Raw genomic sequence first — 115,343 nt, 5'->3', positions numbered from 1 at the left:
CAGCACCGCGCGACACCCAGCCCGTCCGGCGCCAGAGGACGAAGCCGTCCAGGCCGAAGCGGGAGTCCGGGGCGGCAGCCCCCCGATACGGGACGGGCAGGGGCGGCGGGGTCGAGACCCAGCTGCCACCCCAGTGCCGGCAAGGGCGGTGGGGGGCGAGAAACAGCCCGGAGGTCCCCGGCACCGCCCCCACCCACGGCCCGCGCAGCGTCAGGCGGACAGCTCCTCCCGCAGGGCGTCCCGCAACCGGGCCGCCCGCTCGGCCACCTCCGCCGGCCCCAGCGAAACCGCCCGGTCGGCCCACCGCTGCCCCTCGGCCAGCTCACCGCGCCGCGCGTACACGAGGGCGAGCCGGAGCGCCGCCCGCCCGTGCCCCGCGTCGGCCGCCCGGGCCCACCACAGCGCGGCCTCCGGCTCGCTCCCCTCGCGGGCGAGCAGCAGCCCGAGGTTGAACGCGCCGTTCCTCGACCCGGCCTCCGCCGCCGACCGGTACCACCGGGCCGCCTCGACCACGTCCCCGCGCGCGGCGGCCAGCATGCCGACCCGCACCTGCGCCCGGCGGTGCCCCTGGGACGCCGCCCGCTCGTACCACTCCTCGCACTCGCTCTTCTCCTGCGCGGGCTCGCCCAGCTCATGGGCGGGCGCAGGCGGCCGGCGCGCGTCGAGCACGGCGGCGAGCCGGTACGCGGCCTCCGCGCTGCCACCACCTGCCGCGCACCTCAGGTGCCGTTCGGCGTCCTGCTCGTCACCCTCCCGCAGCCGTGCGATGGCGACCTGGAGCGCTGCCTCGGTGTGCCCCGCGGCGGCGGCGCGCTCGTACCAGAGCAGCGCGGCGGCGTCGTCGTCCTCCGTGCTCCGCCCGGCGTGCAGGATCCCGAGGTTGAACGCGGCGTCGATGCTGCCGGCCTCCGCGGCCTTGGAGAACCAGGGCTCGGCACCCGCGGCGTCGCCGACCTGGAGCAACAGGATCGCCAGCGCGTTCGCCGCCTCGCGGTGCCCCGCGTACGCGGCCCGCCGGTACCACTGCTCGGCCTGCCCGGTCCGGCCCTGCTCGGCGCAGAGCAGCCCCAGGTTGTACGCCCCGTTCACGTCGCCCGCGTCCATGGCGGCGCGGTACCACCGCTCGGCGGTCTGCGTCTCGCCGCGCTCGGCGTGCAGCGCGCCGAGCGCGTTCGCGGCGTTGCCGTCGCCGTCCTGCGCGGCGCGCAGCCACCACACGGCGGCGCTCTCCGTGTCACCGGCGTCGCGGAGCAGGAAGCCGAGCGCGCAGGCGGCCCGCGCCTCGCCGTCCTTCGCGGACGTCAGGTACCAGCGCCCGGCCTCCTTGAGGTCGCCGCGCTTCTCCAGGATCGCTCCGAGGTGCAGCGCGGCCCGCCGGTGGCCACGCGCGGCGGCCTGCCGGTACCACTGCTCGGCCTCCTCGCCGGCCGCCCCGATGACTCCGATGACACCGTTGTCGGCGCCGCTCTCGCCCGCGTCGGCGGCCTTCCGGTCAAGCGTTCGGGCCAGGCGGTAGGCGGCCTCGCGGTGTCCTCGCTCGGCGGCGGCGCGCATCCACTGCTCGGCGCCGACGTCGCTGCGGTGCTCCAGCAGATCGGCGAGCGCGTACGCGCCGAGGGCGTGCCCCTGCTCGGCGGACTGACGCAGCCAGTACTCGGCCGCGGGCTCGTCGCCACGCTCGCGGTGGTGCCGGCCGAGCGCGTGCGCGGCGGCGGCGGACCCGGCGACGGCGGCGATCCGCCACCATCCGGCGGCCTCTTCGGGATATCCGCGCTGATGCAGGAGGACGCCGAGGTTGTTGGCGGCGGCACGGTCACCGGCCGCGGTGGCGGCACGAAGCTGGGGTTCGGCCCCGTCGAGATCACCGCGGCGCAGCAGCATCGCGCCGAGGACGCTCATCGCCTCGACGTCGCCGCTCTCGGCGTCGAGCCGCCGGCGCGCCTCCTCGGCGGCCTCGGCGGCCTCGTCCCGGTCGGAAGGCTGCGTGAGATCCGCAGGCTGCTCAAAGTCGGCAGACTGCGCAAATCGCCCCGTATCCAACAGAGTCGCCTTGTCCCCCATAACGTCCATCGTCGCACCACCTGCAACCTGGGTACACCTGGTATACCGCAGCCAGTGAGGTCACTTCAGCGTTTTGTCGACATGCCCACAGAGAGACAAGTCAAACACAGTTTTCCCAACTCCCCACGCAAGAAGCAGCGCTTCGCACGAGACACCAGGTCACCGTGGGTGGCTCGGCGTGGCGTGGCACACGTCGAGGGCCCGGATCCTGATAAGGATCCGGGCCCTCGACTTCAGTAGCGGGGACAGGATTTGAACCTGCGACCTCTGGGTTATGAGCCCAGCGAGCTACCGAGCTGCTCCACCCCGCGCCGTTGTGGGACAACCGTACCACGGCGCGGGATGGGCCTTCGCTCAGCCGCCGCCCGAGCTCTTGTCGCTGCTCTTGTCCGAGTTGTTGCCACTGCCGCCCGCGGTGTTGTCCGCCTTCGACTGGGCGTCCTCGGCCCGCTTCAACGCGTCCTCAAGATCCTTCTGCGCCTCGCCGTACGACTGCCAGTCGCCCTTCTTCAGGGCTTCCTGACCCTTGTCGAACGCCTTCTGCGCGTCGTTCAACGCCTCCTGTACCGTCGGGTTGTTCGACGTGGGCGGTTTCGTGGTGCCCTCGTTCTCCGGCGGCAGGGTCGAACTGTTCGCTCCGAAGACCTTGCTGAGGGCCTCACCGAGCGTGTCCTCGAAGGCGGTACGGCCTCCGAAGGTCACCAACACCTTGCGCAGAAGCGGGTACTTGAGATCACCGCCGCGTACGTAGACCGGCTCAACGTAAAGCAGACCCCCGTCGAGCGGGACCGTCAGCAGGTTGCCGTACTCGACCTTGGAGTGCCCGCGTTCCAGCAGACTGATGGTCTCGGCGATCGACGGCTCGGAGTTGAACTGGCTCTGCACCCGCTTGGGCCCGTCGACGGTTCTGCCGGTGGGCAGCTTCAGAATGGTAATTCTGCCGTAATCGCCAGTACCCGCTTCGGCGTTGACGGACATGAACGCGCTCAGGTTGTCCCGGCCGTTCGGTGTCATCGTCGTCGTCAGCGAGAAGGCCTGGGACGTCTGGCCCGGCAGCTTCATGCTCAGGTAGTACGGCGGCACGGCGTCGCCCGACTCATTGGTCGGGTCGTCCGGGATCTGCCACACCTCGCTGCCGCTGAGGAACGTCTGCGCGTCCTTCACGTGGTAGCGGGTGAGCAGTTCGCGCTGGACCTTGAACAGGTCCTGCGGGTACCGCAGATGAGCCATCAGCGACGGCGAGATCGAATCCTTGGACTGCACCGTGTTCGGGAACGCCTTCATCCAGGTCTTCAGGACCGGGTCCTTGGTGTCCCACTGGTAGAGCTTGACCTGACCGGTGTACGCGTCGACGGTCGCCTTCACCGAGTTGCGGATGTAGTTGACCTGGTTCTGCTGGGCCACCACCGCACGCTGGTTGTTGGCCGCCGTCAGCGAGTCCGCCGTCGTGTCACCGAGTGTGGTGCGCGAGGCGTACGGATAGCCGTTCGTGGTCGTGTACGCGTCGACGATCCACTGGATCTTCCCGTCGACGACCGCCGGGTAGGCGTCGCCGTCGATGGTCAGCCACGGGGCCACCGCCTCGACCCGCTCCTTGGGCGTGCGGTTGTAGAGGATCCGCGAACCGTCACCGATCGCGCCCGAGTAGAGGATCTGCGGCTCGCCGAACGCCACCGCGTACGCGGCGCGGTTGACCGGGCTGGACAGGCTGACCCCGCTCTTGCCCTGGTAGCTGGTGGTCTTCTCACCACTGTCGTCGGAGTAGTCGATCTCCTTCTGGGGACCGCCGACGATCGAGTACTGGGTGGTCTTCTCGCCGTAGTAGATCTGCTGCTGGTACTGGCCCAGGTCTCCCCGGGACGGCAGGTTGTACTCGGTGAAGACGGGCCGGCCCTCGGAGTCGGCCTCGGTGCCCTTGGCCGCGACGACGCCGTAACCGTGCGTGTAACGGAAGTGGTCGTTGATCCAGTTGTTCTTCGGGATGCCCTCGAGGTTGAGCTCGCGCAGGCCGATGACCGTGTCCTGGTCCTTGCCGTCCTTGCTGTAACGGTCCACGTCCAGATTCGACGGGAAGCCGTAGTAGTTCCGGACCTGCTGGAGCTGCTGGAAGGTCGGCGACACCACGTTCGGGTCCATGAGGCGGATGCTCGCGGCATTGTCCGCGTCGTCGCGCAGCTTGATCTTGTCCTTCGTGGTGCTCGCGCCCGGGTAGTCGGTCACGTCGGTGCCGTCGATCCCGTACGCCTCACGCGTCGCCTTGAGGTTCTTCTCGACGTACGGCGCTTCCTTGGCCTGCTCGTTCGGCTGGACCTGGAACTTCTGGACGATCGCCGGGTACAGGCCGCCGATGAGGATCGCCGAGAGCACCATCAGGCCGAAGCCGATGACGGGCAGCTGCCAGGTGCGCCGCCACAGGGTGGCGAAGAAGAGCAGCGCGCAGATGACGGCGATGCAGAACAGGATCGTCTTGGCGGGCAGGTACGCGTTCGCGTCGACGTACCTGAGGCCCGTCCAGTTGCCCGTGGTCTTGAAGTCGCTGGACTTCACGGCCAGCCCGTACCGGTCGAGCCAGTACGCGACGGCCTTCAGCGCGACGAAGATGCCGAGGAGCACGGACAGGTGCCCGGTCGCAGCGGCCGTGGCGCGCGCCCCCGGGCTGGTGATCCGCAGCCCGCCGTACAGGTAGTGCGTGAGCGCGGCCGCGATCAGCGAGAGCACGGCGGCGGCGAAGCCGAAGCCGAGCAGGAAGCGATACCAGGGCAGGTCGAAGGCGTAGAAGGAGACGTCCAGGTGGAACTGGGGGTCCTTCTGGTGGAAGGGCACGCCGTTCACCCACATCAGCCAGGTGCGCCACTGGCCCGAGGCGGACGCCCCGGCGATCAGCCCGACCAGCGAGGTGATCGCGAGGAGCAGCCACCGCTTGTAGGGGGCGATGCCCATGCGGTAGCGGTCGAGGCTCTGCTGCTCCATCGACATGGCGCTCAGCGGCGGGCGCATCTTGTGCGCGAGCCAGATGTTCACCCCGACCGCGGCCGCCATCAGCAGGCCGAAGACGAAGAAGAGTCCGATCTTGGTCCACAGGGTGGTCGTGAAGACCGACGAGTAGTGAACCGACCGGTACCAGAGCCAGTCCGTCCAGAACCCCGCGAACATGACGAAGGCCATGGCCAGCACGGCCAGCACGGCCAGTGTCATGAGCAGGGTCCGGACACGCCGGGACGGTCGGCCCACTCTGATCCGTGGCCCCGTCGGGCCTCCGCCGCGGTCCGGCATCTGGAAAGCCAAGGTGCGCACCTCGAAGTCGCTGTTGATCCGTCAGGCCCCCGTGATGGTGGACCGTCCGCAAGGCTCCGTGATCGTGGGGCCTCATCTATGCAACTTACTCACGCTTTACTCGGTTCCCGGATTCGGGTACGAACGAGGCAGGATTGTGACCATGTCCAACACTCCCATGGCAGCGACCCCCCTCACCCGGGCCGTACTCGAGATCGACGAGTACGCCTCGGGCCTCGGCTGGGACCAGCCCGCTCGCCTCTTCGCCCTCGTAGACACCGCACGGCTGCGGGCCCAGGAACCCGGCCTCGCCGCCCAGCTCGGCCTGGAGGACGAGCAGCAGAAGACCTCCGGTCTCACCCCGATCGAGCAGGACGAGATCCCCGCCGGCAAGGCGCTGGACGAGTTCCTCGGCACCATCGCGTGGCCGGACGCCGTCATCGGCTGCGCGCTCACCGTGGAGCGGCTGATGCTGCCGCCGTCGGCCGAGGCCTCCGTCCCGGAAGGTCTCAGCGAGAAAAAGCTCGCCCGCTGGGTCGCCGAGCACCCGGACCGCCAGGAGGTCCGTATGACGGTCGGCGTGCTGCGTGACGGCACCCGCGACTCCGCGCTCCGGCTGCGCGAGAAGGACGCCGCGACCGAGGTGCTCACGGGTTCGGACCTCGTGCCGGGGCTCGCGGAGGCGCTCTCGGCGACGTTCGCGGACTGACCGTCGCGGCGGGGGCGGCCCGGCCGCGAGGTGCGCCCCCGTCCGGGGACGAGCGCGGGATGCGCCCCCGTCCAGGGTCGCGGCTGTGGCCGGCTCAGCCCTTGGCGGAGCACTTCGGCAGGGCGGCGGTGTCGCCGGACTTGATGTCCTTGAGGGCGTTCAGCGCGTCGTCGATGGTGTCGACCTTCACGAGCGTGAGGCCCGCGGGGGTGTCCTTGGCGGCGGCCGCGCAGTTGTCCTTGGGCGTCAGGAAGTACTCGGCGCCCTTCTGGCGCGCGCCGACCGTCTTCATCTCGATGCCGCCGATCGGGCCGACCTTGCCGTTGTCGTCGATGGTTCCGGTGCCGGCCACGAACTTCCCGCCCGTGAGGTTGCCGGGGGTCAGCTTGTCGACGATGCCGAGCGAGAACATCAAGCCGGCACTCGGTCCGCCGACGTCGGCGAGCTTGATGTCGATGGTGAACGGGAACGTGTGGTCGGTCCCGGCCGAGATCCCGACGATCGCGCGCCGCGTCCCGCCGTCGTCGGACTTGGCCGTGGTGATCGTCACGTCCTTCGTCCCCGTCGCCGTCCGGTTCTCCTTCTCGGCGGCGGCCTGCTCCTTGGCGGGCACGATCGTGAAGACGGCCTTCTCGCCGGGCTTGTGCTCGGTGACCAGCTTCGCGACGTCGTCGGGCGCCTTCACCGCGGTGCCGTCGACGGCCTTGATCACGTCACCGGCGTGCAGTCGGCCCTCGGCCGGGGAGCCCTTGAGAACGGTGGAGACGATCACCCAGGACCTCACCGGGATGTCCAGTTCCTTGAGCGCCGCCACCTTGGCGCTCTCCTGGGACTGGCTGAACTCCTCGGCGTTCTCCTGGGTCGACTGCTCCTCGGTCTTGCCGTCCGGGTAGAGCGTGTCGTGCGGCACGACCTTGTTGTCGTGCGCCAGCCAGCCGTAAACGGCCTCGACGAGGTTCATGTTGTAGTCGGCGCTGGTGACGCGGACCGTCGTCATGTTCAGGTGCCCGGTGGCCGGGTACGTCTTGTGACCGGAGATCTGCAGCACCGGCTCGCCGTCGTGCTCGCCCAGCGTGTTCACCGTCGGCCCCGGGGACATCTCCGAGTACGGCACTTTGATGAACACCCCCGCGCACAGGAGCGCGATCAGGATGAGTGTCGAAGCGAGCATCGTCGCGGTGCGGCGTGGCATGGAACGACAGTACGGGACGGTGCTGTAAGCGCACCGTCGGGGCCGTCCGTCCGGGGGCGCGGAGCGGTGGGATCAGTGGGCGTCGGAGTGCGACTTCTCCTTGGCCTCAGCCCGGATCTCGGTCCGCCGCTCCATGGCCTCGCGAAAGCGCGTGTATCCCGCGAGCTCGACACCGTCCCCGGCCGTCTTGCGGTTCCGGCCGGCCCAACTGCCCCACAGTCCGGCACCGACCGCAGCCACAAGCGGAACCAGCAACCAGGCAAGCGCCGCCATGTCGACCTCCCAACCCCATGAGCGACCGCAACTGACTGATCAGCAGATTAACCATCCGCAGTGCTAACGCTCACGGCAGGGGGCGAGTTACGCAACCGGAGGACCAGGGGCCACCCTGTCGGCTCTCAGCAGGCGCCGACCCACTCCTCCGTGCCGTCGGAGAACTTCTGGTGCTTCCAGATCGGCACGTCGTGCTTCAGGTCGTCGATGAGCTTGCGGCACGCCTCGAAGGCCTCGCCCCGGTGGGGGCAGGAGACGGCGACGACGACGGCGAGGTCCCCCACCTTCAGGTCCCCGACACGGTGGACGGCGGCCAGCGCCCGCACCGGATACTCGGCGACCACCTTCTCGGCGATCCGCCGCATCTCCGCCTCGGCGCTGGGATGACACGAATACCCCAGCTCGTCGACGTCGGCACCCCCGTCGTGATTCCGCACGGTCCCGACGAACAGCGCCGTCCCGCCGGCGGCGTCGTCCCCCACCGCCTTGAAGACCTCGTCCAGCGACAGCGGCGTCTCGCGGATGGCGATCAGCCTGATCGCATCCTGCGCCGCCTGCTCACCGGGATGGTCGTTCGTGGATGCCATGAGCCCATCGTGCCCCACACCACTGACAACAAGAAAGAGACCATTCCCCCGGCACACGCGCGTGCCCCTTTGGAGCCTCCTACAGAACGCACGAACCGGTGGGACGCCGTACCCCGGGCCCGACGGGCCGCCCGTGCTTCCGGCCTGCCCACGGACCGCCGGACGCCGAGCCCGCGCCGGGGGTGCTTTCAGCCCGTCCGGCGTTTGAGGACGGGGCCGTCCGGGCCGATGCGGGGGTCCGGGGCCGGCAGCCCCCAGGACAACGGGACGGGCAGGGGCGGAGGGGGCGAAACCCACCGCCCACGACACCTGCCACGGATCCGAAGCCGGCGATCACCCCGGCCGGGACGGCGACAGCTCCCCCAGGGAACGCCCGGCGGAGACAGCCACCCTGATGGAAGCAGCCACCCGGTGGAAAGGGGAGCCCGGCGCCCGAGGGCGCCGTCAGATGCGCCGCCGAGCCTTCCGCGCCCGCCGCACCAACGCAGCCGTACCCAACAGCGCAACCGTCGCCCCCGCGGCCCCCGCCGCCGTCGCATCCTTGCGCCCCAGCCGCCGCCCCGCCACGGTGTGCCGCCCGGAGACCTCCTCCAGCAGCTCCGCGAGGACCTCCTCGTTGGTCCACTGCGGCCGCCACCCGGCGTCGTGCAGCCGGCTCCCGCTGACCACCCACGGGTACATCGTGTATGCCAGGTCCCCGGCGGGCGAAGGAGTGAGCCCGATCCGGTGAAGTCGCGCGGCCGCCCCGAGCGCCACGGCGGACGGCAGCTCCATCCGCCGGATCCCGCTCAGCTCCTCGACCTCCTCCTGCTCCAGCCATCCGTCGCACGCGACGGCGAGCTCACCCTCGACCTTCTCGACGACGGCGTACTCCAGGGCACTGCACAAATCCTCGACGTGGCAGAACTGCCAGGCGGGCCGCGACCCGGCCACCACGAGCAGTCGCGGCGACTCGAAATACCTGGTCAGCGCGGTGTCGGTACCGCCGACAAGGACGGCGGGCCGTACCACCGTGACGTTGAGACCCGGATGCGCGCGCGGCGCCCGCCGGGCGAGCCGCTCGATCTCCAGGAGGTCGCCGACGCCCGTGGCCTCGGCCGTCGCCCGCAGTTCCGCGTCCTCGGCCAGGGGCAGCTCATTGTCGGGCAGCGCCCCGTAGACCATCGCCGAGGTGCACAGCACCACCCGGTGGACCCCGGCCGCGGCGGCGGCGGTCAGGACGGTCTGCGTCCCCCGGACGTTGTAGGCGGTCCGGGCGGCCGCGTCCGTCTCCAGATCGAGGTCGAGCGCCAGATGCACCACGACGTCCGCCCCGCGCAGCTTCTCGGCGATCGCCGGGTCCCGCACGTCGAGGATGTGCCACTGGGCCGCCGCGCACTCGCCGCGCCGCTCGTCGATCGCGATGACCTGCTTGATCTCCCCGCTGGCGGCGAGCCGCTCGGTGAGCAGGGCTCCCACGCCGGCCGCGGCGCCGGTGACCGCGACGACGGGGCCGCGCGAGGCGGGGCTGGTTGAGTGGTTTCGCGCTGCGCGAACCTGCGGATCTGGGGAACTCACCGGGCGTCTCCAGCGGTTGTCTTCAGTAGCGGACGCGCAGGACGCGTCCGTACCAGGTGGCATCCATCCTGCCGCAGGCCGAGAGTCGGCGAAGCACTGAGGCCCGATCGGGCTGTGGTGTCTACGCTGGGTGGTGTTGTGGGCAGCCGCCGTCGGGAAGAACCGGCGGCCTTACCAGCCGAGGAACCCCGTGAGTGACACCCCATTCGGATTCGGCCTTCCGCCGGAGGAGCCGGAGAACGGCGACGAGGGCAAGAAGAAGGACCAGCAGGGCGGCGGTGCTCAGGGACCGTTCGGCTTCGGGCTGCCCGGAGCCGGTGGCCCCGGCGCCGACAATCCGCTCGCAGCCATGTTCGGTTCCATGAACCCCAATGACCTGGGCGCCGCGTTCCAGCAGCTGGGCCAGATGCTCTCGTACGAGGGCGGCCCGGTGAACTGGGACATGGCCAAGCAGATCGCCCGCCAGACGGTCGCCCAGGGCACGTCCGACGGCACCAAGGACTCGAGCATCGGCCCCTCCGAGCGCTCCGCGGTCCAAGAGGCCGTGCGCCTCGCCGACCTGTGGCTGGACGACGCGACGTCCCTGCCCCCGGGCGCCGGGACCGCGGTGGCCTGGAGCCGCGCGGAATGGGTCGAGGCGACCCTTCCGGTGTGGAAGGAGCTCGTCGACCCGGTCGCCGAACGCGTCGGCGCGGCCATGGGCGATGTCCTGCCCGAGGAGATGCAGGCCATGGCGGGCCCGCTCATCGGCATGATGCGCTCCATGGGCGGGGCCATGTTCGGTACGCAGATCGGGCAGGCCGTGGGCGTGCTCGCGGGCGAGGTCGTCGGCTCGACGGACATCGGTCTGCCGCTCGGCCCGGCCGGCAAGGCCGCGCTGCTGCCGCTGAACATCGAATCGTTCGGCAAGGACCTGGGCATCCCCCAGGAGGAGGTACGCCTGTATCTCGCTCTGCGTGAGGCGGCCCACCAGCGTCTCTTCGCGCACGTGCCGTGGCTGCGCTCGCACCTGTTCGGCGCGGTCGAGGGCTACGCGCGCGGGATCAAGGTCGACACCGCCAAGCTGGAGGACGTGGTCGGCCAGTTCGACCCGCAGAACCCGGAGGAACTCCAGCAGGCGCTCCAGCAGGGCATGTTCCAGCCGGAGGACACCCCTGAGCAGAAGGCCGCGCTGGCCCGCCTGGAGACGGCGCTGGCGCTCGTCGAGGGCTGGGTGGACGCGGTCGTGCACTCGGCCGCCAAGCCGCGCCTGTCGTCCGCGGACGCGCTGCGGGAGACCCTGCGCCGCCGCCGCGCCACCGGCGGTCCCGCGGAGCAGACGTTCGCCACGCTGATCGGTCTGGAGCTGCGTCCGCGCCGCCTTCGGGACGCCTCGCGGCTGTGGGCCTCGCTCACGGACGCGCGCGGCGTCGACGGCCGTGACGGCCTGTGGGCCCACCCGGACATGCTGCCGACGGCGTCCGACCTGGACGACCCGGACGGCTTCGTGCACCGCGAGCAGCTGGACTTCTCCGAGCTCGACAAGATGCTCGGCGAGGCGGCCGGCGGCACCGCGGGCAAGACGGACCTCGGCAAGGACGACGCCCCCGAGGACGACGACAAGGGTGACGGCGCCGAGTGAGCCTGTACGACGACGCGGTCCTCGTCCTGAAGGGCTACGAGGGCCAGGAAGAGCTGCGCCAGACCTACCTGGACCATCTCGCCGCGCATCCGGACGGGATGTGGAAGGCCTGCCGGGACGGGCACATCACGGCCAGTGCCCTGGTGATCGACCCGGAGCAGGGGCGTGTGCTGCTGACGCTCCACAAGAAGCTGCGCATGTGGCTCCAGATGGGTGGCCACTGCGAGCCGGTCGACGAGACCCTGGCGTCGGCCGCCCTGCGTGAGGGCACCGAGGAGTCGGGTGTCCCGGGACTGACGCTGCTGCCCGGCGGACCCGTGCGCCTGGACCGGCATCACACGCCGTGCGCCTGGCACCTCGACGTGCAGTACGCGGCGCTCGCACCGTCCGGGGCCGTGGAGGCGATCAGCGACGAGTCCCTGGACCTGCGCTGGTTCACGTACGACAAGGTCGCGGACGTGGCCGACGAGTCGGTGGTCCGTCTGGTGGAGGCCACGCGCGCCCGCCTGTGACCTCGAGCAACGTGTAAGGGGCGACCGCGGTGGCGGTCGCCCCTTACGTTTGCCTGCTGGACGGTCGAAACCGAACCGTCGCCCGGACGGGCGCGTCCGAGTGCGTCGTGCCGCACGGCCGGAGCCCGAACTGTCGGCCCGGACGCTCGGCCGCCGCTTCCGGATCCCGGGTCGTCGGCCCCTGCGCTCGGCCGCCACCTTCGAATCCGGAGCTCTCGGCCCGGGCGGTCGGATCCGGGCCGCTGACATGGGAGGTCGGATCCGGGACCGTCGTCCGATGGTCAGCTCCAGGCGTTGCCCTGGTTCTGCGCGTGCGCTCCGTGCTGCCCCATGCCGTACTGGGCGCGCAGGCCCTGGCCGATCACGGCGTTCTGCGGCGGCAGCAGTTCGCTGGGCTGCACCAGCGCGTACCCCTGCCCCATGAAGCTGAGCTCCCAGCCCTCGCCGGTGTTGCCGCGGCGCCGCCACACACCGGAGGAGTGTGTCTGCGCCTGCATCTGCACCCGCAGACCGGTGGACCACGCCACGATGGCATCGGCGTCGCAGTTGACGTACCGGTCGGGCGTGACCTGCATCAGCAGCGGCATCCCCGAGGTCATCAGCGCGACCTTGCCGCGCCCTGTGATGTTGAGCTGGTACTTGCCGGAGCCGGAGATGCCGTACTGGCTGTCGACGGCGATGACCTCGTGGTGCAGCGAGGAGTCCATCGCGAGGACGTAGCTGCTGTCGACCGTGAGGCCTTCCTGGTCCACGTCCATGACGTGCACGTGCTGGGCGAGATTGGCCAGGTAGACCGTCCCCTGCCCGTGACAGCGCATCAGGTCCAGGCCCTCACCGGTGTAGGCGCGGGCCCGGTGCTGGCTGTTGTTCTGGTACTCGGCGTCGAACTCGACGAGCCCTTGGTACGCGACCATCGTGCCCTTGCGGGCGAGGATGTCGTCGTGGCCTTCCAGGACGACCCGCAGCATCTGCGAGTTCTGCAGGCTGTAGCGGTCCTGGGTCTGCTGCTCGTTGTAGCCGAAAAGCGAGCTCTGCATGGTGTCCTGCTCCCCCTCAGCCCCGGACTCGGAGGCGGTCGGTGCTGTCCTCGCTGGGCTGGACGACGACGATGCCCGTCCCGGAGAACGCCATCTGGTACGCCTCGCCGCTGCCGCGCCCGATCAGCGACTGTGCCTTGAAGCTGCGCTTGCCCTTCACCTTGAGGTTCGGGGACCAGGCGACGAGTGCGTCCGGGTCGACGTACGTCTCGTCCTCGCCTCCGCCGCAGTCGACGACGATCGGCTTGCCCCGGGAGGTCAGCGCGACCCAGCCCTGGCCGGAGATCTTGGTGTTCCACAGGCCCTGCCCGGCGAACTTGGCGAGCCCCTTCACCCGCTCGACACCCCACTGGAGGTGGGCGTCGAAAGCGAGCAGGTTCGTGGCGTTGACGGAGATCGCGTCCCCGTTGAGGTTGATGACGACCACGTTCGCCCCGTAGTCGGCGAGGTAGAGCAGGCCGTCACCCGAGCACTTCATGAGGGGTGCGCCCTCGCCGGTGACCCAGTCGCGCGCGATCTGGCGTACGGCGGGCGGATTGGGCTCGTACTGGACGAACCCTTCATAGGCGACCATCGACCCCACGCGCGCGAGGAGGTCGCTTCCGGTCTGCATGGCGACCTTCAGCATGTGGTTGCCGTGGTTCTCCATGCGGGCGGACACGGGTGCCGGGGCGAAGCCCGCGAGTGGCTGGTTCATGACGGGCTCCCTCAGACCTCGTACGGCTGGACGACGATGAAATTGCCGGGCGCGCCGCGGAACTGGAGGTTCACGCTCTCGCCGGTGTCTCCGGGGTACGCGTTGCGGCGCATCCGCACCTGGCTGGAGACGACCACCTGGGAGGCCGCGGACCACGCGACGACAGCGTTGCAGTCGGCGAACGTCGTCGGTGTCACCGGCAGTACCACGGGGGCGCCGTGCGTCTTCACGACGATCGTGCCGGTTCCCTGGAACTGCATCGTGAACAGCGCGCCACCGGGGATGCCGTGCCCCTCGATCCGGCGTACCTCGTACTGGAGTGCCTCGTCGAAGGCCAGGACGTTCTCCGCGGAGACGCAGATCGCGTCGCCCTGGAGCTCGATGGGGTGCAGCATCGTGGAGTTCTCGGCGAGGAACACCTGGCCCTGGCCGGTACAGCGCATCAGCTGCATCTCCTGGCCGGTCGCGTTGCCCACGATCCGGCCGGCGAACCCGGCGCCCTTGTAGCTGAAGTCGACCTTGCCCTGGTAGAGCACCATGCTGCCCTGGCGGGCGAGCACGGGCTGTCCGCCGACACCGAGGTCGACCCGGACGAGCTTCTTGTTCTGCTGCGTCCATCGCTGGCCGGTGGGCGTCTCCTTGAAGACGCCGAGTGCCGCCGCCACACCGGCACCGCCCTGCGGGGCGCCCTGGGGCACACCGTACGGGGAGGGGGCACCGGGCTGACCCGGGTACTGGCCGGGCACCTGGCCGTACTGCGGCTGCTGACCGTAGCCGGGGGGCGCGGTCGGGGCCTGCTGGCCGTGACCGGGAGGCGCGGAGGACGGCTGCTGCCCGTAGCCGGGAGGCATCGGGGCCGTCTGGCCGGGGGGCTGCTGGCCGTAGCCCGGGGGCGGGCCGGGCTGCCCCGGCGGCTGCGCGTACGGCGCGGGTCCCGGCGGAGGCACGGTGCCGCCCGGCGGGGCGTTCAGGGGCGCGATGATGGTCGGCGCGGCGTGCACCGGAGGCGCGCTGGGCGTCGGTGCGGGAGGCGGCGTGGCTCCCGGCGGCGGTGCGAAGCCCCCGCCGGGCTGCGGCGCGGGGGCCGGAGCCGGGGCGGGAGCGGCCGGGGCGCCGAACGCGGGAGGCGCGGTGGCCTGGGCCGGCGGGGCGAAGGACGGAGCGCCCCCGCTCTGCGGCTGCTGCGCGGCGGGCTCCTCCTCGGCGACCTCGCCGCCGAAGTTCTTCAGCAGCGCGTCGAGGCCGCCGTCGAAGCCCTGGCCCACCGCGGCGAAGCGCCAGACGTCCTTCATGTAGAAGTCGCCCAGCATCACGGCACGCTCCGTGGAGAACTCCGCGCCGCTGAACGAGTACCGGGCCACCTCCTCGCCACCCGCGACGATTCGGAGGTATCCGGGGGCGATCTGCGACATCTGCCCGGAGCCGTCGATGGTCGCCGTGAAGGACAACTTCTGGATCTGCGCCGGGATCCTGTCGAGGGTGACGCGGAAGGACTCGGTGTCGCCCGACTGGGCGCCCAGAAGCTGGATGGACTCCTCGGGGGACTTCGGCTGGTTGAAGAAGACGAAGTACCGGTCGTCCGAGAGCCGTTCGTCGGCGTCCAGACCGAAGCAACTGATGTCGAAGGTCAGTCCGGGGCCGGTGATCTGCACACCTACGTACAGATCGGTGCCCGCGGTGAGGTCACTGATCCTGGCCTTGTGGCCGCGTTGGAATTCCCTGGCCATGCGTAACGACCGTCCCCCATCCCGAATGCGAGTGCGTCGCGTCAGGCTAACGGCAAACTCCGGGAGTGGACGAAGCCGGTACAGACCCGGTACACAATCGCCCCTTGGGACGTGGGTGAACCGCCCTTACTCCTCGCGCGCGGCCGGCGAATGGGGCAGCCGGTCCGCGGCGACCACACCTTCGAGGTATCCGCGGGCACGCTCGGTGCGCGGATAGGCCTCCAGGAGCCGCCAGAAGCGCGGCCCGTGTCCGGGCACGAGCAGATGGGCGAGCTCGTGGAGGAGGACGTAGTCGACGACGTACTCGGGCATGCCCTGGAGTCGGTGCGACAGGCGGATGCTGCCCTCGGACGGGGTGCACGAGCCCCAGCGGGTGTTCTGATTGGTGACCCAGCGCACCGACTTGGGACGGGCCCGGCCGCCGAAGTACTGCTCCGACAGGCGCTCGGCACGCTCGGCGAGCTCGGTGTCCCCGAGGAGCCGTTTGCTCTCCTGGGCGGCCAGCTTGTCGAGCATGACGGTCACCCAGCGCTGTTCCTCCGCCTCGGACATACGGGCGGGGATGAGCACGACGGTGCGATCGCCCTCGCGGTACGCGGAGACCGTTCTGCGCCGTCGCGTGCTCCTTCGGACCTCGATCGCGCTCGCCACCGAGCCGCTCGGCGGCGGGCTCGTCGTGCTGCGCTGTGGTTTTCCGGCGCGGTGCAGTGGGTCGGCGGGCACGCCACGACGTTACCCGCTGCACATGGAGGAAGTCCCGCCCCCGGGACGGTTCGATGCTGATCCACACCCCGAGCGCTTGATTTGTACGACTGACTCTGCCGCCTGTGGACAACTTTCGGCACGGTTCGTCACGGACGGGCATGCTGGCACTCGGTCGGCGGCGTGGGAGGCACACCGCCGGCGGCACACGAGCACGCTCTACGGGCTACGGGGGTAGGTCATGCATCCGATCGTGAAGCCCGCGCTGCGGCGCGGCTGGCGGGATCTCGACACCGTGCAGTTCGGGATGGCACCGGCGCACGCTATGGTGCTCGGCCCGATGGACACGACGACGGCCGGCTTCCTCGATCTGCTGGACGGGACACGCGGACTGCCGCTCCTGCGCGAGCAGGGACGCGAAATGGGACTGCCCGAGGATCGTGTGGACGAGCTGGTGGACCGGCTGGCCCGGTCCGGTCTGCTGGACGACACGACCGGCGGCGGCCCGGCCGCGGACGCGCTGCGCAAGAAGAGCGACGTCCTGGACCGGCTACGGCCGGACCTCGCTTCCCTGTCCCTCGTCTCACCGGATCCGGGCGACGCCATCAGGCGCCTCGCCACCCGTCGCTCCCTGCGGGTGCAGGTGCGGGGGGCCGGACGCGTGGGAGCGGTCCTCGCCTCCCTCCTCGCGGGCGCGGGCGTGGGCGAGGTAGAGGTGCGCGACGTCGGGTGCGTCGAGCCCTGGGACGTGGCGCCCGGCGGGCTGCCCGCCGACTCCGTCGGCGAGCGTCGCGAGGACGCCGCCCGCCGCGCCACGCGCCGAGCGGCACCCGACCGCCCGCCCCGGATGTCCACCAAGCGGAAACAGCAGGAGAGAGGGAGAGCGAGGGATACGGAGCCGGAGCCGGTCCCCGCGATGGCCCTGGTCGTCCTCGCGCCGCGGGACGGCGTCGCCGTCCACGCCCCCGATCCCGCCGCGGTGGAGCCATTGATCGCCTCGGGAACACCTCATCTTTACGCGGGTGTCGTCGAAGGCACCGGGGTCGTCGGCCCCTTGGTGCTGCCCGGCGAGACCGGGTGCGCCGGCTGTCTCGACCAGGGGCGCGCGGACCGGGATCCGACGTGGCCCCGTATGGTCGCGCAGTGGCGCTCGGGGCACTCCCAGCGGGTGGCCGCCTGCGATCTCGCCCTGTCGGCCGGTGTCGCCGGACTGGCCGCAGGGCACGTACTCGGCTTTCTGGACGGGGAGTTGCCCTCCAGCGCGGGGGCACGCTGGGAGGCGTCGATCCCCGGATTCGACTGGCACGCGAGGCCGGTCCGGGGGCATGCTGCATGCCCCTGCGGTGCCGGGGCGAAAGCCGAAGGGGAGCACCCCTCGGAGGACGCCGGGCCGCACGAGACAATGACGGGGCAACGGCCGTACGCGGCACGGCCGTCTGGGACTTGGAGGGCGCATGTCTGATCTTCCCCGGAAGGCGGTCACCCGTACCGCCAAACTCGCCGCCCTACCGCTCGGCTTCGCCGGGCGGGCGACCTGGGGCCTCGGGAAACGGATCGGCGGGAAGTCGGCGGAGATCGTGGGCCGCGAACTCCAGCAGCGCACGGCGGAGCAGTTGTTCCGTGTGCTCGGCGAGCTGAAGGGCGGCGCGATGAAATTCGGGCAGGCTCTGTCCGTATTCGAGTCGGCGCTCCCCGAGGAGGTCGCCGGGCCCTATCGCGCGGCACTGACCAAACTCCAGGAGGCGGCGCCTCCCATGCCGACCCGCACCGTGCACTCCGTGCTCGAGGAGCGGCTCGGCGAGGACTGGTCCGAGTTGTTCCTGGAGTTCGAGGACAAGCCGTCAGCGGCGGCGTCGATCGGTCAGGTGCACCGGGCCGTGTGGCACGACGGGCGCGAGGTCGCGGTCAAGGTCCAGTACCCCGGAGCGGGCGAGGCCCTCCTGTCCGATCTGACACAACTGAGCCGATTCGCCCGACTTCTGGGTCCGCTGATCCCGGGCATGGACATCAAGCCGCTCATCGCGGAGCTGCGCGACCGGGTCTCCGAGGAGCTCGACTACGCCCTGGAGGCGCAGGCCCAGACGGCTCACGCGGAGGAGTTCGCGGACGACCCTGACGTCCTGGTGCCGGCCGTGGTCCACCAGTGCGACCAGATCCTGGTGACCGAGTGGATCGACGGAACGCCCCTGTCGGAGGTGATCGCCGGCGGCAGTCAGGAGCAGCGGGACCGCGCCGGGCAGTTGCTGGCACGCTTCCTCTTCTCGGGGCCCGCGCGCACCGGCCTGCTGCACGCCGACCCGCACCCGGGCAATTTCCGTCTCCTCCCGGACGAGGAGAGCGGTTGGCGGCTGGGCGTGCTGGACTTCGGCACGGTGGACCGGCTCCCCGGCGGGCTGCCCCTGCCCATAGGCCACTCCCTGCGCATGACCCTGGACGGCGAGGCCGAGTCGGTCTACGGACTGCTCTGCGAAGAAGGCTTCGTCAAGGAGTCCATAGAGCTCGACCCCGACGCGGTCCTGGACTATCTGCTGCCGATCATCGAGCCGGCGCAGGCCGACGAGTTCACCTTCACCCGAGGCTGGATGCGCAGTCAGGCCGCCCGCATCGCCGACCCGCGCTCCCCCGCCCACCAGCTGGGCAAGCAGCTCAATCTGCCCCCGTCCTACCTGCTGATACACCGAGTGACGCTCAGCACCATCGGTGTCCTGTGCCAGTTGGGTGCGACGGTCCGTCTGCGCGACGAACTGGAGGAGTGGCTGCCGGGGTTCCTGACGGACGAGGAGATCGCGGAGGACCTGGCGGAGGACCTGGTGGACGAGGAGGTGTCGGCAGCGGAGGCGTGATCCCGCGAAACACCTGCCGGACGGCGAGGCGTCGGCGAGCGAGGCGTGAGTCCGGCCGCTACCACCAGGCCGAGTCGAGCCGGCCCTCGATGGCCCTGAGGTTGCTGCGGGCGCAGTTGTCGCAGAAGTAATGGCGGGCGCCGTTCTCCACGGAACAGGTCCACGTCGGCTGAGGACCGTCGGCCGGGGTCCCGCAGCGTGCGCACACGATGCGCTCGTCCTTGCCGCCGTCGGACCGCGGTGCGGAGCCGGTGCTGTCACTGTCCCCGGGAAGACTCGTCACTCGGCGACGATATCCCCACGACCGGCGCGCGGCCCGGCACCACGCACCGCGGGGGCCGGTCCCTTCGGACCGACCCCCGCGAGGAGTTGCTGACCGCGACTGCTTCGGCTTACTGCATGACCGCCATGGCCAGCGCGCGCCGGGCTCGCATCGAAGCGCGCTCGGCCCGACGCTGCATCCGGCGGGCAGTCGCCAGGCGCACGGCCCGGCGTTCCTGCTCGGCCTCGTGCAGTCGCTCGTGCATATGCGCACGAGCCAAGGCTTCTGGGATGAGTTGCATCTCTCGGGTCCTGTTCTGACGCGAGTCGTTCGCGCCTGTGGTGGTGAAGTCTGGGATGACGGAGCCGGCGGGCTCGCTGGTGGACGGCTTCATCGGGGCCTGCTTCTTGGGGTCGTGCGTCAGGGGGCGATCAATGGTTCCGCGGATGTTCATGCCGCGACCGGGTTCTTGCGCGGGCGGCCACGCGGCCGCTTGCGGGCCACGACGACACCCTGGACGAAGAGCTCGCCACCCCAGACGCCCCAGGGCTCACGACGCTCCTTGGCGCCGGCGAGGCAGGCCTCCATCAGCGGGCAGGTGCGGCAGAGGGACTTGGCGTACTCGACGTCGGCCGGCGACTCGGCGAAGAAGACCTCCGGGTCGTAGGAGCGGCACGGGACGGGTACACCGAGGTTCTCGATGGCGTCGTCGAGCGCGGTGAGCGCGGTGAGCGGGATCAAGGTGGAGTCCTCCGTGAGGCCGGGCGGGGGGATCGTTTCGGAAGGCGGTACGGACGGGGCGTGCGCTTCGAGTTGCACGGTTCGTCTTCCTCGTCTGGTCGTGCCGGCCTGTTGGCCGGTTGGCGGCTGGTACCGGGTTCTTTTCTTGTCCCGAGGCCCCTTCGCTCTGCTGTCCCTGGTCGGGGACAAACAGAAGGGCCGCGGATCCCGGGTGGGGTTCCGCGGCCCTGAAGGCGCCGGCCTGATCGGGGATCAGGCTGGATCACTCCAGGGTTCAGGCCCACGGAAGGCCCACATCGTGTGGTGCTGCGTCGTCTGCTTCAGGGCTCCGGCACCGGCCGCCGCAAAGGCATAGGCGTGCGCCTCTGCCACTACTGCCGCTTCCAGTGCCTGGGTCGGTCGCTCATTGCGCTCACGGACGGGAAGGCCCGCGAGAGGCAGGGAGGACGCCGGCCGGGCGGCACGAATGCCGGACAGACCGGTGCCCAGGTTCGAGACGCCGAGCATGCACGTGGAGACGACCGAGCGATCGGTCATTTTGACGGTGCTGATGGAGCTGGTGTTGATGCTGATCACTGGAATCGCCTCCTCTCGGCGTCTTGGGGGACCGGGCGAGCCGGTCCGACGGTTATTAAGTACAGCACGGAAGTGGGGCCTTGGAGAAGGCCGCCGTTTCCGTGCTTAGAACCTATGGGGATTGCTGGGGCATGCGCAAACTATTTTTTCGACGAGTTTGCATCAGTCACCCTCGTCTTCCCTCTCGGGCTCCTGACCTGCACAGATGGCCAGAACATCGGCTCCGAAGCGGTTGAGCTTGCGTACTCCGACGCCAGGGATCCGGGCGAGCTCTCCCTCGTCCCCGGGCACGGTCTCGGCGATCGCCATGAGCGTCTTGTCGGTGAAGACGCAGAACGCGGGCTGTCCGCTGCGCTCCGCCTGCACAGCACGCCACTCGCGCAACCGCTCGTAGAGGCCCTCGTCCATGTCGGAGGGGCAGTCCTCACAGCGCATCAGCTTCATCTCACCGGCGTCGGTGAGGGTGCGGCCGCAGACCCGGCAGCGAGCCGGGGTCCGGCCGGTGCGCCGCACGGCCGGGCCGCCGCTGCTCCCGACCCCCCGCTCGATGCCTCCCGCACCCCCGAACCCGGTGCGGCCCGCGGTTCTGACGGAGCCGGGGCGCAGGCCGTCCAGAAAACGGCTGGGGCGCCGGCTGGGGCGTCCGCCGGGCGAGCGGGACAACGCCCAGGAGACGAAGAGGTGCTCTCTGGCGCGGGTGACACCCACATAGAGGAGGCGGCGCTCCTCCTCGACCTGCTCGTCGGTCTTTGCGTAGGTGATCGGCATCATGCCCTCGGCGACGCCGACCAGAAAGACGACGTCCCACTCCAGTCCCTTGGCGGAGTGGAGGGAGGCGAGGGTGACACCCTGGACGGTCGGGGCGTGTTGCGCGCTCGCCCGCTCGTCGAGCTCGGCGACGAGGTCACCGAGCGTGGCAGCGGGCTTGGCCGCGGCGAAGTCCTGCGCGAGGTTCACCAGGGCGGCGAGCGACTCCCAGCGCTCCCTGACCGCGCCCGAACCGGCGGGCGGCCGGCTGGTCCAGCCCTCGCCCGACAACACGGCACGGACCTGCGAGGGCAGGTCGACGGTGTCGTCGAGCAGTGAGTCGTTGCCGCCGAACCGGGCCGCGGCACGCAGGGCGGCACCCGCTTTGCGCACCTCGGGACGGTCGAAGAACCGCTCGGCACCGCGCAGCTGATAGGGCACACCGGCATCGGCGAGGGCCTGCTCGTAGATCTCCGACTGGGAGTTCGTACGGAAGAGGATCGCGATCTCACCCGCGGGGACGCCGGAGGCGACGAGGTCGCGGATGCGGCGCGCGGCTCCTTCGGCCTCGGCGGGCTCGTCCGTGTACTCCGCGTACACGGGCTCGGGGCCGGGGGCGCGCTGCGAGATCAGTTCGAGCCTGTGGTCGGCGGCCCGGCCACGGGCCTGGGCGAGCAGGCCGTTGGCCAGATGGACGACCTGGGGCGAGGAGCGGTAGTCGCGGACGAGCTTGACGACAGTGGCCGAGGGGTGGCGGGTGCGGAAGTCGAGAAGATGGTCGGGAGTTGCACCGGTGAACGAATAGATCGTCTGGCTGGCGTCGCCGACCACACAGAGGCTTTCGCGCTCGCCGAGCCACAGTTCGAGCAGGCGCTGCTGGAGCGGGCTGACGTCCTGGTACTCGTCGACCACGAAGTGCTGGTACTGGGAGCGGACCTGCTCGGCGATGTCGTGCCGATCCTGGAGGATGGCGACCGTCAGCAGCAGGACATCCTCGAAGTCGATGACCGTGCGGTCCCGCTTGAGGTCCTCGTACGCCGCGTAGAGCTGGGCGATCTCCGCCGGGTCGCGGGGGGCCTCACGTCGGGCCTTGGCGGCGGCGGCCGCGTAGTCGGCGGGGATGGTCTGGGTGACCTTGGACCACTCGATCTCGCTGGTGACGTCCCGCAGCTCACCCCGGTCGAGGCGGATGCGACAGGCGGCCGCCGCGTCCGCGACGAGCTGGATCTTGCGGTCGACGAGCCGGGGCAGGCCGCCACCGACCGCCTTGGGCCAGAAGTACTGGAGCTGGCGCAGGGCGGCGGAGTGGAAGGTGCGAGCCTGGACTCCCCCGGCGCCGAGCTGGCGCAGTCGGCCGCGCATCTCGCCGGCGGCGCGGTTGGTGAAGGTGACGGCCAGCACGCTGGAAGGGTGGAGCACCCCCGCCCGGACGCCATAGGCGATGCGGTGGGTGATCGCCCGCGTCTTGCCGGTGCCCGCCCCCGCCAGCACACACACCGGACCGTGCAGCGCGGTGGCGACCTCGCGCTGCTCCGGGTCGAGCCCGTCGAGCACCGCGTCGGCCGTGTCCGGAACCTGCGGGAAGAGGGTGGAGTGCGTTGCTGCTGTCACCCCGCCATGCTGCCAGGTCGCCGGAGGCGGATGAGCCGGTTGTCCACAGGGGGACGCCCGCAGTCGTACTAATGCGACAGGCGTCACGCTCCTGATCCGACGGGACAGCCGCATCAGGAGCGGCGTCGCATACCCCCGGTGGGAATGCCGGGCAGGTCACTTGCGTTCCACTGGCAGCCATGACGCAACCCCGAGCCTGAAGGAGCGCAAACGACATGCAGGGCACTGTGACGATGTACAGCACCACGTGGTGCGGTTACTGCCGTCGGCTGAAGAGCCAGATGGACCGCGAGGGCATCGCGTACACAGAGATCAACATCGAGCAGGACCCGCAGTCCGCGGCGTTCGTGGAGAAGGCGAACGGCGGAAACCAGACGGTTCCGACCGTTCAGGTGGTTCCCTCCGGCGGCGGCGCCGAGGTCGTGATGACGAACCCGAGCCTCGCCCAGGTGAAGCGGGCGCTCGGCGTCTGACCCCCGCGAGACGCAGCCCCCGACCGGCCTGACGCCGATCGGGGGTTCTGTGTGCCCCGGGGGACCGCAGCGGCAGGACAACGCCCGTCCTCGGCACCCACGCTGTGGATGGGAGGCCGTCTTGAGCGGGGCGAGACCCGTCTTGCGCATGGTCTCCCGGGAAGCCTTGTTGCGGGCCTTGATGGCGGCCGGCTCGGCCGCGGCGACCACGGCAAGGATCCTGGCGATCGTCTTGCCCCACGGCTTCGGGAGGTCGAAGCCCTCCTCACAGGAGATCAGGCCCTTACCGTTCGCCTCGCACCACTCGATGGTGCCGGATCAAGCGACCGCCCGTGTGGGCAGGGGCTTGCCGTACCAGAGCTCGATGAGGCGGGCCGCGATCGAGATTCCGTAGGGGGGCAGCACCTCCCCGGACTCGAAAGCGGCCCGCAGCTCGTCCCGGGAGAACCAGCGGGCTTCGTGGATCTCCTCGCCGTCGACGTTGATCTCCGACGAGGTGGCACGGGCCATGAAGCCGAGCATGAGGCTGGAGGGGAAGGGCCAGGGCTGGCTGGCGACGTACTCGACCTCGCCGACCGTGACGCCCACCTCCTCGAAGACCTCGCGGCGCACGGAATGCTCGATGGACTCACCGGGCTCGACGAAGCCGGCGAGCGTGGAGAAGCGCCCTTCGGGCCAGTGCACCTGGCGGCCGAGCAGGATGCGGTCGGCGTCGTCCGTCACCGCCATGATCACGGCCGGGTCGGTGCGGGGGTAGTGCTCGGCCCCGCAGGCGGGGCAGCGGCGGATGTGACCGGCGGCGGCGATGACCGTGCGTTCGCCGCAGCGCGAGCAGAACCGGTGCAGTCGCTGCCAGTTCTCCAGGGCGACCGCGTGCACCATGAGACCCGAGTCGCGCGGCGAGAGCAGGAGTCCGGCCTCGCGCAGGCCCGCCGGCCGCGCGGACTGGTCGATGCGGCCCGGCAGCGTGTCCTTCTGGAGTGCGAAGTAGCTCACACCGTCGTCGTCCGTGCCGAGGAAGTAGCGGTGTGCCTCGGTGAGCGGGGCTTCGAAGGCGGGCGTCATCACCAGTTCGGTGGTGCCGTCCGCGGTCTCGTCGATGAGTACCTGACCGCCCGAGACCACGAAGACACGGGTCGTGGGGTGGCTCCAAGCCGCCGCGAGCCAGGCCTCGTCGAGCCGGTGGTGGGCGGCGCGGTCGATGCCGCTCGGTGCGGTGAGCGAGATGGGACGGTCGGCGGTGCGGTCGGTCCAGGTGGTCACGGGTGCTTCCAACTCCCCCGGTGTAACGGTTGTTTCGGCGGGCGGTTCAGCGGGACGGGTGTGCGGAACGCCCTCCAGGGCGCGGATCGGCTCCTTCAGTGTGCCTCGGGCCAGCTCTCGGCCAGATCGCCCCACAGGTGGGCCGTCGTCTCGACGCCCTTCATGAGGAGATCGAGTTCGACCTTCTCGTTCGGGGCGTGCCAGCCGTCGGACGGGACGGAGATCCCGAGGAAGAGCACCGGGGCCCCGAGGACTTCCTGAAGGTCGGCCGCGGGCCCGGAGCCCCCCTCCCGGGTGAAGCGGATCGGCTGCTCGAAGGCGCGGCCCATGGCGCGTGCGACGGACTGGAGCGCCGGGTGGTCCAGGGGCGTGAGGCACGGGCGGGTGGCCGCGCCGAAGGTGATCTCGTGCCGGATGCCGGCGGGCAGCCGCTCGGCGGCCCAGGCGCGTACCGCCTTCTCGATGTGGTCCGGGTCCTGCCCAGCGACCAGCCGGAAGGAGAGCTTGACCATGGCCGAGGACGGGATGATCGTCTTGCTGCCGGGGCCCTGGTAGCCGCCGCCGATGCCGTTGACCTCGGCGGTCGGACGGGCCCAGATGCGCTCCAGGGTGGTGTGGCCGGCCTCGCCGTGGGTGGCCGTCGACCTGGCCGTGCGCAGCCACGTCTCCTCGTCGAAGGGCAGCTCGGCGAAGAGCTCGCGCTCGCGGTCGGTGAGTGCGGTGATGCCGTCGTAGAAGCCGGGCACGGCCACGCGCGCGTGCTCGTCGTGCAGGGCGGCGACGAGCCGGGCGGCGGCGGTCGCGGGGTTGGGCACGGCGCCGCCGAAGGAGCCGGAGTGGATGTCCTGGTCGGGGCCGTGCAGCTCGATCTCGCACTCGGCGAGACCGCGCATGCCGGTGCACACCGTGGGGGTGTCCTCGGACCACATGCCGGTGTCGGAGACGATCACCGCGTCGGCGGCGAGCCGGTCCGCGTGCGCCTCGACGAGGTCGCGGAAGTGCGGTGAGCCGGACTCCTCCTCGCCCTCGATCAGGAGCTTGAGGTGGACGGCCGGGGTGGTGCGTCCGGTGGCGGCGAGGTGGGCGCGGACACCGAGTGTGTGGAAGAACACTTGGCCCTTGTCGTCGGCGGCCCCGCGCGCGTGGAGGCGGTTGCCCCGGATCACCGGCTCGAAGGGCTCGCTGTCCCAGCCGTCCTCGCGGGCGGCGGGCTGCACGTCGTGGTGCCCGTAGACGAGGACGGTGGGTGCCTCGGGGTCGTCGGAGGGCCACTCGGCGAAGACGGCCGGGGCACCGGCGGTCGGCCAGACCTCCGCGGTGGTGAAACCGGTCTCCTGGAGCTTGGCTGCAAGCCAGTCGGCGCTGCGTGCCACGTCCACGGCATGGTCGGGCTGGGCCGACACGGAGGGGATGCGCAGCCATTCCGCGAGGTCGTCGAGGAAGGCGGCTCGGTGGGTCTGGATGTACGCACGGACGGTGCTGACGGCGTTGTCAACGGGCTTGCTCATGCTCACGAGCCTATCCGCCCGCGGGGGCGTGTCCGCCCGGCGGTTCCCCGGGCGTCCCGTACCGGGGACCCTGCTCTTCCCCCGGCGTCCCGGCCCGGGAGCCCGTGGGGTCCTCGACGATCAGCCGCTCCAGCGCGGCACGGTCCGGCAGCTCGGGCCGGACGATCTCGCCGCTGCGGACGTACAGGAAGGCGGCCGTGACGGATTCCGGGGGCACGTCCTGCTGCTCGGCCCAGGCGAGGCGGTAGAGCGCCAGCTGGAGCGGGTCGGCTGTGCGGGCTCGGCTGGTCTTCCAGTCGACGATCTCGTACGTCGCTGCCCGGCCGTCGCCCTCCTTGTAGACGGCGTCGATGCGGCCGCGCACGACGCGTCCGGCGATGGCGAGCTGGAAGGGCGCCTCGACGCGATACGGGGTGCGCTGGGCGTACGGAGTGCGTTCGAAGGCTTCCTTGAGGGCCTCCAGATCACGTTCGTCGGCGATCTCGGCGTCGGTGCCGGGCAGCTCCTCGGGCTCCAGCATCGGCAGCCGCAGCTCCTCGAAGCGGGACTCCACCCAGGCGTGGAAGCGTGTGCCCCGGCGCGCCGCGGGCTGCGGGGGGCGCGGCATGGGACGTGCCAGCTCCTGCGCGAAGCCGTCCGGGTCGGCGGCCAGCCGCAGCAGCTGCGACGCGGTGAGCGAAGCCGGGAGGGGGACGTCGGTGACCGTCGCGCGGGCACGCAGCAGTTCCCCGGCCAGCGCGTCCAGGTCGCGGTCCCAGGAGGCGAGGGTGCGGGCTTCCTCGGGGGTGAGCCGGCCGGGGCCCTCGGTATGCGGACGGCTTCCCGGGCCTGCCGCCTGACGGGGAACCGTCGGCCGTCCGGCCGGGCGGTCCGTCGTCCACGACTCCCAGGCGGCCTGATCGCTCTCGGGGAACGGATCGGCGCTGGAGTGCTGATCGCCGCCGTCGAGGCGATGTCCGTAGGAGTGCCGATCGCCGTCGGGCACCGGAGCGTGGTCCAGGAAAGGATCGGCGTCGGAGAAGGGCTCGCCCTCGGCGAAGTCGCCCTCTTCGTAAGGCGGCTCGTCGGGCGGCCCATAGAGGGGCTCGTCGTCCTCCGGCGGGGGCGGCCAGTCGGGGTCGTCGTAGGAGGCCGGGTCGTGCGCGGCCCGCGGCCCGGCCTGCCAGGTCCCGGGACGGGCCTCCTCGTGCGACGCGACCCGCTCCAGGTGTGCGAGTACGGTCTCGGCGGCCGCGCGGCGGCGGGCGAGTGCCGCGTCGTCGAGCGGGAGCGGCCACGCGTGGTCGGCGGCCGCCTCGTGGAGGGCGGGATTCTCCTCGTCCTCGGCCGGCTCGTCGGCCCAGGCCTCGATCTCGCCGTGTCCGGCCGCACAGTGCTCGTACAGGGCGTGCAGGAAGTCCGAGGGGCCGCGCGGTCGCTTCTGGGAGGGGCCCCACCAGTGGCCGGAACCGAGCAGGAGGGAGCGGGGGCGGGTGAAGGTGACGTAGCCGAGGCGGAGTTCCTCGGTGTGCTGGTGGTCCTTCATGGCCTCGTGGAAGCCTTTGATGCCCTTGGCGTCCCAGGCGTCGACGTCGGGCAGTGTGTCGGCGTCGCCGCGCAGCTCGTGCGGCAGGACCTTGCCCTGCGCGGTCCACTTCTCGCGGCCCTGGCTGCTGGGGAAGGTTCCGGTGACGAGGCCGGGGACCGCGACGACGTCCCACTCCAGACCCTTGGACTTGTGCGCGGTCAGCACCTTGACGGTGTTCTCGCCGCCCGGGAGGGCGTTGTCGAGGCCCTTCTCGTACTGCGCGGCGGTGCGCAGGAAGCCGAGGAAGGCCAGCAGGCTCGCCTCGCCGTCGCCCGCGGCGAAGGAGGCGGCGATGTCCAGGAAGTTCGACAGGGTCTCGCGGCGGCGGGCGGCTAGGGCGTGCGGGGAGGCCGAGAGCTCGACCTCCAGGCCGGTGACGGCGAGCACCCGGTGCAGGACGTCCATCAGCGGGTCGGCGAGCGAGCGGCGCAGGTCGCGCAGTTCCGCCGCGAGCCGCGCGAACCGTACGCGCGCGTCCGGCGAGAACGGCAGCCCGTCGTCGTCCCCCTCGGCCTCGATGGGCAGCTCCAGGAACGTGTCGAGGGCGTCCGCGAGCGATATCACCTCGGACGGGTCGACGCCTTCGACGGCCGCGGCGAGCCGGCGCTCCGGGTCGTCGTCGGCTCCCGCGCGCGCGTGGGACACCAGCAACCGGGCGCGCCGCCCCAGGAGAGCGAGGTCGCGGGGCCCGATGCGCCAGCGCGGACCGGTGAGCAGCCGTACCAAGGAGGCGTTGGCTCCGGGGTCCTGGAGCACCTCGCAGACGGCGACGAGGTCGGCGACCTCGGGCAGGTGCAGCAGGCCGGAGAGGCCCACGACTTCGACGGGGATGTCGCGGGCGACGAGGGCGCCCTGGATCTCGGCGAAGTCCCCGGCTGTACGGCACAGGACCGCGATCTCTCCGGGCGCCTTGCCGGTGCGTACGAGATGGGCGAGGGAGTCGGCGAGCCAGTCGATCTCCTCGGCGTGGGTGCGCAGCAGTGCGCAGCGGACCAGGCCGTCGCGCTCGGCCCCGGCGGCGGGGCGCAGCGCCTCCACGCCCGCGTGCATGGCGCGCAGGGGCTCCGCCAGGCCGTTGGCGAGGTCGAGGAGGCGGCCGCCGCTGCGGCGGTTCTCGCTGAGCGCCTGACGGGTGGCGGGGCGGCCGTCACGGTGGGCGAAGTGGTCGGGGAAGTCGTCGAGGTTGGCGACGGAGGCGCCGCGCCAGCCGTAAATCGCCTGGCAGGGGTCGCCGACCGCGGTGACCGGGTGTCCGGTGCCACCGCCGAACAGTCCGGCGAGGAGGACGCGCTGGGCCACCGACGTGTCCTGGTACTCGTCCAGCAGCACGACGCGGAACTCGTCGCGCAGGATCTCCCCCACCTCGGGACGGGTGCGGGCGAGGGTGGCCGAAAGGGCGATCTGGTCGCCGAAGTCGAGGAGGTCGCGCTCGCGTTTGGCCGCGCGGTAGCGCCCGACCAGCTCGGCGAGTTCCCGCCGGGCGGCCGCCGCCTCGGGGACCTTGCGCAGGTCGGCGTTGGTGAGTCTGGCGCCGGCGAGCGCGCGCAGCAACTCGGCGTCGTACGCGCGCAGGTCCTCGGGGCGTACGAGGTGTTCGGCGAGCTCGGAGTCGAGGGTGAGGAGGTCGCCGACCAGATCGGCGAACGAGCGGGTCAGTGCCGGGAACGGCCCCGGTGCCTCGCGCAGCACGCGCGCGGCGAGCTGGTAGCGCGTCGCGTCGGCCAGTAGCCGGGAGGTCGGTTCGAGCCCGATGCGCAGGCCGTGGTCGGTCAGCAGGCGGCCGGCGAAGGCGTGGTACGTGGAGATGACGGGCTCACCCGGCGGGTTGTCCGGGTCGATGACGTCGGGGTCGGTGACGCCTGCCTTGACCAGTGCCTTGCGGACGCGCTCGGCGAGTTCGCCGGCGGCCTTGTTGGTGAAGGTCAGGCCGAGTACCTGCTCGGGGGCGACCTGGCCGGTGCCGACCAGCCACACCACACGCGCGGCCATCACCGTGGTCTTGCCCGATCCGGCTCCGGCCACGATCACCTGCGGGGCGGGCGGTGCGGTGATGCAGGCCGTCTGCTCCGGGGTGAACGGGATCCCGAGGAGCTCCTTGAGCTGCTCGGGATCAGTGATACGGGCGGACACGTCAGAGAGGCTAGCGGCGCCCACTGACAGCGGGGGCCACATCGGCCGTCGGGGCGGAAGAACCGCAGGTCAGCCCATGTGGTGCCGTACGTCACTCGCTGACGCGGTCCGGGGCGGCTCACTCGCTGACGCGGTCCGGGGCGGCGGCCGGCTCGCGCGCGCGGTCCCAGGCCTGCGGCTCACTCGACGACGTGCCGTCCCTCCGGCCGGGCGCTGCAGGATGCCCGGAAGGCGCAGTGTGCGCAGTGCTGTCCGGCGGTCGGCGAGAACCGTTCGTCGAGGACCTTCCCGGCGGCGGTGGCCAGCAGGTCGCCCACCCACTCGCCCTCCAGCGGCTCCTGGACCTGCACCTTGGGGAGTGTCTCCCCGCCGTTCTTCTTGGCGGCGCCCTGGCGCAGCTGGACCAGTTCGGCACCGCCCGGCTCGGGACGCACGCCGTCGAAGACGTCGTCGACGGCACCCTCCCGGACTGCGAGCTGGTAGACGGCGAGCTGCGGGTGGTGGGCCACCTCGGCGGCGGTCGGCGCCTGCTTGCCGGTCTTGAAGTCGACCACGTAGGCGCGGCCCTCGGTGTCCGCCTCGACGCGGTCCATGGAGCCGCGGATGCGCACTTCGTAGGAGCCCGCGTCGAGCGTGACGTCGAAGTCGTGCTCGCTGGCCACCGGCGTACGGCCGGTGCGGTCCATGACGTGCCACTCCAGGAAGCGTTCGAGCGCCACGCGCGCGTGCTCCTTCTCCTGGGCGGACTTCCAGGGCGCGTCGAAGGCGAGCGCGTTCCACACGGAGTCGAGGCGCTCCATGAGGACGGCGAGGTCGGCGGGGCTGTGCCCGGAGGCGACCTCGTCGGCGAGGACGTGCACCACGTTGCCGAAGCCCTGGGCGGCGGTGGCGGGTGCGTCGGCCTTCACTTCGCGGCCCAGGAACCACTGGAGGGCACAGGTGTTGGCGAGCTGGTCGAGGGCGCTGCCGGACAGCACGACGGGCTGGTCGCGGTCGCGCAGCGGCACCTTGCTCTCGGTCGGTTCGTACATGCCCCACCAGCGGTAGGGATGCGCCGACGGGACCAGCGGGCGGCCGTCCTCGTCCGCGAGTGCGGCGAGCCGGGCGAGGCGCTGGGCCGCGGCCTGCCTGAGGGTGTCCGAGACGCGCGGGTCGACGGTCGTGGCGCGCAGTTCGGCGACGAGCGCGGCCACGGAAAGGGGACGGCGTGGGCGGCCGGTCACGTCCTTCGGCTCCACGCCGAGCTCGGTCAGGAACCGGGAGGGCTGGTCGCCGTCGTCGGCGGGGGCCTTCACGGCGGTGACGACGAGGCGTTCACGCGCGCGCGTGGCGGCCACGTAGAACAGTCGCCGCTCCTCGGAGAGCAGGGCGCCGGGGGTGAGGGGTTCGGCGAGTCCGTCACGGCCGATGCGGTCCGCCTCCAGCAGCGAGCCACGGCGGCGCAGGTCGGGCCAGAGACCCTCCTGGACCCCGGCCACGACGACCAGGCGCCATTCCAGGCCCTTGGAGCGGTGTGCGGTCATCAGGCGCACGGCGTCCGGGCGCACGGCCCTGCGGGTGAGGGTGTCGGCGGCGATGTCCTCGGCCTCGATCTCCTCCAGGAAGTTCAGGGCGCCCCGGCCGCCGGTGCGTTCCTCGGCGCGCGCAGCGGTGGCGAAGAGCGCGCAGACGGCGTCCAGGTCACGGTCGGCGTTGCGCCCGGCCGCCCCGCCGCGGCGGGCGGCCCGCTCCAGGCGCTGCGGCCACGGTGTGCCTTCCCACAGCTCCCAGAGCGCCTCCTCGGCGGTCCCGCCGCCGGCGAGGCACTCGCGTGCCTTGCGCAGCAGGGCGCCCAGGCGCTGCGCCCCGCGGGCGTACGCGGGGTCGTGCGCGACGAGCCTCTCCGGCTCGGCGAGCGCACGGGCGAGCAGTTCGTCGGACGGCGGCGGTACGAGATTCCCGGCGGCGCGCTCCTCCTCGCGCAGCGCGCGGCCCAGGCGGCGCAGATCGGCGGCGTCCATGCTCGCCAGGGGGGAGGCGAGCAGGGCAAGCGCGGTCTCGGTGTCGAGCCAGGACGACGCGGTCGCCGTCACGTCGTCGGTGCCTGCGTCACCGGCCTCCGCGTCCCCGCTCTCCGCGTCCTCGCCCTCCACATCACCGGCCCCCGCGCCACCGGCCGTCCCATCACCCTCCACATCACCGGCCCTCGCGCCACCGGCAGCCGCGTCACCGCTGTTGACGTCACCGGTGTCCGCGCCATCGGCATCGGCACCCCCACCGGCCCCGGTGGTCGCGGCGTCCGAGGGCGCGCCCCCCTCCGGGCCGGAGTCCTCCGCGCGGGCCACCGCCCGCAAGGCCGCGAGCAGGGGTGCGACGGCCGGTTCGTGCCGCAGCGGCAGGTCGTCGCCGTCGATGTCGAGGGGGACCCCCGCGGCCGTGAGGGCCCGCCGGATCGTCGGGATCGTGCGGGCACCCGCGCGCACCAGGACGGCCATCTCGCCCCAGGGGACACCGTCCTCCAGGTGGGCGCGGCGCAGCAGGTCCGCGATGTTGTCGAGTTCCGTACCGGGCGTCGGGTACGTGTGGACCTCCACGCGGCCCCCGTCCCGGACCGGCGACAGCTCGCGGTGGGCGCGTACCTTCTCCGCCGGCAGGCGGATCAGCGGCATGCGCTGGGTGAGCAGGCGGGTGGCGGACAGCAGGGCCGCGCCGGAGCGCCGGGACGTCCGCAGCACCTGGACCGGTGCCGGACGGCCGTCGGCGCTCGGGAAGGCGTCGGGGAAGTCCAGGATTCCGTTGACGTCGGCGCCGCGGAACGCGTAGATCGACTGGTCGGGGTCACCGAAGGCGACGAGGGTGCGTCCGCCGCCCGCGAGGGCGTTCAGCAGCCGTACCTGCGCGGGGTCGGTGTCCTGGTACTCGTCCACGTAGACCGCGTCGTACCGCGCGGCGAGCTGCTGAGCGACCTCGGGGCGCCGGGCTAGGAGCACCGCGCGGTGGACCAGTTCCGCGTAGTCGAGCACCCCTTGCATGTCGAGTACGTCGAGGTACTCGGCGAGGAAGGCCGCCGCCGCGCCCCAGTCGGGACGGCCGATGCGGCGGGCGAAGGCGTCCAGGGCGTCGGGGCCGAGGCCCAGTTCACGGCTGCGGGCGAGGACGGCGCGGACCTCGTCGGCGAAGCCGCGCGTGGTGAGGCAGGCTCGCAGGTCGTCGGGCCAGCGCACATGTGCGAGGCCGAGCCGCTCCAGGTCGGGCTGCCCGGCGAGCAGCTCACGCACGGCCACGTCCTGTTCGGGGCCGGACAGCAGCCTCAGCGGCTCCACGAACAGGTCGCTGTCCTGCTGCGCGCGGACGAGGGCGTAACAGAAGGAGTGGAAGGTGGTGGCCTGGGGTGCACGGGCGGCCCCTATGCGCAGCGCCATGCGGTCGCGCAGCTCGACGGCGGCCTTTCTGCTGAACGTCAGCACGAGCACCCGCTCCGGGTCACCGTCGCGGGCGATCCGGGCGGCCACGGACTCGACGAGCGTGGTCGTCTTGCCGGTGCCCGGACCTGCGAGGACGAGCAGCGGACCGCTCCTGTGGTCAACCACCGCGCGCTGCTCCGCGTCCAGACGAGGGGGGGTCACCCGGGCCGGCGGGGTACGCACCAGCCGGTACGCGCCGCGGGCCCCCTGACGCACCGGGGGGTGCGTCAGGCGCCTGGTGGAGGAAGAGGAGCTCACGTGGTTCGCCGGTCCTGGTGGTTGTGCGGTTCGTCACTGCCGGCGCGGAGCGCCGCCATCGGGGGACGGTGGTCGGGAGTCGGACGGGAGGACCGCCGCGCACGGGGCGGCGGTGGCCGCGGGGTGAGGAAGGTGCGCGCCGAAGACGCTACGCCGGTGGGCTTCGCGGAAGCAGGGCTTCCCCTTCTTCCCTCACATCACCCGCTTCCCTCACATCACCCGCGTCACCCACGTCCCCCGCACCACGAACGTACGGCATGTCACGGATGTGCCTCGTTTCCCTCGTACGGGCCACAGGCGCCCCGTCCGACCCTCGGATGGCGGAAGCTGTCAGGTGTGACCTTCCGCGTGCTCGCCGCCGTCCCAACGCGCTCGTCTCATGTCGACGCGCGGCACATGACCCTCGGAGGCCCGGCCCGCCTCTCTCAGCGGCGTGCCCTCCTCGCGGTAGCGCGCGAGCGCCTCCAGCTCGTGGCCGGGCAGCAGCACGCCGTCGGCGCGTATGACACGCCACCACGGGACCGCTCCCCCGTAGAGGGCCATCACTCGGCCCACCTGGCGCGGCCCGCCCTCGTCCAGCCATTCCGCGACGTCGCCGTACGTCATCACGCGTCCGGGCGGAATCGACTCGGCGACGTCGAGGACCCGCTCCGCATACTCCGGCAGCGCGTCCGCCGGAAGGCTCTCCTCGCTCATCCGCCCCATCCTGCCCCACCCCACCGACAGTGCGACGCGGCGACCACTGTGCGTACCGCTCGCCCCGGCCGCCGTGCTTCGGGCAGACTGTGCGCCCCCGTATTGCACCCTGATGCCCCCGTGTGTCGGTCGGGCATGCCACCATCGTCCGGGCGGTGACCGGTGATACGAGATCAAGAAGAGACCATGAGGCAGCAGAGCGTGCACCCCGAAGACTCAGAGGGCACCTCCGCGGCCTCGTCACGCCCGGAGACCGGCGGCGCCGAGGTGAACGACGCGGGCAAGAAGAAGCACGGGTCCGTCCCCACGACCGCCGACGAGACCGCCACTGAAGCCCGCGAGAGCGCGGAAGCGCAGGCCGAGGCGGGCACGGACGACGGTCCCACGGACGAGGTCGAGGGCGACGAGCCCCTGCTCCCCGCGCGCGTGCACCGGCCGTCCGACCTGATGCGGCTTCTGGTCGGGGTCCTCGCGATCGTCGTGCTCCTCGCCGTCGCCGCGTTCGCGCACGGCACCACCTCGGGGCTCGAACAGGACATCAACAAGGGCACCGGCCAGGCACCCGACCTGCTCATCAAGATCGCGGGCCTGGCGTCGAGCATCGCGATCCTCCTGGTGCCGGTCGCCTTCGCGATCGAGCGGCTGATCAAACGGGACGGGCTGCGCATCGCCGACGGCGTGCTCGCCGCGGTCCTCGCGCACGGGGTGACACTCGCCACCGACCTGTGGGTGGCGAAGGCGGCGCCGGACTCCATCCAGGAAGCCCTCACCCAGCCGTCCCCCGGAGACATCCACGCCCTCACCGACCCGGTGCACGGCTATCTCGCACCCGTCATCGCGTACATGACGGCCGTCGGCATGTCCCGCAGACCGCGCTGGCGCGCGGTGCTCTGGGTGGTGCTCCTCCTGGACGCCTTCTCCATGCTGGTCACCGGCTACACGACGCCCTTCTCGATCATCCTGACCGTGCTCATCGGCTGGACCGTCGCCTACGGGACGCTGTACGCGGTCGGCTCGCCGAACGTGCGGCCCACCGGCCGGACGCTCATGGCGGGCCTGCGCCACGTCGGCTTCCACCCGGTGAGCGCGGCCCGCGAGGAAGCGCCGGACGCCACGGAGAACGGCGACCGCGGCAGGCGCTACTTCGTCACCCTGGAGGACGGCCGGCCCCTGGACGTCACGGTCGTCGACCGTGAGCAGCAGGCGCAGGGATTCTTCTACCGTGTGTGGCGACGTTTGACCCTGCGCGGCATCACCACCCGCCGGAGCCTGCAGTCACTGCGTCAGGCGCTGGAGCAGGAGGCGCTCCTCGCGTACGCGGCCATCGCGGCCGGCGCCAACGCGCCCAAGCTGATCGCGACCTCCGAGCTGGGCCCGGACGCCGTGATGCTCGTCTACGAGCACACCGGCGGGCGCACCCTCGACTCGGTTCCCGACGAGCTCATCACCGACGACCTGCTGCGCGACACCTGGCATCAGGTGCAGGCCCTTCAGTCCCGCCGCATCGCGCACCGCAGGCTCGCGGGCGACGCGATTCTGGTGGATCGTTCCGGCACGGTGATCCTCACCGATCTGCGCGGCGGCGAGATCGCGGCCGGCGACCTGCTGCTGCGCATGGACATCGCCCAGCTCGTCACCACGCTCGGACTGCGGGTGGGCGCCGAGCGCGCGGTGGCGTCGGCGGTCGGCGTGCTCGGCCCGGACGCGGTCGCGGACTGTCTGCCGATGCTCCAGCCGATCGCCCTGACTCGCTCCACGCGCGCGACGCTGCGCAAGCTCGCCCGGGAGCGTGCGCACCGGGAGCGCGAGGCCGTCCTCGAGGCCTCCCGGCAGGACAAGCTCGCCCGCGCGGAGGAGGCACGGCAGAACACGACGTCCGTGCAGGAGAAGCCCGGCAAGAAGGCGGTGCGGGCGGAGCAGCGCGCCGAGAAGCGCGCGATAGACGAGGCCCTGGACGAGGCGCGCGAGGAGGACCTGCTCTCCCAGATCCGCCACCAGGTGCTGCTGATCAGGCCGCAGGCACCGGTCGAGCCCGCCCGCCTGGAACGGGTCAGACCGCGCACGCTGATCAGTTTCATCGCCGGAGCGATCGGCGCGTACTTCCTGCTGACACAGCTCACCCACATCGAGTTCGGGACCCTCTTCGACAACGCCGAATGGGGCTGGGTCGCCGCGGCGGTGCTGTTCTCGGCACTCAGCTACGTCGCGGCGGCGATGAGCCTGCTGGGCTTCGTGCCCGAGCGGGTGCCGTTCGCGCGGACCGTGGCGGCGCAGGTCGCCGGCTCGTTCGTGAAGATCGTGGCGCCCGCCGCGGTCGGCGGTGTGGCGCTCAACACGCGCTTCCTCCAGCGCGCCGGGGTGCGGCCCGGCCTCGCGGTGGCGAGCGTCGGCGCCTCCCAGCTGTTCGGCCTCGGCTGCCACATCCTGATGCTGCTCTCCTTCGGCTATCTGACCGGCACCGAGAAGACACCGTCCCTGTCGCCGTCCCGCACGGTCATCGCGGGCCTGCTGACGGTGGCGGTACTTGTCCTGGTGGTGACGTCGGTCCCCTTCCTGCGCAAGTTCGTCGTCACGCGCGTGCGCTCCCTGTTCGCCGGCGTGGTGCCGCGCATGCTCGACGTGCTCCAGAGGCCGCAGAAGCTGGTCACCGGTATCGGCGGCATGCTGCTGCTGACCGCCTGCTTCGTGATGTGCCTGGACGCTTCGATCCGGGCGTTCGGCCACGAGGAGTCGACCACGCTGAGCCTCGCCAGCGTCGCCGTCGTCTTCCTCGCCGGCAACGCGCTGGGATCGGCGGCGCCGACCCCCGGCGGCGTGGGCGCCGTCGAGGCCACCCTCACGGTCGGTCTGATCGCCGTCGGGCTCCCCAAGGAGGTCGCGGCGCCCGCGGTCCTGCTGTACCGGCTGCTGACGCTCTGGCTGCCCGTGCTGCCGGGCTGGCTGTTCTTCAACCACTTGACGCGCAAGGGCGCGCTCTAGCCGGAAGGCGCCGGCGCGCACCGCCTCGCGCGTCGCCGCCCATGCTGTCGCGCGCACGGCCGCCCTGCTGTCGCGCACAACGCCGTCGTGTGTACCGCGAAGCGCCTGGTCCGAGCGCTGCGGCACACTCACCCACACGGCCCGCGCCCCGCGCGCACCACCCCGCACGACCGCACGATGGGGACATGCCGAACCCTCCCCAGTCGCGCGCCGCTGCCCTGACCCTGACCGCCGTTGTGCTGCTCTCCTTGCTCGCGGGTTGCAGCGACGGGTCGAAGGACAAGCACGGGGACGGGGATCTGACAGCTCAGAGGCTGAGCTGGAAGAAGTGCCCGGCACCCTCCGAGTCCGAGGGCGGGGGGAACGCCCCGTCACCTCTGCCGGGCGGCACCGAGTGGCAGTGCGCCACGATGAAGGCGCCCCTCGACTGGGCCGATCCCAAGGGCGACACGATCGGGCTGGCGCTGATCCGGGCGAAGACGAGCGGCGACCCGAGCAAGCGGATCGGCTCGCTCATCTTCAACTTCGGCGGCCCGGGGGGCTCGGGCGTCACCACGCTGCCCGCCTTCGGCGAGGACTACACCGCCCTGCGCACCCGCTACGACCTGGTGAGCTTCGACCCGCGCGGCGTGGGCCGCAGCGCGGGCGTGACATGCGAGGACGACCAGCAGCTCGACGAGTTCTTCCAGCAGGACGCCACGCCGGACGACGCCGCGGAGCAGAAGGAGTTCCTGCGGAACACCAGGACGTTCAACGCGGCCTGTGAGAAGAACTCCGGCACGATCCTCCCCCATGTGCGCACCACGGACGCGGCCCGGGACATGGACCTGATGCGCCAGGTCCTCGGCGACGCGAAGCTGCACTACTTCGGCATCTCCTACGGGACCGAACTGGGCGGCGTCTACGCCCACCTGTTCCCGAAGAACGTGGGACGCGCGGTGTTCGACGCGGTCGTCGACCCGACGCAGAACCCCGAGCAGAGCTCGCTCGGGCAGGCCAAGGGCTTCCAGCTCGCACTCGACAACTTCGCCAAGGACTGCACCTCCAAGGTCGAGGACTGTCCGATCGGTGACACGCCTCAGAACGTGAAGGACCGCATCGCCGAGCTGCTCAAGGACCTCGAAGTGAAGCCGATCCCCGGCGTCTTCCCCCGCGAACTCACCCAGACCGCGGCGACCAGCGGCATCGCCCAGGCGCTGTACTCCAAGGACTTCTGGGAGTACCTGACCGAGGGTCTCGAGCAGGCCTACGACGGCGACGGCAAGGTGCTCATGCTGCTGTCGGACTCCATGAACGGACGCGACGCGAACGGCCAGTACAGCAATCTCGTCCCGGCGAACATCTCCATCAACTGCGCGGACGACAAGCCGCGCTACACCCCGGACTTCGTGGTGTCGAGGCTGCCGCAGTTCCGGGCCGCCTCACCGCTGTTCGGCGACTATCTGGCCTGGGGCATGGTCAGCTGCACGGACTGGGCCGTGGCGGGCGCCGCCGACCACCCGAACGTCGCCGCCGCCGGCGCGGCGCCCATCCTGGTCGTCGGCAACACCGGCGATCCGGCCACGCCGTACGAGGGCGCCCGGAAGATGGTGGAAGCGCTGGGCAAGGGGGTCGGCGTCGAGCTGACGTACAAGGGTCAGGGGCACGGGGCCTACGACAGCAAGAACAAGTGCGTGCAAGGCGCGGTGAACGGCTATCTGCTGGAGGGAACCATCCCGCCCGCCGGAACCGTCTGTTCGTAGAAAACCGCAGGTCAATGAGTTATCCACAGGCTGTGACGGCTTCGGAGGCCGCCGCCTACTATTGCCTGCATGTGATCCGCGGATCGGGCGGACCACGGGTGAGGGGGGAAGCGCATGGCACGTTTCGCACGGTGGACGGCCGCGGCCGCCGCCGCGTTGCTGGTGGCCGGTTGCAGCAGTGAGTCGTCCGGTGAAGGCGTGGACGAAGGGAAGGGCGGCGACAAGTCGTCGGCCACAGCGCCCTCTTCGGGCACACCGTCGGGGCTGCCCGGCAGACTCACCTCGCAAAAGCTCGACTGGGGCCGCTGCAAGGGCACGTCCGACTCCCCCGCGCCGGGCAGCGGCTGGCAGTGCGCCACGCTCAAGGTCCCGCTGGACTACGCGAAGCCGGACGGCGAGACGATCGGTCTCGCCGTGATCCGCTCGAAGGCGACGGGCGGCTCGGACAAGCGCATCGGCTCGCTCCTGTTCAACTTCGGCGGACCCGGCGGCTCGGGCATCTCCACCATGCCGTCGTACGGCGCGATCGTCGGCTCCCTCCACGAGCGGTACGACCTGGTGAGCTGGGATCCGCGCGGCGTGGCGGCGAGCGAAGGGGTGCGCTGCCGCGGCGACAAGGACATCCAGGCGGCCGAGTCGGTGGACGCCACACCGGACGACGCCACCGAGGAAGCCGCGTACTTCAAGGACGCCACGGACTTCGGCAAGGGCTGCGAGAAGGCCGCGGGCAAGCTCATGTCCCATGTGTCGACCACGGACACGGCACGCGACATGGATCTGATGCGCGAGGTCCTCGGCGACCGCGAGATGCACTACTTCGGCATCTCCTACGGCACCGAACTGGGCGGGGTGTATGCCCACCTGTTCCCGAAGCACGTGGGGCGCCTGGTGCTGGACGCCGTCGTCGACCCGAGTGCCGACACCGTCGGCCACGCCAAGAATCAGACGCTCGGCTTCCAGCGGGCCCTGGACGACTATCTGAAGTCCACGGGCCAGGACCCGAAGCAGGGCTCGCAGAAGATCGTGGACCTGCTGAAGCGCATCGACGCCCGGCCGCTGCCCGCCTCGGGCGGACGCAAGCTCACCCAGACGCTGGCCCTCACCGGCATCGTCCTGCCGCTGTACAGCAAGCAGGGCTGGCCCAACCTCACCAGCGCGCTCAAGGCGGCCGAGGACGGGGACGGTTCGGAACTGCTGACGCTCGCCGACGGTTACAACGAACGCGACCCATCGGGGCACTACGGCACGACGACGCACTCGCAGCGGGTCATATCGTGCCTGGACGACAAGCAGCGGCCGACTCCCGAGGAGACGAGGAAGCTGCTGCCCGAGTTCGAGAAGATCTCGCCCGTCTTCGGCGACTTCATGGGCTGGGACACGGCGGGCTGGTGCCACGACTGGCCGGTGGCCGGCCAGTTCGACAACCCGGAGGTCAGCGCACCGGGTGCGGAGCCGGTCCTGGTCGTCGGCAACACCGGCGACCCCGCGACACCGTACGAGGGCGCCCGCAGGATGGCCGACGAGCTGGGCAAGGACGTCGGTGTGGAGCTCACCTGGAAGGGCGAGGGCCATGGCGCCTACGGCAGCGGGAGCGAGTGCGTGGACTCGACCGTGAACAGGTATCTGCTGGACGGGACCGTGCCGAAGGACGGCAAGGTCTGCGCCTCCTAGGCCGCCTGGTCCGAGGGCACCGGTTCGGGTGCCCTCGGACCACGGCAAGGGGCCCGGCACACAGGGTGCCGGGCCCCACCTCCGAAGAGGGCGTATGCCTAGTAGACCGGCTTGTCGGGCTCGATCTGGTTGACCCAGCCGATCACGCCGCCGCCCACGTGGACCGCGTCGGAGAAGCCCGCGGACTTCAGGACGGCGAGGACTTCCGCACTGCGGACACCCGTCTTGCAGTGCAGGACGATCTTCTTGTCCTGCGGCATGGACTCCAGGGCAGTGCCCATGAGGAACTCGTTCTTCGGGATCAGCTTGGCGCCGGGGATCGAGACGATCTCGTACTCGTTGATCTCACGGACGTCGATGATCTCGATGTTTTCGCCGTCGTCGATCCACTCCTTGAGCTGCTTGGGAGTGATCGTCGAACCGGCCGCCGCTTCCTGGGCCTCCTCGGACACGACGCCGCAGAAGGCCTCGTAGTCGATGAGCTCGGTGACGGTGGGGTTCTCGCCGCAGACGGCGCAGTTCGGGTCCTTGCGGACCTTGACCTGGCGGTACTGCATCTCCAGGGCGTCGTAGATCATCAGTCGGCCGACGAGGGGCTCGCCGGTGCCGGTGAGGACCTTGATCGCCTCGGTGACCTGGATGGAGCCGATCGACGCGCACAGCACGCCCAGCACGCCACCCTCGGCGCAGGAGGGAACCATGCCCGGCGGCGGGGGCTCCGGGTAGAGGCAGCGGTAGCAGGGACCGTGCTCCGACCAGAAGACGGAGGCCTGACCGTCGAACCGGTAGATCGAACCCCACACGTACGGCTTGTTGAGGAGCACGCACGCGTCGTTGACCAGGTAGCGGGTGGCGAAGTTGTCCGTGCCGTCGACGATCAGGTCGTACTGGCTGAAGATGTCCATCACGTTCTCGGCTTCGAGCCGCTCTTCGTGAAGGATCACGTTCACGTACGGGTTGATGCCCAGCACGGAGTCGCGGGCCGATTCGGCCTTGGAACGGCCGATGTCCGACTGGCTGTGGATGATCTGGCGCTGCAGGTTGGACTCGTCGACCTCGTCGAACTCCACGATGCCGAGCGTGCCCACGCCCGCCGCGGCCAGGTACATCAGCGCCGGCGATCCGAGGCCGCCGGCGCCGACACACAGCACCTTGGCGTTCTTCAGCCGCTTCTGCCCGTCCATGCCCACGTCGGGGATGATCAGGTGGCGGGAGTACCTGCGGACCTCGTCTACGGTGAGCTCGGAAGCCGGCTCGACCAGGGGTGGCAGCGACACGGGGGCTCCGTTGGTCGGTCAATCACTACAGTTGTTCTCCCCGTAACACTGCCACGCCCTTCTTCATTCCGAGACACCCGTTCCGATCCGCGAGACGATCTCGTCCCAGTAGCCGGGCATCGTCTCCCAGGGGTCGGCCCGCCCACCGAGATCGGTGCGATCGGTGAAGTAGATCGTCGAAGCACCCTGCCAGCGGGCGATGCGCAGCGCCTCGTCGAGATGACCGCGCGGCACGCCGTGCACCAAGTGGCAGAACAGCTCGGGCGGGTAGTCGGCGGTCCACTCGGCGACCTGGGACCAGCGGTAGTCGCTCCAGGAGCCGGAGAAGGTGACCAACTGGTCGGCGCTCTCCGCGTAGCCGGGATGCGGGTGGGCACCGTGCCCGAGCACGATGTGGGCATCCTCACGGAGCGTCCGGAGCGTGCCGACGGTCCGGCGGACCTCGGCGAGCGCGGTGCGTTGGGTGGGACAGCGGTCGAGGAGGTAGCCGTCGACCTGGTACCAGTCGAGGTAGCGCTGGGCGTCGGAGACCAGTTCGCCGAAGGCGCGCGCGCCGTACGTCGCGTCCAGGCGCCCGAGCACGCGTACGCCCGCGTTGCGCAGCCGCCCGACGGCCTCCAGGCAGTGCGGGTCGGGACGGGTGCCGGGTCCGTTGGACACGTTCAGGGCGACCCAGTGCAAAGGGGCACCGGGCCGGGTGAGTTCGGCCCACTCCAGCGGAGCGACGAGGGGGTGCGCATAGCCGGGGATGCCGAAGCCGACCTTGAGGTCGGTGCTCGCGGTGCCGGCTGCGGTGCTGGTCAGATACGGCATGCCGCCTCCATCCAGATGTCTGCCAGGGATTCCTCGAGGTTGATGCGGGGCCGCCAGCCGAGCCGGTCGCGTGCGGTGCGCACGTCGGCCTGCTGCCAACTGCCGCAGCCGTCCGGGTACGGGTACGCGACCGGGGCCGCGTGGTCCGGTTCGTTGCGGGGGTGGCCGATGGATGTCCTGAGGGGGCCGGGAGGTCCGTCTAGTTCGTGCAGGACGCCGCCGTAGCCGGCGACCCGGGCGAGGACCGCGGCCGCGTCGCGGAGACGTACAGCCCGTCCCGAGCCGATGTTGATCACGCCCTGCGCCGCGGAGAGCGAGGCCGCGTGGACGGCACGGGCGACGTCGCGTACGTCGATGAAGTCGCGCTGGACGCCGAGCCCGCCGAGTTTGAGTTCGCCGTCACCGGACTGCATGGCGCGCCGGAGAGCCTCGGCGAGCCGGCCCAGCGGGGATCCGGCGGGTGTGCCGGGCCCGGCGGGCGAGAAGACCCGAAGGACCACAGCGTCCAGGCCGGAGCCGAGGACCAGTTCGGTGGCGGCGAGCTTGCTGACGCCGTACGGCCCTCCGGGGCGCGGCACGGCGTCCTCGGCGGTGGAGGAGCCGGGCTGGCTGGGCCCGTACTCGGCGCCGCAGCCGATCTGGACGAGCCGTGCCCCGCAGCCGCTGCGGCGGAGGGCCTCGCAGACGGTGGCGACGGCGACGGTGTTGTGCCGGGTCAGTTCGCGAGCGCCTCCGCGGGTGGCGCCGGCACAGTTGATGACGACTCCGGGGTGCACCGCGTCCAGGAAGCGGGTGAGTGCGCCGGGACTGCCCGAGGCGAGGTCGAAGCGGACGTCGGCGTCGTCGCCCCGTCCGAGCGCGGTGAGCTGCACGGCCGGGTCGGCGAGCAGTCTGTCGGCCACGAAGCGGCCGAGGTATCCGTTGGCTCCGATCAGCAGGACCCTCATCGGGCGGCTCCCGGGGCGGATTCTCCGGTTCGGGAGGTGATCATCTGGATTTCTCCTTCAGGTGATGCCGTGGGTCGGGAGAGGGCCCGCGGTGTCGGCCCCGCGGGAGAAGTGGGTCCGTGCGGGTGCCGGGCACGGAAGCGCCGTTCACACCGCCTCGCTGGGCAGTGCGTGGGCGGAGGCCCTGGTCAGGGTGCGCGTCGAGTGGACGAGCAGGACGAACGCCGCCATGCCGCACACCAGAGCCGGTACGGCGCCGGGCCCCCAGGCGTCGACGACGGTCTCGACGGGCGTGGCGAGGAAGGAGCAGCCGGGCAGGCGGCCCGCGAAGACGGTGGCGAGCGCGATCGCCTCGGTGGCTCCGGCGCCGGCGAGCATCACGGCGGGCGCGTGGGTGAAGCCGCGCGCCGTCAGCAGACGGGCGAGCAGGAGCAGGGCGCCGAGGGCACCGGCACCGGCGTAGGCGGGGGGCTCGTCGAGCACCGCCGCGCTCAGGGCGAGCAGTCCGCCGAGGGCGCACAGGAACAGGGTGAACACGCCGAGGAGCAGGGGGCGGACGGTGGTGGCGAACTCGTCGAGGCCGCGGCTGGCGGTCAGTCTGCGACGGGCGCTCACCACGAAGAGCTGCGCACACCAGGCCGCCGGGGCACACGCCGTCGAGAGGGCCAGCACGGGTGCGGTGGCGAGCGGCCAGGGGCCGTCGGGTCCGCCGTCGAGCGCGGCGCTCAGCAGCCCGTCACCGAGGAGGGCGTAGGCGATGAGCCAGCACGTCCAGCCGCGGGTGGCGCCGGTCGTGCGCTGACCGTCGCTCAGGGGGCCGCGGCGCAAGGCGTACCGCAGGCCTAGGGTCACGGCGAGAACGCCGGCCGCGGCCACCGCGAGGCGCGGCCTGCTCTCTGTGGCGCGCAGTCCGAGCGTGGCCGCCAGGCAGAGGACGCCGGGCAGCAGGGCGAGCACCGCCCAGTCGGCGCGCGGACCGGGGCGTTCCGGCTCCTTCGGGCGCGGGGTGTGTTCGCCGTCGCGCGAGGCGCGGGCGTACATCTCCTCGGCGAGCGAGAACACGTCGCGGTGGCGGAATCGGGTAGCCGTCCGGTCGGTCACACCGTGGGCCTCCAGACCGGCGGCGATCTCCAGCGGGTCGACGGCGCGCTCGCAGAGTTCGCGGTGCCGGTGCATGAGCGCTTTCACGGGGTCGGCGGCGCCACGGCGCGCGGTGGGCCTGCGCGCGCCGTCGGTACGACTCGCACTCCCGTCCCTGCCGTTCGCACCACCTTTGCGTTTTCGTTCCCCGGCGCCGCCGCCGTCCCGGTCGGCAGCCTCACCGATGCGGCCCGCGCCGTCGGCGCCTCCCCCGCTCGCACCGCCCGCCTCCCGGCCATTCGCGCCACCCGAGTCCCGGCCACCCGAGTCCCGGTCACTCGCGTCCCGGCCACTCGCACCGCCCGAGTCCTCGACTTCCTCGCTGCCCAAGCCCCCGCCGCCCAGGGCGCCCGGGCCGGCCAGGTCGTCCAGCTCGTGCAGGGTGTGGGGTCCGCTCGATGCGCGCGGTCCGGTCGTCTCGCTCATCGGGCCCCCTCCCCCGCGGGAACGGGAACCGTGGCGCGCACGGGCGCCCCCGCCGCCCAACGCGGCCGCCCCGCGGGCATAGGACGGACCTCGGTCCAGCGGCCCGGCACATGGGCCTCCGCGGGAACTCCGAAGGGCAACGGCTCGCCCTCTTCGTCCACGACCACCCGCCGGACCGGGGAGTGCGAGACGATCTCCAGGTAGATGTCGTGGAAGGCTGCGACGTTCTGCTCGACGGTGAACAGTTCGAGGGCGCGTGCGCGCGCGGCCGCGCCCAGGCGCTCACGGCGCTCAGGGTCACGCAGCAGCGTCACGCACGCCTCGGCGAGCGCCCGCGGATTGCGGGGCGGCACCACCAGCCCCGTACCGCCGATGACCTCGACGACCGCGCCCACGTCCGTGGAGACGGTCGCACGACCGCAGAACATGGCCTCCACGAGACTGATCGGAAAGCCCTCGACGACGCTGGAGAGCACGACGACGGCTCCGGAGGCGTACGCCTCCGCCAGGCTGGGGACCTCGGGACCGCCGATCTCCTCGAAGGACACCGGGTTGTCGCCGACCGCGTGCACGCCCTCCGCCTCGTCGGGGAAGAGCTGGGCGGCCAGCGCCCGGCAGTGGGCCAGATAGGTCGTGCCCTCGGGGCCGTCGGCGGGCGCACCGACGATCCGCAGCCGCGTCTTCGGTTCCTCCTTGCGGATCTCCGCGAAGGAGTGCAGCAGCGAGATCAGGTCCTTGGCGGGTTCGATGCGGCCGACCCACACCAGCGTGTCCGGGTCGGCGCATCCGCTGCCCTCACCCTCCGCGCTCTCTCCCACGTCCGCGAAGCGGGACGCCTCCATCCCGGGGTAGACGGTGCGCAGTTTGGCGCGGTCGGCGCCGCAGCGCTCCTGCCAGCGGCGGGCGTGCGTGTTGCCGGGCGTGATGAGCGCGGCGGCCCGGTAGACCTCGGCGGCGAGCCTGCCGTGGAAGCCGGCGAGCAGGGCGCGTACGGCCGGGCTCTCGCCGACGGTGGCGGAGGCCAGGTAGTGCGCGCGCAACTGCACCCCGTATTCGGTGACCAGCAGGGGCACACCGGCGAAGTGCCGGGCGAGCAGACCGGGCAGCGCCGCGGTGCCGCCCGCCGTGGCGTGGCACAGGTCCACCGAGTCGAGTCCGTCGCCCTCGTACCAGTCCAGCGACAAGGGCCGCAGGGCACGTTCGACATGGGAGGCGAAGGCGAGCAGGTCGGGCACGCGGGCCGTGCGGGCGGTACGCAGCGCGCCGGGTGCACGGCAGGCGCGTTCCAGTGCGCGCACGGCACCCTCCGAACGCAGGGCGCCGGCGAGACCGCCCTCGTCCCGGGCGAGTTCCCCGAGGGCGTAGAGCGCGCTGCCGAAACGGTCCGCCTCAACACCGCCTGAGGCCGCCGGGCCGTCGTGGGGTCCCGCGCCGCCACCGAGTGCCGAGCCGTCGAGAGCCCCCGGCCCCTCGCACACGGCCGCCGCCAGCTCTCCGTAGGCGTCGGCGAAGCGTCGCCGCGCCCGGCGTCCGTACACCACCCCGTCGTCCTCGACGGTCCACAGTGGCGCTGTCCGCACCCTGCTGACCTGCGGCGGCAGCTGGATCCAGCCCTCGTCCTCCTGGCGCTCGCTGCGGCTTAGCGCGTAGATGTCGAACTCGTGCTGCCCGAGCCCGCGTACGAGCCGGTCGCACCAGAGTCTGGCGTCACCGCTCACATACGGATAGCCACCCTCCGTAAGCAGTCCGATGCGCACGACCACACCCCCGATCTCCCATATGGGGAGCCGCCGTTGACCCGGCGGCTCACAGCGGGAAGAACGTATGCGGACATGACGGTGGCGCGACGGACGGTTGTCCATCGCACCACCAAAAGGGGTGAACGGTCGTAACTTTCCCGCGCAGGCCGCGTTCTGTCGCGCTAAGAGATCATGCGACTACGCTTCGTCGTCACGCATGCCTGGCCGTACGTGCCACCGACGCCGCTCGGACCGCACCGCGCGCGGCACGTGCCGACTGCGCCGCTCGCACCGCACCCCCCGCCTGCCGACGGCGCAGGCCGACCGCGCCGCTCGAACCGCACCACGCATGCCGACCCTGCGGCTCAGACCGTCGCCGGCTCCCCGCGGGCGGCACGGCGCCGTGCCGCGACCTCCGGGTCGAGCGCCGGTACGGCGGCGAGCAGTTGCTCGGTGTAGGGGTCCCGGGGGGACTCGTACACCTCGTCGGCGGGCCCGTACTCGACGATCCGGCCGCGCCGCATCACCGCCACCCGGTCGCTGACCTGGCGCACGACCGCGAGGTCGTGCGCCACGAAGACCAGCGCGAGCCCCAGTTCGCGCTGAAGCTCACCGAGCAGGGCGACCACTTGGGCCTGGGTGGTGACGTCGAGCGCGGAGACCGGTTCGTCGCACACGATGGCGCGCGGCTCCGCGGCGAGGGCTCGCGCGATGCCGACCCGCTGCCGCTGCCCGCCGCTGAACTCGTGCGGGTACCGGTCGTAGTGGTCCGGGTCGAGGCCGACGCGTGCCAGCAGCTCCCGCACGCGCCCCCTGATCCGGCCCTCGTCGCGTTCGCCGCGGGCCCGCAGCGGGTCGGCGATCGACTCGCCCACGCTGCGCCGGGGGTTGAGGGAGGACACCGGGTCCTGGAAGACCATCTGCACCGAAGGGCTCACGCCGGTCTGCTCGCGCCCTTCGTGGCGGACCGTGCCGGCGGTGGGCTCCAGGAGCCCGACCAGCATCCGTCCCAGCGTGGTCTTCCCGCTGCCGCTCTCGCCGACGACGCCGAGGGTCTCGCCCCGGCGGACCGTCAGCGACACGTCGTCGACGGCGGCGAAACGCAGCTTCCCCGTGCCGAACTCGCGTCGCAGCCCCACCGCTTCGAGGACGGTCTCGTCGCCGACGTCGCCCTCGGTGACGCGTGGAGCGTCCACCCGCGGGACGGCACCGAGCAGTTCACGCGTGTACGTGTCCCGGGGCGCCCCGAGAACGGTTTTGACCGGGCCGTGCTCGACGGCGCGCCCGTGGCGCATGACGAGGATCTCGTCCACGCTCTCGGCCGCGACCCCCACGTCGTGCGTGACGAGCAGCAGCCCCATGCCGGTCTCCTCGCGCAGGGTGTGCAGCAGGTCGAGGATCTGGGCCTGGACGGTCACATCGAGGGCCGTGGTCGGCTCGTCGGCGATCAGCAGGTCGGGCCGGCAGGCCAGAGCCATGGCGATCAGGGTGCGCTGGCGCATTCCGCCGCTGAACTCGTGCGGACGCGAACGGGCGCGACGGGCCGCGTCCGGTATGCCGACGCGGTCGAGCACCTCGACGGCACGCGCGCGTGCCGCTCGCCGTGACGCCCTGGTGTGCACGCGGTACACCTCGGCGATCTGGTCGCCGACCGCTTGGTACGGGTCGAGGGACGACAGCGGGTCCTGGAAGACCATGGCGGCCTTCCCGCCCCGCAGCCGCCGCAGTTCGTCTTCAGAGGCCGCCAGTACGTCCACGCCGGCCACCCGCACCGTGCCGCCGACCCGCGCTCCCGTGCCCCGGTGCAGCGCCAGCAGGGCCGACGCCACGGTGGACTTGCCGGACCCGGACTCGCCGACGAGTCCCAGCGCGGCTCCCCGTTCCAGCCGGAAGGAGAGCCCGTCGACGGCGCGCAGGTCCCCGAACGCCACGGAGAGGTCGGTGACCTCGACGAGGCTCCCCCCGCCCGGAGCGGCGAAACCGGACCCGTCACCGACTTCGGCGAGACCGCCCCCGCCCGCACCACGGCCGCCACCGGCGGCACTCGATCCGCCGTCACGGGCGGCACCCGACCCACCGCCCCGGGCGGCAGGCAGCCCACCGTCCCCGACAGCAGGCAGCCCACCGTCCCCGACGGCACGCAGCACGCCGTCGTCGGCTTCCGCAGGACTCACGACAGCACCACCCGTCGGTCGGCCACCGCGAACAGCACGTCCGCGACGGCGTTGGCCAGGACCACGAAGAAGCCGGTGACCAGCACCATGCCGACCACCACCGGCAGGTCGACGACGGTCACCGCGTGCACGAGTTCGCGCCCGAGCCCCGGAAGACCGAACAACGTCTCGGAGAGCACGGCACCGCCGATCGCCGACCCGAAGTCGTTGGCGCTCAGTGCGATGACCGGCGCCACGGCGCCCCGCAGGGCGTGCCGCCCGATGATCGAGCGCTCGCCCACTCCGTACGCGCGGAAGGTGCGGACGTGGTCCTCCGCGAGCGTCTCCAGCATGGAGGCCCGGGTCAGGCGGGCGTACTTGGCGGACTCGATCAGCGCCAGCGACAGCCAGGGCAGCAGCAGGTTCCACGCCCACTGCTCAGGGTCCTCGGTGAAGGGCACGTACTGCGGGAAGGGCAGCAGCTGCAACTGTCCGCAGACGACGATCATCAGCACCAGGCCGATGACGAAGACGGGGGTGGCCGTGCCGGCGAGGGTGACGGCGGTCAGCGCCCGCTCGGTGAACCGGCCGCGCCGCCAGGCGGACAGCACACCGGTGCCGACGCCGAGGATCAGCCACAGCACCATCGCGCCGAGCACGAGCGAGAAGGTGACCGGCAGCTTCGCCCAGATCAGCTGGGTGACCTGCTGGCCGCTCTGGTAGGAGACGCCGAGGCAGGGCGCGCCGCAGTGCTGCACCGACGTGCCGGTCGAGTAGTCCTGGCCGGCGAAGACGCCCTGGAGGAAGTGCCAGTAGCGCACGTACAGCGGGTCGTCGAGCCTCAACTGATCGGCGACCTGGTGCACCTGGGCGGGTGAGCAGCGCGGGCCGCAGGTGATCTGCGCGACGTCGCCGGGCGCGACGTAGAAGACGAGGTAGATGATGACGGAGATCGCGAACAGGGTGACGACGGCCCCGACCAGGCGCCGCAGCGCGAAGCCCGGGAACCCGGCGAGTGAACCGCTCAGCCCTTTGAGGACGCTCATGCCCTGGCCTCCCGCCTGCGTCCCGTACCGATGCGCAGTCGTGAGGCGGCGCGCGGGTCGAGTGCGGTGCGCACCCCGTCGCCGAGCACGGTCAGCGCGAGCACGGTGACGAACAGCGCGCCGGCCGGCAGCAGCAGGTACTGAGGGGCCGCCTGGTACCAGATGTCGGCCGCGGTGAGCATCTGTCCCCAGGACGGCGTCGGCGGCTTCACGCCGACGCCGAGGAAGCTGAGCGCCGCCTCGACGGTGATGTTCGCGGGGACGAGGAGGGCGGCGTAGGTGATGACGGGCGCGGCCAGCGCGGGCAGCAGCTCGCGGCGGGCGACGCGCCGGGCGCCCCAGCCGCTGAGCCGGGCGGCGGCCACGTAGTCGAGCTCCTTGAGGGTCAGCGTGTGGGCACGGACGATCTTCGCGATCGAACCCCACGCCACCAGACCGATGATGAGCGCCACGAGCACGGGCCGCGGGAAGCTGCTGGGGACGATCGCGAGCAGCGCGAGGGACATGATCATCAGCGGCATGGCGACGATGACGTCCGTGGCCCGGCTGAGCAGCTGGTCGACCCACCGGTTCCCCAGGCCGGCCGCGACCCCCACCACGACGCCGATGAGGACCTGGACGAGCGTGGCCGCGAGCGCGACACCGAGCGAGACGCGGGCGCCGTACACGAGGCGGGCGAAGAGATCGCGGCCCGTCTGCGGTTCGACGCCGAGCCAGTGGTCGCCGCCGATGCCGCCGAGCGGGCCGACGGGCACACCGCCGCGCGCGGAGTCCACGAGTGAGGGGTGATAGGTGGTCGGGTCCTGGCCCTCGATCGCGGTGAGCAGCGGCGCCGCGAGCGCGATCAGGACGAGCAGCGCGACGACGCCCGCCGCGACGAGGGCGGCGCGCTGCGCTCGCAGCCGCCGCCAGAACTGACGGGCCCCCGAGGCCCCCGGGACGGAGGAGTCCGTCCCGGGGGCCTGAGAGGCGACAAGTGCCTCGCTCACGGTGCTACTTCACCGCGACCTGGGAGATGTCCAGCACGCCGGTCCAGTCGCTGATCACGATGTTCTTGACGTCCTTGCCGTACAGGCGCTTGTAGACGGGGTGGAACAGCGGCACGGTCAGCGCCTGCTCGCCGATCTTCTTGTCCAGGGCGCCCCAGCGCCGGGCGGCCTGGTCGAGGTCGGTCAGCTTGTTGATCGCGTCGATCTCGGCGTTGACCGACTTGTCGTCGAGGAAGCCGGTGTTGAAGTTGGCGCCGTCCTCGACGATCTGGCGGCCGTCGAAGATGGGGGCCAGGAAGGGACCGCCGGAGGGCCAGTCGGCGCCCCAGTGGGCGAGGAAGAGGCCGGGCTCGGTCTTGGCGCTGTGGATCTTGTCGCTGTAGTCGTTGTCCTCGAGGCCCTGGAGCTTGACGGTGATCCCGGCCTTCTTCAGGGCGTCCTGGAGGGCCGTGGCGATCTCAGGGCTGGTCTCGAAGTCCTTGCTGTTGGAGTGCGTGAGCGTGATGGTCAGGCCGTTCTTGTAGCCCGCCTTCTTCAGCAGCTCCTCGGCCTTGGCCGGGTTGCCGGACCTGCCCGCCGGGAAGTGGTCGTACGGCGTGTAGCCGAAGGACTTCTGGTCGGGCAGGTAGGTGGTCGCGGGCTCGGCGAGCGACGAGCCGCCGGCCGCGTTGATCACCGAGGTGCGGTCCACGGCGTACGAGATCGCCTGGCGGACCTTCGGGTTGTCGAACGGCTTCACCTTCGGGTTGAAGGCGAGGTAGTTGGTGTAGCCGAAGTGACCGGTGCCGACGCGCGCGGCCAGGGCCTTGTCGCCGGACACCTTGGCGAGCTCGGCCGGGCCGAGGTTGGTGTCCGTGGTGACGGCGGCGGCGTCCGCTCCCTGAGACGCGGAGAGCCGCTGGTTGATCACGGACGAGTCCAGGCCGGACCGTACGTCGATCTTGTCCGGGTAGGCCTTGCGCTCGGCGTCGGTCGACGCGGACCAGTGGGTGTTGCGCTCCAGGACGAGCCGCTCGCCGTCGTTCTCGTTCTTGACGACCTTGTACGGGCCGGAGGAGACGGGGTGCTCCTCGTACTTCGTGCCGGTGTCCTTGGCCTTCGGGACGGGCGTGAACTGCGTCTGCGTGGCGAGGTAGGGGAACTCGCCCTCGGGCTTGTCGAGGTGGAAGACGATCGTCAGGTCGTCGGGCGTCTCGATCGAGTCGAGGCCCTTCTTGTCCTTGTAGGGACCCTGGTAGTCGGCGCCGCCGATCAGCCAGTCCCGCAGGTAGGGGGCGCCGCCGGAGAGTTCGGCGGCGAAGGAGCGCTCGATGCCGTACTTGATGTCGGCGGAGGTGATGGGCGTGCCGTCCTCGTACTTGAGGCCCTTCTTCAGGGTGTACGTCCACACGGTCGCGTTCTTGCTCGGGCGGCCGGTGTCGGTGGCGAGGTCGGGGACGACCTGGGCGCCGGCCGCACCGTTCTCGCGGTTGCGCGTGGTGAGGGTGCGGAAGACGAGCGAGGGGACGTTGCCGCCGCCGGAGGTGTAGAGCCGCGCCGGGTCGAAGTCTTCCTGCGGGTTGGCGTTCAGGACGGTGAGGGTGCCGCCCTTGTGCGGCTCGGAGTCGGCACCGGCGCTGTTGGCATCGTTGTCCTTCGGCCCGCACGCGGCGGCGCCCGCTGCCACGACCAGGCTGACGGATGCCGCGGCCACGCGGCGCGCTATGACGGACGGATGACGCATCGGAAGACGACCTCTCGAATGGTGAGACTGATTGACGCAATGTGAGACGGAAGAGCGCAGAGTTCACCCAGGGCGTCAGGCGTCGGTGTCCGACCGGACCGCGCACGTCACAGAGGACGGCACACGGAAAAGGAGTAACGAGAGGGAGAGCGACGCACTCGCCGGGGGCGGGCGTCAGCGACAGTGAATGTCGGCCACGCAGAGTGCGGTCACGCCGATCAGCGCCAGCTCAATGGCGGCGCGGGCGGAGACGTGACGAGGCGACATGCGGAGAAATATGAACGAACTTTCGCCGCATGTCAATGTGACCTGTGGGCCTGCTGTCAACTCCTGGGATACACCCAGGGGTTGGCCTTGCAGTGGATCCCGTCGTGGTCGAGGAACTTGGTCTGCTGCTGCATCACGGGTGCGAGTTCACCGTCCTTGTCGCAGCTGACGTGGCCGTATCCGAGCCGGTGGCCGACCTCGTGGTTGATCAGCATCTGCCGGTAGGAGTGAATTCGATCGCCATAGGTCTCGGAGCCCTGCGCCCAGCGATAGGCGTTGATCATGACCCGCTCGGTCGAGGCCGAGTCGCACGACACGTTGTCCTCGGTCGTGTCGAGCCCGGACTTCGCGCACCACGTGGCGGTGGTGCCCGGGCTCGCGAGCGTGATGACGAAGTCGGGCTTGCCGGACGAGATCCGCTCGAAGGTGCGGGCGCCTCCGTGGGCCCAACTCCGCTTGTCGTTCAGGGTCTTCTGCACGGCCTGCGCGAAGAGCTCGGCGTCGAGGCCGAGGCCCCGCTCGACGTCGACGCGATAGGTGTACTTGCGTCCCTTGCCCGGCGCCTTGTCGGAGCCGGGGACGGTGTCGAACTTCCCCGAGCCCTTGAGCGTCGCGCCGAGCGCGTACGTCCTGGCCATCTTCTGGTCGTACGTCAGCGCCACCGCGCTGGGTGCCCCTGCCGGGGTCGGCCGGTCGTCGCCGCGCGAGGCGGGGTCGTGCGTCTGGCGGTCGCCACCGGTGGACCGGGCGTGCGCGCTGGCGTCCTGCCGCCCGGAGACGACCTGTCCGGCCACCACGACGGCCAGCACGGTGGTGACGGCTGCCGCCGCGATGCCGGTGAACGCGCGCCCCTTGCCCCCCTTGCCCTGCGCCTTCTCCTCGGTCTCCGGCAGCGGGCTCTCGCCGGTCTCCGCGTCCCGTGCGTCCCAGTCGGTGACGGAGCCGTACGGGTCGGCGCGGTGGGCTTCCTCGCCCCGGGTCGCGAAGGTGCCGGCGCGCGGTGCGAAGACATCGCGGTCCTCGTCCCCGTCGGCATCGAACGCGTCGATGTACGCCTGGCGGGGCGTGGCGCCCGGCTCCTGGCGCTGACGGGGGATCCGGGGACCCGCGGGACCGGGTGGCGCGCCGTGGGGCGCACCCTGCGGTGCCCCGCTCGGGGCACCGGGCGTCCCGGGGCTCCCGAACTCGCCCCAGCCACCCCCGGCTTCACGCTGCTCGGGATGGCCACCGCGCACGCGGGGGACACCGTGGGCGGGGGTACCGCCGGAGAACCGCGGCACACCGTGCGCGGGAGTCCCGTCCGAGAATCGCGGCACACCCCGCGCGGGAGTCCCGTCCGGAAAACGCGGCACACCCTGCGCCGGAGTCCCGTCCGGAAAACGCGGCACACCCCGCGCCGGAGTCCCGTCCGGAAAACGCGGCACACCCCGCGCGGGAGTCCCGTCCGTCGCGGGCTGTGGGCCCGGTGCCCCCTGCGGCGGAATCCCCCCGCGACGGGGGGACGGGAAACCGGGGCCCCGGGCCGCCGTCGGTGCGGTCCCCGGGGCGGCACCCCGTGCGCGACCCGCCTCCTGCGGGGGAACCGGGGGCACCGCGGGTATCGCGGAGGTGTCGCTCTTGTCGGGCCGCCCCCGACGACTGTGACGTCCCACGCCCCGCCTCAGCTTCCCGCGCCGGCGCCGGACGGGGAGGGCTGCTCGCCCGCGTCGGCGAGAAGTTCACGGAACGCGGTGGCCACCGTCTCCGGGTACTCCATCATCGCCACGTGCCCCGCGTCCGGCAGGGACAGCAGCCGGGAGTCGCGGAAGGCGCGGGCCGCACGCTGGGCCATGCGGTAGCCGACGAGCTGGTCCCGGCCCCCGTAGACGAGGAGGGTCGGCGCGAGCACCCGCTCGGCCTGCCGCCACAGTCCGTGCTGGCCGCCGAGCGTGTACGCGTTCACCAGACCGCGGGACGAGCGGGCCATGGCGTCCCAGAAATAGGGGAGGGCGAGTCTCCGCTCCATCTCCTCCACCGCGTGCCGGAACCCCTCCGGCGTCACGATGCCGGGGTCGCCGTAACAAAGGGCCATCACCCCCCGGACGCGCTGCTCGGCGCTCCAGTCCTTGGTGAGTCTGGTGAAGAGCCCCGCCACTCCGGGCAGGGCCAGCAGCGCGGTCGGCCACGCGGTGCGCTGCGCGCGGATCTCCGGCAGCGCGGGCGAGACCAGGGTGAGCGTGCGGACGAGGTCGGGGCGGACGGCCGCGACGCGCGTCGTGACGGCGCCGCCGAGCGAGTTGCCGAAGAGGTGCACGGGGCCGCGCTCGGCCGCGTCCAGGTAGCGGATCACCGCGCGCGCGTGCGCCGTGACGGAGTAGTCCCCGTCGTCGGGCGGCGGGGAATCGCCGAACCCGGGCAGGTCGAGGGCCTCGCTGTCCACGAGCCCGTCGAGGAGCGGCATCAGTCCCGACCAGTTCTGCGAGGAACCGCCGAGGCCGTGCACGTACAACGCGGCAGGCAGGCCCTTGCGCGTCGCCGGTCTCGACCGCACGCTCAGGGTGATGCCCGGAAGGCCGACCGATCGCAGCCGCTCCCCGTCCGCGACCCTGACGGCGCCGACACGGGGCGTGACGGTGGTGGCCAGCGCGTGCGGCAGCTCGGTCGAAGACATGCGGCAATGTTACGAGACGATCACGCAGTGGTTCATGTGTTCGCCGTCACAGATGGCGTGCGGATCGCATAGCGTCCGGATCTCGTGTCTCCTAGGCTTCAGACGAGGGCACTCGTACGCGTACGGCAACGCACGCGCACCGTTCGGGAAGAGGAATCATGACAGTCGACCCGACAGACCCCGGGACGTTCGACGACCAGTTCCGGGAGATCCTCGACGAGGAAGCCCCGGAGGCCGACACCGCTGAGCAGCGCACCGAGCTGGACCCTGTGGAAGAGGTGGCCGCACCTCCGGGCGACCCCCTCAACGCCAACGAGGCCGATCTCGCCGAACAGGCCAGGGTCGTACAGCTGAACGAGGACGACTACCGGTGACGGGACGCCGCTGACCAGGGAAGTCGCGGTGAGATGGAGTGCATCTCACCCGATTCGGGCCGTTCTGCGCGCTATCGGTCGCGTCCGGTCCGTGAAATTCTGCGCTCGCACCGCGCACAGCACGGTTACCGAAAAGTACGATGGCCGCGCGGCGCACACCGCATGTGGACGATTTTGGGAGGCGGCGTGACAGCCATCGAGCAGACAGAGGCGGCACGCCCGCGGGGCACTCGCCTGCCGCGCCGGGCACGGCGCAACCAGCTCCTCGGCGCCGCCCAGGAAGTGTTCGTCGCGCAGGGGTACCACTCGGCCGCAATGGACGACATCGCCGAGCGCGCGGGCGTCAGCAAGCCGGTCCTCTACCAGCACTTCCCGGGCAAGCTCGACCTTTACCTCGCTCTGCTGGACCAGCACTGCGAGTCGCTGCTCCAGGCCGTGCGGACGGCGCTCGCGTCGACGACGGACAACAAGCTGCGCGTGCGCGCCACGATGGACGCCTACTTCGCGTACGTCGAGGACGACGGCGGCGCCTTCCGGCTGGTCTTCGAGTCGGACCTGACCAACGAGCCCGCGGTCCGCGAGCGCGTGGACAAGGTCACGCACGAGTGCGCGGAGGCGATCTGCGACGTCATCGCCGAGGACACCGGTCTCTCGCGCGCCGAGTCGATGCTCCTCGCCTCGGGTCTCGGCGGACTCGCCCAGGTGGTGGCCCGCTCCTGGCTGCACAGTGACCGCAGTGTCCCGCGCGACCAGGCGGTCCAGCTGCTGACCTCGCTGGCCTGGCGGGGCATCGCCGGCTTCCCGCTGCACGGCACGGATCATCACTGACCGCCATTTTGTTCCCGTCCCCTGTTCGCTCCTGGCGTTCTCGGGCGGAGCGTGTACGTCCCCTCACCGGGCTAATGTGTGCTGCGTACGGCGCGTACGGACGCGCACATCACTGACCGTCGGAGGGACAAAGCCGTGGAGGTCAAGATCGGCGTGCAGCACGCGCCCCGCGAGATCGTTCTGGAGAGCGGTCAGACCCCGGAAGAGGTCGAGCGCGCGGTGTCCGAGGCGCTGGCCGGCAAGTCGCAGCTGCTGAGCCTCGTGGACGACCACGGCCGCAAGGTCCTGGTTCCGGCCGACCGCCTCGCGTACGTGGAGCTCGGCGAGCCCACCCAGCGCAAGGTGGGATTCAGCGCGCTGTAGTTCGGCGAGCGGAAGCGTCAAGGGCCCGGTGACGACGTCACCGGGCCCTTGCTCGTGCCGCCGCCGCACCCGTTCCGCCTGCTCCGCTCAGCCGGCGACGCCCTGGCCGCGACGGGTGTGCGCGGTGGTGCGGGCAGGGTCGTGACAGTCCCGCCCGGAGCACGGATCGATCATTGGGGAGGGTTGCATTCCGCACGTCACGGGTAGGACCGCCTACGACCGATTTGCACCCGGCCGTGCGGGAGGGACCCCCACCATGCTGTTGGAAACGCTCGGCTCCGCGTTGCTCGGTTTCGCACTGGCGTGGGCGGCCGCGTACCGCCTGCCGCACCGGCTGCCCGCCCGCAGTCTGGTGCTTTCGACCGGAGTGGCCGGAGCCCTGTTCGGTGCCTTCCTGACGCACACCGCTCTGGGCGCCGGCCACTTCCTGGTGATCCTGCTCGGCGCGGCCGCCGTCTCCGCGGCCCTGCTGTCCCTGCTGCTCCGTCCGGCGGAAAGATTTCGACGCCGCTCGGCGACGGCGTGACCCACTGCGCAAGGCACGCAGCGACGCGCTGGGCCATGCCCGGGACCGGGCACACCACCGACGGCGCGACCACAGCTGACCGGGGCCGGACGGGCAGGCGCCCCCGGCCAGGGCCTCGTCGGACGAGCTCTAGGCGGCCAGGCCCAGCGCGGCCATCCGCTTCGTGTGCGCCTCGGTGATCCGCGAGAACATCCGGCCGACCTCGGCGAGGTCGAAGCCGTCCGCGACACCGCCGACGAGCATCGTCGACAGCGCGTCCCGGTCGGCGACCACACGCTGCGACTGGGACAGCGCCTCGCCCATCAGCCGGCGGGCCCACAGCGCGAGCCGGCCGCCCACACGCGGGTCGGCGTCGATCGCGGCGCGCACCTTCTCGATGGCGAACCCGGCGTGGCCGGTGTCGTCGAGGACGGCGAGGACGAGACCGCGGGTGTCCGAGTCGAGGCGCGCGGCGACCTCACGGTAGAAGTCGCTGGCGATCGAGTCGCCGACGTACGCCTTGACGAGCCCTTCCAGCCAGTCGGAGGGCGCCGTCTGCTTGTGGAAACCGTCGAGGGCGGCGACGAAGGGCTCCATCGCCTGCGTCGGTTCGGCACCGATCGCCGCGAGCCGGTCGCGCAGCTGCTCGAAGTGGTGGAACTCGGCGGAGGCCATCTTCGCCAGCTCGGCCTTGTCGCTCAGCGTGGGCGCCAGCTTGGCGTCCTCGGCGAGCCGCTCGAACGCCGCGAGCTCGCCGTACGCGAGCGCTCCGAGCAGGTCCACGACCGCGGCGCGGTACTGAGGGTCGGCGGAGGCCGTGTCCCAGTCCTGGGCGGCGACTCCGGTGGCCGTCGGGGCGGCGTCGGTGGCCTCGGCGGGCTTCTCAGCGGCGTTGTCAGGCGTCGTCATGAAGCGCACAATAGCCCGCCCACCGCAGGACGGAAGTCCCTGGTCAACCACTGTGACGCCGACGACGTGACCGAATCGGCCATCGCATGTGCGCGATTCCAGGGTATGGTGGTAATGCGCCCGGCGAGTATTCGACGGGCCGCACGAATGAGGATGCCCGGTCGGTGGCCCGATCGGCTCCGACCCGACAGCCCTCCTCGTCCGTACGGCACTGTGCGTACGACATCCGGAGGGACACCCTCAGCGGTACGAGCGCTAGAGCGTCGGCAGTGGTCCCATGCCACTCGGCCCCCTGACAAGCGGCCGACGTCCCCGGCACGGTCCGACACGACCCCCACGCTCGCCTCGCACCGCGCACACAGAAGAGGCAGCACCCTGACTACGACTTTCCGAGAGCTCGGAATCCTTCCCGAGACGGCCGAGGCCCTTGAGGCCGTCGGCATCATCAACCCCTTCCCCATCCAGGAGATGACGCTCCCGGTCGCCCTCTCCGGCACCGACGTCATCGGCCAGGCCAAGACCGGCACCGGCAAGACGCTGGGCTTCGGCCTACCGCTCCTCGAGCGCGTCACCGTCCCCGCGGACGTCGAGGCGGGCCGGGCCCAGCCCGAGCAGCTCACCGACGCGCCGCAGGCCCTCGTCGTCGTCCCGACGCGCGAGCTGTGCACCCAGGTGACCAACGACCTGCTCACCGCGGGCAAGGTCCGCAACGTACGCGTCCTCGCCATCTACGGCGGCCGTGCCTACGAGCCCCAGGTCGAGGCCCTCAAGAAGGGCGTCGACGTCATCGTCGGCACCCCCGGGCGACTGCTGGACCTCGCGGGCCAGAAGAAGCTCAACCTCAAGCACATCAAGGCGCTCGTCCTCGACGAGGCCGACGAGATGCTCGACCTGGGCTTCCTGCCCGACGTCGAGAAGATCATCAACATGCTTCCGGCTCGCCGCCAGACGATGCTGTTCTCGGCGACCATGCCGGGTGCGGTCATCGGCCTCGCCCGCCGGTACATGTCGCAGCCCACGCACATCCGCGCCACCGCGCCGGACGACGAGGGCGCGACGGTCGCGAACATCTCGCAGCACGTCTACCGCGCGCACAACATGGACAAGGCCGAGATGGTCGCGCGCATACTGCAGGCCGAGGGCCGCGGTCTGGCGATGATCTTCTGCCGCACCAAGCGGACGGCGGCGGACCTCGCCGACCAGCTCCAGCAGCGCGGCTTCGCCTCCGGCGCGGTCCACGGCGACCTGGGCCAAGGCGCCCGCGAGCAGGCGCTGCGCGCCTTCCGCAACGGCAAGGTCGATGTCCTCGTCTGCACCGATGTCGCCGCGCGCGGCATCGACGTCGAAGGCGTCACGCACGTCATCAACTACCAGTCCCCCGAGGAAGAGAAGACGTACCTGCACCGCATCGGCCGTACGGGCCGAGCCGGTGCCTCCGGTACGGCGATCACGCTCGTCGACTGGGACGACATCCCGCGCTGGCAGCTGATCAACAAGGCGCTGGAGCTCAGCTTCAACGACCCGCCGGAGACGTACTCCACGTCCCCGCACCTCTTCGAGGAACTCAGCATCCCGGCCGGCACCAAGGGTGTCCTGCCGCGCTCCGAGCGCACCCGCGCCGGGCTCGCGGCCGAGGAGGTCGAGGACCTCGGTGAGACCGGTGGCCGCGGGGCGCGCGGTCGCGGTGGACGCCCCTCCGGGCCGTCGTCCGCCGAGCACGAGCGCCCGGCGCGCACGCCGCGCCGCCGTCGGCGCACGCGCAACGGCGCGCCGCTGGACGAGGCGACCGCCTCCCCCGCGGCTCCGGTGGCCACGCCGGAGTCCGCTCCCGCGGACGCCGAGGTCTCCGAGTCCCGCACACCGCGCCGTCGCCGGCGTACGCGTGGCGGTGCCACGGAGCCGGTCGCGGCGGCGACGCCCGCGGCGACCTTCGTGGAGCCCGCGGCGACCGAGGCTGCTCAGGCTGCCGTGACGACCGCCGAGAGTGTCGCCGCGGAGCCCGCCAAGCCCCGTCGTCGGCGGACCCGCAAGGCTGCCGAGTCCGTCACGGCCGTGGAGTCCGCGGTCGTGGAGTCCACCGTCGTGGAGACGGCGCCGGCGGCCGAGGCCGTCGTCGAGACCGTCGCCGCGGAGGTCACCGAGGCTCCCGCCAAGCCCGTCCGGCGCCGGACGCGCAAGGCCGTGACCGCTGCCGTCGACACGGCCGAGGCCGTTGCCGAGGCTCCGGCCGCACCGGCCAAGGCGCGGCGCACCCGCAAGGCCGCGGAGACCGCCGTCGACACGGTCGAGGCCGCTTCGGCCGAGACCGCGCGCGAGGTCGCCGAGGCCAAGCCGCGGCGCACCCGGGCCAAGGCCACGACCACCGCTGCCGCCGAGGCCGCCGTGGACACCGCCGAAGCCGCCGAGGCCAAGCCCGTCCGCCGACGCACCCGCAAGGCCGTCGACACCGAGATCCCGGCCCAGACCGCCGCCGACGACACCGACGCCAAGCCCGTCCGCCGCCGGACGCGCAAGGCCACGACCGCTGCCGTCGACACGGCCGAGGCCGTTGCCGAGGCTCCGGCCGCACCGGCCAAGGCGCGGCGCACCCGCAAGGCCGTTGCCGCTCCGGAGACGGCGGGCGAGGTCGCCGAGGCCAAGCCGCGGCGCACCCGGGCCAAGGCCACGACCACCGCTGCCGCCGAGGCCGCCGTGGACACCGCCGAAGCCGCCGAGGCCAAGCCCGTCCGCCGACGCACCCGCAAGGCCGTCGACGCCGAGATCCCGGCCCAGACCGCCGCCGACGACACCGACGCCAAGCCCGTCCGCCGCCGGACGCGCAAGGCCACGACCGCTGCCGCGGAGCCCGCGGAGAGCTGAGTCGCCGACCTGAACGGCCCGGTCCCACCCGAGGTGGGGCCGGGCCGTTCGTCTTGCGCCCCCGCTCCCCTGCCCGCCGGGGCCGTTCCCCGCGTTCCCGGATTCGCCCGAACGGCGGGGTCCCCCCTCCGGGGGCGCCGCCCCGGTCCCCGCTTCGCGCAGGCCGTGTGACCGTCGTCGCGTTCGCGGGCGGGCGCGGCCTCTTGCGGGTGCAGATAGCCTCGGCTCATGAGTCGGCCCCCAACGTTCGTCCCGCCCGCCGGAGTCCGCGCCTACCGCCTGTCCACCGAGCGCGGCGAGTTCGCCGTGCTCGACGCGGCACCCCAGGGACGCCCCAAGGGAACCGCCCTGCTGCTGCCCGGGTTCACCGGGAGCAAGGAGGACTTCATCGCGCTGCACGAACCGTTGGCCGCGGACGGTTACCGGACGGTGGCCGTCGACGGGCGTGGCCAGTACGAGACCGAGGGCCCCGAGGACGACGAAACGCCTTACATGCAGGAGGAGTTGGCGCGGGACGTGCTCGCCCAGGCGGCCGCGCTCGACACTCCGCTGCATCTCGTCGGGCACTCCCTGGGCGGCCAGATCTCGCGCGCCGCGGTGTTGCTGGACCCGTCCCCGTTCGTCTCACTGACGCTCATCGCCTCCGGCCCTGCCCAGATCTCCTCCTCCCAACAGGCGCGCGTCAAGCTGCTGCGGGACGCGCTGGCAGTGATGGGCATGGCCCAGGTGTGGGAGGCGATCCAGGCGATGGAGCCGCCGGAGGAGACCGACACCGGCGGTGTCGACCCGGGGCTCGACGGCATCGCCGCGCTGCGCAGGCGCTGGCTCGCCAACAGCCCCGCTCAACTCGTCGCGACGGGACGCCAGCTGTGCACGGAGCCCGACCGTGTCGCCGAACTGGCCGCCCTCCCCTTGCCGAAGCACGTGCTCTCCGGTGCGCACGACGACACCTGGCCGGTGACCCTGCTGGACGAGATGGCCGTCCGGCTCGGCGCCCGCCGCACGGTCATACCGGGAGCCGAACACTCCCCCAACACGGACCAGCCACTCCTGACGGCCCGCGCCCTGGCCGGGTACTGGAACGACAACCCGGGCGGCGAGTGGCCAAGGGACACCCGGCCGGCCTAGTACTGCGTCTGCAGGTGCTCCCAGAAGCCGTCACGCAGGGCACGGCGCAGATCGGACTGGCCCCGCAGGGAGTACTGGAGCATCCCCTCGGCCTCGACCAGCAGGTCCTGGTCGACCAGGCCGGGGAGGTACGGATGTCCGGGCAGGAGCTCCACGAGTGACTCCCGGCCGCGTGCGGCCAGCCATTTCGCCGCGATCTGGGCGCCCACGAAGCGCACGTCCTCGCGGCCGGGCCGGCTCGCCGCCGTCGCGTCGTACGTGAGGCCGGTCCGCCGCGACACGTACGGCTTGAAGAAGTCGAGGTCGAAGGTGCGCTGGCTGTCGACCTCCCACAGCAGGGGCTCCGCCTGGTTGCGTCCCTCGGGGGCCTCGATCCCCCAGAGGTGGACGCGTGCCCCGTACCCCTGGGCCGCCTCGACCGCCGACACCAGGTCCTCGTCGCCGCCGAGCAGCGCGGCGTCGCTGATGGCGCGGTGCCGGGCGAGGGACTCCAGGTCGGACCTGATGAGTGAATCGACGCCCTTCTGCTGGTTGTTGGCGTTCAGGTTGCCCAGCCGGACCTTGACGTCGGGCAGTTCGGCGATCGACTGCTGCTCGCTGGTGTGGATGCGGCGGCGCGCCCCGTCGTACCAGTAGACGCGGAGCAGCCTGCTGTCGGCGAAGATCGTGCGGGCCCGGTCGATGAGGGCCTCGATGAGGCCCTCGGTGTCCAGATCGAAGGAACGCCGGTCCTCCGTGCCGACCGCGAGCCGTCCCGCCGCCGCGTACAGGTAGCCCGCGTCGACGAAGATCGCGTGTGTGGACGGCGTCTTCGCCACCTCGGCGAGCATGCGTTGCAGGAGCTCGTTCGTGCGGTCGATGCGGGCGCCGAGCGCCAGGAGGTCGTCGTTCATCGTCACTATTGTCCCGGCGGTCACGCTGCGAACACAACTGGTCCCGTTCAGTCCCCGAACAGTCTCCGCCACATCGCTTACCAGCTGGTAATTAGGTTCTCGAAAATTTTCCTTAGCGTAGGGAATGTTTGTAACACGCACCCCGTTGAATACGTACAGATGCGGGCGCACTGTCGCCTTGCATGCCTCACACGAGTAGTTCTCCTCAGGAGGATGACCAGACGAAGGGAGAAGCCCTTGCGCTTCGAAATCATGCGACTCGACGATGTCGACGGCACGCCCGTGGACAGCACCGTCGTGGACGCCGCCTCCGTCAACCGGATCGTTCAGCAGGCCGCGGCCATCGGGCAGCGGCTTTGGATCCGCCCGGCCGAATCGTCCGCCTCGTAGGACGAGGACGCGCTTCGTCACGCGGACGTCATCGGTTCACTCACTTCGGAGCCCCGCACGGCATCGGCCGTGCGGGGCTCCGCGTGCGTGTGCGCCCGGGGCGCCGCGTGCGTGTGGACCCGGGGCGCCGCGCCTCAGCTCGCCCGGATCACCTGGGTGACACCGTTGATGATCTGCTGCACGGCGATCGCGGAGAGCATCATGCCCGCGAGGCGGGTCACCAGCACGACACCGCCGTCCTTGATGACTCGGATGATCACCAGTGAGTACCGCATCACGACCCACAGCACGACGTGGATCGCGAGGATCGCGGTCCACACCGACACCTGCGTGGCGACCGTGTCGGCCTTCTGCACGGCCAGGATCACCGACACGATCGCGCCCGGACCGGCCAGCAGCGGCATGCCCAGCGGGACGAGGGCGACGTTCACGTCCTTGGTCTGCTTGGGCTCGTCGGTCTTGCCGGTGAGCAGGTCGAGGGCGATCAGCAGGAGCAGCAGTCCGCCCGCGATCATCAGGGCGGGCACGGAGACATGCAGATAGTCGAGGATCTGGTGCCCGAGCAGTCCGAAGACCGCGATCACGCCCCCGGCCACGCAGACGGCCTGGAAGGCCATCCGCCGCTGCACCTTGGCGGGGCGTCCCGCGGTGAGCGCGAGGAAGATCGGAGTGATCCCGGGGGGATCCATGATGACGAAGAGGGTGAGGAACAGGGAGCCGAAGACGGCGACGTCGAACACGGTAAATGGCCTTGCGAACGTGGTGGGAGCGGGCGTGCCGCTGGGGCGGGCGTGCCGCGTGGAACGTGACCGCGGCGGGACAGGACAGGTGAAGGCGGAGCGGGAGGGCGGGAGGCGCCGGCCGGAGGCGGTCGACCGAACCGCTCGGCCCGGCGGGCCTGCGGGTACGGGGCACCCGGACGGACCGTCGCGGGACGCGACGGGCCACGGAGTGCCGCGGGATCCGGCCCGAGGAGCGGTTACGGCCCCGGCCGGACGACCGGCCGCGGCCCCGGTGGGACCGGGTGCCGGACGGCGCCGGCGGAGACGGCCGCGGTCAGCCCTGGGCGGTCAGGTGTCCACCGGTGCCTGGCACGGGGAACGCGCCGGTGGCCCGGCGGGTGATCTCCCCGTACACCTCGGGATCGGTGGTGAATTCGCCGAGCACGCAGGTCTTGCGGCTGCCGTGGTAGTCGGACGAGCCCGTGGCCAGCAGCCCCAGCTCGGCCGCCAGACCGCGCAGCCGCGCACGCGTCTCGGGCTCGTGGTCCATGTGGTCGACCTCGATGCCGTCCAGGCCCGCCGCCGCGAGCTCGGCGATCGCGGACTCCGGCACCGTACGGCCCCGCTTGGCGGCGGCCGGGTGCGCGAGGACGGCGACGCCGCCGGCGCCCTTGACCAGCCTCAGCGCCTCGAAGGGGTCGGTCTCGTGCTTGGGGACGTACGCGCGGCCACCGTCGGCGAGCCACTGCTCGGTGAACGCGTCGGAGACGCTGTCCACGACCCCCAGCTCGACCAGCGCGGACGCGACGTGCGGACGGCCCACGGATCCCTCACCGGCGATCCGGGCGACCTGCTCCCAAGTGATCGGCACATCGAGCTCCCGGAGCTTGGCGATCATGCCCTGGGCGCGCGGTACGCGGTCGTCGCGGACGAGCTCGCGCTCGGCGAGCAGCGCCGGCTCCTCGGGATCGAAGAGGTACGCCAGCATGTGCATGCTGATCCCGTCGATGCGGCAGGAGAGCTCGGCGCCGGTGACGAGGGTGAGCCCCTCGGGGAGCGCGGCGATCGCCTCGGCGTATCCACGGGTGGTGTCGTGGTCGGTCAGCGCGACCACGTCCAGTCCGGCCGCGGCGGCATTTCGCACCAGCTCGGCCGGGGTGTCCGTGCCGTCGGACGCCGTGGAGTGGGCGTGCAGGTCGATACGCACTACGCGGGCTCCAGGCGGTGACGGGACGGGCGGGGACACTCAAGGATAACGGGCATCCGGGGCACCTCCGTCACACCCTCTCCCCGGGTGCGCCCCCTACGCGTTTTCTGTGAGCCGCACCTGCCGGGGCGTCCGCACGGGCTTTCCATGCACCCCGCTCAGGATCACGCCACTCGACCGCCGAGCGTTCCGGCTCTTCACTCCAATGGAGCAGCGCCGGATGCCGCGATGCACGCACACGCTCTGCGCGACCGGCACTCCGGTGGTAGGGGCGGCCCGCGACGACCGTCCCTGGATTCACGCGGCCGGCCCGCAGCGACCCGCGCCCGGCCCGGCGTTCCCCACACCCGACTCCGCACAGCGCCCGCCCTCACGCTCCCGCTCCGAAGCACGGAGAAAGGCACCCGGACCCGGGCGGCCGGCCGTCGGGCAATGGGCCCACACCGCCGTTCGGCCCGCCGCCTCACGGCTCCAGAATGCGCGGCGACAGCGCCCCGCACGGCAGCAGGTCCACCTCCGCACCCGCGTCCCGGAGATCGGTGAGCACCATCTCGTCGTACATCAGCAGCCCGGTCTGCTCGGGCCAGACCACAGCCCACAGCCACAGCCCGAGCGCCTCGCCCGCGAAGACGGCGCGGTCGTCGGGGGTGCCGGAGACGTGCCACAGCGGGGTGGGGCGGCCGGCCGCGAGGACCTTGACCTGAGGTGGTTTCTCGACACTCATGTAGGGGCCGGGGTCGGGCCCGTCGACGCCGGCGTACCGCGCGCCGAGGCCCACGCCGAGCTCCTCGGCGACCAGCAGCAGCTCTCCCACGCCGCCGAGCGGCCCGGGTCCGGAACAGGCCACGACGGTCGCACGTCCACCGCTGCGGTCGTCACCGGCGAAGGCCGCACCGGTGAACAGCCAGCCGACCGGCAGCGGCCACGGCATCCAGACCGGTACCCGGGCGCGGTGCACGACCACGTCCAGGGCCTCGACGCTGGGCGGGATCACGGGCTGCAGCGGGTGCACCGTCCCGTGCACATCGCACTGCCAGGTGTCGGCAAAGAGGCCGGGAGCCCTGACCCGGCCACCACACTTCGGGCAACTGGGTTCGCCCCTCATAGGGCCCAACGGTCCTCCCCGACGTTCGCCACGTCAAGGACGATCACCCGTCCGGCGTGTGCCTGTCACACCAAGGAAGTAGGTGTAGCTTGCATCAATTAGCCCGGCTAATTTATTATGTGTATACGACAACGACCTCTTCGCACGCAGTGAAGGAGCGGGCATGATCAGCAGCACGGGAGGCCCCGCCGATGGGGACACACCGGACGCGGGCGCCACCGGCCTTCTGCGCCAGCCGAAGGCCGTCTGGGCCACCGCAGGCGCCTCCGTCGTCGCGTTCATGGGCATCGGCCTCGTCGACCCGATCCTGCCGTCCATCGCCAAGGGCCTGGACGCCACGCCCAGTCAGGTGTCCCTGCTGTTCACCTCGTACTTCCTCATCACCGCTTTCGCGATGCTGCTGACCGGATTCGTCTCCAGCCGCATCGGCGGCCGCAGGACCCTGCTGCTGGGCCTGGCCCTCGTCGTCGTCTTCGCGGGCCTGGCGGGCACCTCGGGATCGGTCGGCGAACTCGTCGGGTTCCGGGCCGGCTGGGGCCTGGGCAACGCCCTGTTCGTCTCGACGGCCCTCGCCGTCATCGTCGGCGCGGCGGCGGGCGGAAGCGCCGCGGCCATCCTCCTGTACGAGTCGGCGCTCGGCCTCGGCATGGCCTGCGGCCCGCTGCTCGGCGCCCTGCTCGGCGACGCCAGCTGGCGCTACCCGTTCTTCGGCACCGCGTTCTTGATGGCGGTCGGCTTCCTGTGCATCGCCGCATTCCTGAAGGAACAGCCCAGGCCCGCACGGAAGACCTCACCGCTCGACCCCATCAAGGCGCTCGGCCACGGCGGTCTCGCCTCGGCGGCCGTCTCCGCGTTCTTCTACAACTACACGTTCTTCACCGTGCTGGCCTTCACCCCGTTCGTGCTGAACATGACCCCCTACAAGTCCGGCGCGGTGTTCTTCTGCTGGGGTGTGCTGCTCGCCGTCTTCTCGGTGATCGTGGCACCGCGCATGCAGGCGCGGTTCGGCTCGCTGAAGGTGCTGGGGGGCTCACTGGTGCTGCTCGCCGTCGACGTACTCGTCCTCGGCTACGGCGACCACACCACCGCCATCGTCTGCACGATCCTGTCCGGCGCCTTCATCGGCGTGAACAACACGGTCTACACGGAGCTGGCCCTCGGCGTGTCGGACGCTCCGCGCCCGGTGGCGAGCGCCGGGTACAACTTCGTGCGGTGGTTCGCGGCAGCCGCCGCCCCGTACTTCGCGCCGAAGATCGAGGAGTGGACCGACATCCGCATCCCGTTCGTGGTCGCCGCGGTGACGGCCGCGGCGGGCGCCGTCGTGGTCCTCGTACGGCGCAAGGCGCTCACCCATGAGGCGGAGGAGCTCCAGCCCCGGCACGCCACCGAGGACAGTGTCACGGTTTTTGCCAACTGACGCTTTTCGGCCAGGAACTGAGCCGGTCTCAGTCCAGCGGAACGGACTTGCGCAGCGGATCGCGCAGGTCCGTTCCGCCGTTCAGCCATCGCTCCTGGAGGGCTCCCGCGCCGTGCACGCGCTTCCACGCGGCCTCGTTGGGCGTCATCGGCAGCAGCGGCAGGAACCGCACCGGATCGGCCGGCGCGTCGAGCTCCAGGTCCTCGATCAGGCCGCCGGACTCCGCGACCAGGACCGAGGTGAACGGCGCGCCCGGCCACAGCGGCTCACCCACGTCGAGCGAGGCGCCCGGCGCCACGATCAGGCCTTCGACCTGCGGGGAAGCGCCGAGTACGGCGAGCGGTCGGAGCACCTTGTCGATGTCGGCGCCGCCCGCGCGCACCGAGAGGACCAGTTCGGCCCGCGGGCCCTTCACCGGGTCGGCGAGGACCGCCGTCGGGTCCGCCATCGGCTGGGCGGACATGCCGAGCGTCGCGTAGCGGACGACGTCGCCCTCTGTGAAGCGCAGCACTTCGATACGGTCGGTGCCGAGGAAGGTGACCGCGGCCCGCGCGTCGGGTTCGCCCAGCGCAGAACGCAACCGGGCCTCGACCAGAGGAAGAACATCAGCCATGCCGTGAGCATAGAACTCGTCAGGAGCGGGCAAAGCGGCGCGTTGACGCTTCAGTGCGCTGATAGTCTTGGCCGCCGGTCGGAGCAGCACGCAGAAGCGTCGCTCTCGAGCTCCGAACGCGACGCACTGACGCCGACTCCCCCGGGGAGTCGGACTCCCCTGCGGGGGATGGATCGTCCCTCACGGGGGACCGACCGGAGGAGGTGGGGCTGCAATGGACCGAAGTCGACCGTGCAGTACCACCCGCTCTTCCGGTCGCTGAGTTCCGTAGCTGGACCGCCTGCCCATCGGCCCTGCCGGCTGCTGCCTCACGCAAGCGTGTGCATACCTGTCAGCGTTGCCCGGTGCACCACGGAAGAGCGCTTCGATTCCGCATGATCCGTCTGATCTGCATCACCCGATCCGTCTGATCTGAATCAGTAGCGAAGCTGCCACCGCGACGGTGCGGTGCTCCCCGCTTTGTGGACGTGCCAAACATCCGCAGTCTGGACGTCCCCATTCCGGGCAGTTCCAACCGTCGTCGACGGCCTCCGGTGAAAAGGAGCCTGCCATGTCGATGATCCGTGACCTGCGCGCCGCGGTCCGCCCCCGTCCCTCGCTGCGCAAGGACGGCGGGACGTACGACACCACCCGCGACCCCGCCACCCCGTCCGCGGTGGTCGACTGCGCCGTCTACCGCGACGGTGCCCGCGTCGAGACGCGCGAGCCGCTCACCCCGCACGAGGCGATGCGCCAGGTGCACCGCGACGGCGGCTTCGTGTGGATCGGCCTGCACGAGCCGACGGAGGCCGAATTCTCGGGCATCGCCCGGGAGTTCGGGCTGCACCCGCTGGCCGTCGAGGACGCCGTCCAGGCCCACCAGCGGCCCAAGCTGGAGCGCTACGACGACTCGCTGTTCACCGTCTTCAAGACCATCCACTACGTCGAGCACGACCGGCTGACCGCCACCAGCGAAGTCGTGGAGACCGGCGAGGTCATGTGCTTCACCGGACGGGACTTCTTCATCACCGTCCGGCACGGCGGACAGGGCTCGCTGCGGGCCCTGCGGCACCGGCTCCAGGACGACCCGGAGCTGCTCGCCAAGGGGCCGTCCGCGGTGCTGCACGCGATCGCCGACCACGTCGTCGACGGGTACATCGCCGTCGCGGACGCCGTGCAGGACGACATCGACGAGGTCGAGACCCAGGTGTTCTCGCCGGGCCGCAAGGGCACTCCGCGCGGCACCGACGCCGGGCAGATCTACCAGCTCAAGCGCGAGGTGCTGGAGTTCAAGCGGGCGGTGTCCCCGCTGCTGCGCCCCATGCAGCTGCTGAGCGAGCGGCCGATGCGGCTGATCGACCCGGACATCCAGAAGTACTTCCGCGACGTCGCCGACCACCTCGCCCGCGTGCAGGAGCAGGTCCTCGGCTTCGACGAACTGCTCAACTCGATCCTCCAGGCCAACCTCGCGCAGGCCTCGGTCGCGCAGAACGAGGACATGCGCAAGATCACCTCGTGGGCAGCCATCATCGCCGTACCCACGATGGTCTGCGGCGTGTACGGCATGAACTTCCAGCACATGCCGGAGCTGCACTGGCGCTACGGCTACCCGGTGGTCATGGGCATCACGGTCGGTCTGTGCCTGTCGATCCACCGCATCCTGAAGCGCAACGGCTGGCTGTGAGGCCGGGCCGGCCGGGCAGGTCCGCGCGCTGGCTAGGCTTGCCCCCATGACGGAACAGCTGCTCGACCGGGCCCTCGTCGAGGAGGCCACCAAGAAGTCCGGGCTGATCTGGGTGCGCGCCGCCGACGGGCCGGCTCACGCAGGGAGCCAGGACGGGCCCTCCCGCGCCCTGTGGCACGTGTGGCACGACGGCGCGGCCTGTCTCGTCGGCGACGGGCCGGGCGAGCAGCCGCTGCCGGGCCTGGTCGACGGGGGCACCGCGGTCGTCACCGTGCGCAGCAAGGACAAGGGCGGGCGGCTCGTCTCCTGGACCGCGAAGGTCCTGGAGCTGACGCCCTCCTCGCCCGAGTGGGAGGCGGCCGTCGGCGAGCTCAAGGGCAAGCGCCTGAACGCCCCCGACGGCGAGGCGATGCCGCAGCGCTGGGCCCGCGAGTGCCGGGTGCTGCGCCTGGAGCCGTCGGGCGCCACCCGGGAGCTTCCCGACGGGTCCCTGTCGGCGGTGCCGCTGCCGACCCCGGCGACCACCCGTCGGCCCATTCCGTCAGCCCTGCCGCGGCTCCTGCTCAAGAAGCGCAAGCGCCGCTGAGGCCGGGTCCCGGCCAGGGCCTAGGACGCGGGCAACTGCTGCCCGTAGTCCACCGTCTCCTTCTTCGTCGGCTCCTCGAGCGCGAAGTCCTTGCCCCAGTCCGTCAGCCGGAGGGTGCCGGCGTCGCCCGCACGGACCAGGCGGACCGGGTACGGGGTGCCCTTCAGGGAGACGTCGAGCGTGCCGCCGGAACCCTTGTCGCCGGTGATACGGATGGTGCGGATGCCCGCCTGCTCGTGATGTCCGTCCGTGGCGAGCTTCCCGTGCAGGGTGAGCAGGCCTTCGAGGAGGACGTTCTTGTCGGTGAAGCCGCTGAAGCGCTTGTAGGCGGGGTCGCCGGCCGGCACCTTGACGTACATGCCCTCCAGCTTCTTGGCGGCCGCGCTGTCCGCGGAGGAATTGCCGCCCTTGCCGTCCTGCTGGGTCCAGAACTCGGCGTCGGCCTTCAGGAACAGGTGCTCGCCCACCCGCAGGAGCCGGAACGTCGCGCCCTTCGCGGTCACCGAGCCGGTGCCGCCGTCGGACTTGAGGCGCATGTCCAGCGTGTACGTCGTCCCGCCCGACACCACACTTCCGGAGAGCCGCACGGTATCGGCCGCCTCGGCCGCCTTCCGCGTCTTCGCCTGAATGGTGGCGGCGGGCAGCTTGCCGACCCCGTTCGTGCCCGCGTCCGGGTCCTCACCGCCGCCGCACCCCGTCAGCCCCGTACCCGACACGGCCAGTGCGCACGCAGCGCTCACCAGTGCGGCCCTGCGGGTGCGGCCCTGGAGAATTGCAGTCACGGGTGGGGTGCCTCTCGTGCGGGGTCCTTCGCGGCGTACGGCAGCGTACCGGTGCCGTACGCCGCGGGCGGAGGCAGTCCGTCCGGACCGCTCACCAGGGCGTATCCGACCGGGACGGGCTAGCCTGAAGCCCACCAGCGAGGACAGAACGGGACGGAACGGGCGAACGCGGGTGCACGGAGACCGAGGACGTGCGCGCAGACCGCCCGCGCGGCCGCCCCGGGACCGCCGCGCGAAGGAGCCGGCCGGAGATCGCGTACGCCCTCGTACGCAGACAAGGAGGCGCGGGCATGGCCGCAGGCGCCCCGCGGATCTTCGTCTCGCACCTCGCCGGCGTCGCCGTCTTCGACCCGAACGGCGACCAGGTGGGCCGGGTGCGGGAGCTCGTCGCCATGCTGCGCGTCGGGCGGCGCCCGCCCAGGCTGCTGGGCCTCGTCGTCGAGCTGTCCACCCGCCGCCGCATCTTCCTGCCCATGACACGGGTGACCGGTATCGAGTCCGGCCAGGTCATCACCACCGGCGTCCTCAACGTACGGCGCTTCGAGCAGCGGCCCACCGAACGGCTCATCTTCGGCGAACTGCTCGACCGGCGCGTGCGTCTGGAGGAGACCGGCGAGGAGGTGACCGTGCTCGACGTGTCGATCCGGCAGCTGCCCGCCCGGCGGGAGTGGCAGATCGACCGGGTCTTCGTGCGCAGGGGCCGTGTCGGCGCCTTCCGGCGCAGCAAGGGCGAGACGATGACCGTCGAGTGGTCGGCCGTCACCGGCTTCTCCCTGGAGGAGCACGGGCAGGGCGCCGAGAGTCTGCTCGCCACCTTCGAACAGCTGCGCCCCGCCGACCTGGCCAACGTGCTGCACCACCTGTCCCCGAAGCGGCGCGGCGAGGTCGCCGCCGCGCTGGACGACGACCGGCTCGCCGACGTGCTGGAGGAGCTCCCCGAGGACGACCAGATCGAGATCCTCGGCAAGCTCAAGGAGGAGCGCGCGGCCGACGTGCTGGAGGCGATGGACCCGGACGACGCCGCCGACCTGCTCGCAGAGCTGCCCGCGGAGGACGTGGAACGGCTGCTCAGGCTGATGCGGCCCGGTGACGCGGCCGACGTGCGGCGCCTGATGGCCTACGCCGAGCGGACCGCGGGCGGCCTCATGACGACCGAGCCCATCGTGCTGCGGCCCGACGCGACGGTCGCCGACGCGCTCGCCCGGGTCCGCAACCCGGACCTCTCCCCCGCGCTCGCCGCCCAGGTCTACGTGTGCCGCGCGCCGGACGAGACCCCCACCGGCAAGTACCTGGGCACCGTCCACTTCCAGCGGCTGCTGCGCGACCCGCCGTTCACCCTCGTCGGCTCGCTCGTCGACGACGGCCTCCAGCCGCTGGACCCGGACGCCGCGCTGCCCGTCGTCGCCGGCTTCTTCGCCACGTACGACATGGTCGCGGCGCCCGTCGTCGACGAGAGCGGCTCGCTTCTCGGCGTGGTGACCGTGGACGACGTGCTCGACCACATGCTGCCGGACGACTGGCGGGAGACGGAGTTCCACCTCACGGACGAGGGGACCCCCCATGGCGCCTGAGCGCGAGAACCGCGAGCGGGTCGTCTCCGGGGCCACCGCCACCACCCGGCCCCGCACCCGGCTCGACCAGCCGATGCCACCGCGCCGCTGGCTGCTGCCCGAGTGGGACCCGGAGGCCTTCGGACGCCTCTCGGAGCGCATCGCCCGCTTCCTCGGCACCGGACGGTTCATCGTCTGGATGACCGTCGTCATCATCATGTGGGTGGCGTGGAACATCCTGGCACCGGCCGACCTGCGCTTCGACACCTACCCGTTCATCTTCCTGACGCTCATGCTGTCGCTGCAGGCCTCCTACGCCGCCCCGCTGATCCTGCTCGCCCAGAACCGGCAGGACGACCGCGACCGGGTCAATCTCGAACAGGACCGCAAGCAGAACGAACGGTCCATCGCGGACACCGAATACCTCACACGGGAGATCGCCTCGCTGCGTGTGGGCCTCGGCGAGGTCGCCACCCGCGACTGGATCCGCTCGGAACTCCAGGACCTGATGAAGGACCTGGAGGAGCATCACGGCGACGGGCAGGTCGTATTCCCGGCGGAACGGTCCGGCGGACGTGACGTAGACGACCGGTGACGGGGCTTTCCGGGCCCCGGGCCCGTCGCCGTACCATCTTGTCTATGGCTACGGAAGACGCGGTGCGCGAAGCACTGGCGACGGTGAACGACCCGGAGATCCAGCGACCCATCACCGAGCTGGGGATGGTCAAATCGGTGGAGATCGGTGCGGATGGCGCGGTCGCGGTCACCGTGTACCTGACCGTCTCCGGTTGTCCGATGCGCGAGACCATCACGAAGAGCGTGACGGATGCGGTCTCGGCGGTCGAGGGCGTCACGCGCGTCGACGTGACCCTGGACGTGATGAGCGACGAGCAGCGCCGCGAGCTGGCGTCCGCGCTGCGCGGCGGCCAGACCGAGCGCGAGGTGCCGTTCGCCAAGCCGGGCTCGCTGACTCGCGTGTACGCGGTCGCCTCCGGCAAGGGCGGCGTCGGCAAGTCCTCGGTGACCGTGAACCTGGCGGCGGCGATGGCGGCCGACGGCCTCAAGGTCGGTGTCGTCGACGCCGACATCTACGGCCACTCGGTGCCCCGCATGCTCGGCGCGGACGGCCGTCCCACCCAGGTCGAGAACATGATCATGCCGCCGTCGGCGAACGGCGTGAAGGTCATCTCGATCGGCATGTTCACCCCGGGCAACGCGCCGGTGGTCTGGCGCGGTCCGATGCTCCACCGCGCCCTCCAGCAGTTCCTGGCGGACGTGTTCTGGGGCGACCTGGACGTCCTGCTCCTGGACCTCCCGCCGGGCACGGGCGACATCGCGATCTCCGTCGCCCAGCTGGTCCCGAACGCGGAGATCCTGGTCGTCACCACCCCGCAGCAAGCCGCCGCCGAGGTGGCCGAGCGCGCGGGCTCGATCGCCGTCCAGACCCACCAGAAGATCGTCGGCGTCGTCGAGAACATGTCCGGACTGCCCTGCCCGCACTGCGGCGAGATGGTCGACGTGTTCGGCACGGGCGGCGGCCAGACGGTCGCCGACGGCCTGACCCGCACGACCGGCGCCACGGTCCCGGTCCTCGGCTCCATCCCGATCGACGTCCGCCTGCGCGAGGGCGGCGACGAGGGCAAGCCGGTGGTCCTCTCCGACCCCGACTCCCCGGCGGGGTCCGCCCTCCGCTCCATCGCCGGCAAGCTCGGCGGCCGCCAGCGCGGCCTGTCGGGCATGTCCCTCGGCATCACCCCCCGAAACAAGTTCTGACCCCAGCCCGGGCGCCCCGCAAGGGGCGCGGGAACTGCGCGCGCAACCCCCACCGCCGCGGACGGCATCCGCACCGAGAGCACCCCAAGAGCACGAGGAAGGGGGCGCCGCCCACCAGGGCGGCGCCCCCTTCCTCGTAGAACCGCCGGCTAGGCGTACGCGCCGATGTCCTTGATCATCGCGAACCCCAACCCATACGCACTCATCCCCCGCCCGTAGGCGCCCACGTGGACGCCTTCCCGGGTGGATCCCGCGAGCACCCAGCCGAACTCGGACTCGCGGTAGTGGAAGGACGTCGGCACGCCGTCCACGGGAAGGGACAGCGTGGACCAGTCGGACCCGTTCAGGTCGTCGGCCAGGACCCACGCGGTCTCGGTCTGCTGGTCCAGCCAGTTGTCGCGCAGGCTGTGGTCCATCTGGCCGGGCCAGGTGAAGGACAGCAGCCCCACACCGGCCAGCCAGGCCGCGGAGGACACCGAGGTGGCCTCCAGCAGCCCCGTGCCGTCCCCGCTGCGACGGTCGGGGCTGGCCGCGACGGTGACGACGACGGCGAAGCGCTCCTTGTCCTCCGTCGACTCACCGCGCACCGTGGGCTCGTCGCCGTGCCCGATGGAACCGTGCTCGACGGCACCGTCCGCCGACGTACCGACCTGCATCAGCCAGCGCGGGCCCGTGAACGCCTCGTCGAGGCCGTACCACGGGAAGGGCGCCAGCAGGTAGCCGTCGACCGTACGCCGGGCGGAGGGGACGTGTTGTCCGCCCTCCGCGGCCGGCGCCTGCGCGCCTACCCGACTTGTCGTCTCCATCTGCCGGACGCCTCCTCGCTCTCGTCGGACCGGGCGGCCCGCCCCCCTCGGGCGTCCTTGTCGGTCCGCACAACAACTCGGCAGCATAGCCACCCCGATCGGAGCAGCAGGGAAACCGCTCGGCGCGTGAGCCGCTTACGTGCTTGATTCAGGCGCGCGGGGCACGCCCACGCACGGGCGGCCGGGCGCCGAGCGCGGGTAGCGGGCCTCAGGGGCCCGGTCACGGGGGCCGTACGGCCCGGCCGCGGGGCCCAGGGATCCACCGAAGAGCCGTACGGCCCGTCATGGGCGTACGGCTCGTCAAAGGGCGCCGTGACGGCTCAGGTGGCGTCCGCGTCGTAGGGCGGGCGCTCGTCCGGGTCGAGCTTCTCGCGCTTCTTCGTCATGTCGACGGAGCCACCGCTCGCGCCACCGGAGGACGACGAGGAGTGGTCGGAGTCGCGGCCGTGGACGGCGTCCGTGACCTCGGCCATCTCCTTCTTCAGGTCGAAGCCGTTGCGGATCTCCTTGAGCCCCAGCTCGTCATTGTCCAGCTGCTTGCGGATGAACGTCTTGGGGTTGAGGTCCTCGAACTCGAAGTCCTTGAACTCCGGGCCGAGTTCGTCGCGGATGTCCGCCTTGGCGCTCTCGGAGAAGTCGCGGATCTTGCGGATCGTCCGAGTGACGTCCTGGATCATCTTCGGGAGCTTGTCCGGACCGAAGACGAGCACGGCGAGGACGACGAGCGTCACCAGCTCCAGCGGTCCTATGTCATTGAACACCTGATGCTCCTTGCGATGTCCTCGGTCCTCGGCCCTCGGCAGGTCTTCCGTGGTCCGGGCCGGGTCCACGGTACCTGTCGACCCCGTCCGTCCGGAACTGTCCCGGGGCTTCCGAGTTCGTGTACACGGCCGGTTTTCCGTGATGTTTGCCCTTCGGAGCTGGGAGATTGCCTCCGGCTGTGACGTTCGTGTCAGTCCCCGTCGGCGGAACCGAGCACCAGGGTGACCTTCTTCTCGGCGCCGTCGCGCCGCAGGGTCAGCTGGAGCCGGTCGCCCGGCCGGTGGGCCCGTGTCTTCACGATGAGCTCCTCGCCGGAGTGCACACGCCGGCCGTCGACCTCGGTGATCACGTCGCCCGGCTCGATGCCGGCCTTCGCTCCGGGACCGCCCTCGGTGAGAGGCGGGCCACCGCCGTTGCCCTTCGTGCCGACCCGGGCGCCGTCGCCCGTGTAGTTCATGTCGAGTGTGACTCCGATCACCGGATGCGTGGCCTTGCCGGTGTTGATCAGCTCCTCGGCGACACGCTTGCCCTGGTTGATGGGGATGGCGAAGCCCAGTCCGATCGAGCCGGCCTGGCCGTCCTCCGGGTCGGAGCCGCTGTCGGCGGAGCGGATGGCGCTGTTGATGCCGATGACGCGGGCCTTGGAGTCGAGGAGCGGCCCTCCGGAGTTGCCGGGGTTGATCGGCGCGTCGGTCTGCAGGGCGTCCACGTACGAGACGTCGCTCCCGTCGCCCTTCTCGCCGCCCGCGGTGATCGGCCGTTCCTTGGCGCTGATGATGCCGGAGGTGACGGTGTTGGCGAGGTCGAAGGGCGCTCCGATGGCGACGACGGGGTCGCCGACCTGGACGTTGTCGGAGTTGCCCAGGGGCATGGGGTCGAGTCCGCTGACGCCGGAGACCTTGACGACCGCCAGGTCGTAGCCGCTGTCGTGTCCGACGACCTCGGCCTCGGCGCTCTCGCCTCCGCTGAACGTCACGGATATCTCACCGCTGCTGCCCGCCGGTTCGATCACGTGGTTGTTGGTGAGGATGTGGCCCTGGCCGTCCAGCACGAAGCCGGTTCCGGTGCCCTCCTCGTCGGAACCGCGCACATGCAGGGTGACGACGCTGGGCAGGGCGTGCGCGGCGATCCCCGCCACGCTGTCCGGGGCCCGTCCCGGCGCCTCCTTGGACGCCTGCGGCAGCTCTACGCCACCCATGCCGCCGTTGCGCTCCAGATACGCCCCTACGGCGCCTCCGACGCCCCCGGAGGCGAGGGCGAGCGCCACGGCAGCGAGCACCAGCGCCTTCCTGACCCGTCTGCGCCGCTGCGTCACGGTCGCCACGGCGGCCCCGTTCTGCTGGAGGGCTCCCGCGGCGGCCCAGGGGTCGTAGTTCCGCCAGGGGACGTGCGTGGCGGCCCCCTGACCCGGCTGGGCGGCGTCCTGGGGGCCGGCACCCGCGTACGGGGCCACCGACGAGGCCGGCGGCGCGGAGTGACCCTGCGTTCCGTGCGGGACGGGTGCTCCCGCAGGCAGGTGTGTGCCGTGTGCAGGCGTACCGGTCGGGATGTGCGAGCCCGGAGCGGGCGCACCGGCCGGGACGTGCGGGCCCGGAGCAGGCGCACCGGCCGGGACGTGCGGGCCGGGAGCGTGCGCGTCGGCCTGTGCGGGCACCCCATGGGCCGGCGTTCCCTGCGGGACGGGCGCCGCCGCGGGGAAGTGCGTGCCGTGCGCGGGCGTGGCCACCGGGTGCTGGACCGGCGGAGCGGGCGCCCAGGGACCGGGCCGGCCGTACGGCGGGGTGCTGTACGGATCGGGGTCGTGCAGCGGCTTGGGACGGTCCAGTTCGTAGTCGTCGGCGGTGTCGAGCGGGGCGTCGTCCCGGCCCGCCGCGGCCACGCCCGGCGCCCCGGGCTGAGCGGGAACACCCGCGACGGCATCCGGTGCAGGGTCGTCGGAGGCCGGTCCGGCCATGGCACCGTCCACCACCGGTCCCGGCACGGCGGAACCCCCCACCGGTCCGGGTGCTGCGGAACCCGCGGCAGGGGCAGCGGCAGGCACGGCGGCTTCCGCAGCGAGGCCGGGCGGGACCGCGTCCCCCGCCGCACCGGCCGCCTCGGCGGCGCGGACGTCATCCGGGCCCGCCGACGCGGTGTCGCGGGACAGGCCGGCGTCAGGGGCCGGATGCACCGTGGGCGCGGGCAGGGCGTCCGAAGGGCCGGGCTCCGGGTGGTGATCCGTGGTGGTTCCGGGCCCAGCGTCATGCGGCCGGGGCCTGCTCCACCACTTCGCCTTCGTGGGCTTCCCCTCGTCCATGCTCTCCCCACACCTGACCCGCGGCACAACTGGCCTGGGGCCACCACAGATTGCCGGCTCCGCACCCGGATCTCCCGTGCGGGCGCGGCTCACCCTGGATTCAACCAGGTTCGCGGGCTGCCGCGCAGAGGGCGGGGTCAGTGGGCGGTACGGGAGGAGGGGGAGGTGGGGGACGAGGAGAAGGACGGGGACGACGTGGCGGCGGGGGCGGCGAGCAGGCCCGGAGTGGCGAGCTCCTGGACCGCGGACCATGTGGTCAGCGTGAGCGGCTGGACATCTGTCAGCGGACGTATGAGCGGGGACATGGCCGCGGCGCCGGCCATCACCGGTGTCGTCAGCGCGTGCACGGCGTCCTGGCCGCGGTCCGGAGCGGGGACTCCGGGCAGCAGCGGTGCGGACACCTCGGTCGGCGCCAGAGGGCTCTCACCGGACATCCGCTGGCCCTGCGCGAGCAGGGGACCGACGGACCGGCGGCGCTGCGACTCGGGGGTCGTCGCGGCTCCCGCGGTCTGCGAACGGGACGGCGTCACGTTGCTGCCGGCCCCGGACCCGCCCCGGGCGTCCGTGGTGTCCCCGGGCATGCCGGTGGTCACCCCGCCCAGCGCGACCGCGGCCAGCGACACCGCGCCGGCGGCGGCGAAGGCGAACCGGCGGCTGCGCGAGGACGACCGCTCGGCCTCGTGGCGGCTGACGTCATGGATGCGGAAGCCGCGCCCCGGGGAGGAGGGCAGGACGCCGGCGTGCGGTCCGGCGGGGACGTACCCGAAGGACTCGCCCCGCACTCCGAAGAGTCCGGTGACGCCGGTGCCTCCGGCCAGCCCGCCGCTGCCGAATCCGGCTCCCCCCAGCGGTGACGCGCTGTCGGAGTCGCCGCCCCCGGGAAGCCCCTGGAGGCGGGCGAGGAAGCTCTCGGAGGGCGGTGGTGGGGCGACTTCCGCGAACACGTTCTTCAGTCGGCGCTGGGCGTCCACCTCCGCCTTGCACTTCGCGCAGGTGACGAGGTGGGCGAGGACGCGCTCACGCGACTCATGACCGAGCTCTCCGTCCACGAGGGCGGAGAGGCGGTCTCCCAGATGCTGCTCAGCCACGGGCCTCTCGGCTGAATTCGGCCGGGTTCCACTCACGCGGTCGCGCCCCCTCCTCCCAGCACGGGTACTCCGGCCACAACGAACGAGCGGCGCTCGGCGCGGGCCTCGGGAGAGCGGTGGGCCAGGGCCTTGCGCAGCTGCGAGCGGCCGCGGTGGATCCGGCTGCGGACCGTGCCGAGCTTGACGCCCAGGGTCGCGGCGATCTCCTCGTACGACAGGCCCTCGATGTCGCACAGGACGACGGCGGCGCGGAACTCGGGCGCGAGGGTGTCCAGCGCCTGCTGGACGTCGGCGTCGAAGTGCGCGTCGTTGAAGACCTGCTGCGGGGACGGCTCGCGGCTGGGCAGGCGCTCGGCCGCGTCGTCGCCGAGGGCGTCGAAGCGGATGCGCTGCTTGCGGCGCACCATGTCGAGGAAGAGATTCGTGGTGATGCGGTGCAGCCAGCCCTCGAAGGTGCCGGGCGTGTACGTGGACAGCGAGCGGAAGACGCGGACGAAGACTTCCTGGGTGAGGTCCTCGGCGTCGTGCTGGTTGCCCGTCAGACGGTAGGCGAGGCGGTAGACCCGGCCGCTGTGCGTGCTGACGATCTCCTCCCAGGTGGGCGGAGTCCACGCCTGCGACTCCGCGTCGGTGGTGAACGTCGCGGTCTGCGCCGGGGCAGCATGGAACGTGTCAGCGATGTCGGTCACGGATTTCGGCTCACCCGCCGGTCTGAGTAGGCGCCGCAGCACCCCTCCCCGATCCACGGGCGCAGCCGCACCTCCCCTGTCGGCTCTGGTGGTGTCCAGTGGAGCCCCTACCATAGCCACCTCGCCCGTTAGCTCCGGATAAGCGGTTTTACGAGAATTTGATGCGCGCTCATACGAGCGCGTCGGCACCTGCTCGTCGTCCCGCTCCGCGTCCTGGTCCATACGTTTCCCCCCGCTCTTTTTCCCCACCCCTTTAAACGCCTGGTCCCATCTGCGGGTTCCCGGCACCAACGGATACAGTCACGCCGAGGCAATCACGGGGACAGGAGAGGGTCATTACCGGCAACCGGCAGACGAGCTGGGCGTTCGCCGACGCCTTTGTCGCCGAGGACGAAGCGCTGCGCTGGGCCCGGGACCGGGCTCGGGAGGCAGGGCTGCGCTCGGTGTCGCCCGGCACCGGCGCCGCGCTGCGTCTGCTCGCCGCCACCGTGGACGCGAAAGCGGTGGCGGAGATCGGGACCGGGACCGGTGTCTCCGGAATTCATCTGCTGCACGGCATGCGGCCGGACGGGGTACTGACCACGGTGGACCCTGAGCCGGAGCGCCAGCAGTTCGCCCGGCAGGCCTTCCGCGCGGCCGGTTTCGCGAGCAACCGCGCCCGCTTCATCCCGGGCCGCGCGCTGGACGTGCTGCCCCGGCTGGCGGACTCCGGGTACGACCTCGTCTTCTGCGACGGGGACCGTCTGGAGTGCCTGGACTATCTCGCTGAATCGTTGCGCCTGCTGCGGCCGGGCGGGCTCGTCGTCTTCGAGGGCGTCTTCGCGGACGGCCGCACGGTGGACTCGGGGCCACAGCCCGCGGAGGTCGGCAGGCTGCGCGAGCTGCTGCGCGCGGTGCGCGAGAGCCAGGACCTGGTGCCGTCGCTGCTGCCGGTGGGCGACGGGCTCCTCTGCGCGGTCAAGCGCTGACCGGACCGGCGTCACCGGGCCACCGGGCCACCAGGCCACCAGGCCACCAGGCCACCAGGCCACCAGGCGGATCATCACGGGCGCAGCGTCGGCCCGGCAGGCGAGGGGCCGACGCGGCCGGGCTCCTCCAGACGGAGCGGACCACCCGGACCGGTCTGCGCGCAGGACTCGCTCATGGACCAGCCGCCACCCCGCCGACCTGGCAGAACGCCGGTCCAGCGGGCGCGACACGTCAGCCCGCGCTCCTCAAAGACGACTTCCCCGGCACCGCGTACGATGCCGGGGAAGTCGAACAGGTATGGTCGCTTTCCGCGTCAGCCGACGACCTTCTTGAGGGCGTCGCCCAGCGCGTCGGCCTCGTCAGGGGTCAGCTCGACGACGAGCCGACCGCCGCCTTCGAGCGGAACGCGCATGACGATGCCCCGCCCCTCCTTGGTCACCTCGAGCGGGCCATCGCCCGTCCGCGGCTTCATGGCCGCCATGCTCGTTCCCCTTCCTGAAACCAGCTCATCGTCGCCGACGGCCCCATGGAGGGCACGCACGTCCTCTCATCGGACACACGTCACCGGCATCGAACACATTGCTTCCAGGCCATTATCCCGCATCTCAGGACCCGATGACCAACATCAGTCGGCATCGCTTGCGCAACGCGCTCGACCAAAACCACTCAATTCGGGGATGTGCCTGCGATACTGCGCCGCCGCATGGACTTTCGCCGCTCGGAATTCTTTGACGCAGGTCACATGTCCGGTCCGCGCCACCGTCGGTGATCTCCGCCATGCTGTCATCGGACACACGACGTACCGACCGGTACGACCGAGCTGCGACACCCGAGGGGACCCATCATGGCCGACACCGTGCTCTACGAGGTGAGCGACGGACTCGCGACGATCACGCTGAACCGTCCCGAGGCGATGAACGCCATGAACGTCGAGACCAAGGTCGCCCTCCGGGACGCGGCACAGGCCGCGGCGGCGGACGCGGGTGTGCGGGCGATCCTGCTGACCGCAGCCGGTGACCGGGCGTTCTGCGTCGGGCAGGACCTCAAGGAGCACATCGGTCTGCTGGCCGCCGACAAGCGATCGGGGTCGGGGCAGACGATGAGTACCGTGCGCGAGCACTACAACCCCATCGTCCGGGCCCTGACGGGTGCCGCGAAGCCCGTGGTCGCCGGCGTGAACGGCGTCGCGGCCGGGGCCGGCTTCGGCTTCGCGCTGGCCGCGGACTACCGGGTCGTCGCCGACACCGCGGCCTTCAACACGTCCTTCGCAGGGGTCGCGCTGACCGCCGACTCGGGCATGTCCTGGACGCTGCCCCGGGTCATCGGCCCGAGCCGCGCCGCCGACCTGCTGCTCTTCCCGCGCAGCATCACCGCACAGGAGGCGTACGAACTGGGCATCGCGAACCGCGTCGTGCCCGCGGCGGACCTGCGGACCGAGGCGGAGAAGGTGGCCCGGGCGCTGGCCGAGGGCCCGACCCTCGCCTATGCCGCGCTCAAGGAGTCCCTCGCCTTCGGCTCGACCCACTCCCTGGACGAGGCGCTGGAGAGGGAGGACGAACTCCAGGGCCGGGCCGGTGCCTCGGAGGACCACACGATCGCCGTGCAGGCCTTCGTGAACAAGGAGAAGCCCAAGTACCTGGGCCGGTGATCGTGCGCGGGGCCGCCGGCCGGCACGGCCGGCCGTGGTGCCCGCACAGCGGTCGTCCGTCCGGCGCTTTTCCCGGATCCGCGCGGTGCCGGGCGGGCCTAGCGGGCGGCGCAGTCCGCCAGGTGGTCGTTCACCAGGCCGCAGGCCTGCATCAGCGCGTAGGCCGTGGTCGGGCCGACGAACCGTATGCCGCGCTTCTTGAGTGCCTTGGACAGGGCGGTCGACTCGTCGGTGACGGCCGGCACGTCGGCCAGGGTCGTCGGGGCCGGGCGAGAGGCCGGGTCCGGGGCGAACGACCAGATCAGCTCGTCCAGCTCGCCCGCCGCCCAGTCGGCCAGCACGCGCGCGTTGGCCACTGTCGCCTCGATCTTGGCGCGGTTGCGGATGATGCCGGGGTCGGCGAGGAGGCGCTCCTTGTCGGCATCCGTGAACGTCGCGACCTCGGCGATCTCGAAACCGGCGAAGGCGGCCCGGAAGCCGGGGCGGCGGCGCAGGATGGTGATCCAGGACAGGCCGGACTGGAAGGCCTCCAGGCACAGCCGCTCGTACAGCGCGTCGTCGCCGTGGACGGGGCGGCCCCACTCGTCGTCGTGGTAGGCGACGTAGTCCTCGGTCGACAGGGCCCAGGGGCAGCGCAGGGCTCCGTCGGGGCCCGCGAGTGCGTCGCTCACCGGGAGTCCTCCTCGGTGTCCTTGTGCAGCGAGGGGCCGGGGGTCGCGCGGGCGCCGGCGAGCGCGGACTCCAGGTCGGCGATGCGGGAGTCCCGCTCGGAGATCTCGGCGCCGAGGCGGACGAGCGCGTCGTCGACGTCGGCCATGCGGTAACCGCGCAGGGCGACGGGGAAGCGCAGCGCGTCCACGTCGGTGCGGTTCACCGGCCGGTCCTGGGGCAGCGGGTCGGCGAGCAGTTCGGGCGTGGCCTCGGGAAGGGGCGCGCTCTCGCCGCCGCCCACGACGGACAGGGTCACGGCGGCGACCACGACGGCGAGCGCGACGACCAGGAACAAGAACATGTACATCGCTGAGGTCCCCACGCTCTGGTGCCGGCACGGGCGCGCCGGCGCGGAAGTACGGAAGCTGAAACTGTCAGGGTCAGATCGTGCCATGCGAGTCTGACAGTTAGGGTCGCAGGCGGCTCATCGGCGGAACTTACTGGGAGAGGTCACAGGGGATGCTCAGGCTGGGCAGGCGTGAATTCGGCACGCACGAGCCGGTGATCATGGCGATCGTGAACCGGACCCCGGACTCCTTCTACGACCAGGGAGCCACCTTCCGCGACGAACCGGCACTCGCGCGCGTGGAGCAGGCGGTGGCCGAGGGCGCCGCGATCATCGACATCGGCGGGGTCAAGGCCGGTCCGGGCGAGGAGGTCACGGCCGAGGAGGAGGCGCGGCGCACGGTCGGTTTCGTGGCCGAGGTCCGCCGGCGCTTCCCGGACGTGGTCATCAGCGTCGACACCTGGCGGCACGAGGTGGGTGAGGCGGTCTGCGAGGCGGGGGCGGACCTGCTGAACGACGCGTGGGGCGGGGTCGATCCGCGGCTGGCGGAGGTGGCCGCGCGGTACGGGGTGGGGCTGGTGTGCACCCACGCCGGCGGGGCCGAGCCGCGTACGCGTCCGCACCGGGTCGCGTACGACGACGTCATGGCCGACATCCTGCGCGTGACCGTGGGGCTCGCCGAGCGGGCGGTGGAGCTGGGGGTGCCGCGGGAGTCCGTCCTCATCGACCCGGGGCACGACTTCGGCAAGAACACCCGGCACAGCCTGGAGGCGACCCGGCGGCTGGGCGAGATGACCGGTACGGGGTGGCCGGTGCTGGTCTCCCTGTCCAACAAGGACTTCGTCGGGGAGACGCTCGACAAGCCGGTGAAGGAGCGGATGCTCGGGACGCTGGCCACCACCGCCGTGTCGGCGTGGCTGGGTGCCCAGGTGTACCGCGTCCACGAGGTCGCGGAGACCCGGCAGGTGCTGGACATGGTGGCGTCCATCGCGGGGCACCGGGCTCCGGCGGTCGCCCGGCGGGGGCTGGCGTAGGGGCGCTCGCCCCCACGCCGCCCGCGGGAGCTACCTGCCCGCCTCCTTCGACACCAGGGCCACCGCCTCTTCCACGTCGTCCGTGAGGTGGAAGAGCATCAGGTCCTTCTCCGTGGCCTTGCCCTGCGCGATGAGGGTGTTCTTGAGCCAGTCGACGAGGCCGCCCCAGTAGGCCGTGCCGAACAGGACGATCGGGAAGCGGGTGACCTTCTGGGTCTGGACGAGGGTGAGGGCCTCGAAGAGTTCGTCGAGGGTGCCGAGGCCGCCGGGCAGCACCACGAACCCCTGGGCGTACTTGACGAACATCATCTTGCGGACGAAGAAGTACCGGAAGTTGAGGCCGATGTCGACGTAGGGGTTGAGGCCCTGTTCGAAGGGGAGCTCGATGCCGAGGCCGACGGAGATGCCCTTCGCCTCGCAGGCACCCTTGTTGGCGGCCTCCATGGCACCCGGGCCGCCGCCGGTGATCACGGCGAAGCCGGCCTCGACCAGGCCGCGGCCGAGGGCGACGCCCGTCTCGTACTCGGGCGAGTCCACCGCTGTGCGGGCCGAACCGAACACGCTGATGGCGGGCGGGAGTTCCGCCAGCGTGCCGAAGCCTTCGATGAACTCCGACTGGATGCGCAGCACCCGCCAGGGGTCGGTGTGCACCCAGTCGGACGGACCGCCCGCGTCGAGCAGCCGCTGGTCCGTGGTGCTCGCCTGCACCTGGTCCCGCCTGCGCAGCACCGGTCCCAGCCGCTGCTCCTCCGGTGGCCGCTTCTTGCCCTCGGGGTTGCCAGTAGCCATGTCCGCTCCCTCCGCATCGGGGTCTTACCCGGCCCGGTCCAAGCCGGGGACCGGGGAAGGCCGTTCCGCCCCAGCGTAGATCCACGCCGGTTACGGAGGGGGGACGCGAGCATGTCCGCCATGAACCGCCGGCGGATAGGGCTCAGGCGGTGAGCCAGGCCCTCAACCGCTCCTCGCCCGCAAGGATCTTGACGGTTTCGACCCTTTCGTCACGCTTGTGCGCCAAGTGCGGGTTGCCCGGACCGTAGTTCACCGCGGGGACGCCGAGGGCGCTGAAACGGGAGACGTCCGTCCAGCCGTACTTCGGCTGCGGGGTCCCGCCGACCGCCTCGATGAACGCGGCGGCGGCCGGGTGGGAGAGCCCGGGGAGGGCGGCGCCACTGTGGTCGTCGACGACGAACTCCTCGACCCCGCAGTCCGCGAAGACCTCACGGACGTGGGCGACGGCCTCCTCCTCGGTGCGGTCGGGCGCGTAGCGGAAATTGACGGTCACCACGCACTCGTCGGGGATGACGTTGCCGGCGACGCCGCCGGAGACGGCCACCGCGTTCAGGCCCTCGCGGTACTCGAGGCCGTCGATGACGGGGTAGCGGGGCCGGTACTCGGCGAGCCGGGCCAGGATCGGGGCGGCCGAGTGGATCGCGTTCGAGCCCATCCAGCTGCGGGCGGAGTGGGCGCGCTCGCCCGTCGTCCTGAGCAGCACCCGCAGCGTGCCCTGGCAGCCGCCCTCGACCTGGCCGTCCGAGGGCTCCAGCAGGACGGCGAAGTCGCCCTCCAGCCAGTCGGGGTGGGCCTCCGCCACATGCTTCAGACCGTTCAGGTCCGCCGCGACCTCTTCGTTGTCGTAGAAGACGAAGGTGAGGTCGCGGTTGGGGGCGGGAACGGTGGCCGCGATGCGGAGCTGGACGGCGACGCCCGACTTCATGTCGCAGGTGCCGCAGCCCCACAGCACGCCGTCCTCGTCCAGGCGGGAGGGGACGTTGTCGGCGATGGGCACGGTGTCGATGTGGCCGGCGAGGATCACGCGCTCGGCGCGGCCCAGGTTCGTCCGCGCGACGACGTTGTTGCCGTACCGGTCGACCGTCAGGTGCGGCAGGGCGCGCAGAGCGGCCTCGACCGCGTCGGCGAGCGGCTTCTCGCTGCCGCTCTCCGAGGGGAGGTCCACGAGCTGGGCGGTGAGCCGGGCGGCGTCGAGGGTGAGGTCAAGCGGGGTGTCGGCCATGGCGTCGACCCTAGCGTTTCCGGTCCGTGGCTCCGCTCCGCGGCCGGAGGCGGCCGGTCGCCCCGGGCGGCTCAGAAGTTGTCCACAACCCCAGGTACCACCGGCAGGCCCCTCCAGTACCTTGTACGTCGTGTCAGTGCCGTCCCCCGCACCCGTCCGGCGCGGCCGTCTCCTCCGTTCCGGGGCGGCCGTCGCGGTCCTGCTCGCGCTCGCGGGCTATCTCGCCGTGCAATACCTCACGGGAGGCACCGGCGCGCCGAGATGCGAGGTCGTCTCGGGAAAGGGCGACGGCGCTTCGTACGAGTTCACCCCGGAGCAGGCGGCGAACGCGGCGACGATCTCCGCGGTGGGCACCTCCCGGGGCATGCCCGAGCGCGCGGTGACGATCGCCCTGGCGACGGCGCTCCAGGAGTCCGGCCTGCGCAACATCACCCACGGCGACCGGGACTCGCTCGGCCTGTTCCAGCAGCGGCCCTCGCAGGGCTGGGGCACGACGAAGCAGATCATGGACCCGACGTACTCGGCGGGGATCTTCTACGAGCACCTGGCGAAGGTGCCGGGCTATTCGCGGCTGCCGCTCACCGTCGCCGCGCAGCGGGTGCAGCGCAGCGGCTATCCCCAGGCGTACGCGAAGCACGAGCCGGACGCCACCCTGCTCGCCGCGGCCCTGACCGGCCGCGCGGCGGCCACGCTGACCTGCGAGGGACGCCCGGACGCGACCGAGGCGGGCGGCTCCGACTCGGTGCGGACCGCGCTCGTACGGGACTTCGGACGCGATGTGCTCCAGGAAGCGGGTGCCGATGTGGGCGCCGGGGGTGCCTCCGCCGCGCCGTCGGCCGCCGCGCCGGCTACGGCGACGGCCGGCAGCCGGACCGTGACCGTCCCCGTGCGCGAGGGGACCACCTCCGGCACGGACGCCGCCCGGCGCGGCTGGGAGCTGGCGCACTGGGCCGTGGCGAACTCCTCGGCGCTGCACATCGACCGGGTGTCGTACGCCGGGCGCGAGTGGACCGCCGGCAGTACCGAGGGCGAGTGGCGCACGACGGGTGCGCAGGGAAGCCCGGCCGCGGGGAAGGCCGCCTCCGAGGTGCGGATCGTCACTGCGCAGTAGTACGGCACCTCACCCGTCCGGGGGACTCGCTCCGCGTGACTCCGCCGATGTGCGCAGGTTTTCGCGCGGTCACCCCCGCCACCGTCGAATCCCTTGAGAACAAAGGGCGGTAAGGATTCAGCAGACTTTCCGACCGGATGCCTTTTGCCCGCTTTTATCCGCAGCCGATAATGCGACGCATTGCCAACTCTTTACGTCGGGGCACCGCAACCTTCGCGGGTTTCGAGCGGTAGTCACTGCGTCCGACGCCCAGAACGATCACCGGCAGCCAGCCGGTCAACTGCCGGGCTCGGGTGGACACTTCCACGTTCTCTCCCGTCTAAGGAGCATCATGTCCCTCCCCCTGACCCGCCGGATCGCCCGTGCCGCGCTGCTCATCGCAGCGGGAGCGGCGCCCGTGGTCGGTGCGGCCGGCTCCGCCAGCGCTGCGGCCGAACTCCCGGCCACCCCCGACCTCGGCGGGCTGACCGCCCTGGACGGGGCGAGCGTCGGCAACACCGTCGACGGTGCGGCACAGAACGTCACCGGGCTCGCGGGCGACACCGGCGGCAAGACGGTCAAGAAGGCCGTGCCCGCCGCGGGCAAGACCGGTGGGAAGGTGGCCAAGAAGGCGACGCCGGCCGCGCAGAAGGTGGCCGGCCACGCGGCGGGGCAGGCCGGCGGCCTGCTCGGCGACACCGCGAAGACGGCGACGGGTGGCGGACTGCCGACGGACTCGGTGACCAAGGGCGGGCTGCCGACCGGCCGGCTGCCGCTGAAGGGGCTGCCGCTCGGCTGACCACGGGGCCGGTACGCCTGATCAGGGGACCGGTGCGACGGAGGGGTCCGGGGAGCTGTCCTCGGACCCCTCCGCGCTGCTCGGCCGCGTGCTCAGGCCCGGCGGGACAGTCGCTGGACCGCCGCGGCGACCCGCTCGTCCGAAGCCGTCAGGGCCACGCGCACGAACGTCTCGCCCGCCGTGCCGTAGAAGTCGCCGGGGGCGACCAGGATGCCCAGCTCGGCCAGGTGGGCCACCGTGTCCCAGCAGGACTCGTCGCGGGTGGCCCAGAGGTAGAGGCTCGCCTCGCTGTGCTCGATGCGGAAGCCGTGGCCGAGCAGCGCGTCACGCAGCGCGGTGCGCCGGGCGGCGTAGCGCTCGCGCTGCTCGCGGACGTGGGTGTCGTCCGAGAGGGCGGCGACCACCGCGGCCTGGGTCGGCGCGGGCGTCATCATGCCGCCGTGCTTGCGGATCTGGAGGAGCTCGCCGAGGACGGCGGGGTCGCCCGCGAGGAAGGCGGCACGGTAGCCGGCCAGGTTCGAGCGCTTCGAGAGGGAGTGCACCGAGACGATCCCCTCGTAGGAACCGCCGCACACGTCCGGGTGCAGTACCGAGACCGGGTCCGTCTCCCAGCCCAGCTCGATGTAGCACTCGTCGGAGAAGACCAGCACACCGTGCTCGCGGGCCCAGGCGACGATCCGGGTCAGCTCCTCCTTGGGCAGGACCCGGCCGGTGGGGTTCGACGGCGAGTTGAGCCACAGCAGCTTCAGACCCGTCGGGTCCAGTTCGGTGGGGTCGTCGTAGACGACGTGCTCGGCCCGGGCCAGCCGCGCCCCGACCTCGTACGTCGGGTACGCGAGGCGCGGGTGGGCGACCTTGTCGCCGGGGCCGAGGCCCAGCTGCGTCGGCAGCCAGGCGACGAGTTCCTTGGAGCCGACGACGGGCAGCACGTGGCGGTGGGTGACGTCCCGCGCCCCGAGGCGTCGCTCCACCCAGCCCGTGAGCGCGTCCCGCAGCTCGGGCGTGCCCCACACGGTGGGATAGCCCGGCGAGTCCGCGGCGGCGACCAGAGCCTTCTGGATCAGCTCGGGCACCGGGTCCACCGGGGTGCCGACGGACAGGTCGACGATGCCGCCCGGGTGAGCGGCGGCCGTCGCCTTGTAGGGCTCCAGCTTGTCCCAGGGAAAGGTGGGAAGCCGGTCGGAGACTGCGGACACGGGATCGGGCTCACTTTCTCGTACGTACGACCCGTACGTATCGCTGGTACTCGCGGTGCTCGCCGCGGGCCGTACCCGTCGCGCGCGGCGCACGCGCCCGGTACGGCAAACGCCTCGGTCCCGTACGGCGACCGGAACGATCCGGCCGTACGGGACCGAGGCGGTGCGTGTGTGCGAGCCGCTTACTGGTTCTGCGGCGGCAGCGCTGCGACGAAGGGGTGGTCGCGCTCGATCAGACCGAGCTTGCTGGCACCGCCGGGCGAGCCGAGCTCGTCGAAGAACTCGACGTTCGCCTTGTAGTAGTCCTTCCACTCTTCGGGAGTGTCGTCCTCGTAGAAGATCGCCTCGACCGGGCACACCGGCTCACAGGCTCCACAATCGACGCATTCGTCCGGGTGGATGTACAAGGACCGGGAGCCCTCGTAGATGCAGTCGACCGGGCACTCCTCGATGCACGCCTTGTCCTTGACGTCGACACAAGGCTGCGCGATGACGTAGGTCACGCTGTCGTTCCTCCTCGATAGGGCGCTGGCGGGCCTCCGTAGGCTCCGCCGCCTGGCGCGCGGGAGCGCGGCGTCGTCGATGCCCGCCCCTAGTATCTCCGTTCTCGGGCATGATCCGAACAGGAGGGGTGAACTGACCTGTGGAAATCTCGTCGTCCGGCCGCCTAGAGGTCCGTATCACCGCTGCTGACGTGGGAAAACGTGTCTCCGTACGACGCTTGAGCGACGATGGAGACACGGGAGAGAAGTTCACCGACACGGTCGGTGTTCTCACATCATGGGACAACGGTGTGCTGCTGATCACACGGCGGACCGGCGAACGTGTCCGGATCGCGGAATCCTCGCTGGTCGCGGGCAAGGTCGTGCCGGCCGCCCCGGCGCGTCGGCGGGGCCCCGCGGCCTCGTACGAGGAGCTGGCGCGCGTCGCCGCGCGATCCTGGCGGCCGGTGGAGAGCGAGCGGCTCAGCGGTTGGGAGCTGCGCGCCGCCGCCGGGTTCACCCGGCGGGCCAACTCCGTGCTGCCCCTCGGGGACCCCGGCATGCCGCTGGACGACGCGCTGGCGTACGCGAGCGCCTGGTACGCCGCCCGTGGCCTGCCCGCCTACGTCCAGACCGCGACCGGGGCCGAGGGCACGCAGGAGCTGCTGTGCGCGGACCTGGAGGAGCGCGGCTGGGTCCGTGAGGTGACGGCCGGCCTGTGGATCGGTTCGCTCGCGCCGCTCGGGGACCGGGACGCGCCGGGGGTCACGCTCTCGCGTACGGCCGACGAAGCCTGGCTGGGCCGCTACCAGCGCAAGGGCCTCGGCGAGGTGGCGCTGAAGGTGCTGGGCAGCGGGCCCTCCGTATGGTTCGCGACAGTGCCGGGCGAGGAGGGACCGGCGCCCGCCGCGATCGGCCGCTGCGTGGTGGACGGCCGCTGGGCCGGATTCGCCGCCGTCGAGGTCGACCCGGCGCACCGGCGCAGGGGCCTCGGCACCGCCGTGATGGCCGCCCTGGCCCGCCGGGCCCTGGACGAGGGCGCCTCGGCCGCCTGGCTCCAGGTGGAGGAAGACAACGCGGCCGCACGTGCGCTGTACACCGGGATGGGCTTCGGGCCCCACCACTCCTACCACCACTACCGCCGGGTCGCGGACGCCGGAGCGGGCGGGCACGGTTTCGGCGCCGCCGAGCCGTATCGATCGGCGTGAGGGGGCACGAGTCCGGCATGCGTTGCTCTCCACAGCCACCGGGACCGGAGCGGGCCGCCCAGGTGCGACGGCTCTTCGCCGAGGAGGCCCGGACCGAACGGCCGGACCTGTCGATGCTGTGCCTGCTGATCGGGGCGGCGGCCGACGGGACGCTCGACGAGGCCGGGACGGACGCGGCGCAGATCGAGCTGGACCGGCTGGCGGGACTGCTGCCGTTCCGCCCGGGCGGCCCGCGGTCCTGGGCCGCCGCCCTCGCCGAACTGCTCGGCGGGCGCTGCGGGTTCCACGGCTCGCCGGCCGACTACCAGCGGCTGGAGTCCTCACTGCTGCACGAGGTGCTGACGCGGCACCGCGGGCTGCCCATCCTGCTCTCCGTGGTGTGGATGGAGGTGGCGCGACGGGCCGGCGCGCCGGTGTACGGCGTCGCCCTTCCCGGGCACTTCGTCGTGGGCTTCGGGCCGGCCGAGCAGCAGGTGCTCGCCGATCCCTTCGACGGCGGCCGGGTCCTGACCGGCCCGGACGCCGAGCTGCTCGTCGCGGGGGCGACCGGCGCGCCCCTCGACCCGTCGATGCTCTCCCCCGCCGACCCGCTCGACGTCGTCCTGCGTGTCCTGAACAACATCCGGGCCTGGGCGGCCCCCCGTCCGGAGCGCTCCGACGTGTCGCTGTGGGCCGTCGAGCTGTCCCTCCTGCTGCCCGCGCACCCGGCGCGGCTTCGCTACGAGCGCGCCCAGCTCCTGGTCAAGCGCGGCGACTTCCTGGGTGGGGCCACCGAACTCGACGCGTACGCCGACGTGGTGGCCGCCGTGGACGAGCCGGCCGCGGTCCGGGTGCGCCACCAGGCGGACGCGGCACGGGCGATGCTCAACTGACCCGTCCTACAGCCAGCCCTTCTCGCGGGCGATCCGTACCGCTTCCGCCCTGTTGCGGACCGCCAGCTTCTGGATGGCCGTGGACAGGTAGTTGCGGACGGTGCCCTGGGAGAGGTGGAGGGCGGCGGCCAGCTCGGCGTTGGTGGAGCCGTCGGCCGCGGCACGCAGCACCTCACGCTCCCGGTCGGTCAGCGGATTGGCCCCCTCGGCGAGTGCCGCGGCGGCGAGGGTCGGGTCGATGACCCGCTCTCCGTCCAGCACCTTCCGTACCGCCGCGGCGAGTTGGGCCGCGGGGGCGTCCTTCACCAGGAAGGCGTCCGCGCCGGACTCCATGGCGCTGCGCAGATAGCCGGGACGGCCGAACGTCGTCAGGATGAGCAACTTGACGTCCGGGAGGGCCGCGTGGACCTCGGCCGCGGCCTCGATGCCCGTCCTGCCCGGCATCTCGATGTCGAGGAGGGCGACGTCGACGTCGTGCTCGCGGGCGGCGGCCAGCACCTCGTCGCCGCGCGCCACCTGGGCGACCACCTCGATGTCCGGCTCCAGGCCCAGCAGGGCTGCCAGCGCCTCGCGGACCATCGACTGGTCCTCGGCGAGCAGGACCTTGATCGTGCGGCTCATGCCCCGGATCCTACGGGGTCGTCCGCGGCGTCCGCGCCTGCCTCCGCCCCCGTCAGCGGCACCCGTGCGACCAGCCGGAACCCGTGCCGCACCCGGCCGGCCTCCAGTGTTCCGCCCGCCTTCTCCAGGCGTTCGGTCAGTCCGGTCAGACCGTTGCCGTGCGAGCCGCCGGAACCGCCGGAACCGTCGTCCTCCACGGACAGTTCGAGCACCGGCCCGTCCAGAGTCTGACGGCGCAGGAGCTCCACCGTGCAGCGCCGGGCCCCACTGTGCCGTACGACGTTGGTGACCGCCTCGCGCAGCGCCCAGGCGAGCGCCGACTCGCTCTCCTCGGGCACGCCGGTGAGATCGGGTTCGACCGGCAGGTCGGCCCGCACGCCCGCCGCGGTCAGCGCGACCTGGGTGCCGGCGAGTTCACCGGCGAGCCGGGGCCGGCGGTAGCCGGTGACCGCCTCGCGCACGTCGACGAGAGCCTGGCGGCTGACCTGTTCGATGTCGGCGACCTGCTGGGCCGCCTTCTCCGGGTGGCCGGGAAGCATCCGCCCGGCCAGTTCGCTCTTCAGCGTGATCAGCGACAGCGAGTGCCCGAGCAGATCGTGCAGGTCTCGGGCGAGCCGCAACCGCTCCTCGTTCGCGGCGAGTTGGGCCACCGTGGCGCGGGCCTCGCGCAGCGCGATGGTCGTCCGCAGGAGCTCGCGCACGCCGGTCATGGCGAACCCGCCGAGGAAGGCGGGGATGAGCAGTCCCGCCAGATAGGCCTTGCCGCCCGGGACGATCAGGGCGACCGTCGTCAGCACGGCCGCCACGGCCGGGATGGTCAGGCGCGCCCAGCGCAGCGGGAGGGCCGCGCCGGCCGCGATGGCCACGTACACGAACAGGACGAGCCATTCCCGTCCCAGCGTGAGGGAGAGGAGGGCCGCCTGCGTCGCGAGGGCGCCCAGGGAGCCGAGCACCAGCCCGTTGCTCTCCCCGCGCCCCGTACGGAAGACGAGGGCGCCGTACCAGAGTACGAACGCGATCAGGCCGATCCAGCCGAGCACCACCACGACGGTGCTGTGTCCGCCGTGCACGAGGTCGCTGACCGGCGCGCTCAGGTAGACGAGCCAGATGCCGGTCCACACGACCTTGACGATCTGCTGCTTGCGGTTCTGCGGGCGCTGCCCGATGCCGACGCTGCTCACGCCTTCAGCGTGTCCTTCCGGTACAGCCAGGCCGCGCCGCCCGCGAACAGGACGAAGGAGACGGCGAGGATGGCGATGTCCTTCGCGTGCGGGGCGTCGCCGAGTTCGATGGCCTGCCCGAGGGCAGCGTACGCGTGCGTGGGCAGCCACTTGGCGATGTTCTGCAGCCAGTCGGGGAAGGTGGTGGTGGGCATCCACAGGCCGCCGAGCATCGACAGGCCGAAGTAGGTGATCATCGTGATCGGACGGACCGCGTCACCGCTGGCGAGGTAGCCGATGGCGACGCCGAGCGCGGCGAAGACGAGGCTGCCGGCCCAGATGGCGAGAGTGAGGGCGATCCACTGCCAGGCGTCCAGCCGCACGTTCTTCACGGCAGCGGCGACCACGAAGACGATCACGATCGAGGGCAGGCTGATCACGGCGGCGCTCGCCGTCTTCGCGAACACATAGCCGCGGCCCGGGAGCGTGGTGAGCCTCAGCTGCCGTACCCAGCCACTTTCGCGCTCCTTGGCGATGCGCTCGCTGTTGCCCATCAGGACGGCGGTCAGGGCCCCGAAGGACGCCATGGAGACCATGAAGAAGGTCGGCAGGTTCAGGCCCGTCCCGTCGACCTCGGTCGTGCTGTCGGCGCCGCCCGCGATCAGCAGGAACAGTGCCGACGGGTAGACCACCGAGAAGAACAGGAACTTGCGGTTGCGCAGGGCACGGGTGATCTCCAGCTTGATCAGGCTGTTCACTTCGCCTTCGCCTCCTCGGCGGCCGTGATGGCGACGAAGGCCTGCTCGAGACCGAGCCCGGACACTTCGAGGTTGCGGGGGTAGACGCCGAGCCCGTACAGCGCGTGCACGGTCGCGTCGGCGTCGGAGGACTGGACGCGGACGGTCTGCCCGGCCACGTCGACGGACGTCAGGAAGGGCAGCGCACGCAGCGGCCCCTCGTCGATCGGACCCTCCAGATCGAAGGAGATCCGGCGGGCGCCGGCCTTCGCCTTGATCTCGGCCGCGGTGCCGTCGGCCAGCAGCCGGCCCCGGTGCAGGACGAGCACCCGGTCGGCCGTCGCGTCGGCCTCCTCCAGGTAGTGCGTGGCGAACAGGACCGTGCGCCCCTGGTCTGCCTGTTCGCGCATGGTCGCCCAGAAGGACTGGCGGGCGGAGACGTCCATGCCGGTGGTGGGCTCGTCGAGCACGATCAGGTCGCTGTCGCCCGCGGTGGCGAGGGCGAAGCGGACGCGCTGTGCCTGGCCGCCGGAGAGCTTGTCGACCTTGCGGTCGGCGATCGGGGAGATCCCGGCCCGGGCGAGGACGTCCTGGACGCGGAAGGGCCTCGGGTGCAGGTCGCACGCGAGCTTCACCAGCTCGCCCACCGTGACCTCGTCCATCAGCCCGCCGCTCTGCAGCATGGCGCCCACCCGGCCGCCGACGATGGCCTCGCGCGGGCTGGTGCCGAAGACCCGGACCGCGCCGCTGTCGGCCTGCTTGAGGCCGAGGAGGAGGTCGAGGGTCGTGGACTTGCCCGCGCCGTTGGGGCCCAGCAGGGCGACGGTCTCGCCCGGGTGCAGATCGAGGGTCAGCCCGTCCACGGCCCGCACGCCGCCGTAGGTCTTGGTCACCGATTCGAAGCCGACCACCGAGGTGGCGGTCGCCGCAGTCGTTGTCATGGCATCCATCGTGGCGACGGACGGGTGCCCGCAGCAGTGCAGCTTGTCGTCTCCCGGAGATGACAGATGTCATGTGCGGCGGGTGGCACGCCACTTCGCGCCGCCCGTGGTCCCGGTCGTGCGAAGGGGGGCCCGGTCGTGACCGGGCCCCCCTTCCCACCGGCTCGGGACTAGTTCGGGTTGGTCTCGATGACCGCGACCCGGTCGGTCTTGCTCATCAGCGCCTGGCGCAGGGCGCCGTAGACGTCCTGCGGCGTGACGGGCGTCTTCTTGCCGTTGGCCCGGGTGATCAGCACCCCGTCGAACGTCTGACCGTACAGCTCCTTCAGGGCGTTCAGGTCCGGCTTGTCGGTCAGTTTGCCGTCGGGGGTCGCTTCCACCCGGAGGAACTTCCACAGCGAGTTCTGCGGGCTCAGCGGGATCGAGTGCGCCGCGTCCGTCTGCACGGTCACGTTGGCCGACATCGCCGGCTTCGCGAACCTCGCCATCATCCGGTCGACCTCTGCGTTCGCGACCTTCGGCTGACGCGTCGTGGTGGCGACCTTCACCGGAGTGGTCGTGCCGGTCTCCACCTGGGCGCGGTACGCGTCCTGCACGGCCTGGGTCGAGGAGGCCACGTCGATGCCCTTGCCGGCCTTGCCGTACACGGGGACGGCCTTGCCGGACACGAACTTGACCGTGCCGTCCCGCATCGAACCGGAGCCGCCCGCGGCGCCCTCCAGCGCCGCCTGGAGCTTCTCCTCGTCGACCGGCATCACGGGCTCGACCACGCGCTCCTGGCCGAACAGCGACCCGATCACCGAGACGGGGTTGTAGTCACTGCCCGCCGCGGCACGGACCGTGGCCTGGCTGTCGAGCTGGAGCCCGGCCTGGTCCGGCTTGAGGGCGACGGTGTCGCCGTCGACCGACAGCTTGAGCGCCGTGCTCGTGCGGTCGCCGAGGGCGTCGTCGAGCTTCCTGACGGCGTCGTCGCGGGTGCCGCCGCCGATGTCGACGCCGAGCACGGTGGTGCCCTTGGGCACGTCCGAGTGGTTCATCAGGAGGCCGGCGCCGTAGGCACCGCCGCCGAGGACCACCACGAGGACGCCCAGGAGGGCCGGCTTGTTGCGGCCCTTCTTCTTGGCCGGCTTCGACGAGGCCGGGGGCTGCTGGACCGGTTCGGGCAGCTTCGGCGGGGTGTGCGGCAGGGGTCCCTCGGTGTGCGCGCCCGGCGCGAACGGAGCGTTCTGCGCGGACGGCACCACGGGGATGCCGCTGGTCAGGGTGTGACCGGAGACGTTGTCCCCGGGGGCGCCGTAGCCACCGGGGCCCGGCTCGGCGGCCGGCTTCTGCGGCGTGAGGATCGCGGTGTCGTCGCTCAGACCGCCGCTGAGGCCGCCGCCGGGCACGGCACCGGGTGCGCCGGAGCCGCCGGGTCCGCCCGGACCCGGCCTGGCGGCCAGGCTGCCGGGCGCCGCGCCGGGACCGGCGGGCGGCACCCTCGGGCCGTCCCCGGTGACCGGGCCGCCGGTCGGGCCCGCGGGTCCGCCCTGGCCGTTCTCAGCGAAGTACGGGAGGTCGTCGCGGCGCGGCTCGGAGCCGCCCGCGCCGACGGCTGGGAAGGAGCCGGTGCTGCCGAGCGCTCCGGAGACGTCGAAGGAACCGGTGCCGCCGCCGTGGCCGGGGGCCACGGGTCCGGCGCCGGTGGCGCCGGGCAGCCCGGCGCCGTTCGTGCCGCCTGGACGGGGAGGGTTCGCCCCGCCGCCGGGCCGGGCTCCGCCCGGGGGACCCGGCCGCGCGCCGTTCTGGCCGCCGGGGCGTCCGCCCTGCGCGGGCGCGGCGGCCGAACCGCCGGTGACACCCGCTCCGTTGGTGGATCCGCCGCCCGGCCCGCCCTTGGGCGCACCGGACTTGCGGGGTGCGAACCAGTCGCTCGCCTTCTCCTCGGCCGCTGCGGGCGCGGCGCCGGGTTGGTCGGCGGTCGCGGGCGCGGGGGCGGAGCCTGCGGCCGGTGCCGGCGAACCGGCGTTCCGCGGCGGCTCCGACGGGTTCCCGCTGCCGTCGGCGGCGTCGGCGGACGTGTCCGCGTCCGCGACGGGTGTGCGCACGACGACGGGCGGGATGGGCCGCGATCCGGGGATGTTGATCCGGATGCGCGTCGTCAGCGTGGTCTCGGTCTTGCGCTCCTCCGGCCGGTTACCGGCGGCCGAACGGCCCACGTCGGCACCGCTCTGGGAAGCCGTGGGGGTCCCGTACGGCGGCGTCCCCGACGGGTACGCGGCTCCACCGCGCCCGTTGGGCCCGGAGGACGAACTGTCAGTTTCACGACTCAAGGCAGGTTCTCCCGGTTGGCTCCACCGCCCGTTTACTCGACCTCATCTCGGGCAGCCCGGCGGCGCGCACCACCATACTGGCCGTGTCCGGCGCGCAAACCTCGCCCGCGAAGGAAACCCGCACGGGACCCGCACCTGTCCGATGCGGCGAAGTGGTACGTCACTTGCCAAGTCGGACGTGGGAGGCGTCCGGTTGCCGCCCCTGACCGAGGGTGGCGCACATCACAGCGACAGCCATGCCGCCGAGCAGGAAGAGATAGGAGACAAGTCCCGCGCCGAACAGGAAGTCGCCCTCGGGGCGGCTGGCGGTGAGCAGGATGACGGCCACCAGCCAGCCGGCCGCGGGAGCGACGGCCCCGGCACGTGTGCCGGTCGCCCGGCTGCCTCCGAGGAAGAGTCCGGCCGCACCCGCGAGAGCGAGCAGCAGTCCGAGGGGGAACCAGCCGGACTGCACCAACGCCCCGGCGGCGCCCACGACGGCGCCGAGCAGAAAGAGCCCCAGAAGGGCTGCGATCCGCCCGGCGGAGGGCCGTGTCAGCGGCTGCGCGAGCATGCTCCCGCGCTGTCCCGTGGTACTCATCGCGCGTCCGCTCCCTCTCGGTCGATCCCCGCGAACAGGTCGGTCTCCCGCGTCCCGGGCCGCCCCCCGCTCACCAACTCGTAGTACTCGGTGGTGAAGAGCGGCTGCGCCAGCCGGTTCGAGAGGGCGAACCAGGGCTCGGACACCTCGATCTGGGTGGCGTGGGCCCGCATGGCGGCCGCTTTGGCCGCGGCGTACATGGTTCCGTCGACCTCGGTGGTGACCACCGGGTCGTCGACGACACCCGGGACGTCGGCGAGGTCCGCGGACCGGGTGAACGGCAGCTCCGGGAGCGCTTCCCGCAGCCGCGCGAACGCCTGCTCGCCCACGGAGCGCGGCACCCGGTTCCAGTAGACCTTGGTGATCTCCCAGGGGTCGCCGAGATCGCGACGGAAGGCACTGTCCGCGGCGAGTTCGGTGGCGCGCACGGCCACGCGGTGCGCCTTGATGTGGTCGGGGTGCCCGTATCCGCCGTCCGGGTCGTAGGTGACGAGCACCTGGGGGCGCACCTCGCGGATCACGGCGACGAGGTCGCAGGCGGCCTCGTCGAGGTCGGCGGACCAGAAGGCACCGGCGCGACGGTTCTGTTCGACGCCCATCATCCCGGAGTCGCGATGGCGTCCCTGGCCGCCCAGGAACCGGTGGTCGGTGACGCCCAGTTCCTTCATGGCGGCGGCCAGCTCGCCCGCCCGGTACGGTCCGAGCCCGCCCTCGCGGTCGGGCGCCAGGTGGGTGAGTCCGGGCGGGATGACCTCGCCCTCCTCACCGAGAGTGCAGGTCACCAGCGTCACCTGGGCGCCCTCGGCCGCGTACTTGGCCATGGTCGCGCCGTTGTTGATCGACTCGTCGTCCGGGTGCGCGTGCACCAGGAGCAGACGCCGGTCGGGCAGTTCCGTCATGGAACCCACCCTACGAGGCGGCCGCGTGGTCAGGGGCCTGGGCCGAGTCCTCCGCGCCGAAGGCGTACTCCCACCTCCGGCTCACCCACGGACCACCTTCATGGCTTCGTCCAGGACGTCACCGGGCTTCTCAGAACTTGATGCTGCCGATCATCCCCGCGATGTTCGTGGTCAGCTCGTTGATCGTGGGAGCGACCGTCGAGGAGGCGAGGTAGAAACCGAGCAGGACACACACGATGGCGTGGGCGGCCTTCAGTCCTGACTTCTTCACCAGGATGAAGACGATGATCGCCAGCAGCACCACCGCCGAAATCGAGAGTGCCACGGCGGTTCACCTCCAAAGATCCCAGGGACATGGGGGGTCGGACATGGGGGTCGTAAATACATACAGGAGCCAGCAGGTTCATACCCACGCAGCGCTAGTGATCATAACTATCCGTACGCGCGCATCGATCGGCGCACGGCCGCACAAGGGGGCGCATGGCCAATATGGTCGAGGCATGACGAGCGAGCCTTTCTCCTTCCCGCGTCGGTACGCCCGGACGCAGCGGTTCACCTCCGGCGCACCACGGGCGTTCACGGTGTCTCCCGACGGTTCCCGTGTCGTGTTCCTGCGGTCCCTCTCCGGTACGGACCGGGCGCATCACCTGTGGGTCCTCGATGTGCCCCGGGACGGGGCGGGAGTCTCCCCGGGCGGTGGCGGAGAGCGGGTCGCGGCCGATCCGGCGGCGCTGCTCGGCGGCGCGGGCGAGGAGTTGTCCCCGGAGGAGCGGGCGCGCCGCGAACGCAGCCGTGAGGGCGGTGCCGGGATCGTCGGCTACGCCACCGACACCGCGGTCGAGCTGGCCTCTTTCGCCCTGTCGGGGAGGCTTTTCACGGCCGAGCTGCGGGCCGGGACGGCGCGTGAACTCCCCGTGCCGGGACCGGTGATCGACCCGCGCCCGTCACCCGACGGCCGGTTCGTCGCGTACGTGGCCGGGGGGGCCTTCCGGGTCGTCGGCGCCGAGGGCGAGAACGACCGGGCCCTGGCGGAGCCGGAGCCGGCCGCGGGCGAGGGGTCGGTCTCGTACGGACTGGCCGAGTTCATCGCGGCCGAGGAAATGGGGCGTTCGCGCGGGTTCTGGTGGTCGCCCGAGAGCGACCGGCTGCTCGTCGCGCGGGTCGACGACACGCCCGTGCAGCGCTGGTGGATCGCCGATCCCGCGCAGCCCGGGAGTGAGCCGCAGCGGGTCGCGTATCCGGTGGCGGGCAGCGCCAACGCGGACGTACGACTCTTCGTCATCACGCTCGACGGGGTGCGCACGGAGGTCTCCTGGGACCGGGCGCGCTACCCGTATCTGGCGCATGTGCACTGGTCAGCAGGGGGTGCGCCGCTGATCCTGGTGCAGGCGCGTGACCAGCGCAGCCAGCTGTTCCTGGCCGTGGACCCGGACACCGGGACGACCCGGATGGTGCACGCGGACGAAGATCCACAATGGCTGGATCTTTTCCCTGGTGTGCCGTGCTGGAGCCCCGCCGGACAGCTCGTGCGGATCGCCGACGAGGGCGGCGCCCGGGTGCTCGCCTTCGGTGAACGCCCGCTCACGGGGCCGCAGTTGCACGTGCGTGCGGTGCTCGACGTGTCGGACGACGACGTGCTGGTCTCGGCGTCGGGGGGTGAGGCGGCGCCCGCCCCGGAGACCGGCGAAGTGCATGTGTACCGCGTGAACGAGCTCGGGGTGGAGCGCGTGTCGCAGGAACCCGGCGTGCACTCGGCCGTGCGCGCCGGTGGCGTGACCGTGCTCGCCTCCTCGATGCTCGACGAGCCGGGCGTCCAGGTCCATGTCCTGCGCGAGGGGAAGACGATCGCGACCGTACCTTCCCTTGCGGAAAGTCCCGGTCTGTCCCCGCGCGTGACTCTCACACAGGGGGGCGCACGGAAAATCCCATGCGCCGTGCTTATGCCTACTGACTACGACGGTGTCACTCCCCTCCCCGTCCTCATGGACCCCTACGGCGGTCCGCACGGCCCCCGGGTGCTCGCCGCGCACAACGCCCACCTCACCTCGCAGTGGTTCGCCGACCAGGGATTCGCCGTGATCGTCGCCGACGGGCGGGGCACTCCCGGCCGCTCCCCCGCCTGGGAGAAGGCGGTCCGCGACGACTTCACGCTCTCTCTCGACGACCAGATCGACGCCCTCCAGGGCCTCGCGGAGACCTTCCCGCTCGACCTGTCCCGGGTGGCGATCCGCGGCTGGTCGTACGGGGGGTGGCTCGCGGGGCTCGCCGTGCTGCGCCGGCCCGACGTCTTCCACGCCGGCATCGCCGGCGCCCCGGTCACGGACTGGCGGCTCTACGACACCCACTACACCGAGCGGTACCTCGGCGACCCCGCGTCCGCCCCGCACACGTACGCGCACAGCTCGCTGATCACCGATGAGGGGCTCTCCGAGCCCGCCGCCCGGCGCGCACCGCTGATGATCGTCCACGGCCTCGCCGACGACAACGTGGTGGTGGCGCACGCCCTGCGGCTGTCCTCCGCGCTGCTGGCCGCCGGACGCCCGCACGAGGTGCTGCCCCTGTCGGGTGTCACGCACATGACCCCGCAGGAGCAGGTCGCCGAGAACCTGCTGCTGCTCCAGGTGGACTTCCTCAAGCGCTCCCTCGGACTCGCCTGACACCCGGGCCCGCGGTCGCAGATGCGCAGGGTCGCGGCGCACCGGACCAGACGGGCACACGGAAGTGGTCCCGCTCGCCGGAGAGGTCCGGCGTGCGGGGCGGGACGCCGAGTGCCGTCGGTGAACACGTAGATTGTCCAGCCTGGTCAGTCGCCGGCTCCCCAGGAGACACACGGGAACCTGTCGGCGCACCCACCACTTCAACAGATCTCCACCGGCCGCGGACCACGAGGCCGCCGGCACGGCAACGAGCCGGGGTGACATGGCGCACCCCGGCTCGTCCACGGCACCCGCACGGCCGTACGGTGTTCACCTTGGCGCGTCCGTATATCGGTACCGCTTCCGCCGAGTTGCCTGCGTGTTAACGAAGTTCATGCGGGTTTGCACACTTATGGCGCCGACTCCGGCCCCTCCGCGGAGGGTTCGCCCCCCGGCTCCTCCGGCGGGACGACCTGCTTCTCCTCCGCGAAGTGACACGCCGAGTCGTGCGCGGCCGGCCCCTCGGTGAACCGGAACTCCGCGGGCACCGCGAGCAGCGGCACTTCCAGCGCGCACCGCTCCTGCGCCTTCCAGCAACGGGTGCGAAAGCGGCACCCGGACGGCACGTTCGCGGGGGACGGCACGTCGCCGGTCAGGATGATCCGCTCCCGGTGCTCCCGGGCCTCCGGGTCGGGCACCGGGACGGCGGACAGCAGGGCCTGGGTGTACGGGTGCGTCGGATGGTCGTAGATCTCGGCGTCCCTGCCGGTCTCCACGATCCGCCCGAGGTACATCACCCCGACCCGGTCGGAGATGTGCCGCACGATCGACAGGTCGTGCGCGATGAAGACGTACGACAGGTCGAACTCGTCCTGCAGTCGCTCCAGCAGGTTGACCACCTGGGCCTGCACGGAGACGTCGAGCGCGGACACCGGCTCGTCGGCGACGATGATCTCGGGCCGCAGCGCCAGCCCGCGCGCGATGCCGATGCGCTGGCGCTGCCCCCCGGAGAACTGGTGCGGATAGCGGTTGACGTACTCCGGGTTGAGCCCGACCACGTCGAGCAGGTCCTGGACCCTCCTGCGGCGGTCGCCCTTCGGCGCGACCTCGGGATGGATCTCGTACGGCTCCCCGATGATGTCGCCGACGGTCATGCGCGGGTTGAGCGAGGTGTACGGGTCCTGGAAGACCATCTGGATGTTGCGGCGCACGGCCTTGAGCGCCCTGCCGGACAGCCGGGTGATGTCCTCGCCCTTGTACCTGATGGTCCCGGCCGTGGGCCTCTCCAGATTGACCAGCATCCTGGCCACCGTGGACTTGCCGCAGCCGGACTCGCCGACGACGCCGAGCGTCTCCCCGCGGCCGAGTCGGAAGTCGACCCCGTCGACGGCCTTGACCTCGCCGATCTGCTTCTTGAACAGGATCCCCCGGGTGAGCGGGTAGTGCTTGACCAGCCCGTCGACCTCCAGGATCGTCTCAGCCGTCGCGTCGGTCATCGAGGCACTCCCTCCAGAAGAAGCAGGCGCTCCTGCGGGTCCCGCCGCTGCCCTCCACCTCCGCCTGCGGCGGCACGTCGGCCCGGCAGACGTCGCGGGCCATCGGGCAGCGCGGGTGGAAGGCGCAACCCGGCGGAATACGCATGAGGTTGGGCGGCAGTCCCTTGATGGCGTAGAGCTCGTGGCCCTTCTGGTCGAGCCGCGGGATCGAGTCCAGGAGGCCCTTCGTGTAGGGGTGCGCGGGTGCCTTGTAGATGTCGTGCACGGGTGCCGACTCCACGATCCGCCCCGCGTACATCACGGCGATCCGGTCGGCGACGTCGGCGACCACGCCGAGGTCGTGGGTGATGAGGATGAGCCCCATGTCGAGTTCGCGCCGCAACTCGGCGAGCAGATCCATGACCTGGGCCTGGACGGTGACGTCGAGCGCCGTGGTCGGCTCGTCCGCGATGATCAGGGCGGGCTCCAGGGCCAGCGCCATGGCGATCATGATGCGCTGGCGCATGCCGCCGGAGAACTGGTGCGGGTAGTCGCGCACCCGGTCGGCGGCGGCCGGGATACGGACCCGGTCCATCAGCTCGACCGCCTTGGCGCGGGCGTCCTTGCGGGACATGCCGCGGTGCACCACGAACATCTCGCCGAGCTGGTCCCCGACGGTGAGCACCGGGTTCAGGGCGGACAGCGCGTCCTGGAAGATCATCGCCATCCCGGCGCCACGGACCTTGCGCCGCTCGTCCTCCTTGAGCGTGAGCAGGTCCCTGCCCTGGAAGAGGATCTCGCCGCCGGTGACGCGCGCGGGCGGTGTGTCGAGAATGCCCATCACGGCCTGCGCGGTCACCGACTTGCCGGAGCCGGACTCGCCGAGCACGGCGAGGGTCTCCCCCTCGTCCACGCCGTAGTCGACCCCGTTGACGGCTTTGGCGACACCGTCCCTGGTCCTGAACTCCACATGCAGATCACGCACTTCGAGCAGCACGGCCGTCACCTCAGCTTCGGGTCGAGGGCGTCGCGCACCGCGTCGCCGAGCATGATGAACGCGAGCACGGTGATCGCGAGCGCGCCGGCGGGCCACAGCAGCATGTGCGGGGCCTGGCGGATGTACGCCGACGCCGAGGAGATGTCGATGCCCCAGGAGACGGTCGGGGGTTTCAGACCGACGCCGAGGTAGGAGAGCGTCGCCTCCAGGGCGATGTACGTGCCGAGCGCGATGGTGGCGACGACGATCACCGGCGCGACGGCGTTCGGGGCGATGTGCCGCAGCAGCAGCCGGGAGTTGGAGGCGCCGAGGGCGCGGGCGGCCTGCACATAGTCGTTCTGCCGGGTCGTGATGACGGAGCCGCGGGCGATGCGGGAGATCTGCGGCCAGCCGAGCAGCACCATGAACCCGATGACCGGCCAGACCGTATTGCTGGTCACCACGGAGAGGAGGACCAGACCGCCGAGCACGACGGGAATGGCGAAGAAGATGTCGGTGATGCGGGACAGGATCGAGTCCCACACCCCGCCGTAGAAGCCGGCCAGCCCGCCGAGCAGTGAGCCGAGGAGGGCGACACCGAGGGTGGCGAGGACACCGACGCTGATCGAGACGCGGGTCCCGTACACGGTACGTGTGTAGACGTCGCAGCCCTGGCCGTCGAAGCCGAAGGGATGTCCCGGCTGGGATCCCTCCTGGGCCTTGGAGAGGTCGCACTGCAGCGGGTTGCCGGAGGTGATCAGCGAGGGCCAGACGGAGATGACGACCAGGAAGAGGATGACCAGCGCGGAGACGATGAAGACGGGGTTGCGCCGCAGGTCCCGCCACGCGTCGGACCACAGCGAGCGCGGCTTCTCCTGCGGTCCGGTGCCCTCGGGTCCGCCCGGCGTCTTCTCCAGGGTGAGGGCTTCGCCGGCGCCTAGGTCCATGGTGCCGCCCATCCCCGTGGGGGCGATGGCGCCTTCCGGCCGCTGCGGTTCAGGCATAGCGGATCCTCGGGTCGAGTACGGCGTACAGGAGGTCGACGAGCAGGTTGGCGACCAGGAAGACGAGGACGAGGATGGTCACGAAGCCGACCACGGTCTGGGTGTTCTGCCGGACGATGCCCTGGTAGAGCTGGAAGCCGACGCCGTGGATGTTGAAGATCCGCTCGGTGACGATGGCGCCGCCCATCAGCGCGCCGATGTCGGTGCCGATGAAGGTGATCACGGGGATCAGCGAGTTGCGCAGCAGGTGCCGGGTGATCACCCTGCGCCGGGGCAGCCCCTTGGCGACGGCGGTGCGGACGTAGTCGGACCGCCTGTTCTCCGCGATGGAGGTGCGGGTCAGCCGGGTCACGTAGGCGAGCGACACGGACGCGAGGACCAGACCGGGGACGATCAGCTCGCCGAACGTGGCGTCCGGGGAGACGGACGGCCTGATCCAGCCCCACTCGACTCCGAGGAGCAGCTGGAGCAGCAGACCGGTCACGAAGGTCGGCACCGAGATGACGACGAGGGTGAGCAGCAGGACGCCGGTGTCGACGGGCCTGCCGCGGCGCAGGCCGGTGACGACGCCGAGCGAGATGCCGATGACGATCTCGAAGAGGATGGCGACGATGGTCAGCCGGATGGTGACCGGGAAGGAGCTGGCCATCAGCTCGGTGACCGGCTGTCCGTTGAACGCCGTCCCGAAGTCACCGGTGAACACTTTGCCCATGTATGTCAGGTATTGCTGCCATACAGGCTTGTCGAGGTTGTACTCCTGGCGCAGCTGAGCGGCGGTGGCGGGGTCGCACTGCTTGTCGCCGCACAGGCCCGCGATGGGGTCGCCCATCACGTTGACCATCAGGAAGATCAGCAGGGTGGCGCCGATGAAGACCGGGATCATCTGCAGCAGGCGCCGGATCACATACCGTCCCATGGAGAGGCTCCGGGGGTCGTGGGACAGCCGGCCGCCCGCGGGCGGCCCTGCCGTCCCGGCGGCTCAGCTGACCTTGATCTCGTTGTAGACGGGGACGCTGAACTGGTTGAGCGCCACGTCCGAGAGCCGCTCCGAGTAGCCGGCGCTGCCGTTCTGGTACCAGAGCGGGATGGCGGCCATGTTGTCCCGCACGACGCCTTCGGCCTGCTGGAAGAGCTGGACGGCCTTGGCGCGGTCGGTCTCGGCGTTCGCTTGGTCGACGAGCTTGTCGAAGTCCTTGTTCGACCACTTGCCGTCGTTGGAGGAGGCGTTCGTGTAGTACAGCGGCTGGAGGAAGTTCTGGATGAGCGGGTAGTCCATCTGCCAGCCGGCCCGGAAGGGGCCGGGCATCTTGTGCTGGTCGATCTGCTTGCGGAAGTCCGCGAAGGTGCCGACCGGATTGCCGACGCATGCCTTGTCGTCGCCCAGCGCGTTGTTGATGGAGTTGCAGACGGCGTCGATCCACTCCTTGTGGGAGCCGGTGTCCGCGTTGTACGTGAGCTTGACCTGACCGCCGGGCAGGCCGCCGCCCTCCTGCACCAGCTGCTTGGCCTTGGCGGGGTCGTACTCGCAGGAGGCACCGCACAGCCCGTCCTGGAAGCCGCCGTCCTTGCCGAGGACCGGCGAGGTCCAGTCGGTGGCCGGGGTGCGGGTCTTCTGGAAGATCGTGTCGGTGATCTGCTTGCGGTTGATCGCCATCGACAGGCCCTGGCGGACCTTCTGCGCTCCGCTGGAGTCCCACTTCTCGTCGTAGAACGGGAAGGCGATCGTCTGGATGATGCCGGCCGGCGTGTTGATGTACCGGCCGCCGAGGTCGCTCTTCGCGTTCTTGAGCTGGGCGGCGGGCACGTCGTCGACGAGGTCGAGGTTGCCGGCCAGCAGGTCGGTATAGGCGGTGTTGTTGTCGGTGTAGACCTTGAGGTCCACTCCGCCGTTCTGCGCCTTGTCCTGCCCGGGGTAGGCGGCCCACTTGCGCAGGGACAGCTGCGAGCCCTTGGTGTAGGAGTCCACCGTGTACGGCCCGTTGCCGACCGGCTTCTGGAGCCAGGCCGCGTGGTCGCTGAAGAACACGCCGGGCAGCGGCGAGAAGGCCGCGTAGCCGAGGGTGTCGGGGAAGGTCGAGAACTTCTGGTTGAGCTTGACGGTGAACGTGTCGGTGCCGGTCACCTTGAGCCCGGACAGCGTGTCGGCGCTCTGGGCGCCCGAGGAGGGGTGGACCTTGTCGTAGCCCTCGATGTAGCCGAAGAAGTACGCGTTCTTCTGCTTGTTCTTCAGGCTCGCCCCGTAGTTCCAGGCGTCGACGAAGGACTTCGCCGTGACGGCCTCGCCGTTGCTGAACTTCCAGCCGTCCTTCACGGTGATCGTGAAGTTCTGCGAGTCCGGGGTCTCGATCTTCTCGGCGAGCATGTTCTGGGCCGCGCCGGTCTTGGCGTCGTACCGCTTCAGCCCGCGGAAGATCATGTCGAGGACCTTGCCGCCCTGCACCTCGTTGGTGTTGGCCGGCTCCAGCGGGTTCTGCGGGTCGCCCCAGGACGAACTGAGGACTCCGGCGTCGCCACCGCCACCGTCTCCGCCGCCGCCTCCGCAGGCGGCCGTCGCGAGGACGACCGCCGTCGCACAAGCGGCCCATCTGGCGTGCGTGGCTCCACGCATGGAGTGCCTCCTCAAGAGTGCGCTGTGGCACCGGCTCCGGGTGTTCGCGTCCGGTTCCGGTGCGCCCTGCCTGTAGCGCTCAATATCGGCACATACAGTGCGTATCGCACATTCACCCCACCCGTCCGGACCTCGCCGTCACCCGGATGCTTTCGGAGGCGGTCACTCCGGATGATCTATGCAATGGATCTTCGCCGTTCGATGCAGAACTGTTGATTTGGGTGCACCAGATGTACGCATTCCGAGACTCCGGCGTCCGGTTATCGAACCTCTTGCCCGTTTCGCGCAGTTGGCCCGATTCTGGACACGGAACGGCCACAGTGCGCTACACGCGTAGTTACGCTAAGGTCAAGCGAAGGCAAAGAAAGTAAAGAGAAGCCCAAGGCGACCGAGAATTTATTGACCTTGAATGAATTGCGTTGAAAAAGTCCGGCGTAGCCCGTAGGGAGCGCCCTGCGGAGCCGTTGACCCCATCGGGCCTGGAGCACCATGACCCTCCCTACTCCTTCCGCGGCCGCATCGCTTGAGGTGACCGACGAGATCGGCCAGATCCCGGATTCGTCCGCCAACCCCAAGGGCTCGGAGAGTCGCTCCCCGGGACGACTCGCCTGGAAGCGGTTCAAGCGTGACCGCACGGGCGTCATATCCGCGTACATCGTGATCTTCTTCTTTGCGATCGCGATCCTCGCGCCGCTGATCTCGAAGCTGTACGGCAAGGACCCGTACACCACGTACGCCAGCCAGCGCCCGGAACTCCTCGACGCCTTCTCGTACCCCGCGGGTCCCAACGGCGGTATGAGCTCGGAGTTCTGGTTCGGCATCGAGCCGCAGCTGGGCCGTGACGTCTTCACCTTCCTGCTGTACGGCATCCGCACCTCCCTGGGCATCGCCGTGGCCGCCACGCTGCTGACCACCTTCATCGGTGTGATCGTCGGCGTCACGGCCGGCTACCTGGGCGGCAAGACGGACTACCTCGTCGGCCGCATCATCGACATCCTGCTGTCGTTCCCTTCGACGCTGTTCTTCATCGCCTTCATGCCGGTGGTGTACGGCCTCTTCGTCGCTCCCGACGAGAACATCCCCACCTCGCTGCGGGCCATCTCCCTGATCCTGGTCCTCTCCGCCTTCGGCTGGGCGTCCATCGCCCGCCTGCTGCGCGGCCAGGTCCTCGGTCTGCGCGAGCGCGAGTACATCGAGGCGGCCAAGGTCACCGGTGCGTCGCCCCGGCGCATCGTGTTCAAGGAACTGCTGCCCAACCTGTGGACGCCGATCATCATCCAGTCCACGCTGATGCTCCCGGCGTTCGTGACCGCGGAGGCCGGTCTGGCCTTCCTCGGCGTCGGCATCATCGACCCCACCCCGGACTGGGGCGTCATGATCCAGCGCGGCGCCCAGTTCTACACCGAGGACATCACCTTCATGCTCTTCCCGGGCCTGTCGATGGTGATCTTCGTCCTCGCCTTCAACCTGCTCGGCGATTCGGTGCGCGACGCGCTCGACCCGAAGTCCAAGCGGTAGCCACCAGATCCACCCGGCCCGTTCAGTGTCGTGCGGCCGGTAACACCCGTCCCGATCGTCCCTATAAGGCAGGCTCATCCATGTCTTTCTCCCGTAGAAACTTCCTGATCGCCACCGGCGTGGTCGCGGCCTCGTCGTCCGTCCTGACCGCCTGTGGCGGCAGCGGAAGCGACAGCAAGTCGAAGAGCAAGGTCCCCTCGGTCAGCGGCTCCAAGACCCAGGAGATCCCGGTCGGCACCAAGGCCGACTCCGTCGGCCCCGCGCCGGAGGTCAAGGGAGCGGTCAAGGGCGGCACGATCTACTCGCTCGACCAGTTCGACATGGACCACATGGACCCGGCGCAGATCTACGTCTCGACCGAGGGCGCCATCACCGTCCCGATCCTGCGTGGCCTCACCGGCTACAAGATCGACGAGAAGGGCGGCGCGACGCTGGTCGGCGACGCGGCCACCGACGCCGGCACCATGAAGGACGGCGGCAAGACCTGGACCTTCACCCTGAAGGACGGCATCAAGTGGGAGGACGGCTCGGACGTCTCCTCCGACGACCTCCGCCACACCTTCGAGCGCCTCTTCGCCTCCTTCATCACCGAGGGTCCCCGCTACGTCCAGCAGTGGCTGGAGGGTGGCGACAAGTACAAGGGCCCCTACGACGGCAAGAAGCTCGACTCCATCGAGGTCGACGGCAAGACCATCACGTTCCACCTCAACGAAGCCCGCACGGACTTCAACTTCACGCTCGCCATGCGCGGCTACTCCCTGGTGAACAAGAAGCACGACACCAAGGAGAAGTACGACAAGAAGCCCTTCTCCTGCGGCCCGTACAAGATCGGCGCCCGCAGCATCGGCAAGTCGCTCACCTACGTGCGCAACGAGCACTGGGACCCGAAGACCGACGCGATCCGCAACAACTACCCGGACAAGTACGTCTTCCAGTTCGGCTTCGAGCTGCTGGCCTCGACCGACCGCTACATCGCGGACAAGGGCAACGACCAGTACGCGATGTCGATCTTCAACGAGGTCGCCCCGGAGCGCATCGCCCAGGTCCTCACCAACGCGAAGCTCAAGCAGCGCGTCCTCACCGAGGTCGACACGGTCACGTACTACTGGCCGATCAACATGACCCGCATCAAGGACGTCAAGGTCCGTCAGGCCATCAACTGGGCCTGGCCGCACCAGCAGCTGCAGACGATCCGCGGCGGCGCCTCCACCAGCGAGCTCGCCACCACGATCCTCTCGCCGGTGACCCCGGGTTACCAGAAGTTCGACCTCTACGGCGTCACCAAGAAGCCCGGTGGCGACGCGGCCAAGGCCAAGGCCCTGCTGAAGGAGGCCGGCAAGCTCGGCCAGAAGCTGGTCATCGCCTACCAGTCCTCGGACAACTCGGTGAAGTCGGCCGTCGCGATCAAGAACGCCCTGGAGGCCGCCGGCTTCAAGGTCGTCAACAAGCAGGTCGACAAGTCGACCTTCTACACGCAGATCGGCAAGATCGACAACGACTTCGACCTGTTCGCGGCCGGCTGGAGCCCGGACTGGCCGAACGGCTACTCGGTCTTCTTCCCCTGCTGGAGCGGCAAGAACATCGGCGACGGCCGCAGCAACTACGCCCAGCTGAACGACCCGAGCGTCAACAAGGCCATCGACGCGGCCGCCAAGATCACCGACGTCGAGGCCGCGAACAAGGCCTGGGGCGAGGTCGACCGCCAGATCATGGAGCTCGCCGCGGTGGTCCCGGACTACCACTCCATCCGTAACTGGATGCACGGTTCCAAGGTCGGCAACGTCACGTACGACAGCGGCAACACCTGCGTCGCGCTCTGCAAGCTGTACGCGATGAAGTAAGCCGTACGACCCGGGTCCTGTCGCCGGACTCCGCCCGATCCGCCCACGAGGCGGAGAGAGCGGGGCCGGCGGCAGGGCCCAAGGGCGGTCGTTCACCCGAACGCCTCCCTGCGGCCCTCCCACACCCACGCCCCCGGCGACGGCGCCCCGTCCGGAAAGTCACGCCCCCATGTCCCGCTTTCTCATCCGCCGAGTCTTCGGCGCACTGGTCATCCTCCTGATCATCAGTGCCATCACCTTCGGCCTCTTCTACGCCATTCCGCGTGACCCGGCGATGATGTCCTGCGGCAAGAACTGCACGCCCGACATGCTCGCGCAGATCCGGCACAACCTGGGCATCGACCACCCGATCCCGGTGCAGTACTGGGACTGGCTCAAGGGTGTGTTCGTCGGGCGCGACTACGGCAGCTTCGGCAACTGCAACGCCCCCTGCCTCGGCTACTCCTTCGCCAACCGCGAGCCCGTCCTCGGCACCATCCTGGACCGTCTGCCGACGACCCTCTCGCTCGCCTTCGGCGCGGCCATCGTCTTCCTGGTCTTCGGCGTCGGCGCCGGCATGCTGGCCGCCGTCAAGCAGGGCAAGTTCCTGGACAAGTTCGCCAGCTCCGCCTCGCTCTTCGGCTCCTCGCTGCAGATCTACTTCGTCGGCTACATCGCGATGTTCTTCTTCGTCGCCAAGCTCGGCATCTTCGCTCAGCCCTCGTACACGCCGCTCAGCGAGGACCCGGTCTCCTGGTTCTCCGGACTGCTGCTGCCCTGGCTGACCCTGGCGATCATCTTCACCGCCAACTACACCCGCATGACCCGCTCCCAGCTGGTCGAGCAGCTCAGTGAGGACTACGTCCGCACGGCCCGCGCCAAGGGCCTGTCCCGTACGAACGTGTTCTTCCGGTTCGCCTGGCGCGGTGCGATGGGTCCCATCGTCACGGTCTTCGGCATCGACCTGGGCACCCTGATCGGTGGCGCGATCATCACCGAATCGACCTTCAGCATCCAGGGCATCGGCCGCCTCGCGGTGGACTCCGTGAACAAGAGCGACCTGCCCATGCTGCTCGGCGTCACCGTCCTGTCGGCCGGCGCGATCGTGTTCTTCAACATCATCGTCGACGCCGTCTACGCCCTCATCGACCCGCGGATCCGGCTCGCCTGACCCCGGGCACCCCGCCCCCGACAGCAACCCCGGCATCACCCCCTCAGGAGCGTCCCCGTGACGAGCACCGAACAGCAGCCCTTCCTGTCCGTCAGGGATCTGAAGGTCCACTTCTCCACCGAAGACGGCGTCGTCAAGGCCGTCGACGGTCTCTCCTTCGACCTGGCCAAGGGCAAGACGCTCGGCATCGTGGGCGAGTCCGGTTCGGGCAAGTCCGTCACGAACCTCACGATCCTGGGGCTCCACGACCGTGACCGCACCTCCATCGACGGGGAGATCCTCCTCGACGGCAAGGAGCTGCTGACCGCCACCGAGCGGGAGCTGGAGCAGCTGCGCGGCAACAAGATGTCGATGATCTTCCAGGACGCGCTGGCCTCGCTCTCGCCGTACCACACCATCGGCAAGCAGATCGGCGAGACGTACCGCAAGCACACCGGTGCCTCCAAGAAGGAGGCCCGGGAGCGGGCCATCGAGATGCTCAGGCGCGTCGGCATCCCGCAGCCGGACGTCCGGGTGGACGACTACCCGCACCAGTTCTCCGGCGGTATGCGCCAGCGCGCGATGATCGCCATGGCCCTGGTCTGTGACCCCGAGCTGCTGATCGCGGACGAGCCGACCACCGCGCTCGACGTGACCGTGCAGGCCCAGATCATGGACCTCCTGAAGGACCTCCAGCAGGAGTTCGGCACGGCGATCATCTTCATCACGCACGACCTCGGTGTCATCGCCGACATCGCGGACGACGTGCTGGTGATGTACGGCGGCCGCTGCGTGGAGCGCGGCACCAAGAAGGAGGTGCTGCGCGCCCCGCAGCACCCGTACACGTGGGGTCTGCTGGGCTCGATGCCGAGCCTGGACGGGCCGGTCGACGTCCCGCTGTCGCCCATCCCCGGCTCGCCGCCCTCGCTGCTCAACCCGCCGTCGGGCTGCCGCTTCCACCCGCGGTGCACCTTCGCGGAGAAGGTCCAGGGCGGCCTGTGCTCCACCGAGCAGCCGCTGCTGGACATCACGGACGGGCGGGGCTCCGCCTGCCACCTCACGGACGACCAGCGCCGTGAGTTCTTCGCCGACTACGCCGCGACCCGGTCGCACTGACGGACACGAGACGGAATCACGATCATGAGCAACACGAACCCCCTCCTGGACGTCACCGGACTGACCAAGCACTTCCCGGTCATGGGCGGCTTCCCCTTCAAGCGGAAGATCGGCGCCGTGCAGGCCGTGGACGGCCTGGACTTCCAGGTCGCCGAGGGCGAGAGCCTGGGTCTGGTCGGCGAGTCCGGCTGCGGCAAGTCGACCACCGGCCGGCTGATCACGCGTCTGCTGGAGCCCACCGGCGGCAGCATCAAGTACCGCGGCCAGGACATCACGCACGCGGGCCGCAAGCAGCTGGCCCCGGTCCGCTCCGAGATCCAGATGATCTTCCAGGACCCGTACGCCTCGCTGAACCCGCGGCAGACGGTCGGCAAGATCATCTCCGGTCCCATGGAGATCAACGGGATCAACCCGCCCGGCGGCCACGAGAAGCGCGTGCGTGAGCTGCTGGAGACGGTGGGTCTCAACCCCGAGCACTACAACCGCTTCCCGCACGAGTTCTCCGGCGGCCAGCGCCAGCGCATCGGCGTGGCCCGCGCGCTCGCGCT

At 71.2% G+C, this 115,343-nt stretch carries 99 protein-coding genes, 1 tRNA gene and 1 pseudogene; 35 read left to right on the top strand and 66 right to left on the bottom strand.

Features of this window, described 5'->3' with window-relative positions:
- Window positions 1-210: 210 nt before the first annotated feature.
- The 3 genes from H305_RS0120505 to H305_RS0120495 form a co-directional block, all read right to left on the bottom strand.
- Window positions 211-2,070, bottom strand: a complete 1,860-nt coding sequence (locus H305_RS0120505; RefSeq protein WP_028802032.1) for a tetratricopeptide repeat protein — start codon at window positions 2,068-2,070, stop codon at window positions 211-213.
- Between the two features lie 228 nt (window positions 2,071-2,298).
- Window positions 2,299-2,372: transfer RNA gene (locus H305_RS0120500), tRNA-Met, on the bottom strand.
- Window positions 2,373-2,415: 43 nt separating this feature from the next.
- Window positions 2,416-5,334: a UPF0182 family protein gene (locus H305_RS0120495; RefSeq protein ID WP_078629145.1), complete on the bottom strand. Its 2,919-nt coding sequence runs from the start codon at window positions 5,332-5,334 to the stop codon at window positions 2,416-2,418.
- 163 nt (window positions 5,335-5,497) lie between these two features.
- Here H305_RS0120495 and H305_RS0120490 point away from each other — a divergent pair, with 163 nt between their 5' ends.
- Window positions 5,498-6,043: a PPA1309 family protein gene (locus tag H305_RS0120490; protein WP_028802030.1), complete on the top strand. Its 546-nt coding sequence runs from the start codon at window positions 5,498-5,500 to the stop codon at window positions 6,041-6,043.
- Window positions 6,044-6,137: 94 nt separating this feature from the next.
- Here the strand turns inward: H305_RS0120490 and H305_RS0120485 are convergent, their stop codons facing one another.
- From H305_RS0120485 to H305_RS0120470, 4 genes are all read right to left on the bottom strand, one after another.
- A complete protein-coding gene (locus tag H305_RS0120485) occupies window positions 6,138-7,235 on the bottom strand; it encodes a PDZ domain-containing protein (protein ID WP_028802029.1) in 1,098 nt (365 codons plus the stop codon).
- A gap of 72 nt (window positions 7,236-7,307) precedes the next feature.
- On the bottom strand, window positions 7,308-7,508 hold the full coding sequence (locus H305_RS46580) for a hypothetical protein (protein ID WP_037764717.1): 201 nt from the start codon (window positions 7,506-7,508) through the stop codon (window positions 7,308-7,310).
- A gap of 125 nt (window positions 7,509-7,633) precedes the next feature.
- Complete coding sequence (locus tag H305_RS0120475) at window positions 7,634-8,095, bottom strand: molybdenum cofactor biosynthesis protein MoaE (RefSeq protein WP_028802028.1); 462 nt, start codon at window positions 8,093-8,095, stop codon at window positions 7,634-7,636.
- 444 nt (window positions 8,096-8,539) lie between these two features.
- Window positions 8,540-9,652: an SDR family oxidoreductase gene (locus H305_RS0120470; RefSeq protein WP_028802027.1), complete on the bottom strand. Its 1,113-nt coding sequence runs from the start codon at window positions 9,650-9,652 to the stop codon at window positions 8,540-8,542.
- Between the two features lie 190 nt (window positions 9,653-9,842).
- Here H305_RS0120470 and H305_RS0120465 point away from each other — a divergent pair, with 190 nt between their 5' ends.
- Both H305_RS0120465 and H305_RS0120460 read left to right on the top strand, forming a co-directional pair.
- Complete coding sequence (locus tag H305_RS0120465; protein ID WP_028802026.1) at window positions 9,843-11,273, top strand: zinc-dependent metalloprotease; 1,431 nt, start codon at window positions 9,843-9,845, stop codon at window positions 11,271-11,273.
- Window positions 11,270-11,785, top strand: coding sequence for an NUDIX hydrolase (locus tag H305_RS0120460; protein ID WP_028802025.1), 516 nt, complete (start codon window positions 11,270-11,272; stop codon window positions 11,783-11,785). The genes H305_RS0120465 and H305_RS0120460 overlap by 4 nt, the downstream gene beginning before the upstream one ends.
- A gap of 281 nt (window positions 11,786-12,066) precedes the next feature.
- Here H305_RS0120460 and H305_RS0120455 read toward each other — a convergent pair whose 3' ends face one another.
- The 4 genes from H305_RS0120455 to H305_RS0120440 all read right to left on the bottom strand — a co-directional run bounded on the left by H305_RS0120455 (window position 12,067) and on the right by H305_RS0120440 (window position 15,969).
- Window positions 12,067-12,822, bottom strand: coding sequence for an AIM24 family protein (locus H305_RS0120455; RefSeq protein WP_028802024.1), 756 nt, complete (start codon window positions 12,820-12,822; stop codon window positions 12,067-12,069).
- A 16-nt stretch (window positions 12,823-12,838) separates the two neighbouring features.
- Window positions 12,839-13,519, bottom strand: a complete 681-nt coding sequence (locus H305_RS0120450) for an AIM24 family protein (protein WP_028802023.1) — start codon at window positions 13,517-13,519, stop codon at window positions 12,839-12,841.
- Between the two features lie 11 nt (window positions 13,520-13,530).
- The gene (locus tag H305_RS0120445; protein WP_028802022.1) at window positions 13,531-15,246 is read right to left on the bottom strand and encodes a TerD family protein; all 1,716 of its coding nucleotides are present in this window, start codon (window positions 15,244-15,246) and stop codon (window positions 13,531-13,533) included.
- A 126-nt stretch (window positions 15,247-15,372) separates the two neighbouring features.
- On the bottom strand, window positions 15,373-15,969 hold the full coding sequence (locus H305_RS0120440) for a M48 family metallopeptidase (RefSeq protein WP_028802021.1): 597 nt from the start codon (window positions 15,967-15,969) through the stop codon (window positions 15,373-15,375).
- 220 nt (window positions 15,970-16,189) lie between these two features.
- Between H305_RS0120440 and H305_RS0120435 the strand changes: the two genes are divergently transcribed.
- Together H305_RS0120435 and H305_RS0120430 are read left to right on the top strand one after the other, a co-directional pair.
- The gene (locus tag H305_RS0120435) at window positions 16,190-17,410 is read left to right on the top strand and encodes a ThiF family adenylyltransferase (RefSeq protein WP_028802020.1); all 1,221 of its coding nucleotides are present in this window, start codon (window positions 16,190-16,192) and stop codon (window positions 17,408-17,410) included.
- Entirely contained in the window at window positions 17,403-18,791 is a 1,389-nt protein-coding gene (locus H305_RS0120430) for an ABC1 kinase family protein (RefSeq protein WP_028802019.1), read from the top strand. Before H305_RS0120435 ends, H305_RS0120430 begins: the two co-directional genes overlap by 8 nt.
- A gap of 58 nt (window positions 18,792-18,849) precedes the next feature.
- On the opposite strand, the gene H305_RS0120425 is transcribed toward H305_RS0120430, so the two are convergent.
- The 5 genes from H305_RS0120425 to H305_RS0120405 all read right to left on the bottom strand — a co-directional run bounded on the left by H305_RS0120425 (window position 18,850) and on the right by H305_RS0120405 (window position 22,842).
- Window positions 18,850-19,074 (bottom strand): hypothetical protein, encoded by a 225-nt coding sequence (locus tag H305_RS0120425; protein WP_028802018.1) that lies wholly within the window; start codon window positions 19,072-19,074, stop codon window positions 18,850-18,852.
- 109 nt (window positions 19,075-19,183) lie between these two features.
- Window positions 19,184-19,507: a hypothetical protein gene (locus tag H305_RS0120420; RefSeq protein ID WP_028802017.1), complete on the bottom strand. Its 324-nt coding sequence runs from the start codon at window positions 19,505-19,507 to the stop codon at window positions 19,184-19,186.
- A complete protein-coding gene (locus H305_RS0120415; RefSeq protein WP_028802016.1) occupies window positions 19,504-19,872 on the bottom strand; it encodes a WhiB family transcriptional regulator in 369 nt (122 codons plus the stop codon). Before H305_RS0120415 ends, H305_RS0120420 begins: the two co-directional genes overlap by 4 nt.
- A 174-nt stretch (window positions 19,873-20,046) precedes the next feature.
- Window positions 20,047-20,370: a hypothetical protein gene (locus H305_RS0120410; protein ID WP_028802015.1), complete on the bottom strand. Its 324-nt coding sequence runs from the start codon at window positions 20,368-20,370 to the stop codon at window positions 20,047-20,049.
- Between the two features lie 162 nt (window positions 20,371-20,532).
- Window positions 20,533-22,842, bottom strand: a complete 2,310-nt coding sequence (locus tag H305_RS0120405; protein WP_078629144.1) for an ATP-dependent DNA helicase UvrD2 — start codon at window positions 22,840-22,842, stop codon at window positions 20,533-20,535.
- A gap of 101 nt (window positions 22,843-22,943) precedes the next feature.
- Between H305_RS0120405 and H305_RS0120400 the strand changes: the two genes are divergently transcribed.
- Window positions 22,944-23,201, top strand: a complete 258-nt coding sequence (locus H305_RS0120400; RefSeq protein WP_028802013.1) for a mycoredoxin — start codon at window positions 22,944-22,946, stop codon at window positions 23,199-23,201.
- A 147-nt stretch (window positions 23,202-23,348) separates the two neighbouring features.
- Here H305_RS0120400 and H305_RS56420 read toward each other — a convergent pair.
- The 6 genes and pseudogenes from H305_RS56420 to H305_RS0120375 form a co-directional block, all read right to left on the bottom strand.
- Window positions 23,349-23,510, bottom strand: a pseudogene (locus H305_RS56420) (recombinase family protein); the annotation flags it as partial.
- Between the two features lie 9 nt (window positions 23,511-23,519).
- On the bottom strand, window positions 23,520-24,476 hold the full coding sequence (gene nudC, locus H305_RS0120395; protein WP_028802012.1) for an NAD(+) diphosphatase: 957 nt from the start codon (window positions 24,474-24,476) through the stop codon (window positions 23,520-23,522).
- A gap of 83 nt (window positions 24,477-24,559) precedes the next feature.
- Window positions 24,560-25,972 carry a dipeptidase gene (locus tag H305_RS0120390; RefSeq protein ID WP_028802011.1) on the bottom strand — a complete coding sequence of 471 codons (1,413 nt, stop codon included), beginning with the start codon at window positions 25,970-25,972 and terminating at the stop codon, window positions 24,560-24,562.
- 10 nt (window positions 25,973-25,982) lie between these two features.
- The gene (locus tag H305_RS46575) at window positions 25,983-29,669 is read right to left on the bottom strand and encodes an ATP-dependent DNA helicase (RefSeq protein WP_051370779.1); all 3,687 of its coding nucleotides are present in this window, start codon (window positions 29,667-29,669) and stop codon (window positions 25,983-25,985) included.
- A 179-nt stretch (window positions 29,670-29,848) separates the two neighbouring features.
- Window positions 29,849-33,370 carry an ATP-dependent helicase gene (locus H305_RS0120380; protein WP_037764712.1) on the bottom strand — a complete coding sequence of 1,174 codons (3,522 nt, stop codon included), beginning with the start codon at window positions 33,368-33,370 and terminating at the stop codon, window positions 29,849-29,851.
- Window positions 33,371-33,700: 330 nt separating this feature from the next.
- Window positions 33,701-34,066 (bottom strand): MGMT family protein, encoded by a 366-nt coding sequence (locus H305_RS0120375; RefSeq protein ID WP_028802009.1) that lies wholly within the window; start codon window positions 34,064-34,066, stop codon window positions 33,701-33,703.
- Window positions 34,067-34,252: 186 nt separating this feature from the next.
- Between H305_RS0120375 and H305_RS0120370 the strand changes: the two genes are divergently transcribed.
- From H305_RS0120370 to H305_RS0120360, 3 genes are all read left to right on the top strand, one after another.
- Complete coding sequence (locus H305_RS0120370) at window positions 34,253-37,045, top strand: lysylphosphatidylglycerol synthase domain-containing protein (protein ID WP_028802008.1); 2,793 nt, start codon at window positions 34,253-34,255, stop codon at window positions 37,043-37,045.
- A gap of 185 nt (window positions 37,046-37,230) precedes the next feature.
- Window positions 37,231-38,787 carry an alpha/beta hydrolase gene (locus H305_RS0120365; protein WP_028802007.1) on the top strand — a complete coding sequence of 519 codons (1,557 nt, stop codon included), beginning with the start codon at window positions 37,231-37,233 and terminating at the stop codon, window positions 38,785-38,787.
- 114 nt (window positions 38,788-38,901) lie between these two features.
- Entirely contained in the window at window positions 38,902-40,458 is a 1,557-nt protein-coding gene (locus H305_RS0120360) for an alpha/beta hydrolase (protein WP_028802006.1), read from the top strand.
- 98 nt (window positions 40,459-40,556) lie between these two features.
- Here H305_RS0120360 and moeZ read toward each other — a convergent pair whose 3' ends face one another.
- The 12 genes from moeZ to H305_RS46565 form a co-directional block, all read right to left on the bottom strand.
- On the bottom strand, window positions 40,557-41,735 hold the full coding sequence (gene moeZ, locus H305_RS0120355) for an adenylyltransferase/sulfurtransferase MoeZ (protein ID WP_028802005.1): 1,179 nt from the start codon (window positions 41,733-41,735) through the stop codon (window positions 40,557-40,559).
- 63 nt (window positions 41,736-41,798) lie between these two features.
- The gene (locus H305_RS0120350) at window positions 41,799-42,548 is read right to left on the bottom strand and encodes a spherulation-specific family 4 protein (RefSeq protein WP_028802004.1); all 750 of its coding nucleotides are present in this window, start codon (window positions 42,546-42,548) and stop codon (window positions 41,799-41,801) included.
- Window positions 42,536-43,495 carry an NAD-dependent epimerase/dehydratase family protein gene (locus H305_RS0120345; RefSeq protein WP_028802003.1) on the bottom strand — a complete coding sequence of 320 codons (960 nt, stop codon included), beginning with the start codon at window positions 43,493-43,495 and terminating at the stop codon, window positions 42,536-42,538. The genes H305_RS0120350 and H305_RS0120345 overlap by 13 nt, the downstream gene beginning before the upstream one ends.
- A gap of 147 nt (window positions 43,496-43,642) precedes the next feature.
- A complete protein-coding gene (locus tag H305_RS46570) occupies window positions 43,643-45,061 on the bottom strand; it encodes a hypothetical protein (protein ID WP_234020974.1) in 1,419 nt (472 codons plus the stop codon).
- Window positions 45,058-46,818 carry a DUF3492 domain-containing protein gene (locus H305_RS0120335; RefSeq protein ID WP_028802001.1) on the bottom strand — a complete coding sequence of 587 codons (1,761 nt, stop codon included), beginning with the start codon at window positions 46,816-46,818 and terminating at the stop codon, window positions 45,058-45,060. Before H305_RS0120335 ends, H305_RS46570 begins: the two co-directional genes overlap by 4 nt.
- A 347-nt stretch (window positions 46,819-47,165) precedes the next feature.
- The gene (locus tag H305_RS0120330) at window positions 47,166-48,731 is read right to left on the bottom strand and encodes a dipeptide ABC transporter ATP-binding protein (RefSeq protein WP_028802000.1); all 1,566 of its coding nucleotides are present in this window, start codon (window positions 48,729-48,731) and stop codon (window positions 47,166-47,168) included.
- Between the two features lie 239 nt (window positions 48,732-48,970).
- On the bottom strand, window positions 48,971-49,999 hold the full coding sequence (locus H305_RS0120325; RefSeq protein ID WP_037764707.1) for an ABC transporter permease: 1,029 nt from the start codon (window positions 49,997-49,999) through the stop codon (window positions 48,971-48,973).
- The gene (locus H305_RS0120320) at window positions 49,996-50,988 is read right to left on the bottom strand and encodes an ABC transporter permease (protein ID WP_028801998.1); all 993 of its coding nucleotides are present in this window, start codon (window positions 50,986-50,988) and stop codon (window positions 49,996-49,998) included. Before H305_RS0120320 ends, H305_RS0120325 begins: the two co-directional genes overlap by 4 nt.
- Window positions 50,989-50,992: 4 nt before the next feature.
- Window positions 50,993-52,711, bottom strand: a complete 1,719-nt coding sequence (locus tag H305_RS0120315) for an ABC transporter substrate-binding protein (protein WP_028801997.1) — start codon at window positions 52,709-52,711, stop codon at window positions 50,993-50,995.
- Window positions 52,712-52,885: 174 nt separating this feature from the next.
- Entirely contained in the window at window positions 52,886-52,978 is a 93-nt protein-coding gene (locus H305_RS56075; protein WP_324608112.1) for an Ms4533A family Cys-rich leader peptide, read from the bottom strand.
- Between the two features lie 56 nt (window positions 52,979-53,034).
- Entirely contained in the window at window positions 53,035-54,630 is a 1,596-nt protein-coding gene (locus tag H305_RS0120310; protein ID WP_028801996.1) for a DUF3152 domain-containing protein, read from the bottom strand.
- A gap of 8 nt (window positions 54,631-54,638) precedes the next feature.
- Complete coding sequence (locus H305_RS46565; RefSeq protein WP_051370778.1) at window positions 54,639-55,628, bottom strand: alpha/beta fold hydrolase; 990 nt, start codon at window positions 55,626-55,628, stop codon at window positions 54,639-54,641.
- 158 nt (window positions 55,629-55,786) lie between these two features.
- Between H305_RS46565 and H305_RS0120300 the strand changes: the two genes are divergently transcribed.
- The 4 genes from H305_RS0120300 to H305_RS0120285 all read left to right on the top strand — a co-directional run bounded on the left by H305_RS0120300 (window position 55,787) and on the right by H305_RS0120285 (window position 57,719).
- Window positions 55,787-56,002 (top strand): hypothetical protein, encoded by a 216-nt coding sequence (locus H305_RS0120300; RefSeq protein ID WP_028801995.1) that lies wholly within the window; start codon window positions 55,787-55,789, stop codon window positions 56,000-56,002.
- A gap of 186 nt (window positions 56,003-56,188) precedes the next feature.
- A complete protein-coding gene (locus H305_RS0120295; protein ID WP_028801994.1) occupies window positions 56,189-56,830 on the top strand; it encodes a TetR/AcrR family transcriptional regulator in 642 nt (213 codons plus the stop codon).
- Between the two features lie 135 nt (window positions 56,831-56,965).
- Window positions 56,966-57,193 carry a DUF3107 domain-containing protein gene (locus H305_RS0120290; RefSeq protein WP_028801993.1) on the top strand — a complete coding sequence of 76 codons (228 nt, stop codon included), beginning with the start codon at window positions 56,966-56,968 and terminating at the stop codon, window positions 57,191-57,193.
- A gap of 256 nt (window positions 57,194-57,449) precedes the next feature.
- Window positions 57,450-57,719 (top strand): hypothetical protein, encoded by a 270-nt coding sequence (locus tag H305_RS0120285; RefSeq protein ID WP_028801992.1) that lies wholly within the window; start codon window positions 57,450-57,452, stop codon window positions 57,717-57,719.
- Window positions 57,720-57,848: 129 nt separating this feature from the next.
- Here the strand turns inward: H305_RS0120285 and H305_RS0120275 are convergent, their stop codons facing one another.
- The gene (locus H305_RS0120275; protein WP_028801991.1) at window positions 57,849-58,616 is read right to left on the bottom strand and encodes a ferritin-like fold-containing protein; all 768 of its coding nucleotides are present in this window, start codon (window positions 58,614-58,616) and stop codon (window positions 57,849-57,851) included.
- Between the two features lie 459 nt (window positions 58,617-59,075).
- Between H305_RS0120275 and H305_RS0120270 the strand changes: the two genes are divergently transcribed.
- Together H305_RS0120270 and H305_RS0120265 are read left to right on the top strand one after the other, a co-directional pair.
- Window positions 59,076-61,466 (top strand): DEAD/DEAH box helicase, encoded by a 2,391-nt coding sequence (locus tag H305_RS0120270; protein ID WP_028801990.1) that lies wholly within the window; start codon window positions 59,076-59,078, stop codon window positions 61,464-61,466.
- 228 nt (window positions 61,467-61,694) lie between these two features.
- Window positions 61,695-62,594, top strand: coding sequence for an alpha/beta fold hydrolase (locus tag H305_RS0120265; protein ID WP_028801989.1), 900 nt, complete (start codon window positions 61,695-61,697; stop codon window positions 62,592-62,594).
- On the opposite strand, the gene H305_RS0120260 is transcribed toward H305_RS0120265, so the two are convergent.
- Entirely contained in the window at window positions 62,591-63,487 is an 897-nt protein-coding gene (locus H305_RS0120260; protein WP_028801988.1) for an NYN domain-containing protein, read from the bottom strand. The two genes, H305_RS0120265 and H305_RS0120260, sit on opposite strands and share 4 nt — an antisense overlap.
- Window positions 63,488-63,700: 213 nt before the next feature.
- Here H305_RS0120260 and H305_RS52520 point away from each other — a divergent pair, with 213 nt between their 5' ends.
- Window positions 63,701-63,877, top strand: coding sequence for a hypothetical protein (locus H305_RS52520; protein ID WP_199791435.1), 177 nt, complete (start codon window positions 63,701-63,703; stop codon window positions 63,875-63,877).
- Window positions 63,878-64,011: 134 nt separating this feature from the next.
- Here H305_RS52520 and H305_RS0120250 read toward each other — a convergent pair whose 3' ends face one another.
- The 3 genes from H305_RS0120250 to H305_RS0120240 form a co-directional block, all read right to left on the bottom strand.
- Entirely contained in the window at window positions 64,012-64,617 is a 606-nt protein-coding gene (locus H305_RS0120250) for a MarC family protein (protein WP_028801987.1), read from the bottom strand.
- A 316-nt stretch (window positions 64,618-64,933) separates the two neighbouring features.
- The gene (locus H305_RS0120245) at window positions 64,934-65,806 is read right to left on the bottom strand and encodes a PHP domain-containing protein (protein ID WP_028801986.1); all 873 of its coding nucleotides are present in this window, start codon (window positions 65,804-65,806) and stop codon (window positions 64,934-64,936) included.
- A gap of 463 nt (window positions 65,807-66,269) precedes the next feature.
- Window positions 66,270-66,911, bottom strand: coding sequence for a DUF6758 family protein (locus tag H305_RS0120240; RefSeq protein ID WP_028801985.1), 642 nt, complete (start codon window positions 66,909-66,911; stop codon window positions 66,270-66,272).
- A 163-nt stretch (window positions 66,912-67,074) separates the two neighbouring features.
- Between H305_RS0120240 and H305_RS0120235 the strand changes: the two genes are divergently transcribed.
- Entirely contained in the window at window positions 67,075-68,328 is a 1,254-nt protein-coding gene (locus H305_RS0120235; RefSeq protein WP_028801984.1) for an MFS transporter, read from the top strand.
- Window positions 68,329-68,356: 28 nt separating this feature from the next.
- Here the strand turns inward: H305_RS0120235 and H305_RS0120230 are convergent, their stop codons facing one another.
- Complete coding sequence (locus H305_RS0120230; RefSeq protein ID WP_028801983.1) at window positions 68,357-68,941, bottom strand: suppressor of fused domain protein; 585 nt, start codon at window positions 68,939-68,941, stop codon at window positions 68,357-68,359.
- A gap of 550 nt (window positions 68,942-69,491) precedes the next feature.
- Between H305_RS0120230 and H305_RS0120225 the strand changes: the two genes are divergently transcribed.
- The gene (locus H305_RS0120225; RefSeq protein WP_028801982.1) at window positions 69,492-70,604 is read left to right on the top strand and encodes a magnesium and cobalt transport protein CorA; all 1,113 of its coding nucleotides are present in this window, start codon (window positions 69,492-69,494) and stop codon (window positions 70,602-70,604) included.
- 46 nt (window positions 70,605-70,650) lie between these two features.
- Window positions 70,651-71,190 carry a hypothetical protein gene (locus H305_RS0120220; RefSeq protein WP_028801981.1) on the top strand — a complete coding sequence of 180 codons (540 nt, stop codon included), beginning with the start codon at window positions 70,651-70,653 and terminating at the stop codon, window positions 71,188-71,190.
- Between the two features lie 20 nt (window positions 71,191-71,210).
- Here the strand turns inward: H305_RS0120220 and H305_RS0120215 are convergent, their stop codons facing one another.
- Window positions 71,211-71,972, bottom strand: a complete 762-nt coding sequence (locus H305_RS0120215; RefSeq protein ID WP_028801980.1) for a hypothetical protein — start codon at window positions 71,970-71,972, stop codon at window positions 71,211-71,213.
- Window positions 71,973-72,262: 290 nt separating this feature from the next.
- Between H305_RS0120215 and H305_RS0120210 the strand changes: the two genes are divergently transcribed.
- Genes H305_RS0120210 through H305_RS0120200 form a run of 3 tightly spaced genes read left to right on the top strand, consistent with a single transcriptional unit; the run spans window position 72,263 to window position 75,295 of the window.
- On the top strand, window positions 72,263-73,543 hold the full coding sequence (locus H305_RS0120210) for a magnesium transporter MgtE N-terminal domain-containing protein (protein ID WP_028801979.1): 1,281 nt from the start codon (window positions 72,263-72,265) through the stop codon (window positions 73,541-73,543).
- Window positions 73,533-74,117: a DUF1003 domain-containing protein gene (locus tag H305_RS0120205; RefSeq protein ID WP_028801978.1), complete on the top strand. Its 585-nt coding sequence runs from the start codon at window positions 73,533-73,535 to the stop codon at window positions 74,115-74,117. The genes H305_RS0120210 and H305_RS0120205 overlap by 11 nt, the downstream gene beginning before the upstream one ends.
- Before the next feature lie 44 nt (window positions 74,118-74,161).
- The gene (locus H305_RS0120200) at window positions 74,162-75,295 is read left to right on the top strand and encodes an Mrp/NBP35 family ATP-binding protein (RefSeq protein WP_028801977.1); all 1,134 of its coding nucleotides are present in this window, start codon (window positions 74,162-74,164) and stop codon (window positions 75,293-75,295) included.
- Window positions 75,296-75,444: 149 nt separating this feature from the next.
- On the opposite strand, the gene H305_RS0120195 is transcribed toward H305_RS0120200, so the two are convergent.
- From H305_RS0120195 to sigE, 5 genes are all read right to left on the bottom strand, one after another.
- A complete protein-coding gene (locus H305_RS0120195; protein WP_028801976.1) occupies window positions 75,445-76,101 on the bottom strand; it encodes a hypothetical protein in 657 nt (218 codons plus the stop codon).
- A 320-nt stretch (window positions 76,102-76,421) separates the two neighbouring features.
- Entirely contained in the window at window positions 76,422-76,862 is a 441-nt protein-coding gene (locus H305_RS0120190) for a sec-independent translocase (protein WP_028801975.1), read from the bottom strand.
- A gap of 191 nt (window positions 76,863-77,053) precedes the next feature.
- Complete coding sequence (locus tag H305_RS0120185) at window positions 77,054-78,817, bottom strand: trypsin-like peptidase domain-containing protein (protein ID WP_420708100.1); 1,764 nt, start codon at window positions 78,815-78,817, stop codon at window positions 77,054-77,056.
- Window positions 78,818-79,296: 479 nt separating this feature from the next.
- On the bottom strand, window positions 79,297-80,283 hold the full coding sequence (locus H305_RS0120180; RefSeq protein WP_028801973.1) for an anti-sigma factor family protein: 987 nt from the start codon (window positions 80,281-80,283) through the stop codon (window positions 79,297-79,299).
- Window positions 80,280-80,978 carry an RNA polymerase sigma factor SigE gene (gene sigE, locus H305_RS0120175; protein ID WP_051370776.1) on the bottom strand — a complete coding sequence of 233 codons (699 nt, stop codon included), beginning with the start codon at window positions 80,976-80,978 and terminating at the stop codon, window positions 80,280-80,282. The genes H305_RS0120180 and sigE overlap by 4 nt, the downstream gene beginning before the upstream one ends.
- A 227-nt stretch (window positions 80,979-81,205) precedes the next feature.
- Between sigE and H305_RS0120170 the strand changes: the two genes are divergently transcribed.
- The gene (locus H305_RS0120170) at window positions 81,206-81,904 is read left to right on the top strand and encodes an O-methyltransferase (protein ID WP_078629139.1); all 699 of its coding nucleotides are present in this window, start codon (window positions 81,206-81,208) and stop codon (window positions 81,902-81,904) included.
- Window positions 81,905-82,218: 314 nt separating this feature from the next.
- Here H305_RS0120170 and H305_RS50800 read toward each other — a convergent pair whose 3' ends face one another.
- Entirely contained in the window at window positions 82,219-82,386 is a 168-nt protein-coding gene (locus H305_RS50800; RefSeq protein ID WP_003966491.1) for a DUF3117 domain-containing protein, read from the bottom strand.
- Between the two features lie 363 nt (window positions 82,387-82,749).
- Here H305_RS50800 and H305_RS0120160 point away from each other — a divergent pair, with 363 nt between their 5' ends.
- Window positions 82,750-83,553 (top strand): enoyl-CoA hydratase/isomerase family protein, encoded by an 804-nt coding sequence (locus H305_RS0120160; RefSeq protein WP_028801970.1) that lies wholly within the window; start codon window positions 82,750-82,752, stop codon window positions 83,551-83,553.
- Window positions 83,554-83,651: 98 nt separating this feature from the next.
- Here H305_RS0120160 and H305_RS0120155 read toward each other — a convergent pair whose 3' ends face one another.
- Window positions 83,652-84,224, bottom strand: coding sequence for a DNA-3-methyladenine glycosylase I (locus H305_RS0120155; RefSeq protein WP_028801969.1), 573 nt, complete (start codon window positions 84,222-84,224; stop codon window positions 83,652-83,654).
- Window positions 84,221-84,571 carry a DivIVA domain-containing protein gene (locus H305_RS0120150; protein WP_028801968.1) on the bottom strand — a complete coding sequence of 117 codons (351 nt, stop codon included), beginning with the start codon at window positions 84,569-84,571 and terminating at the stop codon, window positions 84,221-84,223. The genes H305_RS0120155 and H305_RS0120150 overlap by 4 nt, the downstream gene beginning before the upstream one ends.
- A gap of 152 nt (window positions 84,572-84,723) precedes the next feature.
- Here H305_RS0120150 and folP point away from each other — a divergent pair, with 152 nt between their 5' ends.
- On the top strand, window positions 84,724-85,584 hold the full coding sequence (folP, locus tag H305_RS0120145; RefSeq protein WP_028801967.1) for a dihydropteroate synthase: 861 nt from the start codon (window positions 84,724-84,726) through the stop codon (window positions 85,582-85,584).
- 30 nt (window positions 85,585-85,614) lie between these two features.
- Here the strand turns inward: folP and H305_RS0120140 are convergent, their stop codons facing one another.
- Both H305_RS0120140 and dapE read right to left on the bottom strand, forming a co-directional pair.
- A complete protein-coding gene (locus H305_RS0120140) occupies window positions 85,615-86,373 on the bottom strand; it encodes a TIGR00730 family Rossman fold protein (RefSeq protein ID WP_028801966.1) in 759 nt (252 codons plus the stop codon).
- A 142-nt stretch (window positions 86,374-86,515) separates the two neighbouring features.
- Window positions 86,516-87,595, bottom strand: coding sequence for a succinyl-diaminopimelate desuccinylase (gene dapE, locus H305_RS0120135; RefSeq protein ID WP_028801965.1), 1,080 nt, complete (start codon window positions 87,593-87,595; stop codon window positions 86,516-86,518).
- Window positions 87,596-87,725: 130 nt separating this feature from the next.
- Here dapE and H305_RS0120130 point away from each other — a divergent pair, with 130 nt between their 5' ends.
- Both H305_RS0120130 and H305_RS0120125 read left to right on the top strand, forming a co-directional pair.
- The gene (locus H305_RS0120130; protein WP_037764773.1) at window positions 87,726-88,706 is read left to right on the top strand and encodes a hypothetical protein; all 981 of its coding nucleotides are present in this window, start codon (window positions 87,726-87,728) and stop codon (window positions 88,704-88,706) included.
- 331 nt (window positions 88,707-89,037) lie between these two features.
- A complete protein-coding gene (locus H305_RS0120125; RefSeq protein WP_028801963.1) occupies window positions 89,038-89,484 on the top strand; it encodes a hypothetical protein in 447 nt (148 codons plus the stop codon).
- Between the two features lie 92 nt (window positions 89,485-89,576).
- On the opposite strand, the gene H305_RS0120120 is transcribed toward H305_RS0120125, so the two are convergent.
- On the bottom strand, window positions 89,577-90,680 hold the full coding sequence (locus H305_RS0120120; protein ID WP_028801962.1) for a bifunctional succinyldiaminopimelate transaminase/glutamate-prephenate aminotransferase: 1,104 nt from the start codon (window positions 90,678-90,680) through the stop codon (window positions 89,577-89,579).
- Between the two features lie 182 nt (window positions 90,681-90,862).
- Entirely contained in the window at window positions 90,863-91,183 is a 321-nt protein-coding gene (fdxA, locus tag H305_RS0120115; RefSeq protein ID WP_019058397.1) for a ferredoxin, read from the bottom strand.
- Window positions 91,184-91,323: 140 nt separating this feature from the next.
- Here fdxA and H305_RS46560 point away from each other — a divergent pair, with 140 nt between their 5' ends.
- A complete protein-coding gene (locus tag H305_RS46560; RefSeq protein WP_051370772.1) occupies window positions 91,324-92,370 on the top strand; it encodes a GNAT family N-acetyltransferase in 1,047 nt (348 codons plus the stop codon).
- A gap of 17 nt (window positions 92,371-92,387) precedes the next feature.
- A complete protein-coding gene (locus H305_RS0120105) occupies window positions 92,388-93,242 on the top strand; it encodes a transglutaminase-like domain-containing protein (protein WP_037764704.1) in 855 nt (284 codons plus the stop codon).
- Window positions 93,243-93,248: 6 nt separating this feature from the next.
- On the opposite strand, the gene H305_RS0120100 is transcribed toward H305_RS0120105, so the two are convergent.
- The 8 genes from H305_RS0120100 to H305_RS0120065 form a co-directional block, all read right to left on the bottom strand.
- Entirely contained in the window at window positions 93,249-93,863 is a 615-nt protein-coding gene (locus tag H305_RS0120100; RefSeq protein WP_028801960.1) for a response regulator transcription factor, read from the bottom strand.
- Complete coding sequence (locus H305_RS0120095; RefSeq protein WP_028801959.1) at window positions 93,860-95,044, bottom strand: sensor histidine kinase; 1,185 nt, start codon at window positions 95,042-95,044, stop codon at window positions 93,860-93,862. The genes H305_RS0120100 and H305_RS0120095 overlap by 4 nt, the downstream gene beginning before the upstream one ends.
- Window positions 95,041-95,781, bottom strand: a complete 741-nt coding sequence (locus H305_RS0120090; protein ID WP_028801958.1) for an ABC transporter permease — start codon at window positions 95,779-95,781, stop codon at window positions 95,041-95,043. The genes H305_RS0120095 and H305_RS0120090 overlap by 4 nt, the downstream gene beginning before the upstream one ends.
- Window positions 95,778-96,701, bottom strand: coding sequence for an ABC transporter ATP-binding protein (locus tag H305_RS0120085; RefSeq protein ID WP_028801957.1), 924 nt, complete (start codon window positions 96,699-96,701; stop codon window positions 95,778-95,780). The genes H305_RS0120090 and H305_RS0120085 overlap by 4 nt, the downstream gene beginning before the upstream one ends.
- Before the next feature lie 170 nt (window positions 96,702-96,871).
- The gene (locus tag H305_RS0120080; protein ID WP_028801956.1) at window positions 96,872-99,013 is read right to left on the bottom strand and encodes a membrane protein; all 2,142 of its coding nucleotides are present in this window, start codon (window positions 99,011-99,013) and stop codon (window positions 96,872-96,874) included.
- A 160-nt stretch (window positions 99,014-99,173) separates the two neighbouring features.
- Window positions 99,174-99,593: a DUF6113 family protein gene (locus H305_RS0120075; RefSeq protein WP_028801955.1), complete on the bottom strand. Its 420-nt coding sequence runs from the start codon at window positions 99,591-99,593 to the stop codon at window positions 99,174-99,176.
- Complete coding sequence (gene mshB / locus H305_RS0120070; protein ID WP_028801954.1) at window positions 99,590-100,492, bottom strand: N-acetyl-1-D-myo-inositol-2-amino-2-deoxy-alpha-D-glucopyranoside deacetylase; 903 nt, start codon at window positions 100,490-100,492, stop codon at window positions 99,590-99,592. Before mshB ends, H305_RS0120075 begins: the two co-directional genes overlap by 4 nt.
- A 130-nt stretch (window positions 100,493-100,622) precedes the next feature.
- The gene (locus H305_RS0120065; protein WP_028801953.1) at window positions 100,623-100,817 is read right to left on the bottom strand and encodes a hypothetical protein; all 195 of its coding nucleotides are present in this window, start codon (window positions 100,815-100,817) and stop codon (window positions 100,623-100,625) included.
- Window positions 100,818-100,992: 175 nt separating this feature from the next.
- Here H305_RS0120065 and H305_RS0120060 point away from each other — a divergent pair, with 175 nt between their 5' ends.
- Entirely contained in the window at window positions 100,993-103,149 is a 2,157-nt protein-coding gene (locus H305_RS0120060; RefSeq protein ID WP_028801952.1) for a S9 family peptidase, read from the top strand.
- A 389-nt stretch (window positions 103,150-103,538) separates the two neighbouring features.
- Here H305_RS0120060 and H305_RS0120055 read toward each other — a convergent pair whose 3' ends face one another.
- The 5 genes from H305_RS0120055 to H305_RS0120035 all read right to left on the bottom strand — a co-directional run bounded on the left by H305_RS0120055 (window position 103,539) and on the right by H305_RS0120035 (window position 109,191).
- Window positions 103,539-104,624 (bottom strand): ABC transporter ATP-binding protein, encoded by a 1,086-nt coding sequence (locus H305_RS0120055; RefSeq protein WP_028801951.1) that lies wholly within the window; start codon window positions 104,622-104,624, stop codon window positions 103,539-103,541.
- Window positions 104,605-105,600, bottom strand: a complete 996-nt coding sequence (locus H305_RS0120050; protein ID WP_028801950.1) for an ABC transporter ATP-binding protein — start codon at window positions 105,598-105,600, stop codon at window positions 104,605-104,607. Before H305_RS0120050 ends, H305_RS0120055 begins: the two co-directional genes overlap by 20 nt.
- Before the next feature lie 5 nt (window positions 105,601-105,605).
- On the bottom strand, window positions 105,606-106,583 hold the full coding sequence (locus H305_RS0120045) for an ABC transporter permease (RefSeq protein WP_028801949.1): 978 nt from the start codon (window positions 106,581-106,583) through the stop codon (window positions 105,606-105,608).
- The gene (locus tag H305_RS0120040) at window positions 106,576-107,499 is read right to left on the bottom strand and encodes an ABC transporter permease (RefSeq protein ID WP_028801948.1); all 924 of its coding nucleotides are present in this window, start codon (window positions 107,497-107,499) and stop codon (window positions 106,576-106,578) included. The genes H305_RS0120045 and H305_RS0120040 overlap by 8 nt, the downstream gene beginning before the upstream one ends.
- A gap of 63 nt (window positions 107,500-107,562) precedes the next feature.
- Complete coding sequence (locus H305_RS0120035; RefSeq protein WP_028801947.1) at window positions 107,563-109,191, bottom strand: peptide ABC transporter substrate-binding protein; 1,629 nt, start codon at window positions 109,189-109,191, stop codon at window positions 107,563-107,565.
- Window positions 109,192-109,680: 489 nt separating this feature from the next.
- Between H305_RS0120035 and H305_RS0120030 the strand changes: the two genes are divergently transcribed.
- The 5 genes from H305_RS0120030 to H305_RS0120010 form a co-directional block, all read left to right on the top strand.
- Window positions 109,681-110,709 (top strand): ABC transporter permease, encoded by a 1,029-nt coding sequence (locus tag H305_RS0120030; protein WP_199791431.1) that lies wholly within the window; start codon window positions 109,681-109,683, stop codon window positions 110,707-110,709.
- Window positions 110,710-110,789: 80 nt separating this feature from the next.
- Window positions 110,790-112,550: an ABC transporter substrate-binding protein gene (locus tag H305_RS0120025; protein ID WP_028801945.1), complete on the top strand. Its 1,761-nt coding sequence runs from the start codon at window positions 110,790-110,792 to the stop codon at window positions 112,548-112,550.
- Window positions 112,551-112,719: 169 nt separating this feature from the next.
- Window positions 112,720-113,700 (top strand): ABC transporter permease, encoded by a 981-nt coding sequence (locus tag H305_RS0120020; RefSeq protein ID WP_028801944.1) that lies wholly within the window; start codon window positions 112,720-112,722, stop codon window positions 113,698-113,700.
- A gap of 57 nt (window positions 113,701-113,757) precedes the next feature.
- A complete protein-coding gene (locus H305_RS0120015; protein ID WP_028801943.1) occupies window positions 113,758-114,795 on the top strand; it encodes an ABC transporter ATP-binding protein in 1,038 nt (345 codons plus the stop codon).
- 24 nt (window positions 114,796-114,819) lie between these two features.
- On the top strand, window positions 114,820-115,343 hold a 524-nt coding region (locus H305_RS0120010; RefSeq protein ID WP_037764698.1), incomplete at its 3' end, for an ATP-binding cassette domain-containing protein.

Origin of the sequence: Streptomyces sp. 142MFCol3.1, from assembly GCF_000424945.1 — a bacterium.
GTDB classification, from domain to species: Bacteria; Actinomycetota; Actinomycetes; order Streptomycetales; family Streptomycetaceae; genus Streptomyces; species Streptomyces siamensis.
The sequence above is the reverse complement of the archived record's forward strand: the minus strand, read 5'-3'. Positions and strand labels throughout refer to the sequence as shown.

Bases quoted from the DNA above. Each gene is read 5' to 3' on its own strand.
- H305_RS0120100 (WP_028801960.1), bottom strand. From the start codon at position 93,863: ATGAGCCGCACGATCAAGGTCCTGCTCGCCGAGGACCAGTCGATGGTC.
- H305_RS0120035 (WP_028801947.1), bottom strand. From the start codon at position 109,191: ATGCGTGGAGCCACGCACGCCAGATGGGCCGCTTGTGCGACGGCGGTC.
- H305_RS0120350 (WP_028802004.1), bottom strand. From the start codon at position 42,548: ATGCCGTATCTGACCAGCACCGCAGCCGGCACCGCGAGCACCGACCTC.
- H305_RS0120030 (WP_199791431.1), top strand. From the start codon at position 109,681: ATGACCCTCCCTACTCCTTCCGCGGCCGCATCGCTTGAGGTGACCGAC.
- H305_RS0120045 (WP_028801949.1), bottom strand. From the start codon at position 106,583: ATGCCTGAACCGCAGCGGCCGGAAGGCGCCATCGCCCCCACGGGGATG.
- H305_RS0120455 (WP_028802024.1), bottom strand. From the start codon at position 12,822: ATGCAGAGCTCGCTTTTCGGCTACAACGAGCAGCAGACCCAGGACCGC.
- H305_RS0120495 (WP_078629145.1), bottom strand. From the start codon at position 5,334: ATGCCGGACCGCGGCGGAGGCCCGACGGGGCCACGGATCAGAGTGGGC.
- H305_RS0120105 (WP_037764704.1), top strand. From the start codon at position 92,388: ATGCGTTGCTCTCCACAGCCACCGGGACCGGAGCGGGCCGCCCAGGTG.
- H305_RS0120405 (WP_078629144.1), bottom strand. From the start codon at position 22,842: ATGCGGCTGTCCCGTCGGATCAGGAGCGTGACGCCTGTCGCATTAGTA.
- mshB (WP_028801954.1), bottom strand. From the start codon at position 100,492: ATGACGGAACTGCCCGACCGGCGTCTGCTCCTGGTGCACGCGCACCCG.
- H305_RS0120075 (WP_028801955.1), bottom strand. From the start codon at position 99,593: ATGAGTACCACGGGACAGCGCGGGAGCATGCTCGCGCAGCCGCTGACA.
- H305_RS0120235 (WP_028801984.1), top strand. From the start codon at position 67,075: ATGATCAGCAGCACGGGAGGCCCCGCCGATGGGGACACACCGGACGCG.
- H305_RS0120220 (WP_028801981.1), top strand. From the start codon at position 70,651: ATGACGGAACAGCTGCTCGACCGGGCCCTCGTCGAGGAGGCCACCAAG.
- H305_RS46565 (WP_051370778.1), bottom strand. From the start codon at position 55,628: ATGTCTTCGACCGAGCTGCCGCACGCGCTGGCCACCACCGTCACGCCC.
- H305_RS0120160 (WP_028801970.1), top strand. From the start codon at position 82,750: ATGGCCGACACCGTGCTCTACGAGGTGAGCGACGGACTCGCGACGATC.
- H305_RS0120430 (WP_028802019.1), top strand. From the start codon at position 17,403: ATGTCTGATCTTCCCCGGAAGGCGGTCACCCGTACCGCCAAACTCGCC.
- H305_RS0120025 (WP_028801945.1), top strand. From the start codon at position 110,790: ATGTCTTTCTCCCGTAGAAACTTCCTGATCGCCACCGGCGTGGTCGCG.
- H305_RS0120040 (WP_028801948.1), bottom strand. From the start codon at position 107,499: ATGGGACGGTATGTGATCCGGCGCCTGCTGCAGATGATCCCGGTCTTC.
- H305_RS0120445 (WP_028802022.1), bottom strand. From the start codon at position 15,246: ATGGCCAGGGAATTCCAACGCGGCCACAAGGCCAGGATCAGTGACCTC.
- H305_RS0120505 (WP_028802032.1), bottom strand. From the start codon at position 2,070: ATGGACGTTATGGGGGACAAGGCGACTCTGTTGGATACGGGGCGATTT.
- H305_RS0120240 (WP_028801985.1), bottom strand. From the start codon at position 66,911: ATGAGGGGCGAACCCAGTTGCCCGAAGTGTGGTGGCCGGGTCAGGGCT.
- H305_RS0120020 (WP_028801944.1), top strand. From the start codon at position 112,720: ATGTCCCGCTTTCTCATCCGCCGAGTCTTCGGCGCACTGGTCATCCTC.
- H305_RS0120055 (WP_028801951.1), bottom strand. From the start codon at position 104,624: ATGACCGACGCGACGGCTGAGACGATCCTGGAGGTCGACGGGCTGGTC.
- H305_RS0120195 (WP_028801976.1), bottom strand. From the start codon at position 76,101: ATGGAGACGACAAGTCGGGTAGGCGCGCAGGCGCCGGCCGCGGAGGGC.
- H305_RS0120390 (WP_028802011.1), bottom strand. From the start codon at position 25,972: ATGAGCAAGCCCGTTGACAACGCCGTCAGCACCGTCCGTGCGTACATC.
- H305_RS0120345 (WP_028802003.1), bottom strand. From the start codon at position 43,495: ATGAGGGTCCTGCTGATCGGAGCCAACGGATACCTCGGCCGCTTCGTG.
- dapE (WP_028801965.1), bottom strand. From the start codon at position 87,595: ATGGCCGACACCCCGCTTGACCTCACCCTCGACGCCGCCCGGCTCACC.
- H305_RS0120060 (WP_028801952.1), top strand. From the start codon at position 100,993: ATGACGAGCGAGCCTTTCTCCTTCCCGCGTCGGTACGCCCGGACGCAG.
- H305_RS0120370 (WP_028802008.1), top strand. From the start codon at position 34,253: ATGAGGCAGCAGAGCGTGCACCCCGAAGACTCAGAGGGCACCTCCGCG.
- H305_RS56075 (WP_324608112.1), bottom strand. From the start codon at position 52,978: ATGTCGCCTCGTCACGTCTCCGCCCGCGCCGCCATTGAGCTGGCGCTG.
- H305_RS46580 (WP_037764717.1), bottom strand. From the start codon at position 7,508: ATGGCGGCGCTTGCCTGGTTGCTGGTTCCGCTTGTGGCTGCGGTCGGT.
- H305_RS0120300 (WP_028801995.1), top strand. From the start codon at position 55,787: ATGACAGTCGACCCGACAGACCCCGGGACGTTCGACGACCAGTTCCGG.
- H305_RS0120225 (WP_028801982.1), top strand. From the start codon at position 69,492: ATGTCGATGATCCGTGACCTGCGCGCCGCGGTCCGCCCCCGTCCCTCG.
- H305_RS0120315 (WP_028801997.1), bottom strand. From the start codon at position 52,711: ATGCGTCATCCGTCCGTCATAGCGCGCCGCGTGGCCGCGGCATCCGTC.
- H305_RS0120125 (WP_028801963.1), top strand. From the start codon at position 89,038: ATGTCCCTCCCCCTGACCCGCCGGATCGCCCGTGCCGCGCTGCTCATC.
- H305_RS0120260 (WP_028801988.1), bottom strand. From the start codon at position 63,487: ATGAACGACGACCTCCTGGCGCTCGGCGCCCGCATCGACCGCACGAAC.
- H305_RS0120325 (WP_037764707.1), bottom strand. From the start codon at position 49,999: ATGAGCGTCCTCAAAGGGCTGAGCGGTTCACTCGCCGGGTTCCCGGGC.
- H305_RS0120085 (WP_028801957.1), bottom strand. From the start codon at position 96,701: ATGACAACGACTGCGGCGACCGCCACCTCGGTGGTCGGCTTCGAATCG.
- H305_RS0120450 (WP_028802023.1), bottom strand. From the start codon at position 13,519: ATGAACCAGCCACTCGCGGGCTTCGCCCCGGCACCCGTGTCCGCCCGC.
- H305_RS52520 (WP_199791435.1), top strand. From the start codon at position 63,701: ATGACCAGACGAAGGGAGAAGCCCTTGCGCTTCGAAATCATGCGACTC.
- H305_RS0120205 (WP_028801978.1), top strand. From the start codon at position 73,533: ATGGCGCCTGAGCGCGAGAACCGCGAGCGGGTCGTCTCCGGGGCCACC.
- H305_RS0120285 (WP_028801992.1), top strand. From the start codon at position 57,450: ATGCTGTTGGAAACGCTCGGCTCCGCGTTGCTCGGTTTCGCACTGGCG.
- H305_RS46570 (WP_234020974.1), bottom strand. From the start codon at position 45,061: ATGAGCGAGACGACCGGACCGCGCGCATCGAGCGGACCCCACACCCTG.
- H305_RS0120490 (WP_028802030.1), top strand. From the start codon at position 5,498: ATGTCCAACACTCCCATGGCAGCGACCCCCCTCACCCGGGCCGTACTC.
- H305_RS0120185 (WP_420708100.1), bottom strand. From the start codon at position 78,817: ATGGCCGGACCGGCCTCCGACGACCCTGCACCGGATGCCGTCGCGGGT.
- H305_RS0120270 (WP_028801990.1), top strand. From the start codon at position 59,076: ATGACGCTCCCGGTCGCCCTCTCCGGCACCGACGTCATCGGCCAGGCC.
- H305_RS0120210 (WP_028801979.1), top strand. From the start codon at position 72,263: ATGGCCGCAGGCGCCCCGCGGATCTTCGTCTCGCACCTCGCCGGCGTC.
- H305_RS0120150 (WP_028801968.1), bottom strand. From the start codon at position 84,571: ATGTACATGTTCTTGTTCCTGGTCGTCGCGCTCGCCGTCGTGGTCGCC.
- H305_RS0120200 (WP_028801977.1), top strand. From the start codon at position 74,162: ATGGCTACGGAAGACGCGGTGCGCGAAGCACTGGCGACGGTGAACGAC.
- H305_RS0120265 (WP_028801989.1), top strand. From the start codon at position 61,695: ATGAGTCGGCCCCCAACGTTCGTCCCGCCCGCCGGAGTCCGCGCCTAC.
- H305_RS0120360 (WP_028802006.1), top strand. From the start codon at position 38,902: ATGGCACGTTTCGCACGGTGGACGGCCGCGGCCGCCGCCGCGTTGCTG.
- H305_RS0120365 (WP_028802007.1), top strand. From the start codon at position 37,231: ATGCCGAACCCTCCCCAGTCGCGCGCCGCTGCCCTGACCCTGACCGCC.
- H305_RS0120435 (WP_028802020.1), top strand. From the start codon at position 16,190: ATGCATCCGATCGTGAAGCCCGCGCTGCGGCGCGGCTGGCGGGATCTC.
- H305_RS0120485 (WP_028802029.1), bottom strand. From the start codon at position 7,235: ATGCCACGCCGCACCGCGACGATGCTCGCTTCGACACTCATCCTGATC.
- H305_RS0120400 (WP_028802013.1), top strand. From the start codon at position 22,944: ATGCAGGGCACTGTGACGATGTACAGCACCACGTGGTGCGGTTACTGC.
- H305_RS0120420 (WP_028802017.1), bottom strand. From the start codon at position 19,507: ATGAACATCCGCGGAACCATTGATCGCCCCCTGACGCACGACCCCAAG.
- H305_RS0120375 (WP_028802009.1), bottom strand. From the start codon at position 34,066: ATGAGCGAGGAGAGCCTTCCGGCGGACGCGCTGCCGGAGTATGCGGAG.
- H305_RS0120475 (WP_028802028.1), bottom strand. From the start codon at position 8,095: ATGGCATCCACGAACGACCATCCCGGTGAGCAGGCGGCGCAGGATGCG.
- H305_RS0120140 (WP_028801966.1), bottom strand. From the start codon at position 86,373: ATGGCTACTGGCAACCCCGAGGGCAAGAAGCGGCCACCGGAGGAGCAG.
- folP (WP_028801967.1), top strand. From the start codon at position 84,724: ATGCTCAGGCTGGGCAGGCGTGAATTCGGCACGCACGAGCCGGTGATC.
- H305_RS0120230 (WP_028801983.1), bottom strand. From the start codon at position 68,941: ATGGCTGATGTTCTTCCTCTGGTCGAGGCCCGGTTGCGTTCTGCGCTG.
- H305_RS50800 (WP_003966491.1), bottom strand. From the start codon at position 82,386: ATGGCGGCCATGAAGCCGCGGACGGGCGATGGCCCGCTCGAGGTGACC.